A 91614-nucleotide genomic window follows, 5' to 3' on the forward strand; every position below is an offset into this window, starting at 1 on the left:
TCATGCTCGCGCCCGTCCCGAACGCCATCGACTTCTCCGACAAGAAGGTCCTCATCACCGACGACGTCGCCGACACCGGCAAGACGCTCAAGTTGGTGCGGGACTTCTGCCTCGGAGCTGTCGCGGAGGTGCGTTCCGCGGTGATCTACGAGAAGGCGCAGTCCCTCGTGAAGTGCGAGTACGTGTGGAAGCGGACCGACGACTGGATCAACTTTCCCTGGTCTGTTCTGCCTCCGGTCCACAGGTCGGGCCAGGCTCCGAAGGAGAACCGGGAAGCGGTCTGACGTGAGGCGCCGGCCCGGTCGGGGTGGGGGCGTCGCGGGGTGGGGGCTGTAAGGGGACGGTTTTCAGGGGGAAGGTCATGGGTTCCGCGCCGAACGCGTGCCGGCGCAGGCCCTCCGGGTCGGTGACGACGATTCGGGATCTCGACGGGGAGTCGGCGAGGAATCCCCGTGCCTGCAGTTCTCTCACTCGCCGGCCGGCGGCCTCCCGGCCCGTGCCCAGCCAGTCGCCGAGGTTCTCCTGCGTCACCTCCCTGATCTCGACGCCGAGGGGGGTGTTCACGCCCTCCGCCTCGGCCAGGCTGAGGAGTAGACGACCGAGTCTGAGGCGGGCCGGAGCGCTCGCTATGACGATCCGGTGGTGGTCCGACTCCTTCAGCCGTGTGCATACGGTCATGGAGAGCTTCCGCAGGATTCCCGGATGCTCCAGGAGCAGCCCCTCGAACACCTCGCGTCCGTACCAGCGGATGTAGGTGCGGGTCAGTGCCGTCACGGTCGCGTTCCGGGGGCCGTGGTCCAGGAGGCCCATCTCGCCGATGAGTTCGCCGTCCCGGCGGGAGGCCAGATAGGTCGTGCGTTCGTTCTCGCCGTGCCAGAGCACGCGGCACCTGCCGTTGATGATCACGGCGGCCCGGTCGGCCTCGTCGCTCTGCCGGAAGATCGTGTCCCCGGGCTCGAACGGCTTCCGGGGGACCCTGCCCACCCGCTCCATGGCCTCGCGCTCGTCGACGGCGAGCGTCTCCCAGAAAGTCTTGTGTCTCACCCGGGGACCTTCTCCAACTCGTGTCGCTTAGTGAGGCAGTTGCATCTTTTTGTTCAGCTTGGGGTTGCTTCTATGTGTTCTCTAAGCACATGAGCAGACAGGTGTGACAGATGTCCGGAGAGCATGGGTCGCCCTACGGTCAGGCGCAGGACGTCCGCGGTGGACAGAACCAGGTGAACATCCAGTCGGGTGGCGCGACCACCATCGGGCCGGGCGCGGTCGTGGCCGGCGGGGACGTCACCATCGTCCAGAAGATCCAGAAGATCCAGCGGTGGGCTTTCGCGAACCCCCTGTTCGCCGGCGGCCTGGCGGTCGTCGTCCTGTCCGGCACGATCTGGACCGGGATCTCCCTCGGCGCCGGTGACGCGGTCGACCGGTCGGTGGTCGACGAGGCCGGGCTCGACGGCGCCCGGCACACGGTCGAGCAGATCAGGGTGGCCGAACGGATCGGGGACGCGGCCTCCTGGTGCTATCTCACGCAGCCCGGTGACGGTACCTGCGAGACCGGCATGAGCGCGGCGTTCGCCGCGAAGTCGGCGTCGTACCGGGAGCGGGTGGACGAGGTCGGGGTCGGCGAGACGGAGAAGACCGACTCCGGCGTCCAGACCGTGCTCAGCTGGGACGGCAGGGAACAGGGCACGGTGCGGTTGGTCCGGTCCGGTGGGCGCTGGCAGCTGAACTCCTCCGACTACGGCCTGCTGAAGGTCTGCGACGCCGGGGTGTTCCTCTCGCTGGTGGACGCGAGGAGCCAACAACTCAAGTGCGGGATGTTCCAGATCCCGACGTCCTAGGCCCCGGTCCGGTCTCGTAAGCCTCCAGCCCCGTCTCGTAGGGCCCCTGCCCGTGGCGTACTTCCCGCAGAAAGTGATGAGTGATGTCCGTCGTGTCCGCTCGCTCCAGGCCCGGCCCGTCCCAGCACGCCCCTTTGCTCTTCGTCGACATCCAGGGGTTCAGTTCCCGCAGTGACCGTGAACAGCTCCGCAGCCGCGAGGGTCTCTACGGCGAGTTGCGGTCGGCGTTCACCGACGAGTTGTGGCGGCTGAGTCCCCATGAGGACCGGGGGGACGGTGTGTTCGTCGTCGTGCCGCCGGAACTGCCCGTGCAGGAACTGTTCACCGAGGTGCTGCCCCGGCTGGAACACGGGCTGGGCGCCCGGCGTCGCAGTGACCCGTTGCTGCGGCTGAGGATCGCCGTGCACGCCGGTGCGGTGCACCGCGACGGGCACGGTTTCGCGGGGAACGCGGTCAACCACGTCTTCCGGCTCTGTGACGGTGAGCCGTTGCGGCGGGCCATCGGTGAGGCCGCGAGCGACACGGCGGTCCTGGTGTCCGAGGTGATCCACGACGCGGTGGTGCGGGCGGGTCTGCCGGGTGTGGAGCCCACGACGTTCCACGCCGTCACGTTCCGGGTCAAGGAGACCCACGCCAGGGCCTGGCTGCATGTGGCCGGGGACAACGCCTGCGCGATGCGGATCGCCGGAGAGCAGGCCGCCCGGCAGGACGAGGGGCGGGAGGAGGGGCGGGACGAGCCCCGGCGCGGCGGGGTTTCCGTCAGCGCGGGCCACGACGTGCGCATGGACGGCGCGGTCGTGGCGGGCGGTGATGTCCATCTGGGTGCGCCGCCCGTACCTCGGTCACGTTCGCGCTGGTGGCGCGGCGCGCGGTGACGGCAACCGAGGAAGCAGGACGAAGGCAGCAGGACACAGAAAGCAGCAGGACGCAGGAAGAGCGGGAGGGAAAGACGATGACGCATCAACTCAAGGCCGTCCTACGCCGGACAGCGGCCGCCGTCGCGGTCGTGGGGCTCCTCGGGTGGGGCACCGCCGCGTGCGCCACGGGGCCGACCGCCAAGGGGGAGGTCTGCGACGAGTACGACAGCCTGGGCGGACGCCTCGGGATCGGGGCGGTGTACGGCAACCCGGTGTTCTCCGCCGCGGGTGACCTCGCGGACGTGGCCGACCGCTACGAGGGACCGGAGGACCTCTCCTCCGACGCGGGACGGCTGGACAGCATCTCGGACGCCGACGAGACCTCCACGGAGGAGCTGAGCGAGGCGACGGAGAGCATCGCCGAGCTCTGCGGCCATCCGCTCGGGATCGGCACCACCGATCTGTCCACGTCTCCGTGAGCGGACCCGGCACGAAGGACCGATCAGCGGGCCGACGGCCCGACAACCCAGTGGTCGAGTGACGAGAACAGAGGAAGTCGGATGAGCGTGGAAAAGGTGTTGATGGGGGCGGGCACGGCCCTGTTCGCGGTCATGGCCGTCCTGATGAAGGTGGGGACGACCAGCATGGGTCTGTTCATCACGTACGGCGTGCTCGCGATGGCCGGTGCCGGTGCCGCGGCGGCCGGCAAGAAGATGCGCGACCAGAGTCGCAGCCGGTGAACGGGACGTCGTCCGGCGCCTCGGACGGGATTCCCGGGGTGCTGCTGGGCGTTCTGGGCCTGGTGGCCTTCGTGGTCCTCGCCGTGCTGTGGGGGAAGGCCAAGGACTACACCAGGGCGAAGGCGAAGCAGCATGTGTTCGCCCGGCGGGATCACCGTGACGGGCAGGAACTGGTCGCCGAGGAACTGCGGTTCAGCCTCACGGCGGAGCCGCGGGAGATCCGGGAGGCGTTTCTGTCGTCCGTACGACTCGCCCCGAACTGCCCCAAGGTCCTGGCCGACGCGTACGTCCTGGAGGCGACGGACGACGAGGTGCTCGTCGCGTTCGGCAGCGCTCTGGGCGGCCACACCTTCACCGCCGGCCTTGCTGTGCAGAGGTCCGGATCGTCGGCGGGGCACGGGCGGGTGGACGCGGTGTGGTCCGTCCTCACCTGGACGTTGTCGGACGGGGTCGTGAGCGGGGTGAGCGTGCTGCGCCGGCTCCGGGAGGACGTCGAGGCCGCTCTCCGGGACGTCGATCCCGGTCTGCGGATCGTCGCCCGGCAGCGGTCCGAGCCGGCCGTCAGGGACTGAAGGAAGTACCGAGGGAAGTCCGGGGAAAAGTACCGGGGGCCTCTGGGAAGGGGCCCCCGGGAAGGTCAGAACGTGCCCAGCTTCACGATCGACAGCAGGGCGATCAGTTGGATCGCCGACGCGCCCAGGGCCTTCGGCCAGGGGAGGTCGTGGGAGCGGCGGACCATGATGGTCAGCAGGACGCCTGCCGCGATCCAGGTCGCCCAGCCGAGGATCTGTACGACGGGGGCGTCGCCGCCCGCGAACATCGCGACGAGCAGGCGGGGGGCGTCCGTGATGGACATGATCAGCATGGAGAGGCCGACCGTGGGCTGCCAGGCGCCGTCGCCGCCGAGCTGACGGGCCAGGGTGTGGGTGACCACGCCCAGGACGAAGGCGCTCAGGACCATCGCCACGCCCGTCGTCAGCACGATCGGGATCGCGTTGCTGAGCGTCGCGTTTATCGTGCTCTCGCGGGTGTCGTCGAACCCGAAGACGGCGATCAGGCCGTACAGGAACGTGACGACGAGGGCCGGCGCCCACACCTGGTAGTCGCGCATCTGGAGGAACGTGCGGTCGGGGGCGGTGACGATGCCCCGGAGCAGTTCCTTCCAGCGCAGGCGAGGACCGCTCGGCGGGGCCGCGGCGGAGCCGGCGCGATAGGTGTCGCCCTGGTTGTACGGGTCGTCGCCGGTGCTGAACGCCTGTGTGTGACCAGGGTTGTTGGCCGCGTACGGGTCCACGGGAGCGTTCGGGTACCCCTGCTGGGGCCCGTGTCCGTGTCCCTGGCCGCCGTCGCCGAAGTACTCCGGCTCGCCGTGTCTGCCCTGGCCGCCGTGCCCGCCGTAGCCGCCGTTGTCGGCGGTCGCCTGCGGGGGCCACTGCCGTCCGGCGCCGCCCGAGCTGCCGTACGACGGCTGTCCGCCACCGTACGGCTGCTGCTGGGGCGCGGAGGGGTAGCCGTACGACGGGCCGCCCTGTGGGGGCTGCTGGCCGTACGGCTGCTGCCGCGGTTGTTGTTGCGGTCGCGCTTGCGGGGGGCGGTTGTCCCGGCCGCCGCGTCCGATCCTGAATCCAGCCACGTCATCGAACGTACCTGGTCCCGGAGAGTGACGGGTGGGGCCCGGGGTTCCGGACCCCGCTTTGCTGCCGACCTGTGACATCCCCTAAGGGGGCCCGCACCCTTCCCCTAGGGAAAGGATCCCGTTTCTCTCCGTTACGGGAGCATCCCGTCGATCAGGCCGTCCGGCACCGCCGTGACCCCGGCCGTCGTGATCCCCGACGCCGAGCCGAGCAGCCGCAGGGAGCCCGAGAGGCTGTAGACGTACAGGTCGGCCCTGCCGTCGCGGTTGCCGTCGCGCAGGCTCACCTTCATGCCGAAGCCGTCGCCGTCGGTGACGTCGCCCGGGACGCCGGCCGAGTTGCGGGCGAAGAACTGCGAGCCCGCGGTCGTGAGGCCGCCGGCGCGGCCGTACAGGACGTGGACCGCACCGGCGTAGGGCTTGGTGCCGATCCTCTCGCCGTCCGCGCCGATCGCGAGGTCGCGGTAGCCGTCACCGTTGATGTCGCCGGCGGCGATGCTGTCGCCGAAGTAGTCGTACGTCTCGGCGGTGTCGGCGACGCCCGCCGTGTTCTGGGTGAAGCGGGCCGACCTGGCGGGGCCCGCTGCCGCGCCGTACCAAACGCTCACCTCGCCGCGGGACTTGGAGAACAGCGGGGTGCCGATGGCGATGTCGCCCTTGCCGTCCTTGTCGAAGTCGGCGATGACACCGTCGCCGCCGCGCTCGGCCTCGCCGCCGTTGCCGTTCACGCGCTCCAGGCGGAGTGTGCGGCCGGGGGCCAGTGTGCGACCGCCCTTGATGAACCAGGCGTCGGAGGCTATGTAGTTCTCGCCGATGACGTCGCCGATGACGACGAGGTCGGTCTTGTTGTCGCCGGTCACGTTGCCCGAGATCAGGGCGGTGGTGTTGAAGGAGCCCCCGTTCTTGTCCAGGGCCGTCACCGAACCGGCCACGCCCGAGCGGGAGATGGGGCCCCGGTAGACGTACGCCTTGCCGTCCGCGACGACGGCCAGGTCCTTCTTGCCGTCCCCGTTGAAGTCGCCGGCCGCGAGGTCCGAGCCCATCCGGGCGTACCGGGTGTTCGCCCTGGCCGGGATGTCGGTGCCGCCGGACAGGCCCGTCCGGCTGCCCCAGAGGACGGTGACCGTACCCTGCTCGGCCCGGCCGGCCACGCCCTCGTGGGTGGCGGCGACGGCGAGGTCGCCGTACCCGTCGGCGTTGAAGTCGGCGGCGGTCCGGACGTTGCCGAACTCGTCGTACGCCTCGTCGGAACCGGGTACACCGGCGCTGTTCTGGCTGACGTACTGCACCTTGGTGCCCGGCCCGGTCGCCGTACCGAAGGTGACCTTGACGGCGCCACCCGGGAACTCGTACTCGGCGCCGTAGGAGTACTCGGCGTAGTCGCGGTAGCCGTCGCCGTTGAAGTCGTCGGCGAACTTGGCGGCGGCGGCCGTCGCGGGTGTGCTGAGGGCCAGCGGCGCCAGGCCGGTGGCGAGGAGGGCGGCCGTGACGGCCGCGGTGGTGGTGCGTCTGTGCATGGGTGTACTCCCCGTTGTGGGCAGGTGTCCGGCGTCGCGGGTGGGCGCGGAGGTCGGCCCGCTGGTACGACACGACGCGCGGACAGTAGACCGGTGATCTTGGTCAATGGTTGTACGGCAGCGGAGGGTTTCCTGCTCTGAGTCCGAGGTCGAGTCCGAGTGTGAGTCGCTACAGGAACTCCGAGGTGGAGAACGTCACCGACGGCTTCGCCGCCACCAGGCCGGTCTTCCCGCTGGTCTTCGCCCCGGGGTAGACGGCCACCTCGTCCCATGTCTCGCCCCGGTACGTCCGTACCGCCAGGTCGGCCCGGCCGTCGCCGTCGAAGTCCCCGACCGTCAGGACCCTGGTAGTGCCCCGGGTGGGTGGCGCGACGGTCACCATGCCGGCCGTCGAGAGTCCGGTCGCCGCCGTCGGGGCCCGGAACACCCTCAACCGGGAGCCGCTGGAGACGAGTTCGTCGCGGCCGTCGCCGTCGAAGTCGCCGGTGTGGAGCATCGAGCCGGGGGAGGCGAGGGTGCCGGGGGTCGCGTCGGGCAGGTCGTAGCACAGTGACGTTTCGCCCATCGCGCCCACCGCCGCGTCCAGGTCGCGCCCCTTGCCGAAGCGGCCGAGGGCGACGTCGATGCCCTCGGGCAGCACCGCCCCGGTGCGGGTCGGGCCGTCGGGGCCGCCGAGGACGACCGCCGACTTCGCGGTGCCGTCCGCCGTACGGACGATCAGGTCGTCGTAGCCGTCGTGGTTCACGTCGGCCGCCGGGCCCGTGGGGACGTTGCCGGGGGCGGCGATCGGCGCACCGGCCTTCTTCGGGGCGCCTTTGCGGGTGAACGGGCCGCGCAGATAGCTGAGTTGTACGTCGGAGGCGTGGACGACGAGATCCTGGGCGCCGTCGCCGTCGAAGTCGCCGCACACCGGCTGGTCGGGCCAGTCGTTGCCGGCGCGTGCCTGGGCCGGGATCACGAGGGTGACGGCGCGGCCGGTGAGGCCGTCGGGGGAGCCGAAGAGGAGTTGCAGAGGCACCGGGGGCTGCCCCTGGCCGTCGTAGGGCGGGTCGGTCGACACGACCAGGTCGGTGAAGCCGTCGCCGTCGAGGTCGCAGGTCGCCTCCGCGTCGAACACCGCGGGCAACTGCCCCTTCGTGCGCGCTGCCTGCCGGGCCGGGCTCAGCAACTGGCGTGCTCCCGGGACGAGTCCGACCGGGGAGCCGTAGACGATGCCGATTCCGGCGTCGTCGGTGTGGAGCTGGTCCTTGACGAGGTCGCCCAGGACCAGGTCGCGGTGGCCGTCACCGTTGAAGTCGTCGGCCACCTTGCTGCCGTCGCCCTGCGGTATGGGGCGTTGGGCGGGGGCCTTGGCGACCTTGACGGGGGTCGGGGTGGCGGCTCCGCCGTCATCGGCGAGGGGGCCGCAGGCGGTGAGCGCGAGCAGGGTGCAGAGGGCCGCCAACCCGGTGGTGCCCGTCGTACCCCGACCGTCTCTCAGCAACCGCACCCTGCACCTCGTCCGGACCATTGACCCCATCGGCAACGACTGACTAATGATGCACGCAATGATGCACGTGTTCGAGATGCGAAGACACCCCCGTGCCGGTGCGGAGCACGACCCGCACGGCACCGGGGTGGGGGTGGAGTACGGCGGTCAGTCCGTCAGCTCCGCGCCCATGAACGCCCTTGCGCCCAGGCCCAGTTGGGGGACGGTGAGCGTCCGGGAGCCCGTGCCCGTCGGACCGGCCGAGGTGCCGGGGAGGAGGTGGAGGCGGCCTCCCTCGTTGGCGGTGGCGATCAGCTCGGCGCGGCCGTCGCCGTTGAAGTCGCGCAGGAGGAGTGAGGCGCCGAGCCAGCCGTTCTCGGGCGAGACGTTCGGCAGGCCGGGGGTGGTGCGGTCGTACTGGCGGGCGTTCCTGCCCGTCAGGCCGGTGGAGCCGCCGCGCAGGACGGTGATCGAGCCGTTGGCCCAGCCGTTGGCGTCGATCGACTCGGAGGGGGCGCCGACGGCCAGGTCCGGGTAGCCGTCGCCGTTGGTGTCGGCGGCCGACACGTCGTACCCGAAGAGGTCGTTGTCCTCCACGCTGCCGGGGACGCCCGGGGTGTTCTGGGTGAGGGCGAGGAGCCTGCCGGAGGGGCCGGTGGCTGTGCCGGGCAGGACGCGGACCGTGCCGCCCCGGCCCGAGCGGGAGACGCCGATCGCGAGGTCGCCGTAGCCGTTGCGGTCGAAGTCGGCGATCACGGCGCTGGAGCCGCTGAGGTCGGGGGAGGCGGGCAGGGTGCGCTTCCAGGGCTTGGCGGGGCCGTTGCGGCCACCCTTGTAGAACCAGACGCGGTTGCTGCTGGTGTCCAGGTCGTAGCCGATGAGCGCGAAGTCGGCGGTGCCGTCCTTGGTGACCTTGCCCGCCACCACCAACTCGGACTTGATGTTCTCGCCGTCCCACGGGTCGAGGTTGGTGGCCTTGCCGCGCCCGCCGGCCTTGGTGAACGGGCCGCGCAGGAACCAGACGAAGTCGCCGTCGACGGAGACGATGTCCAGCTGGCCGTCGGCGTCGAAGTCGCCGATCGCGGCGTCCAGGCCGAAGGGCTCCGCCTTGCTGCCGGGGGACGCGTAGATGCTGCCCTTGGTCAGGCCCGATCGGGAGCCCCACAGAACGGTGAGCGTGCCGTGGCGGTCGGCGTGCAGTTCGCCGGGGGAGCCGGCGACGACGTCGGCGTAACCGTCCTTGTTCAGGTCGGCCGAGGTGACCTTCGCGCCGAAGCCGTCGTTCGCCTCGGCGCCGCCATCGATGCCGGGGCTGTTCTGCGTGATCACCGAGCGCCTGGCGGGGTTCAGCCCGGTCGCCGAGCCCCAGATGACGACGACGGCGCCCGCGTTCCGCTTGCCGGCCACGGTCGCGGTCCGGTCGCCGAGCAGGAGGTCGCGGTAGCCGTCGCCGTTGAAGTCGTCCACGTGCTTGGCGGGCGCGGCCGACGCCGGGGCGCCGAGGGTCAGCGGACTGAGAGTGGCGGCCAGGAGGGCCGTGGCCAGGAGGGTGGCACGGGAGCGCAAGGGGTCTCCAGGAGTGTGGTGATCGCCGGGGCGATGAGGAGACCCACGACAGCGGGCAATGGTTGTACGGGAGTTCGATGAAACCGAGCGATGAAACCGAGTGGGGCCGACGCCACCGGCGTCGGCCCCACTCCAACAACCTTGCTCTCCGGCCTACTTCACGGGCTCAGGCTCGGGTGCGCTCTCCGACTCCGACTCGCCTGCCGGGGGCTCGTCCTCGTCCGTGACCGGGGTCTTCACGGACTCCAGGAGCAGCTGGGCGACGTCGACGACCGTGATGGACTCCTTCGCCTTGCCGTCGTTCTTCTTGCCGTTGACCGAGTCGGTCAGCATGACCAGGCAGAACGGGCAGGCCGTGGACACGATGTCGGGGTTGAGGGAGAGGGCCTCGTCGACGCGCTCGTTGTTGATGCGCTTGCCGATCCGCTCCTCCATCCACATCCGCGCGCCGCCGGCGCCGCAGCAGAAGCCGCGTTCCTTGTGGCGGTGCATCTCCTGCTGGCGCAGGCCCGGGACGGCCGACATGATCTCGCGCGGGGGCGTGTAGATCTTGTTGTGGCGGCCCAGGTAGCAGGGGTCGTGGTAGGTGATGAGGCCCTCGACCGGGGTGACGGGGAGCAGCTTGCCGTCGTCGATGAGGTGCTGGAGCAGCTGGGTGTGGTGGATGACCTCGTAGTCGCCGCCGAGCTGCGGGTACTCGTTGCCGATGGTGTTGAGGCAGTGCGGGCAGGTCGCGACGATCTTCTTCGCCGACTTCGGCTTGGCGGACTCCGGGACCACCTTGCCGTCGTCGTCCAGCTCCTCGCCGAACGCCATGTTCAGCGCCATGACGTTCTCCATGCCGAGCTCCTGGAACAGGGGCTCGTTGCCGAGGCGGCGCGCGGAGTCGCCGGTGCACTTCTCGTCGCCGCCCATGATCGCGAACTTGACGCCCGCGATGTGGAGGAGTTCGGCGAACGCCTTGGTGGTTTTCTTCGCGCGGTCCTCCAGGGCACCGGCGCAGCCGACCCAGTAGAGGTACTCGACCTCGGTCAGGTCCTCGATGCCCTGGCCGACGACCGGCACCTCGAAGTCGAGCTCCTTGAGCCACTCCAGGCGCTGCTTCTTCGCCAGGCCCCAGGGGTTGCCCTTCTTCTCCAGGTTCTTGAGCATCGTGCCCGCCTCGGACGGGAAGGCGCTCTCGATCATCACCTGGTAGCGGCGCATGTCGACGATGTGGTCCACGTGCTCGATGTCCACCGGGCACTGCTCGACACAGGCGCCGCAGGTGGTGCAGGACCACAGGACGTCGGGGTCGATGACGCCGTTCTCTTCGAGGGTGCCGATGAGGGGGCGTTCGGCCTCGGCGAGGGCGGCGGCGGGTACGTCCTTCAGCTGTTCCTCGCTGCCCTTCTCCTCGCCCTCCGCCGTCTTGCCGCCGCCCGCCAGGAGGTAGGGCGCCTTGGCGTGGGCGTGGTCGCGCAGCGACATCATCAGCAGCTTGGGGGAGAGGGGCTTGCCGGTGTTCCAGGCCGGGCACTGCGACTGGCAGCGACCGCACTCCGTACAGGTGGAGAAGTCGAGCAGGCCCTTCCAGGAGAACTGTTCGACCTGGCTGACGCCGAAGACGTCGTCCTCGCCGGGGTCGGTGAAGTCGATCGGCTTGCCGCCGGACGTCATCGGCTGGAGGGCTCCGAGAGCCGTGCCGCCGGTCGCCTCGCGCTTGAACCAGATGTTCGGGAAGGCGAGGAAGCGGTGCCAGGCGACACCCATGTTGGTGTTGAGCGAGACGACGATCATCCAGACGAAGGACGTCCCGATCTTGATCATCGCGGTGAGGTAGATCAGGTTCTGGAGGGTGCCGACGCTCAGGCCCTTGAAGGCCAGGACCAGCGGGTACGAGGCGAAGTAGCCGGCCTCGTAGTGCTCGACGTGGTGGATCGCGCCCTCAAGGCCGCGCAGCACGTAGATCGCGAGGCCGATGGTGAGGATGACGTACTCGACGAAGTACGCCTGGCCCGCCTTGGAGCCCGCGAAGCGGGACTTGCGGCCGGGGCGCGAGGGGAGGCTCAGGAGGCGGATCACGATCAGCACGGCGATGCCGAGGATCGTCATCACGCCGATGAACTCGATGTACATCTCGAACGGCAGGAAGCCGCCGATGACCGGCAGCGTCCAGTCGGCCGAGAAGAGCTGGCCGAAGGCCTGGGCGAGGGTCGGCGGCAGGGTCAGGAAGCCGACCGCCACGAACCAGTGCGCGAAGCCGACGATGCCCCACCGGTTCATCCGGGTGTGGCCGAGGAACTCCTTCACCAGCGTCACGCTGCGCTGGTAGGGGTTGTCCGTCCGAAGGCCGGCCGGCACCGGCTGGCCGAGTTTGAAGTACCGGACGAACTGACCGATGGCGCGTGCGAGCAGCGCGACGCCGATCACGGTCAGGACGAGCGACACGATGATCGCGGCGAGTTGCATGGAGGGGCTCCTCAGGCCTGCGCACGTAATGACTGATGGAGAAGACTGACGGAGGGTATTACTAAGCGGTAACTTAGCTAGTCTGTCAGAGACTACCCAACATCTTGGCCCGCACTGTAGTCAGCGGCGGAGTGATCTGGGTCGCTGAGGCTTACCTGAATCGTAGATCGAAGCCGATCGGATCAGACGATGTTAAGTCGTGTTATTCGTACAGAATTGTTACGTTTGCGCCTACCGTGAACCCGTGCTCTACGGGATCCTCGCCGCCATCGCCGCCCTGTTCCTCGCCGCCGTCCTCGCCGCCCTCCTGCGGACACTCGCCCTGCGCCTCGGCGTCCTCGACCGGCGCCGGGCGCGCCCCCTGCCACTGCTCGGCGGACTCGCGGTCGTGCTCGCGACGGGGCTGGTCGCCGGGGCGGGGGAGTGGACCGGGTTCGCCCCCCTGGGGGACGGCGTCGGTGAGCTGCTCGTCGCCGGCGCGGGTGTGGGCGCGCTCGGGCTGGTGGCCGACGTGCGGCGGGTCAAGGCGCGGTTCCTGGTCGTCGGTACGGCCGTCGCCGCCGGGTTCGTGGTGCCGTACGGGGAGTTGGGGTTCGGGGTCGGGCTGCTCGCGCTCGGCTGGATCGTGTTCGTCACCCTCGCCTTCCGGGCCCTCGACCACGCCGACGGGCTGCTCGGGACGGTCGGGGTGCTGACCGCCTTCGGGGTGGGGGCGTGCGCCGCCGTCGAGGTGCTCGACGGGCTCGCCGTGCTGCTGAGCGTCCTCGCCGCGGCGCTCACCGGGTTCCTGATGCACAACTGGCATCCCGCGCGGATCGCCCTGGGCGCGTGCGGGTCCCTGTTCACCGGGTTCGTGCTGGCCTCGGCCGCCGTGGTCGTGCGGACCGGGCACGAACTGGCGTCCAGCGCCGGGGTGTTGTTCGCGCTCACCGCCGTCGCCGGCGCCGACGTGGTGCTCGTGGCCGTGTCGCGGCGGATGGCCGGACGGCCCCTGTCGCGCGGGGGTCCGGACCATCTCGCGCACCGGCTGCGGCGGTTGGGGCTCACCGCGCGCGGGGCGGCCGTACTGCTCGGCGCGGGTGCCTTCGGGGCGGTGCTGACGGGGGTGCTCGCGCACGGCGGGTGGGCCGGGGAATCGGGGCTGTGGTGGGTGGCGGGGGTGGCCGGGACGGTCGTACTGGGGCTGCTGAGAGTCCCTGTTTACGGGCTCCGGCGGCCTCCGGCCGCACAGTCGGCGCAGGTCAGAGCGGAATTGCGCGTAAGGAACGGATAAGAGTTGAGTGGGGTCGACTCAGCTCTGTTGACCGCGCGGCGGGAGTGATGCACACTTGAGCCTGTTCCGCTCAAGTCATGGCTCGGTCGTGGCTTGCGTCATAGCTTTACGTCATTGCTGCTGGAGGAATTGACATGGCACGTGCGGTCGGCATCGACCTGGGCACGACTAACTCCGTCGTCAGCGTTCTGGAGGGCGGCGAGCCCACCGTCATCACCAACGCCGAGGGTGCCAGGACCACGCCGTCCGTCGTCGCCTTCGCGAAGAACGGTGAGGTGCTGGTCGGCGAGGTCGCCAAGCGCCAGGCGGTCACCAACGTCGACAGGACCATCCGGTCGGTCAAGCGCCACATGGGCACCGACTGGAAGATCGAGCTCGACGGGAAGAACTTCAACCCGCAGCAGATGAGCGCGTTCATCCTGCAGAAGCTGAAGCGCGACGCCGAGGCCTACCTGGGCGAGAAGGTCACGGACGCGGTCATCACCGTCCCGGCCTACTTCAACGACTCCGAGCGCCAGGCGACGAAGGAGGCCGGCGAGATCGCGGGCCTCAACGTCCTGCGCATCGTGAACGAGCCGACGGCCGCCGCTCTCGCGTACGGCCTCGACAAGGACGACCAGACGATCCTCGTCTTCGACCTCGGTGGCGGCACCTTCGACGTGTCCCTCCTGGAGATCGGTGACGGCGTCGTCGAGGTGAAGGCCACCAACGGTGACAACCACCTCGGTGGTGACGACTGGGACCAGCGCGTCATGGACTACCTGGTCCAGCAGTTCCGCGCCGGCCACGGCGTGGACCTGGGCAAGGACAAGATGGCCCTCCAGCGCCTCCGCGAGGCCGCCGAGAAGGCCAAGATCGAGCTGTCCTCGTCCACCGAGACCTCGATCAACCTGCCCTACATCACGGCGTCCGCCGAGGGCCCGCTGCACCTGGACGAGAAGCTCACCCGCGCCCAGTTCCAGCAGCTGACGGCCGACCTGCTGGAGCGCTGCAAGACGCCGTTCCACAACGTCATCAAGGACGCGGGGATCAACCTCTCCGAGATCGACCACGTCGTTCTCGTCGGTGGCTCCACCCGTATGCCCGCCGTCGCCGAGCTCGTCAAGGAGCTGACCGGCGGTCAGGACGCCAACAAGGGCGTGAACCCGGACGAGGTCGTCGCCATCGGCGCCGCGCTCCAGGCCGGTGTCCTCAAGGGCGAGGTCAAGGACGTCCTGCTCCTCGACGTCACCCCGCTGTCCCTCGGTATCGAGACCAAGGGAGGGATCATGACGAAGCTCATCGAGCGCAACACCACGATCCCGACCAAGCGTTCCGAGATCTTCACGACGGCCGAGGACAACCAGCCGTCCGTCCAGATCCAGGTCTACCAGGGCGAGCGCGAGATCGCGGCGTACAACAAGAAGCTCGGGATGTTCGAGCTGACGGGCCTGCCGCCGGCCCCGCGCGGTGTGCCGCAGATCGAGGTCGCCTTCGACATCGACGCCAACGGCATCATGCACGTCACGGCCAAGGACCTCGGCACCGGCAAGGAACAGAAGATGACCGTCACCGGTGGCTCCTCGCTGCCGAAGGACGAGGTCGACCGGATGCGCCAGGAGGCCGAGCAGTACGCGGACGAGGACCACCGTCGCCGCGAGGCCGCCGAGACCCGCAACCAGGGCGAGCAGCTCGTCTACCAGACGGAGAAGTTCCTCAAGGACAACGAGGACAAGGTCCCCGGCGACATCAAGACCGAGGTCGAGGCCTCGATCGAGGAGCTGAAGGCCGCGCTCAAGGGCGAGGACGTCGCCGAGATCCGCACCTCCACGGAGAAGGTCGCCGCCGTCTCGCAGAAGCTGGGCCAGGCGATGTACGCCGACGCCCAGTCCGCGCAGGCCGCCGGTGACGACGCTCCCGGCGCCGAGGCCCCGAAGGCCGACGACGACGTGGTGGACGCCGAGATCGTCGACGACGAGCAGCGTGACCGTAAGGACGGTGCCGCGTGACGGAGGAGACTCCGGGCTTCGACGAGAAGCCCGACGTCCCTTCCGGCGCCACCCCCGACGACGCCGAGCCGAAGACCGCCCCCACTTCGGAGGGGGCGGCCTCGGCCGGGGACGCAGCAGCAGCACAGGTCGCCGGTCTGACGGCACAGCTGGACCAGGTTCGTACGGCGCTCGGTGAGCGCACCGCGGACCTCCAGCGGCTCCAGGCCGAATATCAGAACTACCGCCGCCGGGTCGAGCGGGACCGGATCGCGGTCAAGGAGGTCGCTGTCGCGAGTCTCCTGACCGAACTCCTGCCCGTGCTCGACAACATCGCCCGCGCGAGGGACCACGGTGAACTGGTCGGCGGGTTCAAGTCCGTCGCCGAGTCGCTGGAGTCCGTCGCCGCGAAGATGGGCCTGCAGCAGTTCGGCAAGGAGGGCGAGCCCTTCGACCCGACGATCCACGAGGCCCTGATGCACTCGTACGCGCCGGACGTCACGGAGACGACCTGCGTGGCGATCCTGCAGCCGGGCTACCGGTTCGGCGAGCGCAACCTGCGTCCCGCGCGGGTCGCGGTGGCCGAGCCCCAGCCCGGGGCGACGCCGGCCGGCAGCTCGGAGTCGGCCGACACGGTGGACGGCAAGGAGAGCGGTGGCCCGGAAGAGGGCTGACGTGAGCATTGAGGTGGGGACTTCCGGAAAGGAGGGACGTCGAGGATGAGCACCAAGGACTTCATCGAGAAGGACTTCTACAAGGTCCTCGGCGTCCCCAAGGACGCCACCGAGGCCGAGATCAAGAAGGCGTACCGGAAACTCGCCCGCGAGTTCCACCCGGACGCCAACAAGGGCAACGCCAAGGCGGAGGAGCGCTTCAAGGAGATCTCCGAGGCGAACGACGTCCTCGGCGACCCCAAGAAGCGCAAGGAGTACGACGAGGCCCGCGCCCTCTTCGGCAACGGCGGTTTCCGTCCGGGGCCGGGCGCGGGCGGCGGCTCCTTCAACTTCGACCTGGGTGACCTCTTCGGCGGCGGCGCCCAGGGCGGGGCCGGGTCCGGCTCCGGCGCGGGCGGCTTCGGCGGAGGCATCGGAGACGTGTTCGGCGGCCTCTTCAACCGGGGCGGCGGCGGGACCACCCGTACGCAGCCCAGGCGCGGCCAGGACATCGACACCGAGGTCACGCTGAGCTTCACGGAGGCGGTGGACGGCGCGACGGTCCCGCTGCGCATGACGTCCCAGTCACCGTGCAAGGCCTGCTCGGGCACCGGCGACAAGAACGGCACACCGCGCGTGTGTCCGACCTGCGTGGGCACCGGCCAGGTGGCACGCGGCTCGGGCGGCGGGTTCTCGCTCACCGACCCCTGCCCGGACTGCAAGGGCCGGGGCCTGATCGCGGAGCACGCCTGTCTGGTGTGCAGCGGCTCGGGGCGCGCCAAGTCCTCGCGGACGATGCAGGTGCGCATCCCGGCCGGGGTGTCGGACAACCAGCGCATCCGGCTGCGCGGCAAGGGAGCGCCGGGCGAGCGGGGCGGCCCGGCCGGTGACCTGTACGTCACCGTCCATGTCGACAGCCACCCGGTCTTCGGCCGCAAGGAAGACAACCTGACGGTGACGGTGCCGGTGACGTTCGTCGAGGCGGCACTCGGCGGCGAGGTCAGGGTCCCGACCCTGGGCGGCCCGCCGGTCACCCTGAAGCTGCCCCCGGGCACGCCCAACGGGCGCACGATGCGCGCGCGGGGCAAGGGCGCGGTCCGCAAGGACGGCACCCGGGGAGACCTGCTGGTCACCGTCGAGGTGAGTGTGCCGACGGAACTGACGGGGAAGGCTCGTGACGCACTGGAGGCGTATCGCGAGGCGACCGTGGACGAGGATCCGCGGGCGGAGCTGTTCGAGGCGGCGAAGGGAGCCTGACCGAGATGGACGGTCGTCGACGCAATCCGTATGAACTGACGCAGGAGACCCCGGTCTACGTCATCTCGGTGGCGGCCCAGCTGTCCGGCCTGCACCCGCAGACCCTGCGCCAGTACGACCGCCTGGGCCTGGTCTCCCCCGACCGCACCGCCGGCCGGGGCCGCCGCTACTCGGCCCGCGACATCGAACTGCTCCGCACGGTGCAGGCACTGTCGCAGGACGAGGGCATCAACCTGGCCGGCATCAAGCGCATCATCGAGCTGGAGAACCAGGTCGCCGCGCTGCAGTCGCGGGTGGCGGAGATGGAGTCCGCACTGGACGGCGCCGCCGCGGCGATGCAGCAACGGGAGGCGGCGGTTCACGCTTCCTACCGGCGGGATCTGGTTCCGTACCAGGAGGTCCAGCAGACCAGCGCGTTGGTGGTCTGGCGGCCGAAGCGGCAGCAGTCCGACTAGACGCGCACGCTGATGCGACAGGAAAGGGGCCCGGAGGAATCTCCGGGCCCCTTTCCTGTTCTGCGAACCCTCGGGACCCTTTACTCGGCCTGAGGGGCCGGAGCCGCCGAGGTGTCGCCGGAGGCGGGTTGGGTGCCGTCACGATAGGTGAACTGCCGACGGGCGGACGGATCCGATTCCCGCCCGAGCGGGTCGACGCTGGTCACCCAGTACACGTAGATCCTGTTGGCCGGGCTCAGCACGGCCGTGGTGTCGGTGCAGGTGTACCCGTTCCGGGGTCCGACGTAAAAGAGCGTCGGGGCACAGGGCACCACCCGGGAGTCGACGGTGACGTAGCTGCTTGTCGCCTCGTCGAAGAGCTGCTCCTCGCGGTGCACCCGGAACTCCGTCGGCGCGTACGGCGACATCCACCAGGTCAGGGGGATGCCGCTGCCGTCCTCCGGCCAGTGCTCCACGAGGGGGAGGTTCGGTACGGCCAGTTCCCGGGTGTGCGGGAGGACGGCCGAGACCGAGGTGTTTCCGTATGCGTCGGTTGCCGTGACCTGGTAATAGGAGGTCTCGCCGAACGGTGCGGAGACGTCCGTCCAGTTGTGTGCGAAATTCGTCTGCCAGGTGAGCTCACCCGTGGACGGGGCGGAACGGGACAGTGTGAACTTGATCCCGACCTCAGGGGCGTCCCAGTGCAGCACGACGCCGTCCAGATGCGAGTCGTACACCACCACGGGCTTCGGTACGGCCGGCGGGGTCCGGTCGGCGGAGCTGACCATCACGTCGGTGCTGCCGACCGATTCGTTGCCGACCTTGTCGACGGCCCGCACCTCGAAGTACGTGGTTCTGCCCAGGGGAGGTATGCCCATGGTGAACGAGGTTCCCGCGAGTTCGGTGTCGCCGCTGACCCTGGTCCAGGCAGTGGAGTTCGGGGGTCGCTGGTAGACGCGGTAGCCGGACAGGTCCATCTCCGCGTTCTTCGCCCAGGCGATCTTGACGGTGTCCGCCGACGCGCTGTAGGAGGCATTGGCCCCGGTGGGCGGGAGCGGCTTGACGTTGTCGACGCTCGCCAGGGTCCGGGGAGCGTACGTGAACTTCACGTTGGCGTTGCCTGTGAAGTTGGCGTAGTCGACGCGGAGGGTGTGCCTGCCCTTGGGGACAGTGAGATTGACGGTCTTGTTCCGGGTCGTCGTGACGTTCTTCCAGAGGTTGACCTTCACCTTGCCGTCGACGTAGACGCGGATGCCGTCCTGGGCGGCTGCGGCGAAAGCGAAGGGGCCGCCGGAGCCGAAGTCCCGTGTCACGGTCCAGCGGACGCCGAAGTAGTTCTTCGGGAGGCCGGTAGCGGGGGCCTTCGCTCCCCAGTTCTCGGCGATGGTGGTGTCACAGTCAGTCTTCTTCGGGGTACCGGAGAAGGTGGTGTTCGCGAAGAACTGGCGCTTGTAGACAGGGGAGTCGCAGGTGGTCGCGGCGGAGGCGGCCGTAGCCGCGGTGCTGAGCAGCGCACCGGCGGTGGCGAGCACGATGGTGGTCGCGAAGGCGGCTGTGGCTGTCGTGCGTCTGGCTGGGTTCATGCGGTCCTCCGGTCTTGATCGGCAACCGCAGTAGGGACGGTTGCCGATCAAGACTGGCGAGGACCTGACTTGGTTGTACGACCGGTGTGTGGTTCGAAAGGTCGGAGCGGGGCGCGTGGGGCGAGTAGGGGCGTGTGGACGCTGCCCGGCTCAGCCCACCTTGAACAGGATCGTGGCCGCCGCGCCCGTCCGGTCCATGTAGTAGTCCACCGCACGTACCTCGAAGGTGTACGTGCCGGAAGCCGGGGGTGTCCAGGTGATGGTCGCGTCCGGGGTTCTCGTGTAGCCGCTGTCGCCGGTGAACCTGTACTCGTAGCCCCAGATCAGGCGGTCCGGGTCCGGAGTCAGGGTCATGGTGAGGGGAGTGTTCGAACCGCCGTGCGCCACGCAGTCGTTGGCCGTGCACTCCGTGTACGGGGCGGACAGGGTCATCGTCGGCGGAGCGGGCGCGGTGGCGGTGGCCGGGGTTCCCCGGGTCACCGTGACGATCCCCGTGGGGGTCGACTCGTCGCCGTGCTGGTCGAGGGCGACCAGGTAGTACGAGGCGCGGCCGAGTGGGGCCGCGGTGTCGGCGTAGCGGACGAACGTCAGCCCGTTCCGGCTGTACCGCGTCCAGTGGTCGTCGCCCTCGCTGATCCGCGTCCAGGCGTCGTTCGTACCCGTACGGCGGTAGACCCGGTAGTCGGAGGGGGCGTTGTCCGTCGGGTAGTCCCAGTCGAGTTCGGTGTCGCTGTCGTGGAGCGTGCCCGACAGGTTCGTCGGCACCGCCGATTCACCGGGCGCGGGGCGGGTCGCGGTCACCGTCTCCGACACCGGGGAGATGTTCCCGTACGCGTCGACCGCCTGGATCGTGTAGGTGACCGGGACGCCGGGCTCCGCCACCTCGTCGTTGAAGGAGGTGGCGAGGGCGATGTCCGGGCCGTCGGGGTCGGCCTGGCCCGCGGTGGACGTCCACACCTCGTAGCGCTCCACGTCGGCCGAGGAGGCCTGCCAGCGGACCGCGTTGCCCGCTGTCGTGCCCTGTGCCGTCAGGCCCGTGACCTGGTCGGGCGCGGTCGTGTCCGGCACCCCGGGGTCGACGGTCGCGGACGGGACGGACTCGTTGTCGTACTTGTCGACGGCCGTGACCCGGTAGTACGCGCGCTGCTTGACGTCGCCCGTGTTGTCGTAGATGAAGGTGTCGCCGATCGCCCAGTTGATCCGGGCGTACGGGCCCTGCGGCGCGCTCGCCCGGTAGAGGCTGTAGGAGAACGCGTCGGCGACGGGGTTCCAGTCGAGGCGGAGGTTGGACGCCGTCACGGTCACCCTGACCCCGGTGACCTGGGCCGGCGCGGTCTTGTCGACGGTCGTCGCGGTGAGGTCGGCGCTGCCGGCGGACTGGTTGCCGGCCTTGTCGTACGCGCGTATCTCGTAGGCGTATGTCGCACCCGTGTTGGGGACTGCCGAGTCCGTGTACGTGGTGGCGGTGGCGCTGGCCGTCGCGAGGGGCGTGCCGAACGGGCTTCCGCTCAGGCTGCGGTAGATCCGGTACCCCGCGAGGTCCATCTCCTTGTTCTTCGCCCAGGTGAGCCTGGCCTTGCCCGTCGTGTTGTCGTACGTGAGCGCCGTGCCCGTCGGGGTGAGCGGCTCGACCTTGTCGACCGTTGCCGAAGTGCGGGGTGTGTAGGCGAAGTTGACGTTCGCGTTGCCGGTGAAGTTGGCGTGGTCGACGCGGATCGTGTGCTTGCCGGCGGGGATGGTGAGGTCGACGGTCTTCTTCTGGGTCGTCGTGACGTTCTTCCAGAGGTTGACCTTGGCCTTGCCGTCGAGGTACACGCGGATGCCGTCCTGCGCGGCGGCCGTGAAGGTGAACGGCCCCCCGGAGCCGAAGTCCCGTGTCACGGTCCAGCGGACGCCGAAGTTGTCCTTGGGGAGGCCGGTGGCCGGGGCGCCTGCGCCCCAGTTCTCGGCGATGGTGGTGTCGCAGTCCGTTTTCTTCGGGGTGCCGGAGAAGGTGGTGTTCGCGAAGAACTGCCGCTTGTAGGTGGGGGACGCGCACGTCACCGTGGCCGCCGAGGCCGGGACGGTGGCGACCGTGGTGAGCAGTCCGCCGGCGGTGGCGAGCACCACGGCGGTCGCGGCGCCGGCCCTCACGGGGCCCGCGGCCGTCGTACGTCTGGCTGAGATCATTCGGTCCTTCGCATCCATTCCCGCTAGATCCTCGACGGCGGAATCCGGCCGTCGGTGATCAGGACCCGTAAGGAACACGCTCGGTTGTAGGGATCTTGGCCAGGACTCGGCAAAGGCCTTCACCCATGCGAACCGGGCACTGGATGGAGGGTGTGCGAAGGCTTTCTGTGCGGGCTTGCGCCACTTCTTCACGAGGCGACGGAGTGTGATGTTGCCCTCCGGATGAGTAGTTCCGCTTGACGCCTGCGGGGTCCCCCGAGTTGTCTTTTCAGACACATGGGCCGCACTGCTGCGTCCACGTCCCAAAAGCACCTGAAGTGAGCGCCCGAATGTTTCGTCTGTCTGGTCCGGTTGGTCCGATTCACATGAGTCGCATTGGTCGAGTGGCTCGTTTGCGTCGTTCCGCCATAGCCGTGGCCGCCTCGGCGGTCACGGTCTCCCTCGCCGCCGGCTGCGGCGCCCTCGACACCAGTGGGGACGCCGGTGAGTCGACCCCGGCCAAGGGCAACGACATCACGGTGGGGCTGCTGCTTCCGGAGACGGCCAACACTCGGTACGACAAGTTCGACTACCCGATCATCAAGAACAAGGTCGCGTCGCTCACCAACGGTGAGGGCCGGGTCGAGTACGCCAACGCGGGCGCGGACGCCGGCAAGCAGGCCCAGCAGTTGCAGAAGATGATCGACGGCAAGGTCGACGTCCTGCTCCTCGACGCGGTGGACGCGCACGCCATCGCCGGCGAGGTGAAGAAGGCCAAGGACGCCGGGATTCCGGTCATCGCGTACGACCGACTGGCCGAGGGTCCCATCGACGCGTACATCTCCTTCGACAACGAACTCGTCGGCGAGGTGCAGGGACGTTCCCTCCTGGAGGCGCTCGGCAGTGACGCCAAGGTGACGAAGAAGATCGTCATGATGAACGGGTCGGTGACCGACCCGAACGCCGCGCAGTTCAAGGCGGGCGCCCTCTCCGAGCTGAACGGCAAGGTGACGATCGCGCAGTCCTTCGACACCAAGGACTGGAAGCCGGAGAACGCCCAGGCGAACATGACGAAGGCGATCGGCGCCATCGGCAAGGACAACATCGCCGCCGTCTACTCCGCCAACGACGGTATGGCGGGCGGCATCATCCAGGCCCTGGAGGCCGCGGGCGTCACCAAGCTGCCGCCGATCACCGGGCAGGACGCCGAACTGGCCGCCGTGCAGCGGATCATCGACGGCGAGCAGTACATGAGCGTCTACAAGTCGTACCCACAGGAGGCCGAGACGGCCGCCGAGATGGCCGTCGCCCGAATCCAGGGCCGCGACATCCAGTTCGACGCCCTCACCCGGGACAAGGTCGACAGCCCCACGAACAAGGACATCCCCGCTCAGCTGGTGAGCGTCGTCGCGCTGACGAAGAACAACATCAAGAGCACGGTCGTCGAGGACGGCATCTACAAGATCTCCGACATCTGCACGGCGAAGCTCGACGACGACTGCGCGGCCCTCGGGCTGAAGTAGCCGCCCGTACCGCCCGCGCCGCCTGATCTCCCGTACCCCGGGGCACCGACCTGCCCCGGGGTACGCGCGTCCCGTACGGGACGTTTCAGGCCACCCGCGTGAACTCCACCGTCACCTCCGGCGGCCCCCCGGCCACTCCCCGGTACACGCCCTTGTGCGGTGTCACGTCGTCGTAGTCGCGCCCCCGGCCGACCACCACGTGGGACTCGTCGGCGCGGGTCCGGTTCGTCGGGTCGTAGCCGCACCAGTCGCCCGCCCAGTACTCCACCCAGGCGTGGGACTGGCCCTCCACCGGGCGGTGCAGTTCGGCCTCCCGTTCGGGGTGGAGGTAGCCGGAGACATAGCGGGTGGGCAGGCCCAGGCCCCGCAGCAGCGCGATCGTCACATGGGCGATGTCCTGGCAGACGCCCGCGCCCTGCTCCCACGCCTCCGCCGCCGACGTGTTCACGCCCGTCGTGCCGGGCAGGTACGACACCCGGTCCGCGACCAGCGCCGACACCGCCGTCGCCGTCTCGTGCGGGTCGAGACCCACGGCGACCTCCCGCGCCCGCGCCACCAGCTCGGCCGGCACCGTCGTCCGTACCGTCGCCGTCGCGTACTCCAGCAGACGGGAGCTGGCCGTCCGGTCGGTGATCTCCGCCCAGCTCGGCGCGGGGTCCAGGGGGCCCGGGGGCGCCGTCTCCACCAGGCTCTGGGCGGTGATCGTCAGGTCGGCGTGCGGATCCATCAGGTCGAAACCGGTGACCTGCGTGCCCCAGTAGTCCCAGTACGACCAGGTCGGCGTCGTCGGGTTCACGGTGACCCGGGCGTCCAGCGTCGTCTGGCCGGGGAGCGTCAGCGGGGTCATCCGGACCTCGTTGTGCGAGGAGACCGCGGCCTGCGCGTACGCGACCCGGGTGACGTGCCGGATACGGAGCCGGCGGGTCATCGGCGCGTTCGCGGGCATGATGCTGGTCCCGCCGCCCGTTCCGCCGCCTGTCCCGCTTCCCGTGTCATTGCTGCTGCTCATGCTCATACTGCTCGCGCTCCTTCCTGGGCCCACTCCACGGGCCCCTGGTACGGGAAGAACCTCTCCGCGACCGCCTCCGCCGACGCCATACAGGCAGTCTGCAAGTCCTGCAGCAGCACCGGGAGTTGGTCCTCCATGGCCTGCGAGTCCAGATACTCGAGCCGGGTCCGCAACCGGCCGATCGGGCGGCGGGCCGGGTCCTGACGCGGACGGCCGAGCGCCGCGAGGCACTCCTCCGCCGTGGTGAGGGCGTGCAGCGCCGAGCGCGGGAAGTCCCGGTCCAGGAGCAGGAATTCGGCCACTCTCGGGGTGTCGCCGAAACCGCTGTACACCCGCGCGTACGCCTCGTCCGCGCCGCTCGCGCTCAGCAGCGTCGGCCAGTCGGGCGCGTGGGCGGCGTCCAACACCCGTACCGACAGCAGCCGTACGGTCATGTCCACCCGCTCCAGGCTGCGCCCCAGGACGACGAAACGCCAGCTGTCGTCCCGGCTCATGGTGGAGTCCGCGAGACCGAAGAAGAGCGCGGATCTGCGCCGGACCAGCTCCAAGTAGGCGTACGGGCCCGTGCGTCGGGCCGCGATGCGCTGGTCGGCGAGCGCGTGCCAGGTGGAGTTGAGGCACTCCCACATCTCCGAGGAGACGGCCTCCCGGGCGCTTCGCGCGTTGAGCCGGGCCGCCCCGAGCGCGCCCTCGATCGCGCACGTCGAGCGGGCGTCGAAGGCGAGCTGGTCCAACACCTGCTGCATGTCAACGGGTTGGCCGCCCGCGTCGACGCCCAGGATCGCGTACAGGGAGCGGCAGGCCGCGTCCTCGTCGCGCCAGGGGTCCTCAAGGAGGCGGTGCAGATAGGCGTCCAGGATGCGGCTCGTGGCGTCGGCCCGCTCGACGTAACGGCCCGTCCACGTCAGGGCCTCGGCTATCCGGGAGAGGATCACGTCGTTCACTGCTGCTGCGCCCCTTCCTGTACGAGGGTGAGGTTGCCGTCGGGTCCGTGCTGGCGCGGGGCGACCTCGGGCGGTGCGCCGGCCGGCGGTACGGGGTCCGGGGTGCCGGTGGGTCCCTCGGCGAGCACCCAGGTGTCCTTGGAGCCGCCGCCCTGGCTGGAGTTGACGATCAGGTTGCCCTCCTGGAGGGCGACGCGGGTCAGTCCGCCCGGCAGGACCCAGACGTCGGTGCCGTCGTTCACGGCGAACGGGCGCAGGTCGATGTGGCGCGGCGCCATCCGCTCGCCGGCCAGGGTGGGGGAGGTGGAGAGGGCGACGGGCCGTTGCGCGATCCAGCCGCGCGGATCGGCGGCCACCGCCGCCCGGCACCGCTCCAGGGTCTCCCGGTCGGCCTTGGGCCCGATGACGATGCCCTGGCCGCCGGCGCCGTCGACCGGCTTGATGACCAGCTGGTCGATCTGGTCGAGCACGGCGTCCAACTGGCCCGGCTCGTCCGGGCGGAACGACTCCACGTTCGGAAGAATCGGTTCCTCAGAGAGGTAGTACCGGATCAGATCGGGTACGTAGGTGTACAGCAGCTTGTCGTCCGCGATGCCGTTGCCGACCGCGTTGGCGAGGGTGACGGTGCCCGCCTGGGCGGCGCTCAGGATGCCGGGGCAGCCGATCACCGAGTCGGGCCGGAAATGGAGCGGGTCGAGGAAGTCGTCGTCCAGCCGTCGGTATACGACATGGACGGGTACCTCACCGCGCGTGGTCCGCATCCACACCCGGTTCTTACGGCACACCAGATCGTGCCCCTCGACCAGCTGCACGCCCATCAGCCGGGCCAGCAGCGCGTGTTCGAAGTAGGCGGCGTTGGAGGGGCCCGGGGTGAGGACGACCACCCGGGGATCGACGGCCCCGTCCGGCGCGGCGGCCCGCAGCGCGGCGAGCAGGCGCTGCGCGTAGCCGTCGACGGGGACGACGTGCTGCTCGGCGAAGAGGGACGGGAAGACGCGGGTCATCGCCCGCCGGTTCTCGATGACGTACGACACCCCGGACGGCACCCGGACGTTGTCCTCCAGGACCCGGAAGTCCCCGGCCTCGTCCCGGACGAGATCGATGCCGGCGACGTGGATGCGTACCCCGCCGGGTGGCTCGATGCCCTGGGCGGCCCGGTGGAAGTGCGGCGAGCTGAGCAGCAGCCGCCACGGCACGACACCGTCCTCGAAGGCCTGGCAGCGACCGTAGGCATCGGCCAGATAGGCCTCCAGGGCCCGCACCCGCTGGGCGACCCCGCGCTGGATGAGGTCCCACTCCAGCGCGTCGAGGATCCTCGGCACGAGGTCCAGCGGCCAAGGTCTTTCCTCACCCGCGAAGGCGTAGGTGACCCCGCGGTCGGTGAACGCCCGGGCCATCTGGTCGGCCCGGAAGCGCAGTTCGGTCGGTTCGATGGGTTGGAGCGCCGCCAGCACCGGCTCGTAGGCGGCCCTGACCTCACCCGGCCGCACAAACATCTCGTCCCACGCGTCGGCCAACGCGTATGCGTCAAATATGTCCGCCATGGCCTGAAGGTAGGGGCGGGACGTAACCGGACGATCTCCGTGTGGTTTCCGGGAGCTTGCGCGACGGGAGGGTCCCCCAGGAGTGTCGTCAGCTCTACGCCGAGGCCGTTCGCCAGCGCGTGCAGCGTGGGTAGGCGCGCCGAGTGCTTCCGGCGCTGTTCGAGCTGACGGATCACGTCGACGGATACGCCGGATCGCTCGGCCAGTTCCTCTTGCGTCAGAGACGCCAGCCGGCGCAGGCGGCGGAGAGCCCGCCCCAGGTCTTCGTCTGCCACGCCGCCACGGTACGCCGCCGGGGCATTCCGAGGGCGTGGCCACGGACTGAACGGCCCGACAGACGAACCAGGTCCCCGGGACGGGACGGCCACTCAACCCACCACCGCTCCACACACTGCCGGCTACCCCAGAGGCGTTCCATTGGTGACCTCACCCGAAGCGGCATCCACGCTCATCGTTTCTGCGTCGCCGCCGTCCGGAATCACACGCACCAGCCATACCGCTCGCCATTCGCCCCGAACCCTGTATGCCTTCTTCGTCACCACGCCTACCCTGGCGGTCGTCAGCTTGATCTTCTCGCGTGCTTTGGTCTCTGCCTGGGCCTTGCTCACAGTCTCGGCAGGCAGGTCCTCCAGAACGTCAGGACCCGAGTTGACCACGAGCTGTGAAACCCGGCCCGCTGTGTTCAGCTGCACGTCCAGCGCCCGGGGCATCAGCACCCCGTCCTTTGCCCAACGCCAGGACGTCATCCACCCGAACTCGCCCATGGATGTCGTCTGTCGGTGCTGCGCCTCCGCCACCCATGGGTAGTGCGCGTTCGCGTAGGCCGTCGCAATTCGCTCTGCCTCAGCCTTGCTGTGAGGTTTCGTAGCGTCCCCCACCGCGAACGACACCGGCCCGGGTTCGCTGGACACCTCCAACTGGACTGACAGGTAGTCAGCATCCGGCCATACGAGCATGGCCGTGAGCGGCTCCTTGAAGGTGACCTGAAGCGATCCCGGCGCACCGTCCACGCCCGCCGACACCTGAACCGCAGAGATCGTGTAGCGGTTCCCGAACGCTTCCCGGATCGCAGATTCGGCCGTTGTTCGTTCGTCCGCTGCCGCTGTCCGCAGGCCCGTGCCGTCCACCACCTGGGGCTGGACGAACAGGCCGAAGACGAGTGCGGTCACCAGTGCGGTCCCTGCGGCGATCAAGCCGGTGTGGCGTGCGCCGGCCGTCAGGGAGACCCCCTTGGTCCTGCCCGCCGCCCACCCGCAGGCCACACCGAGAACCGTGCCGAGCGAGTTCATCTGGACGTCGCCACTGTCACAGGCGCCGCCCATCGCAGCGACAAGTGACTGCCCCACCTCGATCAGCATCGACCCCAGGACGCCCGCTGCCACCACCGGCGTTGCACGGCGTGTCGCCAGTACGCCGAAGAAGCCCAGCGGAACGAACAGGACAGCGTTCAAGACGCCCTGCTCGGTGACCATGGGTTCCCACAGATCCTTGTTGATCGTGCACCAGCCGTTCGCCCCGCCCGAGCGGGTCGGGAAGAACACTGTGGCGCCGAGTACGAGGACCACACTCGCGCCGGTTAGACCCCACCACGGCCCGGAGGCGCCCTTGGCGCGGGCGTAGAAGGCGGTGGCCACTCCCACGGCCACACCGGCCAGCGTGAGTGCGATGAGGAACGTCAGACGGTCATGGAGAACTGCTTGAAGCATCGCGGAGAATTCCTGTTCACTATGCGAGTGCGCCCCCGGATGATGCAGATCCGGGGGCGCACAGTGTTGCGAAGGCCCGCTCAGGTCACTGGCAGTGCGAGATGGGCGTCTGGTACGCCGACCCGCCCGAGACGGACATCACGCCCACGGTGGTCTCGCACCAGAAGTCGTAGTCGAGGGTGTCCCAGTTGTACGACTTGGAGTTGCCGGAGGCGATGGAGTAGTACGGGGACCACTTATAGCTTCCGCCGTAGATGTAGCCGAGCTTTGCCGAAATCGTCGACCCGCCCGTCTTGGTGTACCTGGTGACGATCCGGGTGTGCGAGGCATCCGGGTGGCCCTTGCTGTGGAAGATCGCGCCGTTGGACAGCGAGGTGCACGACTGCGACGGATTCCCCGGCGTGGGGTAGCCGGAGGACGGGCATCCCGCCTCCTGGACGACAGCGGTTGCCGCCGATACGGGCATCGCCGTACCCGCGATGGCTGCGACGGCGAACGCGCTGGTCGCTAATGCCTTACCTATGACGTTCTTCACGAGATCTCCTTCGGATTGCTGTGAAGTCAACAAAGCGCCTTCAACAATGCCCACAGGAGTAACTCCCCACCACCGTCAGCTTGTTGCAGGTACACGGGCGGAGGAGGGGTGAAAGTAGGACATAGTGAGGGGATTGGGGGCGCCCGAAGGACCCGGCCTTGTTGCGGACCGCGTCCGGGCCGCGCATAGTTGCGCTGCAAAGTGCTGGAACCAGATGTGGGATGGGGCGATGGCCGGGCACGGGACGGACGAGCATCCACACGGTGCTGACCGACTGTGCGAGGCCGGGGATCGCGTGTATTCCCGGGCCGTACGGCGGGGTCGTGTGCCGCGCCGTGATGCCGAGCCGGTGCCGTGCCTCGTCGAACTCGCCCTGCTGCATCCCGATCCCGACGACATGGCCTGGCTGGTGCCGACCTCCCCGCAGGAGGTCATGACCCGGCTGCTGCGCGGCGTCTACGACGAGGTCAGCGCGAGCCAGCGGCGCGTGGGCTCCGCCGTCGCCGCCTTCGAGTCGTACGCCCGTCTCGGCGGCCAGATCCAGTCCGCCGGCTCCGTGGAGGGCACCGCCCTGCGGGTTCTGGACGGGCTCGCTCGTATCCAGGCCGCGATGGACGAGGCGACGGAAGCCTGCACGACCGAGGTGCTGACCGTGCAGCCCGGTGGTATCCGGCGCGAGTACGAACTCTCGGAGGGCCTGCACCGGGCCCTCGCGCTCCGCGAGCGCGGAGTTCGGATGCGGGACCTCTACAACCATGTGGCCCGGCATGGTCAGGGCCTGCTCAACTACCTCGAACTGATGGGCGGCACGGTCGAGGCCCGCACCCTCGACGAGGTGATCGAGCGGCTGATCGTCTTCGACCGGACAGTGGCGTTCATCCCCGCGAACGCCGAGCGGACGGTCGCGCTGGAGATCCGGCATCCGGCGCTGGTGCAGTACCTGGTGACCGTCTTCGAGCGCCTGTGGCGCTTCGCCGTGCCGCTGACGGCGCCGCTCCCCGACACGGGGATCGAGGGCATCTCGCACCGGGAGCGGTCCATCGCCGCGCTGCTCGCGGAGGGCCACCAGGACGCGGTGGTCGCCGAACGCCTGGGCATCAGTGTCCGGACCTGCCGGGCACACATCGCACGGCTCTCGGAGACGCTGGGGGCGGTGAGCCGGACGCAGTTGGGGGTACGGATCGCACAGGCGGGGCTGGACGGGCCGGCGGCTACGGCGGACTCGGCCGTGATCAGCTTTCCGGCGCAGACGACTGCTCCGGGTCCGGTGCCTGTTGAGGATCCGGCTGCTGCTCCAAAATCCCCGACTGCCCGATGAGGTAGCCGAGTTGGGCTCGGCTCTCGCTGCCGAGGGTGGTGGCGAGTTTCGCTATGTGGACTCGGGCTGTACGGACGTTCATGCCGAGGCGCGTGGCGATGATGGCGTCCGTGTGGCCTTCGATGAGGAGGGCGGCAATCGCCCGCTGGCGGGGGGTGATGCCGTTGGCGCTCAGTCGCTGGACGGCTTCGGGGTACATAGGCGTCGCCAGGCGCCAGAGGCGGTCGAAAGTCGTGACGAAGAAGGAGATCAGAGCGGGGTGGCGGACCTCGGCGGCGAGCGTACGGTCCTTACTCGCGAGGATGAAGGCGACCGCGCGGTCGATGACGAGGAGTCGGTCGGTGACCTCGTCGAGCGTACGGGCCTCGGCGTCGCCGTCCAGCCTTTCGTAGCGGGTGATGACCACGGGCGAGTGGCGGACCGTGTGCTGATAGAGCGTGCGGATGCGGCCGCCGCGGTCGAGGAGAGCCTGGTCCCGTCCGAGGGAGGCCAAGCTCTTGGTGGGGCGACCGATGTGAGGCTGGATGGCGAGGAGTTCGGAGGCGACGTCGGACATGGCCTGCCCTATGGCGGCGTTGATCTGATCGAAACCGGTCAGCAGCGTGATGCCAGGGGTGTCCGTCATGGCCCCGTCGGGCTCGTCGAGGGCCAGTAACGGTGCGAATGCCTCTGCCAGCCGCGCCTCGCGCCGCCGCTTATGGGCGATGTCCTCGGCGCTCTCGCGCAGCAGCCGGGGAAGGGCCAGGGCTGGGGTCAGCGGGCGCAGCCTGCGTATGTCCTCCAGGTCCGGTTGCAGGAGCCCGAAGGTGATCAGACATGGCGCGGCATCGGCCGCGATGGCCGTTACGTGGCCCTCGCGCAGTGCACGGGCGTAGAGGGTCATGCCCGCGTCACAGAGCTCTGCGGCCCCGTGCGGGTGCTTTTCGGTCACCGTGTGAATCTCTTTCGTCCTCAGTTTCCCTGGTCCAGAATCCCCGACTGCGCGATCAGGAACCCGAGCTGAGCGCGGCTGCCGCTGCCCAGGGCGGTGGCCAGCTTGGCGATGTGGGCGCGGCAGGTGCGTACGTTCATCCCGAGGCGGCGGGCGATGGCCTCGTCGACGTGGCCTTCGATCAGGAGCTTGGCGATGGAGTGCTGGATGTCGGTGAGGCCGTCCGGAGCGGTTTCATAGGGGGCGCCGGCGTTCAGCGGTACCGCCCGTCCCCACATGAACTCGAAGACCTTGATCAGGTAGCGGACGAGCCCCGGGTGCCGTAGTTCCAGGGCGACCTGTTGGTCGTCGCGGGTCGGGATGAAGGCGACGGTCTCGTCGCAGATGATGAGCCGTTCTACCAGTTCGTCGATGGTGCGGTACTCCACCTTGGCGTTGGTGAAGCGGTCCACGTAGGCCAGTCGTGCCGGGCTGTAACGGGCTGTGTGCTGGTAGAGGGTGCGGATGCGGACCCCGCGGTCGGTCAGCGGTCGGTCGCGTTCCAATCCGTGCAAGAGGCTGCGTTCAGAGAGCTGGTTTCCTGGTTGGACCGTGAGCATCTCTGTCTGGCACTGCGCCGTGGCCAGGTCGAGCGCCCCATTGATCCGCTTGTTGCCCTCCAGCACACTGATGGAGTGCGTGCTCTCGGTCGCCTGGGTGGTCAGCGACATGAACGGCTCGAAAGCTTCGCTCAGTTCGATCGACCGCCGTCGGCGTTCTGTGATCTCGCGCTCGATCGGGTTGAGCCACTGGACCAGGGCGACCGCCGGCGGCACGGGGCGCAACCATGTTGGGTCGTCCGGGTCAGGTTGAAGCAGGTCGAATTCCACAAGGCAAGGGGCCGACTCCACGTCCGCACGGGAGATGCGGCCGGTACGCAGTGCATTCGTGTAAAGGCGGCCACCCTCCTCGCACAACTCGGTCACCGCATGGGGATGTGTCGCTTTAGTCCCATTCATCACCAAATCTCCACCCCCCAGGGTCCTGAACGTGCAGGAACATGATGCATCGATTGTGTGGCCATGACGTGCCCGAATAAGCCATCGTCTTACCCAACGGGGGAAGAGGAGACCTTCAAGTGAGGACGAAGCCGACTATGCGTAACAAAATGCTTCGCTCGGTGCTTGTCGCCGCCTTCTCCACCGTTTTGGCCTTCGGAGTATTTTTGGGCCACTCTGACGGGAAGCGCGACAACAGGGCTGACAGCTCCTGGCCGGATGCGGCCGTGTCCGTGCTCGCAGATGACAGCACATGGCCGCTGCCTCCGAAAGGTGGCTTTGGCGGGGAGCTGACGTGAGCATCCCACCCGACGACCGTTCCTTCCGTCGCGAAATGGCCACCGCCTACCGCTCCGGCTGGCACTTCATCGACCTGGTCACCGCCATCCCCCACAGCGGTGACTCGCTGATGGTGACCGTGTTCGGAGAGCCGGTCGTCGTGACGCGGGACGACGAAGAGGACGTGAAGGCGTACCGGTGTCTGCGGCGGCCTCGGGGGGCGCCGCAGCCCGTACGGTGTGCCATTCGGTACGGAATGATCTTTGTGAACCTGGATCAGCGTGACCACCAGCTGGACCAACCCGACATCCCGGAGGTCCCCGACTTCCAGGACGTGCAGACCATCTCAGCCACCCCCCGCAGTGCCTGACGCGATTCCCCCGTCGCAGTAGATCGCTCAGGTGCTTCCCCCCAGTAGCGGCGTCACCGTGACCTGAACACGGTGACGCCGCTGCTGTTTCTGGCGAAAAATCATGGTTTGAAGGCTTCCTGGTGTGGGTGGGGTACCCGCCCGCTTGGCTGGAAGTGGCCGTAACCCGACTCCGTCTCCGCCGCCCGTCCGTCATTGAGGACGGGCGGTTTTTGGCATGTCCGGTCCTCCCGGGCGCCTCCCTTTCACCTTGAGTGGAATAGACTCAACTTTATGTACGCTTGCTGTGTCAGTCACGATGTGGAAGGGAGACAGCGACCGTGGACGCCGAGCTGACCAACAGGAGCCGGGACGCGATCAACGCGGCCACCAGCAGGGCGGTGTCCGGGGGGCACCCGGACCTGACCCCCGCGCACCTGCTGCTGGCGCTGCTCGCGGGGGAGGACAACGAGAACATCGTCGACCTGCTGGCCGCGACCGACGCCGACCAGGCGGCCGTGCGCTCCGGCGCCGAGCGCGTCCTCGCGAGCCTGCCCAGCGTGACCGGTTCGACCGTCGCGCCTCCGCAGCCGAACAGGGAACTTCTTTCGGTCATCGCCGATGCGGCCGAACGGGCGAAGGAGCTCGGCGACGAGTACCTCTCCACCGAGCATCTCCTCATCGGCATCGCGGCGAAGGGCGGCCCCGCCGGGGACGTACTCTCCGAGCAGGGCGCCGGCGCGAAAAAGCTGCTGGACGCGTTCCAGAAGAGCAGGGGAGGTCGTCGCGTGACCACAGCCGACCCCGAGGGTCAGTACAAGGCGCTGGAGAAGTTCGGTACGGACTTCACGGCCGCCGCCCGGGAGGGCAAGCTCGACCCGGTCATCGGCCGTGACCAGGAGATCCGCCGGGTCGTGCAGGTGCTGTCGCGCCGTACGAAGAACAACCCGGTCCTCATCGGCGAGCCCGGCGTCGGCAAGACGGCCGTCGTCGAGGGCCTCGCCCAGCGCATCGTGAAGGGCGACGTCCCGGAGTCCCTGAAGAACAAGCGGCTGGTGTCGCTGGACCTGGGCGCGATGGTCGCCGGGGCGAAGTACCGGGGTGAGTTCGAGGAGCGCCTGAAGACGGTCCTGGCGGAGATCAAGAACTCCGACGGCCAGATCATCACGTTCATCGACGAACTCCACACGGTTGTCGGAGCGGGCGCCGGCGGCGACTCCGCGATGGACGCCGGCAACATGCTGAAGCCGATGCTGGCGCGCGGTGAGCTGCGGATGGTCGGTGCGACGACGCTCGACGAGTACCGCGAGCGCATCGAGAAGGACCCCGCCCTGGAGCGCCGCTTCCAGCAGGTCCTTGTCGCGGAGCCGAGCGTCGAGGACACCATCGCGATCCTGCGCGGGCTCAAGGGCCGGTACGAGGCCCACCACAAGGTCGTCATCGCCGACAGCGCCCTGGTGGCCGCGGCGACTCTCTCCGACCGCTACATCACCTCCCGTTTCCTCCCGGACAAGGCGATCGACCTGGTCGACGAGGCGGCGTCCCGGCTTCGGATGGAGATCGACAGCTCGCCTCTCGAGATCGACGAACTCCAGCGCGCCGTCGACCGGTTGAAGATGGAGGAACTCGCGCTGGAGAGGGAGACCGACCCCGCCTCGCGCGAGCGACTGGAACGGCTGCGCCGCGATCTCGCCGACAAGGAGGAGGAGTTGCGCGGTCTGACGGCCCGTTGGGAGAAGGAGAAGCAGTCCCTCAACCGGGTCGGCGAGCTGAAGGAGAAGCTCGACGAACTGCGCGGCCAGGCCGAACGGGCCCAGCGCGACGGCGACTTCGACTCCGCCTCCAAGCTGCTCTACGGCGAGATCCCCACCCTGGAACGGGACTTGGAGGCAGCTTCCGAGGCAGAGGTGGAGGCCTCCAGGGACACCATGGTCAAGGAGGAGGTCGGCCCCGACGACATCGCGGACGTGGTCGGCGCCTGGACCGGCATCCCGGCCGGCCGTCTCCTGGAGGGCGAGACCCAGAAACTCCTGCGCATGGAGGAGGAGTTGGGCCGCCGGCTCATCGGCCAGTCGGAGGCGGTCCAGGCCGTCTCGGACGCCGTACGGCGGACCCGCGCGGGCATCGCCGACCCGGACCGTCCGACCGGCTCCTTCCTCTTCCTGGGCCCGACGGGCGTCGGCAAGACGGAGCTGGCGAAGGCGCTGGCCGACTTCCTCTTCGACGACGAGCGGGCCATGATCCGCATCGACATGTCGGAGTACGGCGAGAAGCACAGCGTCGCCCGCCTCGTCGGAGCCCCGCCCGGCTACGTCGGCTACGAGGAGGGCGGCCAGCTCACGGAGGCGGTGCGGCGCCGCCCGTACAGCGTGGTGCTCCTGGACGAGGTCGAGAAGGCCCACCCGGAGGTCTTCGACGTCCTCCTCCAGGTCCTGGACGACGGCCGCCTCACGGACGGCCAGGGCCGCACCGTCGACTTCCGCAACACGATCCTCGTCCTGACGTCGAACCTGGGCAGCCAGTTCCTGGTCGATCCGCTGACCTCTGAGGAGGAGAAGAAGCAGCAGGTGCTGGAAGTGGTCAGGGTCTCCTTCAAGCCGGAGTTCCTGAACCGACTGGACGACCTGGTCGTCTTCTCCGCCCTGAACGGACAGGAACTGGAGCGCATCGCGGGCCTCCAGATCGACCGCCTCGCGCGTCGCCTGGCCGAGCGCCGCCTCACCCTCGACGTCACCCCGGCCGCCCTGGCCTGGCTCGCCGCCGAGGGCAACGACCCGGCGTACGGCGCCCGCCCGCTGCGCCGCCTCATCCAGACGGCGATCGGCGACCGCCTCGCCAAGGAGATCCTGGCGGGCGAGGTCAAGGACGGCGACACGGTCCGGGTGGACGCGTTCGGGGAGGGTCTGATCGTGGGTCCGGTCACGGGTCCGGTCGCGGGTCCGGCGAGTGAAAAAACGCTCTGAGCGGAATTCTGAGCCGAATTACGCCAACCATCGGTGAACCGTCAGGGGCGGGGGTTGCCAGGCCCCGCCCCGCATGGGAGAGGATGGCGGAATCCGTACGAAGGGAAATTCACGGTGACCATCGACCCGTCCTCGATTCCGAACTTCGGGGGCCAGCCCGATCCGCAGTCCCAAGGACCGGCGGGCCCCGTCGTTCCGGATCAGGACCTTGTGAAGCAGCTCCTCGAACAGATGGAGCTGAAGTACGTCGTCGACGACGAGGGCGACCTCGCTGCGCCGTGGGAGCAGTTCCGTACGTACTTCATGTTCCGCGGTGAGGGTGACCAGCAGGTCTTCTCGGTGCGGACGTTCTACGACCGGCCCCACCCGATCGAGGGGAAGCCCGCGCTTCTCGAGTCGATCGACGACTGGAACCGCCGGACCCTGTGGCCCAAGGTGTACAGCCACACGCACGACGACGGCACCGTTCGCCTGATCGGCGAGGCGCAGATGCTGATCGGCACGGGCGTCAGCCTGGAGCACTTCGTCTCGTCGACCGTGAGCTGGGTGCGGGCCGCGATCGAGTTCGACAAGTGGCTCGTCGAGCAGCTCGGCCTTGAGGACGAGACCGACGGGGTGGAGCAGGCGGAGAAGCCCGAGGACGACGAGGCGTAGTCCTGCCTGGCGGCGTCTGCCTGTACGCACGTCTCTGCCTGTAGGTACGTCTGTCCGTTCGTACGCGCGTCTGTACGTCCGGATGCGGAGGAGCCCGGCCGGGAAGGCCGGGCTCTCGCCGTTTCCGGACGCTTCGCGTGCTCCGCGGGGGCGGGAAAGCGCCAAGATCCCCGACTCCCTCTGCGTGACTGGCTCATGACACTACGGTGCTCCCGTACGCAGGTACGGCACAGGGAGTGGCACACAGTGATCAGGCCCTGAATCCACGTACGTCAGGAACTGCTTCACCGAGCGGACCGCCGTGACCAGGTTCGGGGTGGATGTGACCCGGGCGACGCCGCGTTCGCGCACGCATTTTTCCTGGTCGGTTGCCATCTTGCTCAGCGCCCTATACGCCCAGTTTTCTTGAGCCGGGTCACCGCCTCCTCCAGTACCGACGTCCGCTTGCAGAACGCGAACCGTACGAAGGGGGCGCCCTCCTCGCGGTGGTCGTAGAAGACCGCGTTGGGGATCGCGACCACGCCGGCCCGTTCCGGCAGGGCGCGGCAGAAGGCGAAGCCGTCCGTCTCGCCGAGGGGGCGGATGTCGGTGGTGATGAAGTACGTGCCCGAGGGGTTGAAGACCTTGAAGCCCGCCTCCGTGAGCCCCGCCGACAGCAGGTCCCGCTTGAGCCGCATGTCCTCGCGGAACGCCTCGAAGTAGGTGTCGGGCAATGACAGGGCTTCCGCCACCGCGTACTGGAAGGGGCCCGAAGCCACGTATGTCAGGAACTGCTTCGCCGAGCGGACCGCCGTGACCAGGTCCGGTGTGGATGTGACCCAGCCCACTTTCCAACCGGTGAACGAAAACGTCTTCCCGGCGCTCCCGATAGAGACCGTCCGTTCGCGCATCCCCGGGAAGGAGGCCAGCGGCAGATGGCCGGCGTCGTCGAAGACCAGGTGCTCGTACACCTCGTCGGTGACCACCAGCAGGTCGCGTTCCACGGCGAGTCGCGCGATCTCGGTCAGTTCCTCGCGGGTCAGGACCGTGCCCGTCGGGTTGTGCGGGGTGTTGATCAGGAGGAGACGGGTGCGGGGCGTCACCGCCGCCCGCAGCTCGTCCAGGTCCAGGCGGAACGAGCCCTCGTGGGGGCGCAGCGTGACCGGTACGCGCTTGCCGCCCGCCATCGCGATGCAGGCCGCGTAGGAGTCGTAGTAGGGCTCCAGGGCGACGACCTCGTCACCGGGCTCCACCAGGGCCAGCAGGGTCGCCGCGATGGCCTCCGTCGCGCCCGCCGTCACCAGGACCTCGCGGTCGGGGTCGTAGGAGAGGGCGTACCGGCGCTGCTGGTGCGCGGCGATCGCCGTACGCAGCTCGGGGACGCCCGGGCCCGGCGGGTACTGGTTGCCGCGGCCGTCGCGCAGCGCCCGTACGGCCGCCTCGCGGATCTCCTCGGGGCCGTCGGTGTCCGGGAAACCCTGGCCCAGGTTGATCGAGCCGGTGGCGACGGCGAGCGCCGACATCTCGGCGAAGATCGTCGTCCCGAACTCGGCGAGCCGGCGATTGAGGAAGGGGCGTGCGCTGCTGGTCATGGTCGTCATCCTGCGCCGAAGCTCTGGACTTCCTCAACTCTGCTTTGGCAGGTGAGACACGCGGGCATCCCCACGTCACGCAAGACGACGAGGCGCCCACGGGGGGCCGCCTCCGGGGGAACGAAAGGAGGGTGACGTCATGGCCGTAGCCTTCATCGCCCTTGTCATTGTGGTGGTCCTGTTCATCGTGGTGGCCCTGGTGTCCGCGGTGGTCCGGGGTGCGCGGGGGAGCGGGCGGTCGCTCGGCTCGGGGCACAGCCGGCGGAGGAACGGGAGCGGGGGAAGCGACAGCTGGTGGGCCGGGGGAGCGGCGGGCTCCAGCACTTTCGGTGACTCCGGGAGCAGTTCGTCGTGCGGTTCGAGCTCGTCCTGCGGAGGAAGCTCGTCGTGCGGCGGTGGATCGTCCTGCGGGGGTGGCGGGGGCGGATGCGGTGGAGGCAGCTGACACGGGGCAGCTGAGCTCCGCAAGGGGAACCGGATCCGACCGCAGGGTGAACGCCCGCCGGGACGACGTGTACGCACGTCGTCCCGGCGGGCGTTCGTACAAGGGGCTCAAGGCCCGTCCGTCGCACGCCCGGGCGTACGCCGCAGTTGAACAGTTGAACTGTGAAGCCCCCTGAGGGATGGAAACCCCACGAAGTTGGGTAAAAACGCTGTGGCGGCGCCACCGTTCATGATTCCCTCTAGACCACCAACACAGCCTTTGGACGTCCATGGATCTCCCCGGACATCCATGGAATTCAATGGATGTCACCGGATTTTCCTCTGATGACTGGGCTGACCGGGCCGATCTCACGGTGTCGACGACAGGTGTCGACCGGTGCGCGCCCGACCCGCACCTCGTTCCACACACCTCGTTCCACACACCTCTTGTTCCCCCACACCTCCCTTTGCGTGCTAGCGGAGCCGACCCATGCTCACGACCCTGAACACCACCTACAGCGACACGCGCGCGGCCGACCTCGCCTGGGCCCTGGGCCGGGAGCCGTTGCCCGCCCTCGCCACCCTCGACATCGAGCTGTCGGACGCGAAACTCCAGTTGAGACTCCTCGGCGCCTCCCACCAGGTGCTCCTGGAGGAGCGACAGGGCAGTTGTTCGGAGACGGTCGCGTGCATCCCGGGATCCCGTACCCCCCTCCCGCTCGGCGTGGCCAAACGGGTCGACGACTGGGAGTACGAGTTCGCGGCGAGAGTCGAGATCCTGTCGCCGGGGTCGTTCGCCGGGCGCGCCCAGGAGCTGCTGGCCCTGGTCGCCGACCATCCGCACGGCCTCGCCGGCGTCTTCCCCGGCAGCCCGCACGCCTTCACGGCGATGCTGGCCCAGCGGCACGAGGGCCAGGTGCACTGGCGCACCTGGCACGCCTATCCGCAGGACGGGCAGCTGGTCGCGACCAGGACACGGGTGGGGGTGCGGGTGGCGGCGGCCCGTTGAGCGGCGGGGGTGGGTGGCCGTGGCCGTGGCGGTGGCGGATCCGGGGCCTCACACCGACGTCCCCCGCGTAAACCGAGACCACACGTGTGGGTGACGAAGCGCACCGAGAGTGTGACGTAGCGTTCCCAGCGTGATCGAACCGCACGTGCCGGCCCCGCCGGGCATCCCCCCGTCCTGGGGCAGCCCCGCGCGGCTGCCCGTCCGGCCCGGCATCGGCCGGTTCCTGGTCCTCGCCGGTGCCTTCGTCTGCGCGGCCTGTGGACTGGTGTACGAGCTGGAGCTCGTCGCGCTCGCCTCGTATCTGATCGGCGACTCGGTCACCCAGGCGTCCGTCGTGCTCTCCGTGATGGTGTTCGCGATGGGCATCGGCTCGCTCGCCGCGAAACGCCTGCGCTGCCGCGCCGCGGCCGGCTTCGCAGCGGTCGAGGCCGCGCTCGCGCTGGTCGGCGGCTGCAGCGCCATGGCGCTCTACGCGGTGTTCGCGTGGACGGGCGACTGGGGCGGCCTGTGGGCGAACGGCCCCCGCGTGCTGCTGGTGACCTTCTCCCTGGCCATCGGGCTGCTCATCGGCGCCGAGGTGCCGCTGCTCATGGAGCTGATCCAGCGCATCCGCCGCCAGGACGCGGGCGGCGCCGTCGCCGACCTGTTCGCCGCGGACTACGTGGGCGCACTCGTCGGCGGCCTGGCCTTCCCGTTCCTCCTGCTTCCCTGGCTCGGCCAGCTCACCGGCGCCCTCCTCACCGGCACGGTCAACGCGCTCGTCGGCGGCGCCCTCGTCCTCGGCCTGTTCCGGCGGGACCTCACCCGGCGCGGACGCTGGCTGCTGGTGGTGGCGAACGTGACCGTGATCGGGCTGCTGGCGGCCGCCGCCGTACTCGTCGACGACTTCGAACGCGCCGCCCGGCACGCGGTGTACGGCGACGACGTACGGGTGGCGCTGCGGACCGACATCCAGGAGGTCGTCCTCACGGGCGGCACCGACGGCCGGCCGCTGAATCTGTTCCTGGACGGCCGGCTGCGGGTCGGCGGGCGCGACGAGCGGGCCTACCACGAGGCACTCGTCCACCCCGCGATGAACGGCCCGCACGCGCGCGTGCTCGTCCTCGGCGGCGGCGACGGGCTCGCCACGCGGGAGGTGCTGCGCCATCCGGGCGTACGGCGGGTGGACGTCGTCGAGCTCGACGCGGGCGTGGTGCGGCTGGCGCGCCAGGACCCGGCGCTCTCCGCCCTGAACGGGCACGCGTTCGACGACCCCCGCGTCCATGTGACGAACGCGGACCCCTTCCGGCTGCTGCGCGGCGCGCGGGCCGCCTACGACGTCGTCATCTCGGATCTGCCGGACCCGGGCATCACGGCGAGTACGAAGCTGTACTCCCAGGAGTTCTACGGGCTGGCGCGGCAGGTACTGACCGACGGCGGCCGGCTGGTCGTGCACGGCGGGTCGGTCTCCTCCCGGCCGCGCGCGTTCTGGACCGTCGAGACGACCGTCCGGGCCGCCGGGCTGCGGACCACGTCCTACCGCGTGGACCACAGCGTGGCCCACGGCGCGGCCGGCCGCGACGCCGGCTTCGCCTCCGGCCCGGACCGTACGGCCTCCAGGACGGCGCACGCCCTGCAGGACTGGGGCTTCGTGCTGGCGACGGCCGAGGGGCCCGCCCCCCGCCTGTGGGTGGACCGGGCGTCCGGGCCCCGGCTGCGGACCCTCACCCAGGCGGGGCTGGCGGCGGACGCGCGGGCCACGGCGCGGACGCGGTTGGTGGGGCTGCCGGTGTCGACGTTGGTGCACCCGCGGTACTGACGGAGGCGGAAGCGGTACTCACGGAGGCGGAACCCGGGAGCGCCGGGCGGCTCGCTGGGCTTGTGGCGGTTTGTGGGGCCGCGTGGGTGTGGATACCTCGGGGATGGCGTCGGAATCCTCGGATGCGCGCGTGTGACCGGGGCCACGCTGGGTACTCTCGGGTTTCATGGACCATGAGGTGTTCGTTCCGGTTGCTGTCGGGCGGCTGAGGGACGTACTCGCCGACCCCGCGCGCGTCGCCAGAGCGGTCCCCGGACTCCAGCGCGACGCGGGCACCGAGCCTGCCGCCGCCGGGGTCGCCGGGCGGCTGAAGGTACGTATCGCCGGCCACGCGATCACCTATCGCGGGTCCTTGCGGGTCGCTGTCGCGGACGGCCAGGAAGGCCAGGACGGACGAAGCGCCCAGGGCGGCCCGGACGACGACGAGGAGTACGCGTACGTCGTCGAGGGTGACGCCGTCGAGGTGCGCGGGGGCGGGTCGGTGAAGCTGGCCCTGACGTTGCGGGTGCGGAAGGCCGAGGACTCGGGCGAGAGTGGCTCGGCGTTGGTGTTCGGGGGCACGGTGACGGCGGACGGGCGCCTGACCGAGCTGCCCGCGGACGCGGTCGCCGCGGCGGGCGTGCGGTTGCTGCGGCGGTTCGGCGAGGGGCTGGGGGAGGCTGCCGAGGAGGCCGGTGAGGCTCCGCAGTCCCGGGGGGTTTCGGCGGTGGTGGAGATCCAGGTTCCCGAGGCCGATGTCTCCGATGACGTCGACCTCGACCTCGACGAGCATGAGGGCGAGGACGTGGTCGAGGACGTGGTCGAGGGGGATGACGTCGTGGGCGCCGATGAGGGCGAGGGCGCGCACGTCTCCAGACGGTTCATGGACGCCGATGAGCCGCCCGCCGAGGCCGCGCACGCGCGTCGGACGATGATCGGGCGCAGCGCGGAGGAAGTGGATCACGCGCCGCCCCGGGGCCGGTACGCCCCTGTGCCGCCTCCCGAGCAGGTGGTCGGAAACCTGACGCTGCGGTGGGCCGCGCCGGCCGCCGCGTTGGTGGTGGCGTCGGCGATCGTGGTGGGGCGGGTGCTCCGGAAGCGGCGCTGAGGTGGGCCGTAAGTGGTTGTCGGGGCGGCCCGGTAGGGTCGTCGCGTGAGTAACGATGACATCACGCTGGCCGCGGGTGACGCGGAGGTGACCGTGCAGCCGGGGAACGGCGGCCGGGTCGGAGGACTGCGCGTCGGCGGAGTCGAACTGCTGCGGCAGGGCGCGAAGTTCGGGTGCTTCCCGATGGTCCCCTGGTGCGGACGCACCCGCGACGGACGGTTCCTCGACGGCGGTACGGTACGCCAACTCCCCCTCAACTCCCCGCCGCACGCCATCCACGGCACCGTCCGTGACAGTGCCTGGAGTGTCGCCCACACCACCGCCGACGAGGCCGTCATCACGTACGACCTCGTGGAGCCGTGGCCCTACCCCGGGCGCGTCACCCAGGTCGTCGCGCTGACCCCGGACTCGCTGACCCTCACCATGTCCGTGGAGACGTACGGCGATTCCTTCCCGGCACAGATCGGCTGGCACCCCTGGTTCAACCGGAACCTCGGCGGCGCGGACGCACCGGCCCAGGTGCAGGTCGCCTTCACTCCCGCCTGGCAGGAGGAGCGAGGCGACGACCACCTGCCCACCGGGAACCGGGTCGACCCGAAGCCCGGACCCTGGGACGACTGCTTCGGCATGCCCGGCGGCGTCGACGTCACCCTCACCTGGCCGCAGCGGCTCGAACTGAGGGTGACCAGTCCCGAGGAATGGGTCGTCGTGTACGACGAGCAGGACGCCGCCGTGTGCGTGGAACCGCAGACCGGACCGCCCAACGGGCTCAACACCCTGCCGCGTCTCGTCACCCCCATCGAGCCGCTCGAAGCCACGACGACCTGGACCTGGCGAGCCCTCTGACCGTCCCGTCTAGGCTGGCGGGCATGAGTGACGTAGACGTACGCGGCGCGCTGCTGCGGCAGATCAAGGACAAGGCCGTCGTGCACGGCAAGGTGACCCTGTCGTCGGGGATCGAGGCCGACTACTACATCGACCTCCGCCTCGTCACCCTCGACGGCCAGGCCGCGCCGCTGGTCGGGCAGGTGCTGCTCGATCTGGCCGCGGAGGCGGGGCTGGAGTTCGACGCCGTGGGCGGGCTGACGATGGGCGCCGACCCGGTCGGCACGGCCATGATGCACGCCGCCGCGGCTCGCGGGCAGCGCCTCGACGCGTTCGTCGTGCGCAAGGCGGCGAAGGCGCACGGGATGCAGAAGCGCGTCGAGGGGCCGAGCATCGAGGGGCGGCGTGTGCTGGTCGTCGAGGACACGTCCACCACCGGTGACTCGCCGCTCACCGCCGTGGCGGCCGTGCGTGAGGCGGGCGCCGAGGTCGTGGGCGTCGCGACCATCGTCGACCGGGCGACGGGCGCCGCCGAGAAGATCGAGCAGGGCGCCGGGGTGCCGTATCTCTTCGCGTACTCGAAGAGCGACCTGGGCCTGGACTGAGTACCCGACCGGGTACCGGGCGTCCCTCGGGCGTCCACCTGACGAACACCGGACTCGGTACCGGGTGAATCGTCTGGAAAGATGGGGCCGACGATGACGTCGCTTCCCAGGTCTCGCAACCGGGTCAGGGCCTGTCCAGCGGATCAGGTCAGAGGAGAACGGCGGCGCCTTATCAGCCGCGTCTCCGAGCTGATCCGCTGGACAGGCCCTGGGTCAGGGCCGCAGGTACGCAGTACGCCAGATCTCCAGATCTTCGGATCGCCAACCCGCACATCACGAGGAGCGGACACATGCCCATCGCAACCCCTGAGGTCTACAGCGAGATGCTCGACCGGGCAAAGGCAGGCAAGTTCGCCTACCCGGCCATCAACGTGACCTCGACCCAGACCCTGCACGCTGCGCTGCGCGGCTTCGCGGAGGCGGAGAGCGACGGCATCATCCAGATCTCGACGGGTGGTGCGGAGTTCCTCGGCGGTCAGTACAGCAAGGAGATGGTCACCGGTTCCGTCGCGCTGGCCGAGTTCGCGCACATCGTCGCCGAGAAGTACCCGGTCACGGTCGCCCTGCACACGGACCACTGCCCGAAGGACAAGCTCGACGGGTACGTACGTCCGCTGATCGCCGTATCCGAGGAGCGGGTCAAGGCCGGGCGCAACCCGCTGTTCCAGTCCCACATGTGGGACGGGTCGGCGGAGACCCTCGCCGACAACCTCTCCATCGCCCAGGAGCTGCTGGCCCGCGCCGCCGCCGCGAAGATCATCCTTGAGGTCGAGATCACGCCGACCGGTGGCGAGGAGGACGGTGTCTCGCACGAGATCAACGACTCCCTCTACACGACGGTCGACGACGCCCTGCGTACCGTCGAGGCCCTCGGGCTCGGTGAGAAGGGCCGCTACCTGCTGGCCGCGTCCTTCGGCAACGTCCACGGCGTGTACAAGCCGGGCAACGTCGTCCTGCGCCCCGACCTCCTCAAGGAGCTGAACGAGGGCGTCGCCGCCAAGTACGGCAAGCCGGCCGGCTCCCAGCCGTTCGACTTCGTCTTCCACGGCGGCTCCGGCTCCTCGGCGGAGGAGATCGCCACCGCGCTGGAGAACGGCGTCGTGAAGATGAACCTCGACACGGACACGCAGTACGCCTTCACGCGTCCCGTCGCCGACCACATGTTCCGCAACTACGACGGCGTCCTGAAGGTCGACGGCGAGGTCGGCTCCAAGTCGACCTACGACCCGCGTACGTGGGGCAAGCTGGCCGAGGCGAGCATGGCGGCGCGTGTCGTCGTGGCCACGCAGGACCTGCGGTCGGCCGGTACGAAGATCAAGTAGCCCGGCTCTCTCCCGAGAGCTGGGTTTTCCGCGAGCCCGGCGGCTGTCTCCAGCGCCGGGCTCGCTGTATACCTGGGTCATGTCGGACGTACGCCTCGCCTCGCCCCAGGGCAGGTGGATCCTCCTCACCACCGTCCTCGGCTCCAGCATGGCCCTGCTGGACTCGACCGTCGTGAACGTCGCGCTGCCACGCATCGGCCGCGACCTCGACGCCGATCTGGCCGCCCTCCAGTGGACGGTCAACGCGTACATGCTGACGCTGGCCGGGCTGATCCTGCTCGGCGGTTCGCTCGGGGACCGGTACGGCCGCCGCAGGGTCTTCGTGGTCGGCGTGGTGTGGTTCGCCGTCGCCTCGCTGCTCTGCGGCCTCGCCCCGAACGCCGGTGTCCTCGTCGCCGCCCGCGCCCTGCAGGGCATCGGCGGCGCGCTCCTCACCCCCGGCTCCCTGGCCATCATCCAGGCCTCCTTCCACGCCGACGACCGGGGGCGGGCGGTCGGGCTGTGGTCCGGCTTCGGGGGCATCGGCGCGGCCGTGGGGCCCTTCCTGGGCGGCTGGCTGGTGGACGGTCCGGGCTGGCGGTGGGTGTTCCTGCTGAACGTGCCGGTGGCGCTGTTCTGCGTCCCCATCGCCGTACGTCATGTTCCCGAGTCCGGCGACGGCCGTGCCGTTCACGGGCGCTTCGACGTCCTCGGCGCGGTCCTGGGGGCCCTGGCGCTCGCTCTGGTGACGTACGCGCTGATCGAGGCCAGGTCCGGTTCCGTGGTCGTGGTCCTCGCGGCGGTGGTGGGGGTCGCGGTGGGGGTGGCCTTCGTGTACGTCGAGCGGCGGCGCGCCCAGGACGCGATGACGCCGCTGGACATCTTCGCCTCGCGCCAGTTCACGGCCGTCAACCTGGTCACCCTGTGCGTCTACGCGGGCCTGGGCGGCTTCTTCTTCCTCTCCGCGCTCCAGTTGCAGGTGGTGGCCGGTTACTCGGCTTTGGGCGCCGGTACGGCCCTGCTGCCGACGACCGCCCTGATGCTGCTGCTGTCGGCGCGCTCGGGGCAGCTGGCGGAGCGGATCGGCCCACGCGTTCCGCTGACGGTCGGGCCGCTGCTGTGCGCGGCGGGGATGCTGCTGATGCTGCGGGTGGGGCCGGGGGCGTCGTACGTCGCCGATGTGCTGCCCGCCGTGCTGGTGCTCGGGCTGGGCCTGGTGACACTGGTCGCGCCGCTCACGTCGAGCGTGCTGGCGTCGGTGGGGACGGAGCGGGCGGGGCTGGCGAGCGGCGTCAACAACGCGGCGGCGCGGGCGGCGGGCCTGGTGGCGGTGGCGGCGTTGCCGCTGGTCACGGGGATGGGCGCGGAGGCGTACCGGTCGGGGGCGTTGTTCGACGCGGCGTTCGGGCGGGCGATGGTCGTGTGTGCGGGGGTTTTGGCGGTGGGGTCGGGGCTGGCGTTCGCGACGGTGCGGAGGCCGGGGGCGGGGTGTGCGAGTCCGGAGTGCCGGACGCACAGCTGCGTTACGGCTCCGCCGTTGGAGGGGGTGGGGGCGGGGGTGGGGGAGGGGTCGGGTGACCGGCCGCTGGGGGCTGTGCCCCCAGACCCCCCTTCGGCCTGAAGGGCCTTGTCCTCAAACGCCGGACGGGCTGGAAATGCCGGCCGGTGCCGTCAAACGCGGACGGGCTACGGGTGCCGGCGGTGGCTACCGCTTCAGCTCGGTGTACGCCTCCTCGCTGCTGTCCTTGAGGAACTGCCAGCAGCGTGCCGCCTCTTCGGTTTCGTTGATGGCGTCGGCCGCGCGGGCGAGGGCGGCCAGGCAGCGCAGGAAGCCGCGGTTGGCCTCGTGGCTGAAGGGGATGGGGCCGTGGCCCTTCCAGCCCGAGCGGCGCAGGGCGTCGAGGCCCCGGTGGTATCCGGTGCGGGCGTACGCGTAGGACTCCACTGTCCGGCCGGCTTCGAAGGCGTCCTCGGCGAGCAGGGCCCAGGCGAGCGAGAAGGTGGGGTGGGCGGCCGCGACCTCGGCGGGTGAGGCGGACTTCTCCTCCAGCATCCGGTACGCCTCGGTGTTCTCCGGAAGGTGGGTGGGGGGCGGTCCGCCGAGCAGGTTCTCGTGAAGGTTCATGCCAGCAGTCTGTCAGTTGACTCTGATGACTCTGAACGCTGTTCGCTGTCCGCTCAGGAAACCGCCGCCTCCTGGTACTGCCCCAGGTACCGGAACGCGCCGTCGGTCACCCGGAACTCGAACATCGCGTCGTGGTTGTAGCCGTAGCCCTTCTCGAACCTGACGGTCCGGCTGATCCCGGAGTACGTGATCTCGGGCATCCGGCGCGCGATGGCACCCCGTTCCGTCACCGCCGCGCCGTCCTTGACGCAGGCCGCCGCCAGGAACATCACGGCGTCGTAGGCCTCCGCCGCGTACCAGCCGGGGTCGGTGCCGTAGCGGGCGCGGTAGGCCGTGGTGAAGGCACGGGCGGACGGTCGGGCCGTCGGGTCGGTGAAGGAGGTGACGAACACCCAGCCGTCGGCGGCGGCTTTCGCGGATTCGAGGAACCGCGGGTCGAAGGCCCGTTCCGTCGCCAGCCGGGTTCCCTTGAACCGGGCGGTGCTCAGTGCCGACGCGAGTCCGGCGGCGCGTGCCGCGTCGCCGGTGAACACGACCGCGTCGGCGCGTGCGGACATCACCTGGGCGGCGAGCGACGCGTAGTCGATCTTCCCGGCGGCGACGGTGGTCACCGTGGAGTCCCGGTTGGCCTGGCGCAGTGCCCGCCCGGCCTGGTCGCACAGGGTCCAGGCGAAGTCGCCCTGCGCCCGGTCGTCCACGAGGAGCACCTGACGTGCGTCGACGTGGTTGCTGAGGTAGCGGACGCAGGGAGCGGCGAGGAGCCCGTCGGTGGGGCGCAGCGCCGCGTGCGAGTGGAAGGTGTTCGTGCCGATCGTCGAGTTCTGGGTGTCGGCGCCCACCGAGACGGACACGACGGGCATCACCGCCTTGGTGTAGGTCACCTCGCTCGCGAGGAAACAGGCGTCGGTGGTGGGTCCCAGTACGGCGCGTACCGCAGTGTCCTTGACCAACCGGCCGGCCAGCTCGCCGGCCCGTTTGGGGTCGCCGCCGTCGTCGTGCGTCGGCAGTCTCAGCCGGAAGGGGTGGTCGGCCTTGGCGTTGATCTGTGCCACGGCCAGCCGGGCTCCGTTGAGCTGGGCGTTCCCGCGCTCGCGCCGGGGCCCGGTCAGATCGCCGTGGAACGCCACGACCAGTTCGGTACGTGGGCTCTCCTTAGACGGCGGGGCCGCCCCGGCCACCGGACGGGTGTTCCACCACCAGGCCCCGCCGCCGCCCGCCGCCAGGACTCCCGCCGTCGAGCCGAGGAGCAGGAAGCTCCGGCGGCCGACGCCTCGGGCCGGGGGCCGGGTCGCGGTGACGGCCGTCAGGGTCGCTGCCTCCGGCGACACCGTGCTCGCCGATGCCGATGCCGATGCCGATGCCGATGCCGATGCCGACGAAGACGCGGGTGCGGACACCTGGGTCGGTTCGATCTCGCCGATGGTGAGTACGGCGGCCGACCGGTCGTTGATCAGTCGGGTGACCGGCGCGGACAGCCAGCCCGAGCGCTGGGCGGATTCGGGTTCCGTTCCTTCCGTGAGCGCCTCACGTAGTTCGGCGAGGGACGGCCGGGCGGGCGGATCCTTGTGCAGGCACGCCCTCACCAGGGGCGTCAGGTCGTCCGGGATCGCCGTCGGATCCGGTTCGTCGTACACGGTGCGCAGCAGCATGCCGGCGGCCCCTCCGCCGCCGAACGGCCGCACGCCGGTCGCGGCGTACGCCAGCACACACCCCAGCGAGAACACGTCGCTGGGCGGGCCGATCTCGCCGCCCCGCGCCTGCGCCTGCTCGGGCGACAGGAAGCCGGGCGAGCCGACGATCACGCCGCTGGAGGTGAGCGCGGTGGCTTCCGGCGCACGGGCGATGCCGAAGTCGATGAGCCGTGGCCCGTCCGGTGCCAGCAGGACGTTGCCCGGCTTCACGTCGCGGTGCACGAGACCGGCCCCGTGCACCGACTCCAGTGCCTCGGCGAGCCGCTGACCCAGCACCCGCACGGAAGCCGGCGACAGCGGCCCGAAGGCGTCCACGGCCTCGGCGAGCGAGGGTCCCGGCACGTACGAGGTCGCCAGCCACGGAGTCTCCGCGTCGGCGTCCGCGTCCAGCAACGGGACCACCCACCGGCTGTCCACCTGCCGGGCGGCCTCGATCTCACGGCGGAACCGGGCCCGGAAGCCCGCCTCCTCGGCGTACGAGGACCGGACCACCTTCACCGCGGCGATCGCTCCGCCCGGCGCCCGGGCCAGGAAGACGACCCCCATGCCGCCGGCGCCCAGTCGCCGCAGCAGACGGTAGCGGCCCAGCCGGGACGGGTCGCCGGTCCGCAGCGGCTCCATCAGACGGTGAGCGGCGCGGGACCGCCGTACACGAAGTCGCCCTGCTCGACCCGCCAGAGGAAGCCGCCGGTGCCGTCGATGACCATCATGCCGGTGGCCTGGAAGGCGAACGCCTTCGTGATGCCCTCGTACTTCCCCGCCCGCACGGCCTCGAGCAGCTTCGTCCGGGTACGGTCCTTCGCCGGCAGCCCGGCCAGGGCCTTCAGCAGCATCCCGGTCACGTCGTACGCCTCCGCCGCGTACCGGGGCGGCGCCTCCTTCCAGCGCTCGCGGTAGGCCGCGGCGAACTTCTGCGCCTCGGGCTTCTGGGTCGCGTCGATGACCGGAGCCACCAACGCCCAGCCCTCGGCCGCTTCCTGAGCCTCCGTCAGGAACCGTCCGTCGAGCAGCGCGGGGCCGGACACGCGTGCGCCGTTGAAGGCACGCTTGCGCAAGGTCTCGGCGATCAACGCCCCCCGGTCGGGCAGACCGGCGAAGAACACGGAGTCGGCGCCGGCGGAGAGCATCGAGTCCACCGTGCTGCCGAAGTCGCGGTGCATCGCGCTGACCACTTCCGGAACCGACGGCTGCTGCACGCTGTTGAGCGTGTTGCTGAGGGAACTGACCAGTTCCGAACCGTAGTTGCCGGCCGGGCGGTCGAGGACGATGCCGACCTTGCGTGAACGGGCCGTCCCGCGAAGGTAGTTGCTGACGTAGAGGGGAAGCACCGAGTCGGGCAGCCGTCCGAGCAGGAAGGAGCGGAACCCCTGGATGAGGAGGCTCATCCCGCCGGGGGACACGGCGACGACCGGCAGCAGCCCGGTGTCGTACTTCGCGAGCGCCGCCTGCGCCGTGGCGTCGGTGGTCGGGCCGACCACGGCGAGGATCGCCTGATCGTCGGTGAGTTCCGTGGCGAGCCGGGCCGAGGCCGTCGGATCGCCCGCGTCGTCGACAACCCTGACCTTCACGGTGAACGGGGAGTCGGCGCGCGCGTTGAACTCCGCGACGGCCAGCCGCAGTCCGCGTTCCTGGGCCTTGCCGGTCTCCCGCTGGGGTCCGGTGAGGTCACCGTGCAGCGCGAGGGTGTGCACCGGGCGCCGGGGCGACGCGGCGACGGCGGGGCTGTCGTCTCCCGAGTCGTTGTCCCGGGCGACCGCCCACCAGGCCGCGCCCCCGACCGCACCCAGCGCCGCGACGCCACCGGCGAGCAGGAGGAAGCGGCGTCGGCCGGCGGGGTGGGCGTCCTGTGGCTCCGGTGACTCGGACGTCTCGCTCGTGTCGCTCGTGTCGGGCTCCGCGGGCCCGGAGCCCGGCGGTGCGTCGGACGGCGCCAGCGTGTGCTCGATGTCCGGCAGCGCGAGCGCGGCGGCGGATCGCTCCGCGATCAGCCGGGTGACCGGCTCGGGCAGCCACTCGGATGCCGCCGCCGTCCCTGCCGTCCCTGCCGTCTCCACGTCCTGGGCGTCGCTGTCGGCGGCCAGCTCCCGCACCAGTTCCCGGGCGTCCGGTCGCCGGGCCGGATCCTTCTCCAGGCAGCGGCCCAGCACCTCCAGCAGCCCCGCCGGGACCCCGTCGAGGTCCGCCGGGTCGTGCACGGCCCGGTACAACAGGGCGTCGACCGCTCCGCTGCCGAACGGTGCCCGGCCGGTCGCCGCGAAGGCCAGGACACACCCGAGGGAGAACACGTCGCTCGCCGGCCCGATACCGCCGTCCGCACCGAGCCCCTGGGCCTGCTCGGGCGACAGATAGCCGGGCGTGCCGACCACCACCCCGGTCGCCGTGAGCGTCGTGTCCTCCGGCGCCCGGGCGATGCCGAAGTCGATGAGCCGTGGCCCGTCGTGGGCAATCAGCACATTGCCCGGCTTCAGGTCCCGGTGGACCAGCCCGGCCCGGTGCACCTCGCTCAGCGCCTCGGCCAGGCGGGCGCCGAGCACCCGCAGCCCGTGCTCCGCCAGGGGCCCGTACGCGGTCACCGCCTCGCCCAGGGACGGGCCGGGTACGTACGCGGTCGCCAGCCAGGGTGCCTCCGCGTCCGCGTCGGCGTCCACCAGCGGCACCGCCCAGGGGTTGTTGATCTGCCGGGCGACCTCGACCTCGCGGCGGAACCGGTCCTTGAAGCCCGGCTCCTCGGCGTACTCGGCGAGCAGCACCTTCAGCGCCACCAGGGCGCCACGCGGCGTGCGTGCCAGGTACACCACGCCCATGCCCCCGGCGCCGAGGCGCCCGAGCAGGCGATGGTCGGCGATACGCGCGGGATCGGACGAACGAAGCGGCTCCATCAGCTCTTCCCTCCGAGCTCGGACTTCACGCGGTCGAGCATCGTGTTGAGGGCCTGCGACACGTACTGGGACAACTCGTCGACCGAGTAACCCCTGGCGCCTTTCACCGACGTGGTCACGACCACCGTGCCGAGCCGGGCGACCTGCCAGCGATACGTCTGCTCGCTGTTCCCGGTGAGGTAGGAACCCATTTCCACGACCTCGTCGTCGGCGTAGGTGTTACCACCCTGGCCGTACGGACTGCCGACCGACATGAGCCCGGAGATTCGTTCATCGGTACGGACCTGCTGCTCCCGGCAGCGCAACGGCTCCTCCAGTGTGGTGGACAACTGGTCGTCGGCGTCGAGCACCGTGGTGTGCACAGTGACCGACGCGGTCACCTTGACCTCGCCCCTGGCTCCGCTGCCGGGAATCTCGCTGTAGAGGGACCGCGAGGCCAGGACTCCCTTGGGGAGGGCCCGGCGTTGCCATCGGCACTGTTCGTCGAGGACGGCGACGGTGCCGGGAGTACTCGCCGCCGGCTGCTGAGCCCGGAAGTCCCCGCCCCACTCCGCCGGTCGCAGCGCGACAGCCGCCGCCAGCTTCTCGGCCTCCTGCCGCGTCCGGGGCACCCGGGCGGCGTCCACCGGGAACGGCGCCGGGGACGACGCGTCACCACCAGCGGACGGCGTGCCCGGTGTGGCCGGTGTGGACGACGGAGCTGAAGGAGCCGAGGGAGAGCCGGACGCCGTCGGTGTCGCGGACCGGTCGGACGCCGACGGGCTGGGTCCGGCCGCTCTCTCGTCCCCGGAACCGCAGCCACTGAGCATCGCGGCCGCCGCAACGACCGACACCGCGGTCCCCAGCCGCCAAGTCGCTCTGCGTCTACCTGATTTGTCGTCCATCCACGCCCCTCCGCCCCGGCCCCCACCTCGCGTTCGGTGATCGTACAAAAGTATGTAAGGGGTGTGTGGGTGGTTCGGTGAACAGGGGAGTACGGCTGTCCGCAAGGCCCGTCCGTGGACATGCGGGCCTTGCGGATCCGGGGCACGATTGTGTTCAATGCCCCGGGGACCGGGGCCCCCGTGTCGGAATTCGGCAGGGGCGGACCGCTACCCTGAGTAATACAGGAGACAGCGATGTCCCTCCAGGCCCAGCCCCCCGAGGCTCCGGAGCCCGAGACCCCGCATCTCGACTTCGCCGGTACGACCCCCTACGAGGACTACGTACAGGCCGACGTCCTCACCCACCTCCAGCACACCCTCTCCGACGACCCCGGAGAGATGGTCTTCCTGGTGACCACCCAGGTCATGGAGCTGTGGTTCACGGTCATCGTGCACGAGTGGGAGACCGCCGCGAAGGCCCTTCGCGGGGACGACGTGCCCACCGCCGTCGCCGCGCTCAAGCGTTCCGTGCGTGAGCTGGACGCCCTCAACGCCTCGTGGCGTCCCCTCGCCCAGCTCACCCCGGCCCAGTTCAACTCGTATCGCGCCGCCCTCGGTGAGGGCTCCGGGTTCCAGTCCGCGATGTACCGGCGGATGGAGTTCCTGCTCGGCGAGAAGTCCGCGTCGATGCTCGTGCCCCATCGGGCCGCACCGCGCGTGTACGCCGAGCTGGAGAAGGCGCTGCACGAACCGAGCCTGTACGACGAGGTGTTGAGGCTGCTCGCCCGACGCGGGTACGCCGTCCCTGACGCCGTCCTGTCGCGGGACGTGTCCCAGCGGTACGAGCCCTCCGCCGAGGTCGAGGCCGCCTGGACCGCCCTGTACTCCGGCGATCCCGAGGCCGAACTCGCGCGCCTCGGCGAGGCGTTGACGGACGTCGCCGAGCTGGTGTGGCGCTGGCGCAACGACCATCTCGTCGCCACCCGGCGGGCGATGGGCGCCAAGGCCGGTACCGGCGGCTCCGCCGGAGTGGCCTGGCTGGAGAAGCGGGCGCAGAAGAACGTGTTCCCCGAGCTGTGGACGGCGAGGTCCCATGTCTGAGCTGCCTCTCCCCAAGCTGCTGCCCTCGAAGCCCGAGGTCGCCCAGGCACTGGACTCACGCGACGAACTCGCCAAGGTGCGGGAGCGGTTCGTGCTGGACTTCGGTGTCACCTATCTGGACGGGAACTCGCTCGGCGCGCTGCCCGCGTCCGTCCCCGGCCGGCTCGACGACGTCGTGCGCCGGGAGTGGGGCGAGCTGCGCATCCGGTCCTGGGACGAGAGCGGATGGTGGACCGCGCCCGAGCGGATCGGTGACCGTATCGCTCCGCTGGTGGGTGCGGCGGCCGGGCAGGTCGTCGTCGGCGACTCGACAAGTGTCAACGTCTTCAAGGCACTTGTGGGGGCTGTCAGGCTGGCGGGGGGTGGGCGTGACGAGATTCTCGTCGACGCCAACACCTTTCCCACCGACGGATACATCGCCGAGTCCGCCGCCCGGATGACCGGCTGCACCCTGCGTGCGCTCGAACCGGGCTCCGTACCGCGGGAGTTGAGCGAGCGTACCGCCGCTGTCCTGCTCAACCACGTCGACTACCGCACCGGCCGGCTGCACGACCTGCCCGCCCTCACGGCCGCGATCCACAAGTCCGGCGCCCTGGCCGTCTGGGACCTGTGCCACAGCGCGGGCGCCCTGCCGGTCGGGCTGGACGAGCACGGGGTGGACCTCGCCGTGGGGTGCACGTACAAGTACCTGAACGGCGGGCCCGGTTCGCCCGCCTACCTGTATGTGAACCAGGCGCACCAGGAGCGGTTCGACTCGCCCCTGCCCGGCTGGACCTCACATGCCGACCCCTTCGGCATGCGGCCCGAGTACGCCCCAGCCCCGGGTGCGACACGTGGGCGCGTCGGGACGCCGGACATCCTCTCGATGCTCGCCCTGGAGGCGGCGCTGGAGGTGTGGGAAGGGGTCGACATCGACGCCGTACGCGCCAAGTCCCTCGCCCTGACCGACTTCTTCCTGGAGTGCGTCGACGAGTACGTCCCGGAGGGGCGCGTCGAGTCGGTGACGCCGGAGGCGCATGCCGAGCGCGGGAGTCAGATCGCGCTGCGGTGCTCGGACGCCGGGGAGGTGTTGGCGCGGCTCATCGAGCGGGGCGTCGTCGGCGACTTCCGGCGGCCGGACGTACTGCGGTTCGGGTTCACACCGCTGTACGTCGGGTTCGCGGACGTGGAGCGGGCGGCCCGGGTGCTGGGCGAGGTCGTGGCCGGCTGACGGACCCGGCCGCGGCAGGCGTGATCCACCCCCGCTGATTTCTCGAGCCCGCCGACCGCCCACCACGACCGGGCCGGGCCGCGCCACTCGCGGCCCGGTCGTGTTGTGCCAGGTCGGCCGGGCCGGGGACGAGTACGGCAGAACCGTTCGGCCCTCACTGAGCGCGACATCCGCGTGTCGGCGGGCCCCACCGGGCCTGATAGCGTCCCGACAACGGCCGTGTTTCTTCCCGGTCCGCCAAATCCGTTTCGTCGCTGAGGGGTTGGAGCATGCCGGACGATGCCGTGGCCGCGCGCGCGGCGGAAGAGGAGCGGTCCGCCTTCTCGCACCCGCCCGTCGAGCACGACGCCACCGCCGCGTACGGCGACCACCCCGACCAGGTGATCGACTTCTACGCCCCGCAGGGCCCCCGGTCGCTGCCGGACGCCAAGAGCTCGCCGTTGGTCGTCGTCGTGCACGGGGGTGCCTGGCGGGCGCCGTACGACCGCCGACACATCACGCCCTTCGCCGGGTTCCTGGCCCGGCGAGGGTTCGCCGTGGCCAACGTGGAGTACCGGCGGGGCACGGACGACCCGGCCGTGGCCGGGCGCTGGCCCGACACCTTCGACGACGTCGCGGCGGCGCTGGACGCCCTGCCCGCACTCGCGGCGGCCCACCTCCCGCAGGCCGACCCGCGCCGCATGGTCGTCACCGGACACTCGGCGGGCGGGCACCTGGCCCTGTGGGCCTCCGCCCGGCACCTCCTCCCCACCGACGCGCCCTGGTTCCTGGCCCGTCCCGCCCCGCTGCGCGGAATTGTCGCCCTCGCCCCGATCGCGGACTTCGGCGTCGCCGAGAAGCTGGACGTGTGCTCCGGTGCCGTACGTCAACTCCTGTGCGGGGAAGGGGAGTTCGCCGAGCGTCAGCCCTACGCCGACCCGGCGCTGCTGCTGCCCACCGGTATCGCGACCACCCTCGTACAGGGGCGCGCCGACACGGTCGTACCGGAGATCGTCGCCGAGTCGTACGCGGACGCGGCGGCGAAGGCCGGGGAGGTGGTCGGGGTGACGCTGCTGGCGGACGTCGGTCACTTCCCGCTGATCGACCCGGTGGCGGACGCGTGCGCGGTGGTTGCGGAGGAGATCGCTCAGCTCGCGTGGTGAGGTCGTCCTCGGGGCAGCCGTCGTAGTACCTGAGACGGACGGCGAAGAACCCTTCTCACTGCTGACGACCGTGACCCGCCCGCCTTCTACCGTTCCGTATGTGACTGAGACGACCTCCACGCAGACGAAACCCGAGCCGAGGACGGCGGGCGACGGGCTCTTGTCGCGCAGCCCCGAGCTCCGGCTGGCCATGGACGCCCTGGCAGGGCTGCGCGCGGACCTGCTGGACGACCCCCTCGCCTACCGCCCGCTGCCCCCGAGAATCAAGCCCGGCGGGATCGCCCGGGTGCTGCCCTGGCGGCTGCGCCCGTACGCGGTCTGGTCGCGGCACGCCCTGGTGGGCGCGGCCGGGATGCTGGCCGTGCTCGTCTCCGTCGAAGGCGACCACGGGGACATGCTGCTCGCGCTGGCGATGACCTTCTTCTCGCTGGGGCCGATCCTGCTGACGCTGGTCCGGCCGGTCGGGGCCTTCTGGTTCTCCCTGGCCTCGATCCCGCTCGTCGCCACGATCGGCCAGGACGCGGACCGTTACTACGGGAGCGGCGACTGGCCCTTGCTGCCCGCGAGTTTCGTCGCCCACCTGGTGGTGCTGACGGTCGTGGCCGCCCGGACCCGGCCGCGTACGGCCGCCTGGATGTGGACGCTGACGGCGGTGTACTGCATGGCCGCCGAGGGCCTCTTCGGAGGCCGTTACTTCCACAGCAACGCCCTGCCCTTCCTCTTCCTCTCCGCGCTGGCACTCCTCGTGGTGACCGTGCTGCTGGTGCGCCGGGCCGCCGAGCAGGAGGTGACCGCCCAGCAGACGGTGACCGCGCACGAGCGTTCCAAGCGCACCCTGCTGGAGGAGCGCACGACCATCGCGCGTGAGCTGCACGACGTCGTCGCGCACCACATGTCGGTCGTCGCCATCCAGGCGGAGGCGGCGCAGTACCGGGTGGAGAACCCGCCCGAGGAGCTGACGAAGGCCTTCGCGACGATCCGCGAGAACGCGGTGGCCGCCCTCACCGAACTGCGCCGGGTCCTGGGCGTCGTACGCGCGGAGGACTACGAGGCTCCCGACGCCCCGCAGCCCACCCTGGCCGACCTCGACAGGCTGCTCGCCAACGTGCGCGAGGCGGGTCTGGGCGTGGAGAAGGTGGCGACGGGCGCGGTACGCGAACTCCCGCAGGGCGTCGAGCTGTCGGCGTACCGGATCGTGCAGGAGGCGCTGAGCAACACGCTCCGGCACGCGCCGGGGGCGAGTGCACGGGTCGAAATCAGCTATGTGCTGGGCGGGTTGGGCCTGCGGATCGTCAACGGCCCTGCGGCGGAGGTGTCGTTCGTGAAGCAGACGCCGACGGAGGGCGCGGGGCACGGCCTCACGGGGATGCGCGAGCGGGTCTCCATGCTCGGCGGCGAGATGACGACGGCCCCGGCGGCCGACGGGGGTTACGAGGTCACGGTCTTCCTCCCGGTCGCGAGCGTCCCGAGCGTCGCGGACGAGAGCGGAGCGGGAGAGGCATGAGCGTCCCTGTGATCCGCGTACTGATCGCGGACGACCAGATGATGGTCCGCGAGGGCTTCTCCGTGCTGATGAACGCGATGCCGGACATCGAGGTCGTCGGCGAGGCGGTGAACGGCCGCGAGGCGGTGGACCAGGTGCGTGAACTCGCCCCGGACGTCGTCCTGATGGACATCCGGATGCCCGAACTCAACGGTATCGAGGCGACCCGGGAGATCGTCGCGGCGGACGACACGGCGAAGGTACTGGTGCTGACGACGTTCGACCTCGACGAGTACGTGTACCAGGCGCTGCGGGCGGGCGCGTCGGGCTTCCTGCTGAAGGACGCGTCGGCACACCAACTCGCGGAGGGGGTGCGGGTGGTGGCGGCCGGCGAGGCTCTCCTCGCCCCCTCCGTCACCCGGCGTCTGATCACGGAGTTCTCGAAACTCTCCGAGGCGCCGCGTGTCATGGCGGGCGCGCATGCGGCGTACGGCGAGCTGACGGACCGGGAGACCGAGGTGCTCGTGCTGATCGCGCAGGGCCTGTCGAACGTGGAGATCGCCGGGCGGCTGGTGGTCGCCGAGTCGACGATCAAGACGCACGTCAGCCGCATCCTGGTGAAGCTCGGCCTGCGGGACCGTACGCAGGCGGCGGTGTTCGCTTACGAGGCACGGCTGGTGACCCCGGGGTAGGGCAGGAACAAGCAGGAACAAGGCGGGGCGGGACGGGGCGGGTCATCTGCGTCCGAGGTACACGCGCAGCGCCCGCTGCAGCATGCGGCCCTGGGTGCCCACCGGTAGTTCCCACTCCCCGAGGTACTCCACGGCCCGGCCGCCGGCGCCCGTCTTGAAGCGGAGCCGGCCGAGGAGACGGTCCTCGGTGAGGACGGGCGTGATGGAACGCAGGTCGTAGGTCTCGGCGCCCGCCGCCCGGGCGTCGCACAGCATGCGCCACAACAGGGCGCTGCTGGGCCGCAGTTCGCGCCCGTAGCGGCCGGACGCGGCGTACGAGTGCCAGACGCGGGAGCCGACGTTGATCATGAGGGCGCCGGAGAGCACCTCGCCCTCGTACTCGGCGAGATAGAGGCGGAGCCGGTCGTGGTCCTCCTCGTTCAGGGCCCGCCACATGCGTCGGAAGTAGTCCGCCGGGCGGGCCTTGAAGCCGTCGTGGGCGGCGGTCGCCGTGTAGAGGCGGTGGAAGTCGGGCAGGTCGGCGTCCGAGCCCCACAGGACCTGGACGCCCGCCCGCTCGGAAGTGACCAACGACTGTTCCCAGTGCGGGGCGAGGGCTTCACGAAGGTCGTCCACCGTGCGCCCCGCCAGCGGGATGTGGCAGCCGTAGCGGGGCTGGCCGAGGCCGAAACCGCTGCCGTCGTCCTCCGCGCACGGCCGCCAGCCGAGCCTCCGCAGCCGCTCCCCCGCGTCGAGGGCGCGCCCGTCGATGTCCGCCGGGGGAAGATCGTGCAGATGCCGTACGCCGGGGTCGGCCAGGCCGGCTGTCACGGTGGCCGAGTCCCAGTGACGTACGACCAGGGGTGGCCCTATCCGTACCGAGAACGCCCCGATCCGCTCCAGGTGGGCGACGAGCGGGTCAAGCCAGCGTTCCAGACGCGGGGTCCGCCAGTCGATCGCGGGCCCGTCGGGAAGGTACGCGAGATAGCGCCGCGTCCCGGGCAGCGGCCGGTACAGGACGAGCGCCGCCGCGACCATCGCCCCGCCCACGGGCATCGCCTCGTCCTCGAACCAGCCGACGCTCTCCGGCAGCCAGTCGGGCTTCACGCCGCCCCACTCGGGGATCTGCAGATGGCTCGCGTCGGGAGACAGCCGCAGGTGGGCCAGATGCTCCTCCCGCGTGATCTCCCGCACGTACAGGCTGGTCATGGGTGGGCACTCCTGTTCGGGGGCGGCCACCCTAAGCCGGGGATCACCGGGCGGGTCAAGAGCCCACGGGAGAAGGTTCGCCGACGGGGAGCCGAACTCCGTCCTCGGGCGGCCCGTGTCGCCGTACGGTGGGACGTCCCTGGTCAGATGGGGGTGGCTCGGGCTAGCGTCCGTGCATGGCAGCTGCTTCTGACCTCGCTTTCGACCCGTGGGACCCGACGTTCGTCGCGGACCCGTACCCGGCGTACGCCGAACTGCGGGCCCGGGGCCGGGTCGTGTTCTACGAACCCACGAACCAGTGGCTGGTCCCGCACCACGCGGACGTCTCGGCGCTGCTGCGCGACCGCCGCCTGGGCCGCACATACCAACACCGCTTCACCCACGAGGACTTCGGCCGCACGGCACCCCCGCCGGAACACGAGCCGTTCCACACCCTCAACGACCACGGCATGCTGGACCTGGAGCCGCCGGACCACACGCGTATCCGCCGCCTGGTGTCGAAGGCGTTCACCCCGCGCACGGTGGAGGGCCTCAAGCCGTACGTGGAGCAGCTGGCGGGCGACCTGGTGTCGGCGCTCGTGAAGGCGGGCGGCGGCGACCTGCTGACGGACGTGGCGGAGCCGCTGCCGGTCGCGGTGATCGCGGAGATGCTGGGCATCCCGGAGGCCGACCGTGCCCCGCTGCGCCCCTGGTCGGCGGACATCTGCGGCATGTACGAGCTGAGCCCGTCCGAGGAGACGGCGGCGAAGGCGGTACGGGCGTCGGAGGAGTTCACGGAGTATCTGCGGGACCTGATCGCGGCCCGCCGCGAGAAGCCCGGCGAGGACCTGATCTCGGGCCTGATCGCCGCGTACGACGAGGGCGACCGCCTGACGGAACAGGAAATGATCTCGACGTGCGTGCTCCTGCTCAACGCGGGCCACGAGGCGACGGTCAACGCGACGGTGAACGGCTGGTGGGCGCTGTTCCGTAACCCGGCCCAGCTGGCGGCCCTGCGCGCGGACCCCTCCCTGATCCCCTCCGCCGTGGAGGAGCTGATGCGCTACGACACCCCGCTCCAGCTCTTCGAACGCTGGGTGCTGGACGACATCGAGATCGACGGCACGGTGATCCCGAGGGGGAGTGAGGTGGCGCTCCTCTTCGGCGCGGCCAACCACGACCCGGCGGTCTTCACCGACCCCGGCACACTGGACCTGGCGCGTCCCGAGAACCCGCACATCTCCTTCTCGGCGGGCATCCACTACTGCATCGGGGCTCCGCTGGCCCGGATCGAGCTGGCGGCGTCGATGGGGGCGCTGCTGGAGGGGGCGCCGGGGCTGGGGTTGGCGGCGGAGCCGGTGCGGAAGCCGAACTTCGTGATCAGGGGGCTGGAGGGGCTGCCCGTCGAGCTCTGAGCCGAGCCGACCTCAGAGCCGGGACCGGCGTCGGGACCTGCGCCGCGCCCCGAGTCCCTGCACGGCGGCCCAGCCGGCCAGGCCTGCGGCGATGCCGGCGAGGAACAGCAACGGCAGCTCGGCGTAGAAGACACTCCAGTCGGGGCCCTGCTCGAAGCGCCGGACCCGCCCCTGCGCCCGGACGACCCACACGGTCAGCCCGGCGCACACCCCGAGGGTGACGGTCAGACATCCCGCGGCGGCCTGTGCGCGTTGTCCCATGTCTGCGAGGGACGCGCCCGCGGGGGCAGCGGGTTCCCCGCCCGGCCCGCCCGGCCCGTCTGGGCGCCGTGCCCAAGTTGCCGTAGCTCGGATCGATTTGCTCGATCCATGTGGGCCGAACCCGTCCGGTTCTGACGCAGCGTGAGATTTGGTGTCTGGAAACCAGCTGTCCGTTTCTTGCCTGCTTAAGACCAATTTCCGTAAAGCGTCGATCAAGAATGAGCCGTTGGGGCTAGGGCGAAACGCCCTGGTTGACAGGGCGATAGTGGCTGGGATGTCGGTGAATGTCAGGTTTTGTTGGATGCCTGAAACGTTTTCATCTCCGTATCTCTGGATGGCTTCTTTTCGATGTCAATACCTGAACTTGACGATACGTACAGTCACCGCCCAGGTCCGTTGTGAGGGCGATGTAAAGATCTCCTGCTCCTGGCGCGTCGCATGCGTCGGGTACGGCACAAGCATCATCGGCAGAGAGATCGCGGGGGACATCCGTGCGCAGCAAGTCACGATCCGGCAGACCCAGCAGATGGGGCGGATTCGCGAGACCCGGTTCCAGCAGACGTGCGATAGGCATCCTGGCCGCCGCCGCCCTGGTCGCCGAGGCGGCGTTGACACTCTCGGGCAGCGGCACGGCCGTGGCCCTGCCGGGCAGCGGGACCGCGAAGGCCGGCGCCGCGACGTCCGCGTCCGCCGCGGCCGACCGGCCGGCGAAGGCGCGGTACGGCGCGGCAGAGGCGAAGGACGCCACCTCGGCCCAGCTGACGGCGCGGCTGCAGAACCGGAAGATCGAGGTCCTGTCGGAACGTACGACCGACTCGACGACGTACGCGCTGCCGGACGGCAGCATGCGGACCGAGGCCTACGCGGGCCCGATCCGTGTGCAGGAGGACGGCGCCTGGCACGACATCGACACCAGCCTCGCCGACACCGGAGCTGATCTGGAGCCGCAGGTGGCCGCCGCGGACATCGCGGTGTCGGACGGTGGGGACACCGACCTCGCGTCGGTCACCAAAGGTGGCAGATCCTTCGGCGTCGGCTGGACGGACAAGCTCCCCACCCCCACCGTGAAGGACGCGACCGCCTCGTACGACCTGGGCGAAGGTCAGACCCTGACAGCGACCGCCCTGGCGCAGGGCTTCTCGGAGAACGTCACGCTGGGCAGCCGGCCGTCCGACAGGTCGGTCAGCTACCGGATCCCGCTGCACCTCAAGGGCCTGACGCTGGCCCAGGCCGGCTCGGGACATCTGCTGCTGAAGGACTCCGGCGGCAAACTGGTGGCCGAGGCCCCCGCCCCGATGATGTGGGACTCCTCCAAGGACCCCGCCTCGGGCGAGTCCGCGCACCAGGAGCAGGTCACGACGAAGGTCGAGACGGCCGACGACGGCACGCAGACGCTCGTCCTGACCCCTGACGCCCACTTCCTCGACACGGCGACCTACCCCGTCACCGTCGACCCGACCACCACGCTCGCGGTGACGACCGACACCTGGGTGCAGACGCCGGACTACACGGACTCCCAGGTCTCGTCGCAGGAGCTCAAGTCGGGCACGTACGACAGCGGCAGTGATGTCGCCCGCGCCTATCTGAAGTTCGACGTGTCGAAGTTCGCCGGGACGGACATCACGTCGGCGACGATGAAGCTCTACAACTACTACTCGTCGACGTGTTCGACGTCCGGCGCCGCGACGCAGGCCCGCCGGATCACGTCCTCCTGGTCCTCGTCCTCGGTCACCTGGTCCGCACAGCCGACCACGACCACGACGGGCGTGGCGACCAACACCGGCCACTGGGGGTACTCCTCCTCCTGCCCGGCGGCGTGGTCGAGCTGGAACATGCAGCCCATCGTGCAGGCGTGGGCGGACGGCTCCGCCAACTACGGAGTCCAACTGCGCAGCGCCGACGAGACCGACCCGACGACCTGGCGCCGCTTCCGGTCGGCGAACTACACCACCTCCGGGTACGCCCCCCAGCTGGTCGTGACCTACAACTCGTACCCCACGAAGCCGACTTCGGCTGCCGTGTCGCCGTCCGCCGTCAACGCGTACAGCGGCAAGCGGTACGTGACGACCTACACGCCGACCCTGTCCGCGAAGGTCTCGGACGCCGACGGCTCCACGGTCAAGGCGCAGTTCGAGATCACCAACGACCCGGCCTACGCCGACACCACCTACTCGTACACCGCCACCTCGTCCTCCGTGTCGTCCGGCGGCACGGCCACGCTGACCATTCCGAGCGCGAGCCAACTGGCCGCCGCCCACCTGCGGTTGAGGGTGCGCGGCTACGACGGCACGGACTACGGTTCCTGGTCGTCGTACGTGTACTTCGTGCCGAACGTCGCCAAGCCCGCCGTACCCACCGTCTCCTGCGACGCGTACCCCTCCGGTGTCTGGACGGACAAGTCCGGCAGCGGCGCCACCTGCACGCTCGACACCTCCTCCAGCGACGGGCAGGGCTACGCGTGGGGACTGGACGACTCGGCCGTCCCGAACAAGGTGTTCGACACGGCCGACGGCAACGGCGGAGACCCGCTGACCGTCCACATCACCCCGGCCAATGGCTGGCACACCCTGTACGCCCGGACGATCGACTCGGGCGGCAACGTCTCCACCTCCACCACCTCCTACGCGTTCGGTGTGGGCAGGGCCGGTCTCGTCACCCCCGTCACCGGTGACACCACGGACGACGACGTGACCCTGTCGGCCACGCAGTCCGGGGCCTTCACCGGGGTGACGTACCAGTTCCGGATCGGTGACAGTGTCGGCTGGCAGCCGATCCCCGTCGCCGACGTGACCAAGGACGGATCGGCCGTGTCCTCCTGGCCGGTCTCCTTCGCCTCCTCCGCCAACCCCGCCGACCTCACCTGGGCGGCGACGAGCCAGCTCTCCGACGACGGCCCGGTGCAGGTGCGGGCGCTGTTCACGGACGGCACGAACACCTACGGCACCGACCCGGCCACGGTCACCATCGACCGCAAGGCCGACAACGCGCCCAGCAGCGCGGTCGGTCCGGGCTCCGTCAACCTGCTCACCGGCGACTTCGGCCTCGACGCGACGGACGTCGGCGCGTTCGGCGCGGCGATCACCCGTACCTTCTCCTCCCGCGATCCGCTGGCGGGGGCGGGCCAGAGCGGCCAGGTCGCCGTCTTCGGCCCCAACTGGACGTCGGGGATCACCGCGTCGACGTCCGACTGGACGTATGTGCGGCCGACGTCGACCACCTCGGTCGCCGTCATGGACGCCACCGGCGGCCAGACCGGCTTCACCTTGTCCTCGTCCGGTGCCTGGACCCCCGAGCCGGGCGCCGAGAACCTCACCCTGACCCTCGCCGGCGACACCTACACGCTGAAGGACACCGGAGGCAGCGTCACCACCTTCAGCAAGGTGGCGGGCACCGCGCCCACCTGGCAGGCGGCCACCTCGTACGCCGTGAGCAACTCCGGCGCGAACACCACGACCGTGGCGTCCCGCGCGGTCCATCTCGCCGACGGCGAGGTGCTCGCCGAGCCGCAGTACGTCATCGCGCCCACCAGCGCGGTGTCCGCCACGACCTGTGCGTCCGCCCCGTCCACGGCCGACTGCCGTGTCCTGGAGTTCGTCTACGCCGCCGGCACCACGGCCACGTCCTCGGCGCTCGGTGACTACGCGGGCCAGGTCAGCCAGATCAAGCTGTGGGCCACGGCCCCCGGTGGTTCGGCCGCGACCGCGACCCCCGTCGCCCAGTACGCCTACGACACCTCGGGCCGCCTCCGTGAGGCCTGGGACCCACGCCTGAGCACCCCGCTGAAGACGGCGTACACCTACGACAGCGCGGGCCGCGTGGCCACCGAGACCGATCCGGGCGAGCTGCCCTGGACGTTCACCTACGACAAGGTCGGCACCAACGGCGACGCGGGCGACGGCATGCTGCTGACCGCGTCCCGCCCGACCCTGAAGGCGGGCAGCGCCTCCATCACCGACGGCACCGCCACCACCAGCGTCGTCTACGACGTCCCGGTCTCCGGAACGTCCGCGCCGAACCAGCTCGCCCCGGCCACCACCGCCACCTGGGGCCAGCACGACAACCCCGTCTACGGCGCGGCGGTCTTCCCCGCCTCCGCCACCACGCCGTCCTCGCACGACGGCAGCACGCTCGGCTCCGGCGCCTACACCACGGCGACGATCTCCTACCTCGACTCCAACGGCCGAGAGGTCAACACCGCGGTGCCGGGCGGACATCTCGCGACCACGGAGTACGACAGCGACGGCGACGTCACCCGTGAACTGACCGCCGGAAACCGGGAGTTGGCCCTCGGCTCGACCACCAGCCGGGACCCGCTCCTCGCGGGTGCGATCGCGGGGGCCGGTAGCCCCGCCCAGGCTGCCGACCTGCTGTCCACCGTCTCCCAGTACACGACCGGCACCGGCGGCGCCACGCTGCTCTCGGACGTCTACGACCCCCTGCACACCGTCACGCTCCAGCACACCCTGCCCGGCGGTACCAGCGACGCCGACCTGGCCGCAGGAACCGAGGTGCCGGCCCGTGCGCACACGGCGTACGCCTACGACGAGGGCCGCCCGAGCGGCGCCACCGTCTCAGGCCTGCTGACGTCGACCATCGTGGGCGCGGCCGTCACCGGCTACCCGGCCGACGGCGACACGACCAAGGACACCAGCACCTACGACTGGACGACCGGCCTGCCACTGACCGGTGTCACGGACCCGTCCGGACTCGCCCTGACCACCGCCTACACCTACGACAGCGACGGCAACCTGCTCACCAGCACGGGCGCTGACAAGAACGCCACCACACGGACGGTCACCACCTACTGGTCCGCGACCGGCTCCGGCACCTGCCAGGGCCGCCCCGAGTGGGCCGGCCTCACCTGTCGTGTCGCCCCGGGCGCGGCCGTCACCGGCGGCGGCTCCAACCCGTCGGAGCTGGTCACCAAGGCCTACACGTACGACCGACTCGGCGAGCCCGACACCCTCACGGAGACCGCCAACGGCTCGACCCGCACCACCACCTTCAGCCGTGACGCGGCCGGCCGCGTCACGAAGAAGGTCATCAGCGGCGGCCAGGGCACCGGCACCCCCGACACCACGTACGCCTACGACCCGTCCACCGGTCTGCTCGCCACCCAGACCGCCAACTCCCAGACGATCACCCACGCCTACGACAGCCTCGGCCGCCAGATCTCCTACGCCGACGGCTCCGGCAACACCACGACGACGGCGTACGACAGCCTGAACCGCCCGGTGACCGTCACCGACTCCGTGCCGTCCACCACGACGTACACCTACGACAGCACGACGGGCTACCCGGCGAAGGTCACCGACTCGGCGGCGGGCACCTTCACGGCCACCGCCTACGACGCCGACGGCGACCTGACCGCCGAGACCCTGCCCGGCGGCTACACCCTGACCCAGACCTACGACACCATCGGCTCCCCGACCGGCCGCACCTACACCGACTCGGCCGGCACCACCGTCCTCGACGACCAGGCCGACTACACGATCCTGGGCATGGAGTCCGGCCACGCCGAGAACAACGGCGCGTCCACCAGCACCGCCTACACCTACGACGGGGCGGGCCGCCTGACCGAGGCGCAGGACGACACCGGTGCGACCTGCACCACCCGTGCCTACACCTTCGCGTCGGCCACCAGCTGGGACCGTACGAAGCTGACGACGGACACAAGCACGGCGGACTGCGCCGACACGACCACCACGACGACCACGACCGCGACCCACACCTACGACAGCGCGGACCGCGTCACGGACGCCGGCTACACGTACGACGCGTACGGCCGCACCCTGACCACCCCCGACGCGACACTCACCTACTACACCGACGACCTGGCCCGCAGCGAGGCGACCGGCACCGCCAAGCAGACCTGGACCCTGGACGCGGCGCACCGGCAGGCGGTCACCGCCAACGCCACCAGCACGGACGGCGGCACCACATGGACGAGCGGTACGACGGCGACCAACCACTACGCCGACGACACCGACAGCCCGGCCTGGACCGCCGACTCCTCCGGCACGGTCACCCGCTCGGTCCCGGACGTGGGTGGCGCCCTGGGCGCGACGACGTCCGCGACGGGAGCGGTCACCCTCCAACTGGCGGACCTGCACGGTGACACAGCGGTCACCCTGGCCACGGCGACGACCACGGCGACGGCCTACTCCTACGACGAGTACGGCAACACCACCGCGGCGATCCGCTACGGCTGGCAGGGCAGCTCCCGACGGGCCAGCGACACTCCCACCGGCCTGACCCTGATGGGCCTGCGCCTCTACAACCCCACGACGGGCCGTTTCCTCCAGACCGACCCGGTCACGGGCGGCAGCGCCACCTCGTACGACTACTGCAACGGCGACCCGGTCAACTGCCAGGACCTGAACGGCCAGTGCCCCTCCTGGAAGCACCCGGTCAAGAAGAGCCTGTGCAAGGCGGCCGTGTGGGCCACCGAATACGGCATCGAGGCGGTCGGCGAGGTCTTCTGCGGGGCCGTGGCCACCGTGGCCTTCGCCCTGTGCAGCGCGATGGTCACCGGCCTGTCGTCGGCGGTGTCGTACTACGTGGAAACACGCTGGGACGGCGGCTTCTCCTGGGGTGAGGCGATCAGTAACTTCGTCATCGCCGCCTTCGCCGGCGGAGTCCTCGGGGGCGCGACCATGAGGTTCCTGAAAACCAGTACCGGAAAGACGTTCCTGCGCAAGGCGAGGTCGTTCATCGCCAGGGCCGCGGAGAAGGTCGAGAACAAGGTTGCCGCCAAGGTCGGCCTCCACCTTCACCTCACGGGGCTGGTGACCAGAATCACCAACGTCATCAAATCAAGGCTGGGTTAGGACCATGGAAAACGAAGAGAAGAAGAAGCGCGGGTTCTCGCTGTCGCGATTCGCCCTCATGCTCCTCGCCATCGCCCTCGCGCACTTCCTGACCGCGGTCGGCTTCGGTCACTCCGTCGCTGACGCGCTCTGGACGCTGGCCGAGGACGCGGCCATGGTTCTCGTCGTCGTCGCGGTCGCCGCCTACATCAGAACCCGGATGAGACGAAGGGAAGCCGGGGAACGCTGATCCCTGACAGCTCGACAGCCCTGTCGTCAGAGAGGCCGATCACCGCGTACCCCGGCCGGGGTACGCGGTGATCGGCCTCTCTGGCCGCTTCGGGTGAGCTAGGTCGACAGGTCGCGGCGCCGCAGTCCGGCCGCCCCCGCCGCAACCAGTCCCGCCGCGAGTGCCGTGAGGAGCAGTACCGGGGTCCAGCTCATCTCCCCGCCCGGCAGCTTCGGCAGATGCCCGAACGGTGACAGGTCCAGCACCCCCTGCGGTACGTCCAGCGCCGGTCCGATCCACCCCACCAGCAGGACGAACCCGGCAACTCCCCAGGCCGCGACGGACAGTTGGGGCCAGACCCCGTACAGCAGGACCGCCAGTCCGCCGACCACCCACACCGCCGGGACCTGCGCCAGGCTCGCCGCGAGGATCGGGCCCGCTTCCTCCCCGTAGCCGAGTGCCAGGCCGAGGCCGCTCAGGAGCAGGATCAGTACCGCGCCGCCGAAGGCGATCACCAGGTGGCCCCCGGCCCAGCGCAGCCGGCTCACCGCGTTCGCGAGGAGGGGTTCCGCTCGCTGGGAGGTCTCCTCCGTGTGCGGCCGGAGTACCGACGAGACGATGTACAGCGCCGCCACCATGCCGAACATGCCGGCCATCGTGGCGAGGAACGCGTCCTCGATGCCCGACTGGCCGCCCATCCGCTCGACGATCTCCCGGGTCCTGGCGTTGTCGCCGACCAGGTCGGCCGCGCCCTTCGTCAGCCCGCCGAAGGCGACCCCGGCCGTGAGGAACCCGATGCTCCAGCCGACGACACCGCCCCGTTGCAGCCGCCAGGCCAGCGCGCCCGCCGTGCCCAGGCGGCCCGTCGCCGGTCCCGGCCGGGTCGGGAAGAAACTCATGCCGACGTCCCGGCGGCCCGCCAACTCGTAGGCCAGCCAGCCCTGTAGCGCGGTCGCGGCCACGAACAGGCCCAGCACCCACCAGCGTTCGTCCGCGAAGGGCCGTACGTTCTCCAGCCAGCCGATCGGCGAGGCCCAAGTCAGCGGCGACGAGGCGTCGTTCGTCGCCGAGTCGCCCGCCGCGCGCAGCACGAACGCCACGCCGAGCAGGCCGCCCGTCAGGCCCTTCGCCAGCCGCGCGCTCTCCGTGAACTGCGCGACGATCGCCGCGAGGGTGGCGAACACCGCTCCCACGCCTGCGATGCCCAGGCCCAGCGCCAGTGCCCCCGGCGCACCCCGGCCGGCCAGGCCGCCCGCGATCAGCAGCGCGAGGACGGCGTCGGCGACCAGGGCGGTGAGCAGGGCCGCAGTCAGCGGGGCCCGGCGGCCCACCATCGCCGACGAGATCAGTTCCTGGCGTCCGCTCTCCTCCTCGTCACGGGTGTGCCGCACGACGACGAGCAGGCTCATGATGCCGGCGAGGATCGCCGCGTAGCCGCCGATGCGCCAGGCGGTGAGGCCGCCGATCGAGTCGCTGAACACCGGGCCGTACGTGGCCCGCAGTGAGCTGTTGGCGAGCATCTGGCGGGCGATGTCCGCGCGTTCGGCGGGGGTGGAGTAGACGCTCTCCAGGGAGCCCGGGAGGGAGAGGACCATGAGGGCCGTCACCGCGACCCACACCGGGATCATCACCCGGTCGCGCCGCAGGTTGAACCTCAACAGGGTTGCGGTACCGGCGAGTTGACGTGCGCCGCCGCCGGTCCTCCGGCCCGCCAGGGCCGATGTGACGGCGGTCATCGGGTCACCGCTTCGTCCTGGTAGTGACGCAGGAACAACTCCTCCAGCGTCGGTGGCGTCGACCTCAGGGACCGTACGCCCGACTCCGTGAGCGAACGCAGTACCGCGTCCAACTTGTCGGTGTCCACCTGCAGTTGCACTCGCTGCCCCTGTACGTCGAGGTCGTGGACGCCGGGGAGACCCGCCAACCCGTTGGGCGTGCCGGCCAGTTCCGCCGTGATGCTCGTCCTCGTGAGGTGACGCAGGTCGGCGAGCGAGCCGCTCTCCACGGTCCGGCCCTTGCGGATGATGCTGACCCGGTCGCACAACTCCTCGACCTCGCTGAGGATGTGGGAGGAGAGCAGAACCGTACGGCCACTGTCCCGGACCTCCTCCACGCAGCTCTGGAAGACCTCCTCCATCAACGGGTCCAGTCCTGAGGTCGGTTCGTCGAGGATGAGCAGGTCGACGTCCGATGCGAACGCGGCGACCAGCGCCACCTTCTGGCGGTTGCCCTTCGAGTACGTGCGGCCCTTCTTGGTCGGGTCCAGCTCGAACCGGTCGATCAGGTCGGCCCGGCGGCCCTTGTCGAGTGCGCCGCCGCGCAGCCTGCCGTACAGGTCGATCACCTCGCCGCCGGAGAGGTTGCGCCACAGGGTGACGTCACCGGGGACGTACGCGATCCGGCGGTGCACCTCCACCGCGTCCGCCCACGGGTCCCGGTCCAGGATCCGCGCGGTGCCCGAGTCGGCGCGCAGCAGGCCGAGCAGGACACGGATCGCCGTGGACTTTCCGGCGCCGTTCGGCCCGAGGAAGCCGTGCACCTCGCCGGTCTCGACGGTCAGGTCGAGACCGTCCAGGGCGTGAGTCCTGCCGAACGACTTGTGGAGTCCGGAAACCTCGATGGCGGGTCTGGCCTTCGTCATGTTTCCGAACGTACGCTTACTTCAGAAATTTGTGAAGTTAAGGAAGCGTATGAATGACGGTTACGCTTTGCGTATGACGGAACCCGGTGCAACAGGGAGTGGGCGGGACCCCGAGGCGGTGTCCCGGTTCGTCGAGAGCTTCGCCGCCCAGCTCGTCGAGGCCGGCATGCAGCGCATGGCCGCCCGCGTCTTCGCCGCGCTGCTCGCCTCCGACGCCGGCGCCCTGACCTCGGCCGAACTCGGCGAACAGCTCCAGGTCAGCCCGGCCGCCGTCTCCGGCGCGGTGCGCTACCTCTCCCAGGTGCACATGGTCTCGCGGGAGCGCGAACCCGGCTCGCGGCGTGAGCGGTACCGGGTGCACAGCGACCAGTGGTACGAGGCGATCACCAACCGCGACGCCGTCCTCAAGCGCTGGGGTCAGACCCTGCGCGTGGGCGTCGACAGCCTCGGCGTCGAGAGTCCCGGCGGTCAGCGCATCGCCGAGACGCTCGCCTTCTTCGAGTACCTGGAGGGCGAGCTGACCAAGCTGATGGATCGGTGGCGCGAGGAGCGGGCGAGGACCTTCGGGCAGGGTTCCTGACGGCACGCTGTCCCGCGCCTGTCGCTGAGTCGTTCCCGCGGCTGACCACCCCTTACGCGCGGTTCACTACCAGGCTCAACCACGCGCTGGAGCGCATCGGGGCCCCGGGCTCGTCACTGGCGAATGGTCCGAGAAGCCGGAATGGTTGCAGCGGTCCGGTGATGTGCACTGCGGGGTTGGTCCGTCATGGTGTGACGCGGATCACCGCAGCGCGGTCCTCGCGGCGGACAGGGAGGAGTGTGGAGATTACACTGCGGGCCCGCGTGCGAGCCGGGGATCCGGATGCGTTCAGGCAACTCTTCGACGAGCACGCGTCGGTGGTCCACCGGCACGCCGTCCGGATGACCGGCAACTGGGTCATGGCCGACGACATCGTGTCGCTGACCTTCCTGGAGGCATGGCGGCTGCGTGAGCGGGTGCTTCCAGGTGACGACAGCCTGCGCCCGTGGCTGCTGGGGATCGCGACGAACGTCACACGCAACACCGCGCGGGCGGCGCGAAGACACCAGGCCGCGCTCATCAGAGTGCCGCCCCCCGATCCCGTGCCGGACTTCGCCGACGAGGTGACACAGCGCCTGGCCGACACCGAGGAACTGGCCGCCGCGCAGAAGGCATTGAGCACGATGCGCCGCGGGGAGCGCGAGGTGTTCACGCTCTGCGTGTGGGAGGGCCTGGACGCCGCCACAGCGGCCGAGGCCCTGGGCGTGGCCGTCGGCACCGTACGGGCCCGGCTCTCGCGCGCGAGGAAACGCCTGCGCAAGCTCACTGAGCTCGAACTCGACGGCGGCACAGGCGGCGACAACGGCGCGGAGGACGCCATCGGACAGAGCCGAGTGCAACGCCCGGCAACGGTCGGACAGTTACCGGTGAGCCGCCATCAGGCGGCTCGGTCCACGCAGGAGAAGAAGCGATGAACACCAACCCACGACGACGCGATCAGCCGGTCGACTACCAGGATCTGGCCGAGTTGCTGCCCGCGCCGGGCCGTCCGGTGCTCGCGCAGGACCGCCACCGCGTACTGAGGGAACACCTGATGGAGCAGATCACTCACGAGACCACCCACGAGCAGTCGGGTGCGACGAACCCATCACCGAGCGCATCACCTGTGCCCCCCGCACGCCGACACCCCGGGCGGCGCCTCGTTCTCGTCGCGGCCCCGCTGGCACTGGCCGCCGTCGTCAGCCTGGGCGTGGTGGCGGTCGACGGCGCACAGGACGGCCGGCGCGACACAGCTGCCGCAGGTGTCACCGCGGACGACCACCGGAAAGCCACGCAGCTGCTGGACCGGATCGCCCTGGCGGCGGCCGACCGCCCGGCGGTCCCGGTACGCGGCGACCAGTACATCTACACCAAGTCCCAAGGGCCGGCAGGTGAGTTGGGCGTTGACTTCCGCGATTTCGAAGAGCTCGCGAAGCGCAAGGGGACCTTCGAGGTGGAGGAGTACAAGGGGTCCGTCCGACGAGAGCAATGGGATTCGGTAGACGGCAAGCGGGACGGTTTGAGGAAGGGCGTCGCGCTCAACGACCCGTCCAAGAAGATGGTCATGGACATGAGAGGTGTCGGATACCTGACCTTCCGGCAGCTTCAGGCTCTGCCCACCGATCCCGACGCGCTGCTGAAGCAGCTCTCCGGCGATGCGAAGAACGTGGAAGCGAGCCGCCTCACGGAAGTGGTCGTCGAGAACCTCGGGGCCATCATCGACGACGCCACTCTGCTGCCCGACCTCAGCGCCGCGATCTACCGCGCCATCGCCAAGCTCCCCGACGTGCGCGTCGTGAGCCATGTCAAGGACGCCGCGGGGCGGGAGGGCGTCGGCCTTACGTTCCAGGGCTCCTCAAAGGGCTACGCCTGGGTCTTCGACTCGTCGAGTCTCGTCTACCTTGGAACAACCAAGAGCGCACTCCTGGGAATTGGCGTCGCGGACAAAACGGGTGAGGTGCCGGTCAGCTCACCCTGAGTCGGCCTCGGTACCGCCGCGCGGCCAGAAGGGCGTCCGCTCCGGCGGACGCCCTTCTGGAGTTCCGGCGGTACCGAAGGTGCTGCGTCGGCCCCGGCCGAGGGGCGTGTTCAACTCACGTGCTCAACTCCCGTACCGCTGACGGCTAACGCTCCTTCGTCTCCTCCAGCACCGTCCGACCCAGCAGCGCGTACCGCTCGGGGGCGCGGTACTTCAGGTAGGTGGCGTAGCCGATGCCGACCGCCGCGATCAGGGCGACCAGCCATGGTGTCGACCTGAGTACCAGTGAGCCCGACTCCGTGCCCGCCGCCACGCCCATGTTGGACACCAGCAGCACCACCACCGCCAGCATCGCCACGCCGCCGATGAGCGGGGCCGTGAACGTCCGGAACCAGTGGCGGCTCTCCGGGTGGTTCTTGCGGAAGTAGGCCAGGACCGCGAAGGAGCACACGGCCTGGACGACGAGGATCGCCATCGTGCCGAGGATGGCCAGCAGGACGTACGTACCGCTGTACGGGTCCTTGTGCGCGGCCCAGAAGCCGAGCAGCAGAAGGGCGCTGATGATCGTCTGGACCAGGCCGGCGACGTGCGGGGAACCGTGGGAGGCGTGGGTGCGGCCGATGGTGCGCTTGAGGGAGGGGAGTACGCCTTCGCGGCCCAGGGCGTACATGTAGCGGGCGGCGCAGTTGTGGAAGGCCATGCCGCAGGCCAGCGAGCCGGTGATCATCAGCCACTGCATGACGACGACGGCCCAGTGGCCGACGTACTGCTCGGTGGGGTTGAAGAACAGGGCGAGGGGGTTCGAGGAGGAGGCCGCCTTGACCGCCGCCGCCTCGCCGTTGCCCGTGATGGCCATCCAGGAGACGAAGACGTAGAAGACGCCGACACCCAGGACACTGATCATCGTCGCCTTGGGGATGATCTTCTTCGGGTCGCGGGACTCCTCGCCGTACATCGCCGTCGACTCGAAGCCGACCCATGACCAGAAGGCGAAGAAGAGGCCGAGGCCGGCGCTGGTGCCCTGGAAGGCGTTGACCGGATTGACCGGGCCGAAGGTGAAGCCGTTCGGGCCGCCGCCGTGCAGGGCGACCGAGATGGCCATCGCGGCGAGGATCGTCACCTCGGTGCCGAGGAGGACCACCAGCAGCTTCTCGGCCACCGACACCCCGAACCAGGTACCCGTGGCATTGATCGCGAGCATGATGATCGCGAACACCCACCAGGGGACGTGGACGCCCGTCTGGTCCTTCACGGTCTCGGTGGCGAAGGTCGAGAAGATGCCGATCAGCGCGGGCTCGAAGACCACGTACGCGAAGGTGGCGAGCAGTCCGGAGGCGAGGCCGACGGTGCGGCCGAGGCCGTACGAGATGAAGCCGTAGAAGGCGCCGGTGGACGTGATGTGCTTCGCCATGGAGGTGAAGCCGACGGCAAAGATTGCCAGGACGACCATTGCGACCAGATAGCTCGCGGGGGCGCCGATGCCGTTCCCCGACGACACCATGAAGGGCACGTTGCCCGTCATCGCGGTGATCGGCGCGGCGGTGGCGACGGCCATGAAGACCACGCCCAGCAACCCGATCGCGTTCGGCTTCAGCCGGTGAACCGTGCCTTCCTCGCCGGGACTTGCGCCCGTACTCATGCCTTCCGCCGGGGCTACGCCCTCGTCCACTGCCATCGGGTGGCCCCTTCCTGGTTGCCCTGCCGCACACTGCCAACGGGGTGGAACTCTGTAGCCCGAATGAGTCGGTAAAGGGTGTCGGGGCGTTAAATGTTTGTCAACCAGACCTTTAGAAATCTGGCGGCAACACGTGGCTCGTACCGTCACCGGCATGAGCACGTACACCTCCTCACTCGGCGGCCACCGCTATCGCTTCGACTCCCTCGCGCGCCTGCTCGCCGCCGCGAGCCCCGAGCGTTCCGGCGACCGGCTGGCCGGCCTCGCCGCGGACTCCGCGCAGCAACGGGTAGCGGCGCGCTGGGCGCTGGCGGAGGTGCCGCTGGCCCGGTTCCTGGCCGAGCCGGTGGTCCCGTACGAGGACGACGACGTGACCCGGCTGATCATCGACACCCACGACCCGGCCGCCTTCGCGCCGGTGGCCGCGCTGACGGTGGGCGGATTCCGGGAGTGGCTGCTGTCGGAGGCGGCGGACGCCCGGACGCTGGCCGCCGTGTCGCCGGGGCTGACGCCGGAGATGGTGGCGGCGGTGTCCAAGCTGATGGGGAACGCCGACCTGGTCGCCGTGGCGCGGAAGGTGAGCGTCGTGACCGCCTTCCGGTCGACCATCGGGCTGCCGGGACGGCTGGCCACCCGCCTCCAGCCCAACCACCCCACCGACGACCCGGCGGGCGTCGCGGCGGCCCTGCTCGACGGACTGCTGCTCGGCTCGGGCGACGCGGTCATCGGCATCAACCCGGCGACGGACAGCCCGAGGGCGGTGAGGGATCTGCTGGAGTTGTTGGACGGGGTCATCCAGCGGTACGCCATCCCCACGCAGTCGTGCGTGCTCTGCCATGTCACGACGAGCGTCGACCTGATGGAGCGCGGAGCCCCGGTCGACCTGGTCTTCCAGTCCATCGCGGGTACGCAGGCCGCGAACGCCTCCTTCGGGGTGACCCTGGGCCTGCTGGACGAGGCGTACGCGGCGGCGGGGGAGCTGAACCGGGGGACGGTCGGCCGCAACGCCCTGTACTTCGAGACCGGGCAGGGCAGCGCGCTGTCCGCCGACGCGCATCACGGGGTGGACCAGCAGACGGTGGAGGCACGGGCGTACGCGGTGGCCCGGCGCTACGACCCGCTGCTCGTGAACACGGTCGTCGGCTTCATCGGCCCGGAGTACCTCTACGACGGCCGCCAGATCCTCCGCGCCGCCCTGGAGGACCACTTCTGCGGCAAGCTGCTCGGCCTGCCCATGGGCCTGGACATCTGCTACACGAACCACGCGGACGCCGATGACGACGACGTGGCGACGATGCTCACCATGCTCGGGGTCGCGGGCGCGTCCTTCGTGATCTGCACACCGGGCGGCGACGACATCATGCTCAACTACCAATCCGCCTCGTACCACGACGCGTTGTACCTCCGTGAAGTCCTCGGACTGCGCCCGGCACCGGAGTTCGAGGCATGGCTCGACGGCATCGGCCTGCTGGACGAGCGAGGAGCGATCCGGGACGTCTCCGGTACGGCACATCCGCTGACGGCGATAGGAAAGGAACTGGCGGCATGACGGATCGTCAACTTGCTTCAGTGGCCGATGACTTCACCATGTGGGCGGCGCTGCGGCGGCACACGCAGGCCAGGATCGGCCTCGGCCGCGCGGGCTCGGCCCTGCCCACCCGCCACCGCCTGGAACTGCAGGCCGCGCACGCCGCCGCCCGGGACGCGGTGCACTCGCCCTTCGAGCCGGAGATCGTCGCGGCCGGCCTGGCGGGCGAACCGACGGTACGCGTACGCAGCGCCGCCGGTGACCGGCTGACCTACCTCCAGCGCCCCGACCTGGGGCGCCGCCTCGACGACATCGACCGCGCGCACCTCCCCGGCGGTGACTGGGACCTGGTGTTCGTCGTGGCCGACGGGCTGTCCAGCCGGGCGGTGCACGAGCACGCGGCGCCGATGGTGCGGGCGACGACGGCACTGTTGCCCCCGGGGTGGCGGGTGGCGCCGGTGATCCTGGCCGAGCAGGCGCGGGTTGCCCTCGGCGATGACGTGGCCCATGCGATGGGTGCCGCGATGGTGGTCGTGCTGATCGGCGAACGGCCGGGTATGTCGGCGGCGGACTCGCTCGGCGCCTACCTGACGTACGCCCCGCGCCCGGGTGCGACCACGGACGCGGACCGCAACTGCCTGTCCAACATCAGGCCGCCGTTGGGGCTGACCTACGAGACGGCGGCATCGAAACTGGCGGCGCTGATGGGAAGGGCGAGGGAGCTGGGGCTGACGGGGGTGGGGCTGAAGGACGAGCTGGATTCGCCCCCGCCGCCCCTACCCGTCCCGTCCTGAACCTGGGGGCTGCGCCCCCAGACCCCCCATCGGCCCTGAAGGGGCCTCGTCCTCAAACGCCGGACGGGCTGAATACTCACCCCGGCAGCGTCAACCCCCACGCCCCCTCCCGCACCACCCACGTCCGCCGCCGCACAGGCCCGCTCACCAGCCCCGCGTCCGCCCGGTAGCGGAAGTCCGCCCCCGACACCGTCACCCGTGACCCCACCGCGCCCAGCGGAGACGCCTCCGCGCCCACCGACACCGGACGCACCTCCACCCGTGCGCCGCCGGATCTTCCCGGGGTCAGGGTCACCGCCTCCACCGGCTGGTCCAGGTCCACGAGGGTCACCCCGTCCACCTCGACGCGCAGCCGCGAGGGCCCGAGGCTGCCCGGTACCGGGGCCGTCCGGGGACCCCGCGCCCCTCGGACCGGCCGGGTCGCCAGGGTTCGTACCAGGGACTGGCAGGTCCGCAGCCAGGGATGGGACGCGGCCCCGGCGACCTCCTCGTCCGCCGGCCCACCGGCGGCGTCGGCCGGCCCCCGCAGCGCCGGAATACGCACCGCGCCCACCACCACACCGTCGCTGTCGTCGACGAGAAGGTCCAGTCGGCGTTCGACGCCCTCCAGGACGGTCCGTGCCGCCGCCACCGCGCCTGTGGGCACACCCAGCGAACGGGCCAGGGACAGGGCGCCGAGCGCGCCCACCGGGACGACGGACAGCGCGCATCCGGCCAGTTCCCGCTGCCGGTGCAGCAGGGCCACCGTACGCAGCAGGGCGCGGTCGTCGCCGATCACCACCGGCCTGCGGGACCCCCTCCTGGCCAGTGCCCGAGCGAATTCCTCGGGACTTTCCGGGAGGCACACCTTTGTCCTCGCACCCGCGCTGAGCACGTCTTTCGCGATTCGTACAGACTCGCCGTCCGTCCGCCGGGCGACCGGGTCGATGACCACGAAAAGCTGGTCGGAAGTCGCCACCTCGGTCATGCCTCGCTTCCTCGGGTAGCATCTTTGTGCAAGAGCCCCTTGCGCTATTGCGCCAGGGGCTTGGTCTATTCCGGGGCATCCGGGTCCGACGGGTTGCGACCGACGAGGGTCGCCGGTGTACGAGGCATGAGCCGTGAGCTCTGACGCGTACACCCCTGGCCTTGGACATGCCCCGCCCGGAAGGGGTGTACGCGCGTGCCCGCACTTGTGCTGCTCGGTGCTCAGTGGGGTGACGAAGGTAAGGGAAAGGCCACGGACCTGCTTGGCGGGTCTGTGGACTATGTGGTGCGCTACCAGGGCGGCAACAACGCCGGCCACACGGTAGTCGTGGGCGATCAGAAGTACGCCCTGCACCTCCTCCCTTCCGGAATCCTCACACCTGAATGCACACCCGTCATCGGCAACGGCGTCGTCGTCGACCCGTCGGTCCTGTTCTCCGAGCTGAACGGGCTGAACGAGCGAGGCGTCGACACGTCCAAGCTCCTGATCAGCGGTAACGCTCACATCATCACCCCGTACAACGTGACCGTCGACAAGGTGACGGAACGCTTCCTCGGGAAGCGGAAGATCGGGACCACGGGGCGTGGCATCGGTCCGACGTACGCCGACAAGATCAACCGGGTCGGCATCCGCGTCCAGGACCTCTACGACGAGTCGATCCTCACCCAGAAGGTCGAGGCGGCGCTGGACGGCAAGAACCAGCTCCTCACCAAGGTCTTCAACCGGCGGGCGATCGAGGTGGAGCAGATCGTCGAGGAGCTGCTGACCTACGCGGACCGGCTCAAGCCGTACGTCGCCGACACCGTCCTGGTCCTCAACCAGGCCCTCGACGACAACAAGGTGGTCCTCTTCGAGGGCGGCCAGGGCACGCTCCTGGACATCGACCACGGGACCTATCCCTTCGTCACGTCCTCCAACCCCACCGCCGGTGGCGCGTGCACGGGCGCGGGTGTCGGCCCCACGAAGATCAGCCGGGTCATCGGCATCCTCAAGGCCTACACGACCCGCGTCGGCGCCGGCCCCTTCCCGACCGAGCTCTTCGACGAGGACGGTGCCGCGCTGCGCCGTATCGGCGGCGAGCGGGGCGTCACCACCGGCCGTGACCGGCGCTGCGGCTGGTTCGACGCGGTCATCGCCCGTTACGCGACCCGCGTCAACGGCCTGACCGACTTCTTCCTCACCAAGCTCGACGTCCTCACCGGCTGGGAGGAGATCCCGGTCTGCGTGGCGTACGAGATCGACGGCAAGCGCGTCGAGGAACTCCCGTACTCCCAGACCGACTTCCACCACGCGAAGCCGATCTACGAGACCCTCCCCGGCTGGTCGGAGGACATCACGAAGGCCAAGTCGTTCTCGGACCTCCCGAAGAACGCCCAGGCGTACGTGAAGGCGCTGGAGGAGATGTCCGGCGCGCCGATCTCGGCGATCGGTGTCGGGCCGGGACGCACGGAGACGATCGAGATCAACTCGTTCATCTGACAGAGAGAACCAGAGGTGGGGCGCCCCGTACACGGGGCGCCCCACCTCTGTCGCGTCAGCGCGCGGCCGGTTCGCTCACGTCGTGAAGATGAAGTACTTCCACGCCCCGTGCGTGGTCGCGTTCACGTTGTCGCCCGACACGCCGTCGAGGTACGACGAGCGGAGGCGGAAGCGGTAGCCGACGTCGTGCGTGCCGCCCAGTTCCACGCGGGAGATGCCGGCCGAGTCCAGGGTGAAGTCCTTCGAGCCGCCGCTGAACCAGGTGCCCTCGTAGAAGTACTCGATCTGGAGGCGCTGCTGGCGGTGCGGGTAGGCCGTCATGGACGTCGTGAACAGCGGGGTCGTGGCCTGGTGGAAGTAGGCGTACGTCTGGCCGTACACGTTCTTGTTCTGGTACTGACGGCTGATCGACGTCGACACCTTGACCCTGGTGTAGACCGTGCTGGCGACCGTCTTGGGCGCGTAGCGCGCGTCGCCCGTGAACCGTGCCGTCAGGCGGGTGTCGCGGGTGAGCTTGTACGTGGTCGAGAAGTCGCCGTTCCTGTTGACCGTGCCGGTCTTGACCAGCTTGTTCGGCCGGTCGGAGCCGGACGGGTCGGCCCAGATCTCGACCTTGCGGTTCTTGTACGTCCTGCCGAGGTGCGCCGTGAACTTGACGCTCTTCGCGTAGTCGTACGTCTTCGCGTTGTTGGAGAGACGGATCGAGGTCGCCGCGCGCGAGACGTCGACCGAGTCCGAGCCGGAGGACGCCAGGTGGTCGGCGTCGCCCGCGTACGACAGCACGTACGTCACCTTGCCGCCGGCCGGCGGGCTGTTGGTGAAGGAGAACGTGCCGTTCGCCGCGACCGTCGCCGTGCCGATCTTCCGGCCGCTCGGGGCGTCCAGGTCCTTGCGGGTGATCGTCACCTTGCTGCCCGCCGGGAGGGTCACCTTGCTGGTGACCTTGCCGTTGACCGTCAGCTTCTTCGCTCGGTCGGACTTCACCGGAGCCGTGACGGAGACGCTGGTGACGGCTTTGGTCGGGTCGTTCAGGACACGCAGCTCGTACGTGCCGTTCAGGGCCGTGATCGCGAACAGGCGGGACCTGTCCGGGGCCCAGCCGAGGCCCGCCGTGGCGAGGGCGCCCGTGCCGGTGCCGTTGATGAAGTCGTAGTCCCGGACGGAGGCCGTGCGGTTCGGCTTGTAGATGTGCAGACCCTGGCCGAAGTTCGTGTCGTTGCCCGCGGCCACCGTGCCGTCGGGGGCGACGGCCACCGCGTTCGCCGACCCCGGAGAGCCGGCGTACTTGCCGTCCGCCGTGAGGTCGGAGGTCTTGAACACCACGGGGTCGGACGGGTCCTGGGCGGCGGCGACGATTCGCGCGCCGTCCGCCGTGACCGCGAGGTCGCGCAGTTCGCTGCCCGCGACGGTCTTGCGCGCGGTGGCGGTCGCGGTGCCCGAGGAGACGTCGTACACACCCAGTTCGGACCAGGCCAGGCCCGGGAGGCCCGCGACCAGGCTGCCGGAGCCCGGCGCCGCGTCCAGCAGGGGAGAGGCGCTCCACGGCTTGGCCGCGTCGGCCTCCAGCGTGACCTTGTGCTCCGGGCCGGTCAGGTCGACCGAGCCGATGTTGCCGGTGCCGGCGGCGCCGTAGCCGAACCAGAGCTTGCCGCCTGCGAGGGCCACGGAGCGCGGGTTGACGTCACCCGTGGCGTACCGGGCGGACTCCTTGGCCGTGACCGTGTCGATGGCGAAGATCGCGTCGCCGGTGTCGCCGACGCCGTCGGGCACCGCCGCGTAGACCGTGCGGGAGTCGGGCGAGAGCTCCAGGCCCGTGACGCCGCGCAGACCGGACACCTCGGCGACGAAGTTGCCCCGGTAGTCGGTGATGACGACCCGGTCGCTCACCGGATCGCTGACGAAGACCCGCTGGTGGACACCGTCCACGACGATGTCACCGAACGAGACGATGCCCAGGTCCCGCTGGTCGTCCGCCACGGCGTTGCTCGCCACGCCGGTCGTGAGCGCGACTGAACCGAAAGTGAGTGCGACCGCGAGTGCGGTCGACAGAGAGCGTCTGTGCACGATTACTTCGAACCCCCCGGTACGAAAGTGCCCTGAAGCGGGGCCACTTGGCCTCTGATCGGCCTCTGTGTGGAGACGGTGAAGAGCAGCGTAGGTTACCCCACTGACACAAGGTGCACGGGGGGTTAACTGGACGGGTGGGATCCCCTCCTTTCGCTCGAATTGACCGGGACATGGCCTGTCATGGCCTGTTCTTGGTTCCTGGTGGGCCGGTGTGCCGCCACGATCTACGCGTGTAGCCACCGATGTCGACACCGATACCGACGCCGACTGCCCAGGAGTCCCCATGCCCATCTCGCCCATGAACCGACGCCAGTTCATGCACAAGTCGGCCGTCACCGGCGCCGCCGTGGCCGCCGCCGGGACCGTCGCGGCAGCCCCCGCGCAGGCCGCCGACCGCCCTGCCGACGCGCACTGCAAGCCGCCCCGCACGTGGACCTTCTCCATCCTGGGCACCACCGACCTGCACAGCCACGTCTTCGACTGGGACTACTACACGGACGCCGCCTACACCGACAAGGCCGGCAACTCGGTCGGCGTCGCCCGCGTGGCCACCCTCATCAAGCAGCAGCGCGCGGAGAAGGGTGAGGACCACGTCCTGCTCGTCGACGCGGGCGACATCATCCAGGGCACGTCACTGGCGTACTACTACGCGCGCGTGGACCCCATCGACGGCACTGGCACCAAGGGCAAGCGGGCGCCCGAGCACCCGATGGCCGTCGCCATGAACGCCATGCGCTACGACGCCGCCGCCCTCGGCAACCACGAGTTCAACTACGGCATCGACACCCTCCGCAAGTTCGAGAGCCAGTGCCGTTTCCCGCTGCTCGGCGCCAACGCCCTCGACGCGAAGACGCTCCGGCCCGCGTTCCAGCCGTACACCGTCAAGCGCATCCGGGTCCCCGGCGCGCCGGACATCAAGGTCGGCATCCTCGGCCTCACGAACCCCGGGATCGCCCTGTGGGACAAGGACAACGTCGCCGGGAAGATGACGTTCACGGGCCTCGTCGAGCAGGCGAAGAAGTACGTCCCGCGGATGCGCGCCCTCGGCTGTGACGTCGTCTTCCTCACGGACCACTCGGGCCTGGACGGCAGTTCGTCGTACGGGACCGAGCTGCCGTACGTCGAGAACGCGTCGAACCTGGTCGCGGAGCAGGTGCCCGGGATCGACGCGATCCTTGTCGGGCACACGCACACCGAGGTGTCGTCCTACACGGTGACCAACAAGACGACCGGCAAGGACGTGGTCCTCTCCGAGCCGTACTGCTACGGCATGCGCCTGACCGTCTTCGACTTCGAGCTCGAACTCGTGCGCGGCCAGTGGAAGGTGACCAGCACGAAGGCGAAGACGCTCAACAGCAACGCCGTCGCGGAGGACGAGCAGATCACCAGGCTGCTCAAGGCCGACCACGACCTCGTCGTGAAGTACGTCAACACGGCTGTCGGCACGTGTACGGCGGACCTTTCGGCGGCGGAGGCGTGCTGGAAGGACGTACCCGTCATGGACTTCATCCACCAGGTCCAGATGGCCACCGTGGCCACCGGCCTGTCGACCGCGGACGCGGCCCTCCCCCTCATCTCCGTCGCCGCGCCCTTCAGCCGCAGCGCGGACATCCCCAAGGGTGACGTCAGCATCCGCGACGTCGCAGGGCTCTACATCTACGACAACACCCTGTACGGCAAGAAGCTGACGGGCGCCCAGCTCAAGGACTACCTGGAGTTCGCGGCGAGGTACTACCACCAGGTGCCGGTGGGCACGGCCGTCGACACCGCGACGCTGACGAACGCCAACAGCTTCTGGGACTACATGTACGACACGGCCGCCGGCGTCGACTACGAGATCGACATCGCCGCGGCGGAGGGCTCCCGGATCAAGAACCTCTCCTACAAGGGCGCCCCGGTCACGGCCGACCAGGTCTTCGTCGTCGCGGTGAACAACTACCGCGCCAACGGCGGCAGCGGCTACCCGCACATCGCCGCCGCCGACATCGCGTACAGCTCCACCAACGAGATCCGCCAGCTGATGATCGACTACGTGACGACGAAGGGCACCCTGAACCCCGCCGACTTCGCCGTCACCAACTGGAAGCTGACGCAGGGCGGCACGGCGGTGTTCGCCGGCTGAGGGGCAGGGGGGCAGAGGGCAGGGGGTGGCTGGGCCGCTGACGCGTTCGCCTCTCGGTGCGCGTGCGCGTGCGCGTGCGAGTACGAGTACGTCAGCGGCCTTCGACCAAGCCCCACGCCTACGCCCTACGCCCGGCGCCTCAGCCGGGTGTAGGCGGCCAGGGAGCCTCCGGCGAACACCAGGCAGACGCCGCCGATGGACAGGACGATCGCGCCGCCGTTGTCGCTGCCGGTGCTCGCCAGCCGGGTGTCCGTGGTCGCCTTCGCCGGAGAGGTGGTGGACGCGGCGGGGGTGGGCGTGGTCGCCGTGGGGGAGGGGGTGGCCCCGGTCGAGGCCCCGCTGGAGGGCGTCGAGGTCGGGCTTGTCGTCGAGGTCGGGCTTGTCGTCGGGGTCGGTGATGCCGACGTACCGCCGACCAGCTTGACCTGGGCCGACGAGGTGCCCAGAGACGTACCCCGGAACGGGACGGAGCCCTCGTTGACGATGACGCTCTGGCTCAGCGTGGTCTTTCCGAGCGGTGCGCCCTTCTTCCAGGAGACCCGGACCGGGAGTGAGTCGCTGCTGCCCACCGCGGCCCGGTGGTCGCGGTCGCGCAGGTAGTAGCCGTACGTGTCGGGCTCGGCCTTCGAGACGACCGGTGCCAGCGTGACCCAGGCGCCGCCCCGCTTCACCCGGACCGTGGTGTACCGGTCGGTGAACAGGACGCTGTTGACGTTGACGTACTCGGACGCCGTCGGGTTGCCCTCGACGGCCTCGAACTCGACGGGCGCCCCGCCGGGCACGGCCGTCGCGGGTACGCCGGTGAACGCGGCGGACATGCCCTTGACCGCGATCGTACGGACGTCACGTGCCTGGAGGACCCAGGAACCGTCGGCGGCCCCGACGGAGGAGGTCAGCTTGACGGAGGTGGCGCCGCCGTCGCTGTCGCCGTTGTGCGGCTCGCCCATCGGCAGCCCGAAGCGCAGGTGGACGACGCGGCTCTCGCCCGGGCCGAGCGTGACGGTGAACGGCAACGCCCCCTGGAACGAACCGCTTCTGTACTCCAGCGCCACCTTCTTCCAGGCCCCGGCGTCCGTGCGGTACCAGATGCCCAGGCCGTTCTCGGGCATGCCGACCCCGGCGTCCGCGACCAGGTTGAGGAAGAGGTCCTGCGTCTCGGTGGCGGAGGTGTTGGTGATCTTCTCGGTGAACCCGACGGGCTGTCCGTCCAGCCCCACGGCGGCGGGCCCGTCCACGGACAGGGTCGTGCTGCAGCAGGTCTGCGAGGGCCCGGCCGACGGAGTCGGGGCGCCGGGCGCGGCCCACACGGCGGGCGCGGCGGCCACCGTTCCCAGTGACATCAGTACGACGGCCGTTCCTGTGACGAGTGGCCGACCGATACGCATGGTGCGAAACATGAATCCCCCCGGATTCGCTGGTGGTGCGTGATGTGGTGCGTGACCCTCTGCGCTTGTAAGACGATGCCGGGGCGGGATGGTTGCTGGTGAATTCGGTCTTTATCCGGACGTGTCGAGTCCGTGACCAGGCGCGATGTCGAGGTGGTCGATCCGGCGCCGATCTCCCCTAAGGAAACGCTTGCGTTTCGATCGGTACCCCCGTAACTTGTCGGTACGAAACCGTTTCGTATCGATGGGAATATGTGATGACGAGCTCCCCAGTACTCCTGGCCGTCGCCCTCTCCCTCGTTTCCGCGCTCTGCTACGCCACGGCCGCGGTGGTCCAGGAGCGGACCGCCGCCGGAACGGCGAACCTGCGTGGCGCGCTCGTCCGCGCCTCCTGGTGGTGGGCGGTCCTGCTCAACGCCGGTGGCGCGCTGCTGCACGTGGTCGCCCTGCGCTACGGCCCGCTGAGCCTGGTGCAGCCCCTCGGCGTACTGACCCTCGTGGTCGCGGTGCCCCTGGGCTCGCTGGTCGCCCGCCGTCGGACCTCGGGCACCCAGTGGCGCGGCATGGCCCTCACGCTGGCCGGCCTGACCGCGCTCCTGACGGTGACGGCCTCGGGCGGTACGTCGGACAGCGCCCTGAGCACGAACGAGGTCCTGCTGGTCGCGCTGGCCGCCGCCGCGATCGTCGCGGTGCTGGTGAGCCTGGCCACGGGCCGCTCGTCCCGCGCCGGCCTCGCCTACGCGGCGGCCTCCGGCATCGCCTCCGCCGTCGGCTCCACACTGGCCCAGAAGCTCGCCGTGGGTCCGACCCTGTCGTGGAGCGCGGCGGCGGTCACCGTCCTCACGGTCGCCTTCGCGGCGGGCGGACTGCTGCTGGCCCAGAAGGCGTACGGCAGCGGCCTCGGCGGTCCCCTGGCCCTGCTCACCCTCGTCAACCCGGTCACCGCGTCCGCCATCGGAGTGACGCTGCTCGGGGAGGGCTTCCAGTACGGCGGTACCGGCACCCTGCTGGCCGTGGCGGGCGCGGTGGCGGCGGGCCGGGGCGTGGTCCTGCTGAGCCGCCCTCAGCCCGAGCCCCGGCCCGAGCCCCGGCTCCAGCCCGAGTCCCACGGCAACCGTTCCGTACGCCTCGACCTCGACCTCGACCTGCGGGTGTCTCGCCCGCACCCCACCCAGATCCTGGCCGGCACCGGCCGGGCGGCCTGAAACGGAGAACACCGGCATGACGATGACCATGACCATGGCGCCGACGCACCTGCGCCCCTGGACGACCGTGCGCGCGGCGGAACTGGTGGACGTACCGGCCGTGGTGCGCATGATCGCCTCGCCCGCCCTCAAGCCCTCGGGCGACTCGGCGCCCGACTGGGAGCAGACGCGGAGCACCATGCGACTGGTGCTGGCCCACTACGCCCTGGAGGAGGGGCGGATATGGGTGGCCGAGCGCGAGGAGGGCGGCCTCCTCGCCGCCGCCGTCTGGCTGCCGCCCGGCGTCGGCTCCGAGCCGCCCGACACCCGCTTCAGCAGCCTGCTCGCCCGCGAGCTGGCCACCGGCCGCCAGGACCCCCCGGCCCTGCCGATGTGGCTGAAGGACGTGGGACCCGACCTGCCGCACTGGAAGGTGTTCATCGTCGGCGCGCTGGACGACACGAGCGCCTGGGACCACACCGTCGCCGCCGATCTACTGGCGCCGGGCCTGCGGGCGGTCGACGACGAGGCCGCGACCGCCGTCGCGGTCACGCTGTCCCCCCGCCACGGGGACCAGTTGCGGTCCCTCGGGTTCCGCGGCCCGCGTGAGGTCCACCTCGGAGCGGGGGCGAACGGATGGCTGACGACACGTCACCCGGCAGGCGGAGCAGGCTGATTGAGGGGCCGGCTGACTGAACGGTCGAAGGTGACTCGGGGGGCCGTCACCGGTCCTCGGACACCTGCACCGGCACCGGCACGGAGTCGGCCTCGGGCTCGGGCTGGGGCTCGGCGGCGGCATCGCTCGACGGTGTCACCGCCTCGGGTTTCGTGTGCAGGATCTCGCGGGCCTGCTGAGCGGCGCGGGCGATGCTCTCGGAGACGAAGTCGAGGAACCGGGCGATGTTCTCCAGACGGGCGGCGGCCGGGGTGCCGAAGCCGAGGACGCCCACGCCCTGGCGAGCGATCCCGACGAGCTGGGCGGTGGACCGGGCGCTGGCCATCATCGAGTCGTACCAGACGTCGTCGTCGACGACATAGCGCTCGCGGCGCCGTTCGCCCGGCTCCCGGCGGACCATGCCCTGGCTCTCCAGGAACGCGATCGCCTTGGACACGGACGCCGGGCTGACGTCGAGGCGCTGGACGAGTTCGGAGGCGGTGAGGCTGCCGGAGTCGGTGAGGGTGAGGCAGGCCATCACCCGGGACATCATCGTGGGCATGCCGGACGCGGTGAGGACGCTGGTGAACACCTCCTCGAACTCGCGCACGGCATCGGGGTCGCGTCCGTAGGCGGGGGCGGGCGTCCGCGGTCCCCGGGGTGGGGTGGTCCGGCGCCGGTGGGCGCGGCGTTCGGTGGCACGGTGGGCCACGTCGGCGCGGTAGGAGGTGGGGCCGCCGTTGCGCATCACCTCGCGCGTGACGGTGGACGTCGGGCGTTCGAGACGCCTGGCGATCTCCGCGTAGGCGAGACCGTCGGCCAGCCCCAGCGCGATCTGCTGACGTTCGGGCTGGGTGAGCCTGCCTCCGGGCATCGGGTCTCCTCCGTGATTCCTGTACCTGCTGTGCTTGCTGGGCTTGCTGTGCCTGCTGATCCCTGACGCCCGAGTGTAGCGTTAGCTAGCAATTCATTGCAACGAATGCAGGCCCCTGATGTTGCGTTAGATTGCTATCCAGTGCAACGATTTCCTGGCTCTGAGCTGCAGTTACAGCTCTCATTCGCAATGAAGTGATTGCTGAATTCTTGAACGCAACGTAGCTTTTCCATTGTTGGAAACAGCGGAGCGCGGCCGAGTTCGGTCAGCCCAGTCAAGGAGAGCATGATGCAGAAGTTCGACACCCCCGCCCCGGTCCTGGCCGTTCTCGACGTCCCCGCGGGCCGGATCCGGTTCATCGCCGCCGACCGCACCGACACGACGGTCGAGGTGCTGCCGGCGGATCCTTCGAAGAGCCGTGACGTGAAGGCGGCGGAGCAGATGAGGGTCGAGTACGGAGACGGCGTCCTGCGGATCGAGGCCGCACCGGCGAAGAGTCAGTTCCTCGGCCACTCCGGGTCCGTCGAGGTGTCCGTCCAACTGCCCGCCGGCTCCCGTGTCGAGGCGAAGACGGCCGACGCGGACCTACGGGGCGTGGGACGCCTCGGGGATGTCACCTACGAGGGTGCGCGGGGCACGGTCAAGCTCGACGAGACCGACGGCGCCCGCCTCACCCTCCAGGCCGGCGACATCACCGTGGGCCGTATGGGTGGCCCCGGCGAACTCCGTACGCACAAGGGCGACTTGCGCATCAGCGAGGCGGTACGCGGCACGGTCGTCCTGCGCACAGAGTCCGGCGACATCACGGTGGGCGCCGCCCGAGGAGTCTCAGCGACCCTGGACGCCGGCACCGCGTACGGCCGTATCAGCAACGCCCTCCGGAACACCGAGGGCGCCGCCGCCCAACTCGACATCCGAGCGACCACCAGCCACGGCGACATCAGCGCCGACAGCCTCTGAACGGGGGGACCCTGTCGGCCGGTCCCCGGCCGGTCCCCGGCCGGCGGGATCTGCCGGTCGGGACGGGCGCCGGGCTGATGGCCCGAGTAGTAGAGGGGGTGGCTGTGCGGGAAGTCAGAGACCGACGGGGCCATTGCTCCTGGGGATCTGCTGGGTGCCGGGATCCTTGATGCTGGGGCTTTGAGTAGTGGGGGTTGAGGGGGGAGGGGGTTGGGGTTCGGAGGACTGGGTTCCGGCGCCGTTGGTTTGCAGGGAGTAGCGGACTCGGGGCCTGCGGCGGGTGCTAATGGCGGGGGATCGGGTGCCGGGTGGCGGAAGAGCGTCGAGGGTGGCTCGTATGCGTGCGGCTCGATCGGTGAGACGTTGCACGGTCTCACTGGGGGCGGGATCGCCGGTGTTCGGCAAAGCGTCGACGTGGTGCATGGCGACCTCGTAGGCCCGAAGGGCCCAGGCTCGCCGGGAGGCACCGTCACGGATCCGCAGACACATTTCTGCTTCGGTCAGCGCGATATCGGCCGCCTCCGTCAGCAACTCGGCCTGCGGGACGGTCAGGGAGCCCGGCTGCTCGTGAAAGGCGTCGTGGAGCTCGTCCTTTGACGGCAGCAGGATGCCGGCCACGGAGGTTCCGACGGAAAACAGGGCGGCGGTGATGCCGCCTGCGACCGGGAGCAGCAGTGGCGCGCAGGCCACAACGGTGGCAGTGGTGACGAACGGCAGCAGGCGGCGGGAAACGCGCAGCACCCCACGGACGAAAGAGTGCCGGTCGGCGTCGGTGTCGGTGTCGGAGACGGTGTGCTGGGCGCTGGTGATGTACTGGTTGATCTCTGTCAGCGCCTGTTCGGCGTCGCGCAGCCGGCCTTCCGCGACCCCTGCGGAGATGTCGAGAGCGGCTCCTGTCAGCTGACCGAGCAGGACGGGGAGGGCTGGCATGGGCGGAGTGACGTAACCGGAGTGGACCAGCAGGGTCGGCACGGCCAGCTGCAGGGCGGTGGCGACCTCCCAACTCTTCGGAAGCGGTTGGGTCTGGACCGTCGCAGGGAGCCGGTCCAGGACATCGATGAGGGCGACAGCGCTCTTCAACAGCTCCTGGGCGGAGTGCACATGGGCGGCGGACGGAGGGTCGTTTCGATGGCTGTCGGTGAGATTCTGACATTGCTGGACGAAGCTTCCGTAGGCAGCCAGCGCTTCCTCGGGTGTCGGCTCCGGCATTTCTGTCCCCCTGGGTTGGATTCAAGGGTCAGTGTCGGTGTTCGTGTCCTGGTTCGTACAGATCTGCTCCGGACACTTCTGTCCATGAGTTGAACGAGATGTGCCCCGCCTGAGCGTGATTCGCCGGACCAGCCCTATGCCGTACGGCGACCCGCGCCGACGCCGGCTGTCTTGGGGCCGCCCGTTCGGCTGTCGGTGGTGGCCGGCGAGGAGGCCGGTCCCGGGTCCAGGGCCTCGCGGACGGCGGTCAGGATGTCCTCGGTTTCGGCACCGAGCGCGCGGGCGGCGGAAGTGAAGTCCCTTGCCAGGGTGGTGAGTTGGTCTGCGTCGTGGGCGTGGGGCCCGGACGGGAGCGCCGCCACTCGGGTGCCCGCGCCGCGACGGGTGCGGATCAGCTCGGCGGCCTCCAGTTCGCGGTAGGCGCGGGCCACGGTGCCGGGGGCCAGGTCGAGGTCGGCGGCGAGTTGGCGGACCGTCGGCAGGCGTTCGCCCGTGACCAGTCGGCCGGTGCGGATCAGTGCGGCCAGTTGGGCGCGGATCTGCTCGTACGGCGGTACCTGGCTGGTGGTGTCGACGCGGACGGCGGGGTCACTCATCGGTGAAGGCCCCTTCGTCGGCGGGCTCGTCGTCGACCGCGCGGGGTGCCACCACGGTGACCAGCGACCATCCGAAGGTGAACAGGCCGAGAAGGCTCAGCGGGCTGACCGCCATGATGGCGGCGGCGCCCAGCGGTCCGGCGCAGGCCTCCTCCGTGAGCGCGACGAAGATCATCAGCGCGACGAGCAGTACCTGGCTCGACACCAGCAGTCCCCAGGCTCCGGTGATCGCCCAGGCCCGGTCGCGGCGCTGCTGGTCGTCGCCCTGGCCGTGGGCGATACGGCGCAGGGCCCAGACACAGACGGGGGTTCCGACCGCGAGGGCGGCGAACATGGGGCCGCTGTAGTACAGGCCGGGCCAGGGGCCCATGGAGGTGCGCATTCCTTCGCAGGTGATGGTGAGGACCCGCCCCGCTCTGTCCGCCCGAGTGGGGTCGGAGGCCGTGAACGCGCCGATCACCAGCAGAGCGACGAGGGACGCCGCCTGCAGTAGAAGCAACGGCGCCATGCGGGGCGGCACTTGGTCCCGGACCAGTCGCGGGGCGAGACTCGCGGTGCGTACGGCTTCCTGGGGACGCAGGGTCAGGGCGTCGCCGAGCAGGACACCGCCCACCGCGCACAGGCCGAACGCGGTGATGGCGAACACGAGGGGCATCGCGATGTCGCCGCTGTTGATCTCGATCAGTTGCTGTGCGACCACGATCCCGATCGCCAGGCCGGACCAGCGGGCGAAGTACTCGACGTGGTCGAGGAATTGTGCCTGGAGCGGGGCGGTGTCGAGCATATGGAGATCCCCCCAGATCATCTTGTATCAAGCGGTGGGTACAAGATGCCTCGACCGGGATCTTGTGTCAAATGCTCGATACAAGCTGGCGTGCGACCTCGGCGGGCTCCCTGTGTGCGTGCCGACCACGGCACCCGGCTGTGCGAACAAGCCGGTCTGGGCGCAACTCCTCGCGATGCATGGGGAGTCCTTCCCGGAGGGTGCCTCTATGTCTTTGGTCAAGCGAGGCGTGGGGTTCTGGGTTCGTAGAACGTGCCGTCGCGGAGCATCGCGAACAGCACGTTGACGCGTTGTCGG

The 91614-nt window shown here is 70.0% G+C and carries 74 protein-coding genes and 1 pseudogene (1 of these 75 cut by a window edge); 41 read left to right on the forward strand and 34 right to left on the reverse strand.

The window, feature by feature from the left end; all coding sequences use genetic code 11:
* Nucleotides 1–284: the 3' portion of a phosphoribosyltransferase gene (locus tag PV734_RS40015; protein ID WP_319092891.1), read on the forward strand. The gene continues 226 nt to the left of window position 1, outside the view; only the last 284 of its 510 coding nucleotides appear in the window; its start codon lies off the left edge, out of view; it ends in the stop codon at nucleotides 282–284.
* On the opposite strand, the gene PV734_RS40020 is transcribed toward PV734_RS40015, so the two are convergent.
* On the reverse strand, nucleotides 208–1044 hold the full coding sequence (locus tag PV734_RS40020) for a Crp/Fnr family transcriptional regulator (protein ID WP_319092890.1): 837 nt from the start codon (nucleotides 1042–1044) through the stop codon (nucleotides 208–210). The two genes, PV734_RS40015 and PV734_RS40020, sit on opposite strands and share 77 nt — an antisense overlap.
* A gap of 110 nt (nucleotides 1045–1154) precedes the next feature.
* On the opposite strand from PV734_RS40020, the gene PV734_RS40025 reads away from it, so the two are divergent.
* From PV734_RS40025 to PV734_RS40045, 5 genes are all read left to right on the forward strand, one after another.
* A complete protein-coding gene (locus tag PV734_RS40025) occupies nucleotides 1155–1835 on the forward strand; it encodes a hypothetical protein (protein ID WP_319294343.1) in 681 nt (226 codons plus the stop codon).
* A gap of 83 nt (nucleotides 1836–1918) precedes the next feature.
* Nucleotides 1919–2710, forward strand: coding sequence for an adenylate/guanylate cyclase (locus PV734_RS40030; RefSeq protein ID WP_319294345.1), 792 nt, complete (start codon nucleotides 1919–1921; stop codon nucleotides 2708–2710).
* Nucleotides 2711–2787: 77 nt separating this feature from the next.
* Complete coding sequence (locus tag PV734_RS40035) at nucleotides 2788–3171, forward strand: molybdenum ABC transporter substrate-binding protein (protein WP_319092887.1); 384 nt, start codon at nucleotides 2788–2790, stop codon at nucleotides 3169–3171.
* Between the two features lie 81 nt (nucleotides 3172–3252).
* On the forward strand, nucleotides 3253–3432 hold the full coding sequence (locus PV734_RS40040; protein ID WP_319092885.1) for a hypothetical protein: 180 nt from the start codon (nucleotides 3253–3255) through the stop codon (nucleotides 3430–3432).
* Nucleotides 3429–4004: a hypothetical protein gene (locus PV734_RS40045; protein ID WP_319092884.1), complete on the forward strand. Its 576-nt coding sequence runs from the start codon at nucleotides 3429–3431 to the stop codon at nucleotides 4002–4004. Before PV734_RS40040 ends, PV734_RS40045 begins: the two co-directional genes overlap by 4 nt.
* A 65-nt stretch (nucleotides 4005–4069) precedes the next feature.
* On the opposite strand, the gene PV734_RS40050 is transcribed toward PV734_RS40045, so the two are convergent.
* The 5 genes from PV734_RS40050 to PV734_RS40070 all read right to left on the reverse strand — a co-directional run bounded on the left by PV734_RS40050 (nucleotide 4070) and on the right by PV734_RS40070 (nucleotide 12067).
* A complete protein-coding gene (locus tag PV734_RS40050; protein WP_319092883.1) occupies nucleotides 4070–5146 on the reverse strand; it encodes a Yip1 family protein in 1077 nt (358 codons plus the stop codon).
* A gap of 53 nt (nucleotides 5147–5199) precedes the next feature.
* The gene (locus tag PV734_RS40055) at nucleotides 5200–6582 is read right to left on the reverse strand and encodes an FG-GAP and VCBS repeat-containing protein (protein WP_319294347.1); all 1383 of its coding nucleotides are present in this window, start codon (nucleotides 6580–6582) and stop codon (nucleotides 5200–5202) included.
* 169 nt (nucleotides 6583–6751) lie between these two features.
* The gene (locus PV734_RS40060) at nucleotides 6752–8071 is read right to left on the reverse strand and encodes an FG-GAP repeat domain-containing protein (protein WP_415924345.1); all 1320 of its coding nucleotides are present in this window, start codon (nucleotides 8069–8071) and stop codon (nucleotides 6752–6754) included.
* 147 nt (nucleotides 8072–8218) lie between these two features.
* Nucleotides 8219–9616, reverse strand: a complete 1398-nt coding sequence (locus PV734_RS40065) for an FG-GAP and VCBS repeat-containing protein (RefSeq protein WP_319092881.1) — start codon at nucleotides 9614–9616, stop codon at nucleotides 8219–8221.
* 153 nt (nucleotides 9617–9769) lie between these two features.
* Nucleotides 9770–12067, reverse strand: coding sequence for a heterodisulfide reductase-related iron-sulfur binding cluster (locus PV734_RS40070; RefSeq protein ID WP_319294350.1), 2298 nt, complete (start codon nucleotides 12065–12067; stop codon nucleotides 9770–9772).
* Between the two features lie 244 nt (nucleotides 12068–12311).
* On the opposite strand from PV734_RS40070, the gene PV734_RS40075 reads away from it, so the two are divergent.
* The 5 genes from PV734_RS40075 to PV734_RS40095 all read left to right on the forward strand — a co-directional run bounded on the left by PV734_RS40075 (nucleotide 12312) and on the right by PV734_RS40095 (nucleotide 17672).
* Nucleotides 12312–13340, forward strand: a complete 1029-nt coding sequence (locus PV734_RS40075; protein ID WP_319092879.1) for an MraY family glycosyltransferase — start codon at nucleotides 12312–12314, stop codon at nucleotides 13338–13340.
* Between the two features lie 134 nt (nucleotides 13341–13474).
* Nucleotides 13475–15328: a molecular chaperone DnaK gene (dnaK, locus tag PV734_RS40080; protein WP_319092878.1), complete on the forward strand. Its 1854-nt coding sequence runs from the start codon at nucleotides 13475–13477 to the stop codon at nucleotides 15326–15328.
* Entirely contained in the window at nucleotides 15325–15981 is a 657-nt protein-coding gene (grpE, locus tag PV734_RS40085) for a nucleotide exchange factor GrpE (RefSeq protein ID WP_319092877.1), read from the forward strand. Before dnaK ends, grpE begins: the two co-directional genes overlap by 4 nt.
* A 45-nt stretch (nucleotides 15982–16026) precedes the next feature.
* Complete coding sequence (gene dnaJ, locus PV734_RS40090; RefSeq protein ID WP_319092876.1) at nucleotides 16027–17217, forward strand: molecular chaperone DnaJ; 1191 nt, start codon at nucleotides 16027–16029, stop codon at nucleotides 17215–17217.
* A 5-nt stretch (nucleotides 17218–17222) separates the two neighbouring features.
* Entirely contained in the window at nucleotides 17223–17672 is a 450-nt protein-coding gene (locus tag PV734_RS40095; protein ID WP_319092874.1) for a heat shock protein transcriptional repressor HspR, read from the forward strand.
* An 80-nt stretch (nucleotides 17673–17752) separates the two neighbouring features.
* Here PV734_RS40095 and PV734_RS40100 read toward each other — a convergent pair whose 3' ends face one another.
* Complete coding sequence (locus PV734_RS40100; protein WP_319294352.1) at nucleotides 17753–19234, reverse strand: PA14 domain-containing protein; 1482 nt, start codon at nucleotides 19232–19234, stop codon at nucleotides 17753–17755.
* A gap of 150 nt (nucleotides 19235–19384) precedes the next feature.
* On the reverse strand, nucleotides 19385–21403 hold the full coding sequence (locus tag PV734_RS40105) for a PA14 domain-containing protein (protein ID WP_319294354.1): 2019 nt from the start codon (nucleotides 21401–21403) through the stop codon (nucleotides 19385–19387).
* A gap of 365 nt (nucleotides 21404–21768) precedes the next feature.
* Between PV734_RS40105 and PV734_RS40110 the strand changes: the two genes are divergently transcribed.
* A complete protein-coding gene (locus tag PV734_RS40110) occupies nucleotides 21769–22905 on the forward strand; it encodes a sugar ABC transporter substrate-binding protein (RefSeq protein WP_319092870.1) in 1137 nt (378 codons plus the stop codon).
* 85 nt (nucleotides 22906–22990) lie between these two features.
* On the opposite strand, the gene PV734_RS40115 is transcribed toward PV734_RS40110, so the two are convergent.
* The 6 genes and pseudogenes from PV734_RS40115 to PV734_RS40140 form a co-directional block, all read right to left on the reverse strand.
* On the reverse strand, nucleotides 22991–23833 hold the full coding sequence (locus PV734_RS40115) for a transglutaminase family protein (RefSeq protein WP_319093053.1): 843 nt from the start codon (nucleotides 23831–23833) through the stop codon (nucleotides 22991–22993).
* Between the two features lie 83 nt (nucleotides 23834–23916).
* A complete protein-coding gene (locus tag PV734_RS40120; protein WP_319092869.1) occupies nucleotides 23917–24858 on the reverse strand; it encodes an alpha-E domain-containing protein in 942 nt (313 codons plus the stop codon).
* A complete protein-coding gene (locus PV734_RS40125; protein ID WP_319294357.1) occupies nucleotides 24855–26402 on the reverse strand; it encodes a circularly permuted type 2 ATP-grasp protein in 1548 nt (515 codons plus the stop codon). Before PV734_RS40125 ends, PV734_RS40120 begins: the two co-directional genes overlap by 4 nt.
* A gap of 41 nt (nucleotides 26403–26443) precedes the next feature.
* A pseudogene (locus PV734_RS40130) lies at nucleotides 26444–26677 on the reverse strand (helix-turn-helix domain-containing protein); the annotation flags it as partial.
* A 123-nt stretch (nucleotides 26678–26800) separates the two neighbouring features.
* Nucleotides 26801–28108 carry a VanZ family protein gene (locus PV734_RS40135; RefSeq protein WP_319294359.1) on the reverse strand — a complete coding sequence of 436 codons (1308 nt, stop codon included), beginning with the start codon at nucleotides 28106–28108 and terminating at the stop codon, nucleotides 26801–26803.
* Between the two features lie 85 nt (nucleotides 28109–28193).
* Nucleotides 28194–28643, reverse strand: a complete 450-nt coding sequence (locus tag PV734_RS40140) for a hypothetical protein (RefSeq protein ID WP_319092866.1) — start codon at nucleotides 28641–28643, stop codon at nucleotides 28194–28196.
* Between the two features lie 229 nt (nucleotides 28644–28872).
* Between PV734_RS40140 and PV734_RS40145 the strand changes: the two genes are divergently transcribed.
* Entirely contained in the window at nucleotides 28873–29961 is a 1089-nt protein-coding gene (locus PV734_RS40145) for a helix-turn-helix transcriptional regulator (RefSeq protein WP_319092865.1), read from the forward strand.
* Here the strand turns inward: PV734_RS40145 and PV734_RS40150 are convergent.
* Together PV734_RS40150 and PV734_RS40155 are read right to left on the reverse strand one after the other, a co-directional pair.
* Complete coding sequence (locus PV734_RS40150; protein ID WP_319294361.1) at nucleotides 29876–30892, reverse strand: helix-turn-helix transcriptional regulator; 1017 nt, start codon at nucleotides 30890–30892, stop codon at nucleotides 29876–29878. The genes PV734_RS40145 and PV734_RS40150 overlap by 86 nt on opposite strands.
* 20 nt (nucleotides 30893–30912) lie before the next feature.
* Nucleotides 30913–31890 (reverse strand): helix-turn-helix transcriptional regulator, encoded by a 978-nt coding sequence (locus PV734_RS40155; protein ID WP_319092863.1) that lies wholly within the window; start codon nucleotides 31888–31890, stop codon nucleotides 30913–30915.
* Nucleotides 31891–32263: 373 nt separating this feature from the next.
* Between PV734_RS40155 and PV734_RS40160 the strand changes: the two genes are divergently transcribed.
* The 3 genes from PV734_RS40160 to PV734_RS40170 all read left to right on the forward strand — a co-directional run bounded on the left by PV734_RS40160 (nucleotide 32264) and on the right by PV734_RS40170 (nucleotide 36174).
* Nucleotides 32264–32578, forward strand: coding sequence for a (2Fe-2S)-binding protein (locus PV734_RS40160; protein WP_319093052.1), 315 nt, complete (start codon nucleotides 32264–32266; stop codon nucleotides 32576–32578).
* A gap of 320 nt (nucleotides 32579–32898) precedes the next feature.
* Entirely contained in the window at nucleotides 32899–35520 is a 2622-nt protein-coding gene (gene clpB / locus PV734_RS40165; protein ID WP_319294363.1) for an ATP-dependent chaperone ClpB, read from the forward strand.
* Between the two features lie 114 nt (nucleotides 35521–35634).
* On the forward strand, nucleotides 35635–36174 hold the full coding sequence (locus PV734_RS40170; RefSeq protein ID WP_319092861.1) for a YbjN domain-containing protein: 540 nt from the start codon (nucleotides 35635–35637) through the stop codon (nucleotides 36172–36174).
* A 380-nt stretch (nucleotides 36175–36554) separates the two neighbouring features.
* Here the strand turns inward: PV734_RS40170 and PV734_RS40175 are convergent, their stop codons facing one another.
* Entirely contained in the window at nucleotides 36555–37754 is a 1200-nt protein-coding gene (locus PV734_RS40175; RefSeq protein WP_319294365.1) for a pyridoxal phosphate-dependent aminotransferase, read from the reverse strand.
* Between the two features lie 904 nt (nucleotides 37755–38658).
* Here PV734_RS40175 and PV734_RS40180 point away from each other — a divergent pair.
* The 7 genes from PV734_RS40180 (at nucleotide 38659) to PV734_RS40210 (ending at nucleotide 46414) form a co-directional block, all read left to right on the forward strand.
* A complete protein-coding gene (locus tag PV734_RS40180; RefSeq protein ID WP_319092859.1) occupies nucleotides 38659–39177 on the forward strand; it encodes a DUF2617 family protein in 519 nt (172 codons plus the stop codon).
* A 130-nt stretch (nucleotides 39178–39307) separates the two neighbouring features.
* Nucleotides 39308–40975 carry a polyamine aminopropyltransferase gene (locus PV734_RS40185; RefSeq protein WP_319294367.1) on the forward strand — a complete coding sequence of 556 codons (1668 nt, stop codon included), beginning with the start codon at nucleotides 39308–39310 and terminating at the stop codon, nucleotides 40973–40975.
* Between the two features lie 166 nt (nucleotides 40976–41141).
* The gene (locus PV734_RS40190) at nucleotides 41142–42062 is read left to right on the forward strand and encodes a carbon monoxide dehydrogenase subunit G (RefSeq protein ID WP_319294369.1); all 921 of its coding nucleotides are present in this window, start codon (nucleotides 41142–41144) and stop codon (nucleotides 42060–42062) included.
* Nucleotides 42063–42107: 45 nt separating this feature from the next.
* Nucleotides 42108–42908, forward strand: coding sequence for an aldose 1-epimerase (locus PV734_RS40195; RefSeq protein WP_319092855.1), 801 nt, complete (start codon nucleotides 42108–42110; stop codon nucleotides 42906–42908).
* 23 nt (nucleotides 42909–42931) lie between these two features.
* Nucleotides 42932–43492 (forward strand): orotate phosphoribosyltransferase, encoded by a 561-nt coding sequence (gene pyrE / locus PV734_RS40200; protein WP_006376066.1) that lies wholly within the window; start codon nucleotides 42932–42934, stop codon nucleotides 43490–43492.
* Nucleotides 43493–43782: 290 nt separating this feature from the next.
* Entirely contained in the window at nucleotides 43783–44814 is a 1032-nt protein-coding gene (fbaA, locus tag PV734_RS40205) for a class II fructose-bisphosphate aldolase (RefSeq protein ID WP_164410054.1), read from the forward strand.
* A gap of 79 nt (nucleotides 44815–44893) precedes the next feature.
* A complete protein-coding gene (locus tag PV734_RS40210) occupies nucleotides 44894–46414 on the forward strand; it encodes an MFS transporter (RefSeq protein ID WP_319294371.1) in 1521 nt (506 codons plus the stop codon).
* An 84-nt stretch (nucleotides 46415–46498) separates the two neighbouring features.
* On the opposite strand, the gene PV734_RS40215 is transcribed toward PV734_RS40210, so the two are convergent.
* The 5 genes from PV734_RS40215 to PV734_RS40235 are packed head-to-tail and all read right to left on the reverse strand — an operon-like array spanning nucleotide 46499 to nucleotide 52340.
* Nucleotides 46499–46918, reverse strand: coding sequence for a DUF3151 domain-containing protein (locus PV734_RS40215; protein ID WP_319092853.1), 420 nt, complete (start codon nucleotides 46916–46918; stop codon nucleotides 46499–46501).
* Nucleotides 46919–46971: 53 nt separating this feature from the next.
* On the reverse strand, nucleotides 46972–49230 hold the full coding sequence (locus tag PV734_RS40220; protein WP_319294374.1) for a bifunctional serine/threonine-protein kinase/ABC transporter substrate-binding protein: 2259 nt from the start codon (nucleotides 49228–49230) through the stop codon (nucleotides 46972–46974).
* On the reverse strand, nucleotides 49230–51488 hold the full coding sequence (locus PV734_RS40225; protein WP_319092850.1) for a bifunctional serine/threonine-protein kinase/ABC transporter substrate-binding protein: 2259 nt from the start codon (nucleotides 51486–51488) through the stop codon (nucleotides 49230–49232). The genes PV734_RS40220 and PV734_RS40225 overlap by 1 nt, the downstream gene beginning before the upstream one ends.
* Complete coding sequence (locus PV734_RS40230; protein ID WP_319092849.1) at nucleotides 51488–52099, reverse strand: hypothetical protein; 612 nt, start codon at nucleotides 52097–52099, stop codon at nucleotides 51488–51490. Before PV734_RS40230 ends, PV734_RS40225 begins: the two co-directional genes overlap by 1 nt.
* A gap of 40 nt (nucleotides 52100–52139) precedes the next feature.
* The gene (locus PV734_RS40235) at nucleotides 52140–52340 is read right to left on the reverse strand and encodes a hypothetical protein (protein WP_319092848.1); all 201 of its coding nucleotides are present in this window, start codon (nucleotides 52338–52340) and stop codon (nucleotides 52140–52142) included.
* A 266-nt stretch (nucleotides 52341–52606) separates the two neighbouring features.
* Here PV734_RS40235 and PV734_RS40240 point away from each other — a divergent pair, with 266 nt between their 5' ends.
* From PV734_RS40240 to PV734_RS40260, 5 genes are all read left to right on the forward strand, one after another.
* On the forward strand, nucleotides 52607–53452 hold the full coding sequence (locus PV734_RS40240; RefSeq protein ID WP_319294376.1) for a tryptophan 2,3-dioxygenase family protein: 846 nt from the start codon (nucleotides 52607–52609) through the stop codon (nucleotides 53450–53452).
* Complete coding sequence (kynU, locus tag PV734_RS40245; protein ID WP_319294378.1) at nucleotides 53445–54662, forward strand: kynureninase; 1218 nt, start codon at nucleotides 53445–53447, stop codon at nucleotides 54660–54662. Before PV734_RS40240 ends, kynU begins: the two co-directional genes overlap by 8 nt.
* 269 nt (nucleotides 54663–54931) lie before the next feature.
* Nucleotides 54932–55804 carry an alpha/beta hydrolase gene (locus PV734_RS40250; protein WP_319294380.1) on the forward strand — a complete coding sequence of 291 codons (873 nt, stop codon included), beginning with the start codon at nucleotides 54932–54934 and terminating at the stop codon, nucleotides 55802–55804.
* Nucleotides 55805–55904: 100 nt separating this feature from the next.
* Complete coding sequence (locus tag PV734_RS40255) at nucleotides 55905–57308, forward strand: sensor histidine kinase (RefSeq protein ID WP_319294382.1); 1404 nt, start codon at nucleotides 55905–55907, stop codon at nucleotides 57306–57308.
* Nucleotides 57305–57979: a response regulator transcription factor gene (locus PV734_RS40260; RefSeq protein WP_319092842.1), complete on the forward strand. Its 675-nt coding sequence runs from the start codon at nucleotides 57305–57307 to the stop codon at nucleotides 57977–57979. Before PV734_RS40255 ends, PV734_RS40260 begins: the two co-directional genes overlap by 4 nt.
* Nucleotides 57980–58021: 42 nt before the next feature.
* Here the strand turns inward: PV734_RS40260 and PV734_RS40265 are convergent, their stop codons facing one another.
* Nucleotides 58022–59167 (reverse strand): lipid II:glycine glycyltransferase FemX, encoded by a 1146-nt coding sequence (locus PV734_RS40265; protein WP_319092841.1) that lies wholly within the window; start codon nucleotides 59165–59167, stop codon nucleotides 58022–58024.
* Between the two features lie 176 nt (nucleotides 59168–59343).
* Between PV734_RS40265 and PV734_RS40270 the strand changes: the two genes are divergently transcribed.
* Entirely contained in the window at nucleotides 59344–60561 is a 1218-nt protein-coding gene (locus PV734_RS40270) for a cytochrome P450 (RefSeq protein ID WP_319294384.1), read from the forward strand.
* Between the two features lie 12 nt (nucleotides 60562–60573).
* Here PV734_RS40270 and PV734_RS40275 read toward each other — a convergent pair whose 3' ends face one another.
* Entirely contained in the window at nucleotides 60574–60822 is a 249-nt protein-coding gene (locus PV734_RS40275) for a hypothetical protein (RefSeq protein WP_319092839.1), read from the reverse strand.
* Nucleotides 60823–61313: 491 nt separating this feature from the next.
* Between PV734_RS40275 and PV734_RS40280 the strand changes: the two genes are divergently transcribed.
* Nucleotides 61314–67652: a DNRLRE domain-containing protein gene (locus tag PV734_RS40280; protein ID WP_319294386.1), complete on the forward strand. Its 6339-nt coding sequence runs from the start codon at nucleotides 61314–61316 to the stop codon at nucleotides 67650–67652.
* Between the two features lie 4 nt (nucleotides 67653–67656).
* On the forward strand, nucleotides 67657–67881 hold the full coding sequence (locus PV734_RS40285; RefSeq protein ID WP_319092837.1) for a hypothetical protein: 225 nt from the start codon (nucleotides 67657–67659) through the stop codon (nucleotides 67879–67881).
* A 98-nt stretch (nucleotides 67882–67979) separates the two neighbouring features.
* Here the strand turns inward: PV734_RS40285 and PV734_RS40290 are convergent, their stop codons facing one another.
* Nucleotides 67980–69596: an ABC transporter permease gene (locus PV734_RS40290; protein ID WP_319294388.1), complete on the reverse strand. Its 1617-nt coding sequence runs from the start codon at nucleotides 69594–69596 to the stop codon at nucleotides 67980–67982.
* A complete protein-coding gene (locus tag PV734_RS40295) occupies nucleotides 69593–70501 on the reverse strand; it encodes an ABC transporter ATP-binding protein (protein WP_319294390.1) in 909 nt (302 codons plus the stop codon). The genes PV734_RS40290 and PV734_RS40295 overlap by 4 nt, the downstream gene beginning before the upstream one ends.
* A 73-nt stretch (nucleotides 70502–70574) precedes the next feature.
* Between PV734_RS40295 and PV734_RS40300 the strand changes: the two genes are divergently transcribed.
* From PV734_RS40300 to PV734_RS40310, 3 genes are all read left to right on the forward strand, one after another.
* Nucleotides 70575–71081, forward strand: a complete 507-nt coding sequence (locus PV734_RS40300) for a GbsR/MarR family transcriptional regulator (protein ID WP_319092834.1) — start codon at nucleotides 70575–70577, stop codon at nucleotides 71079–71081.
* A 239-nt stretch (nucleotides 71082–71320) separates the two neighbouring features.
* Nucleotides 71321–71995 carry an RNA polymerase sigma factor gene (locus PV734_RS40305; RefSeq protein ID WP_319294392.1) on the forward strand — a complete coding sequence of 225 codons (675 nt, stop codon included), beginning with the start codon at nucleotides 71321–71323 and terminating at the stop codon, nucleotides 71993–71995.
* On the forward strand, nucleotides 71992–73038 hold the full coding sequence (locus tag PV734_RS40310) for a CU044_5270 family protein (RefSeq protein ID WP_319294394.1): 1047 nt from the start codon (nucleotides 71992–71994) through the stop codon (nucleotides 73036–73038). The genes PV734_RS40305 and PV734_RS40310 overlap by 4 nt, the downstream gene beginning before the upstream one ends.
* 145 nt (nucleotides 73039–73183) lie before the next feature.
* On the opposite strand, the gene PV734_RS40315 is transcribed toward PV734_RS40310, so the two are convergent.
* The gene (locus PV734_RS40315; RefSeq protein ID WP_319294396.1) at nucleotides 73184–74713 is read right to left on the reverse strand and encodes an APC family permease; all 1530 of its coding nucleotides are present in this window, start codon (nucleotides 74711–74713) and stop codon (nucleotides 73184–73186) included.
* Nucleotides 74714–74867: 154 nt separating this feature from the next.
* On the opposite strand from PV734_RS40315, the gene PV734_RS40320 reads away from it, so the two are divergent.
* Nucleotides 74868–76262, forward strand: coding sequence for an ethanolamine ammonia-lyase subunit EutB (locus PV734_RS40320; protein ID WP_319092830.1), 1395 nt, complete (start codon nucleotides 74868–74870; stop codon nucleotides 76260–76262).
* Nucleotides 76259–77035 carry an ethanolamine ammonia-lyase subunit EutC gene (gene eutC / locus PV734_RS40325; RefSeq protein ID WP_319294398.1) on the forward strand — a complete coding sequence of 259 codons (777 nt, stop codon included), beginning with the start codon at nucleotides 76259–76261 and terminating at the stop codon, nucleotides 77033–77035. Before PV734_RS40320 ends, eutC begins: the two co-directional genes overlap by 4 nt.
* A gap of 76 nt (nucleotides 77036–77111) precedes the next feature.
* Here eutC and PV734_RS40330 read toward each other — a convergent pair whose 3' ends face one another.
* A complete protein-coding gene (locus tag PV734_RS40330) occupies nucleotides 77112–78002 on the reverse strand; it encodes a diacylglycerol kinase (RefSeq protein ID WP_319294400.1) in 891 nt (296 codons plus the stop codon).
* A 195-nt stretch (nucleotides 78003–78197) separates the two neighbouring features.
* On the opposite strand from PV734_RS40330, the gene PV734_RS40335 reads away from it, so the two are divergent.
* The gene (locus tag PV734_RS40335; RefSeq protein ID WP_319092827.1) at nucleotides 78198–79481 is read left to right on the forward strand and encodes an adenylosuccinate synthase; all 1284 of its coding nucleotides are present in this window, start codon (nucleotides 78198–78200) and stop codon (nucleotides 79479–79481) included.
* A 75-nt stretch (nucleotides 79482–79556) separates the two neighbouring features.
* Here PV734_RS40335 and PV734_RS40340 read toward each other — a convergent pair whose 3' ends face one another.
* Nucleotides 79557–81545 carry an Ig-like domain repeat protein gene (locus PV734_RS40340; RefSeq protein ID WP_319092826.1) on the reverse strand — a complete coding sequence of 663 codons (1989 nt, stop codon included), beginning with the start codon at nucleotides 81543–81545 and terminating at the stop codon, nucleotides 79557–79559.
* Nucleotides 81546–81831: 286 nt separating this feature from the next.
* Between PV734_RS40340 and PV734_RS40345 the strand changes: the two genes are divergently transcribed.
* Nucleotides 81832–83670: a bifunctional metallophosphatase/5'-nucleotidase gene (locus PV734_RS40345; RefSeq protein ID WP_319092825.1), complete on the forward strand. Its 1839-nt coding sequence runs from the start codon at nucleotides 81832–81834 to the stop codon at nucleotides 83668–83670.
* Between the two features lie 125 nt (nucleotides 83671–83795).
* Here PV734_RS40345 and PV734_RS40350 read toward each other — a convergent pair whose 3' ends face one another.
* Nucleotides 83796–85055 (reverse strand): hypothetical protein, encoded by a 1260-nt coding sequence (locus tag PV734_RS40350; protein ID WP_319294402.1) that lies wholly within the window; start codon nucleotides 85053–85055, stop codon nucleotides 83796–83798.
* Nucleotides 85056–85312: 257 nt separating this feature from the next.
* Between PV734_RS40350 and PV734_RS40355 the strand changes: the two genes are divergently transcribed.
* Together PV734_RS40355 and PV734_RS40360 are read left to right on the forward strand one after the other, a co-directional pair.
* Nucleotides 85313–86260, forward strand: coding sequence for a hypothetical protein (locus PV734_RS40355; RefSeq protein ID WP_319294404.1), 948 nt, complete (start codon nucleotides 85313–85315; stop codon nucleotides 86258–86260).
* A gap of 16 nt (nucleotides 86261–86276) precedes the next feature.
* Nucleotides 86277–86915 (forward strand): hypothetical protein, encoded by a 639-nt coding sequence (locus tag PV734_RS40360; protein WP_319294406.1) that lies wholly within the window; start codon nucleotides 86277–86279, stop codon nucleotides 86913–86915.
* 46 nt (nucleotides 86916–86961) lie between these two features.
* On the opposite strand, the gene PV734_RS40365 is transcribed toward PV734_RS40360, so the two are convergent.
* Entirely contained in the window at nucleotides 86962–87768 is an 807-nt protein-coding gene (locus PV734_RS40365) for a GbsR/MarR family transcriptional regulator (protein WP_319294408.1), read from the reverse strand.
* Nucleotides 87769–88056: 288 nt separating this feature from the next.
* Here PV734_RS40365 and PV734_RS40370 point away from each other — a divergent pair, with 288 nt between their 5' ends.
* Entirely contained in the window at nucleotides 88057–88728 is a 672-nt protein-coding gene (locus tag PV734_RS40370; protein WP_319093051.1) for a DUF4097 family beta strand repeat-containing protein, read from the forward strand.
* A 114-nt stretch (nucleotides 88729–88842) separates the two neighbouring features.
* Here PV734_RS40370 and PV734_RS40375 read toward each other — a convergent pair whose 3' ends face one another.
* The 3 genes from PV734_RS40375 to PV734_RS40385 form a co-directional block, all read right to left on the reverse strand.
* Nucleotides 88843–89937: a hypothetical protein gene (locus PV734_RS40375; RefSeq protein WP_319294410.1), complete on the reverse strand. Its 1095-nt coding sequence runs from the start codon at nucleotides 89935–89937 to the stop codon at nucleotides 88843–88845.
* A gap of 134 nt (nucleotides 89938–90071) precedes the next feature.
* The gene (locus tag PV734_RS40380; RefSeq protein WP_415924346.1) at nucleotides 90072–90533 is read right to left on the reverse strand and encodes a GntR family transcriptional regulator; all 462 of its coding nucleotides are present in this window, start codon (nucleotides 90531–90533) and stop codon (nucleotides 90072–90074) included.
* A complete protein-coding gene (locus PV734_RS40385) occupies nucleotides 90526–91317 on the reverse strand; it encodes a hypothetical protein (RefSeq protein ID WP_319092819.1) in 792 nt (263 codons plus the stop codon). The genes PV734_RS40380 and PV734_RS40385 overlap by 8 nt, the downstream gene beginning before the upstream one ends.
* Nucleotides 91318–91614 lie beyond the last annotated feature (297 nt).

Source organism: Streptomyces sp. AK08-02 (genome assembly GCF_033795085.1).
In the GTDB taxonomy this organism is placed as follows: domain Bacteria; phylum Actinomycetota; class Actinomycetes; order Streptomycetales; family Streptomycetaceae; genus Streptomyces; species Streptomyces echiniscabiei.

Excerpts from the sequence above, each read along its gene's own strand:
- PV734_RS40025 (WP_319294343.1), top strand. The coding sequence starts at position 1,155 with ATGTCCGGAGAGCATGGGTCGCCCTACGGTCAGGCGCAGGACGTCCGC.
- PV734_RS40030 (WP_319294345.1), top strand. The coding sequence starts at position 1,919 with ATGTCCGTCGTGTCCGCTCGCTCCAGGCCCGGCCCGTCCCAGCACGCC.
- PV734_RS40035 (WP_319092887.1), top strand. The coding sequence starts at position 2,788 with ATGACGCATCAACTCAAGGCCGTCCTACGCCGGACAGCGGCCGCCGTC.
- PV734_RS40040 (WP_319092885.1), top strand. The coding sequence starts at position 3,253 with ATGAGCGTGGAAAAGGTGTTGATGGGGGCGGGCACGGCCCTGTTCGCG.
- PV734_RS40050 (WP_319092883.1), bottom strand. The coding sequence starts at position 5,146 with ATGTCACAGGTCGGCAGCAAAGCGGGGTCCGGAACCCCGGGCCCCACC.
- PV734_RS40055 (WP_319294347.1), bottom strand. The coding sequence starts at position 6,582 with ATGCACAGACGCACCACCACCGCGGCCGTCACGGCCGCCCTCCTCGCC.
- PV734_RS40070 (WP_319294350.1), bottom strand. The coding sequence starts at position 12,067 with ATGCAACTCGCCGCGATCATCGTGTCGCTCGTCCTGACCGTGATCGGC.
- dnaK (WP_319092878.1), top strand. The coding sequence starts at position 13,475 with ATGGCACGTGCGGTCGGCATCGACCTGGGCACGACTAACTCCGTCGTC.
- dnaJ (WP_319092876.1), top strand. The coding sequence starts at position 16,027 with ATGAGCACCAAGGACTTCATCGAGAAGGACTTCTACAAGGTCCTCGGC.
- PV734_RS40095 (WP_319092874.1), top strand. The coding sequence starts at position 17,223 with ATGGACGGTCGTCGACGCAATCCGTATGAACTGACGCAGGAGACCCCG.
- PV734_RS40100 (WP_319294352.1), bottom strand. The coding sequence starts at position 19,234 with ATGAACCCAGCCAGACGCACGACAGCCACAGCCGCCTTCGCGACCACC.
- PV734_RS40105 (WP_319294354.1), bottom strand. The coding sequence starts at position 21,403 with ATGATCTCAGCCAGACGTACGACGGCCGCGGGCCCCGTGAGGGCCGGC.
- PV734_RS40110 (WP_319092870.1), top strand. The coding sequence starts at position 21,769 with ATGAGTCGCATTGGTCGAGTGGCTCGTTTGCGTCGTTCCGCCATAGCC.
- PV734_RS40115 (WP_319093053.1), bottom strand. The coding sequence starts at position 23,833 with ATGACCCGCCGGCTCCGTATCCGGCACGTCACCCGGGTCGCGTACGCG.
- PV734_RS40125 (WP_319294357.1), bottom strand. The coding sequence starts at position 26,402 with ATGGCGGACATATTTGACGCATACGCGTTGGCCGACGCGTGGGACGAG.
- PV734_RS40135 (WP_319294359.1), bottom strand. The coding sequence starts at position 28,108 with ATGCTTCAAGCAGTTCTCCATGACCGTCTGACGTTCCTCATCGCACTC.
- PV734_RS40145 (WP_319092865.1), top strand. The coding sequence starts at position 28,873 with ATGGCCGGGCACGGGACGGACGAGCATCCACACGGTGCTGACCGACTG.
- PV734_RS40155 (WP_319092863.1), bottom strand. The coding sequence starts at position 31,890 with ATGAATGGGACTAAAGCGACACATCCCCATGCGGTGACCGAGTTGTGC.
- PV734_RS40160 (WP_319093052.1), top strand. The coding sequence starts at position 32,264 with ATGGCCACCGCCTACCGCTCCGGCTGGCACTTCATCGACCTGGTCACC.
- PV734_RS40175 (WP_319294365.1), bottom strand. The coding sequence starts at position 37,754 with ATGACGACCATGACCAGCAGCGCACGCCCCTTCCTCAATCGCCGGCTC.
- PV734_RS40180 (WP_319092859.1), top strand. The coding sequence starts at position 38,659 with ATGCTCACGACCCTGAACACCACCTACAGCGACACGCGCGCGGCCGAC.
- PV734_RS40190 (WP_319294369.1), top strand. The coding sequence starts at position 41,142 with ATGGACCATGAGGTGTTCGTTCCGGTTGCTGTCGGGCGGCTGAGGGAC.
- pyrE (WP_006376066.1), top strand. The coding sequence starts at position 42,932 with ATGAGTGACGTAGACGTACGCGGCGCGCTGCTGCGGCAGATCAAGGAC.
- fbaA (WP_164410054.1), top strand. The coding sequence starts at position 43,783 with ATGCCCATCGCAACCCCTGAGGTCTACAGCGAGATGCTCGACCGGGCA.
- PV734_RS40210 (WP_319294371.1), top strand. The coding sequence starts at position 44,894 with ATGTCGGACGTACGCCTCGCCTCGCCCCAGGGCAGGTGGATCCTCCTC.
- PV734_RS40215 (WP_319092853.1), bottom strand. The coding sequence starts at position 46,918 with ATGAACCTTCACGAGAACCTGCTCGGCGGACCGCCCCCCACCCACCTT.
- PV734_RS40220 (WP_319294374.1), bottom strand. The coding sequence starts at position 49,230 with ATGGAGCCGCTGCGGACCGGCGACCCGTCCCGGCTGGGCCGCTACCGT.
- PV734_RS40225 (WP_319092850.1), bottom strand. The coding sequence starts at position 51,488 with ATGGAGCCGCTTCGTTCGTCCGATCCCGCGCGTATCGCCGACCATCGC.
- PV734_RS40240 (WP_319294376.1), top strand. The coding sequence starts at position 52,607 with ATGTCCCTCCAGGCCCAGCCCCCCGAGGCTCCGGAGCCCGAGACCCCG.
- kynU (WP_319294378.1), top strand. The coding sequence starts at position 53,445 with ATGTCTGAGCTGCCTCTCCCCAAGCTGCTGCCCTCGAAGCCCGAGGTC.
- PV734_RS40250 (WP_319294380.1), top strand. The coding sequence starts at position 54,932 with ATGCCGGACGATGCCGTGGCCGCGCGCGCGGCGGAAGAGGAGCGGTCC.
- PV734_RS40260 (WP_319092842.1), top strand. The coding sequence starts at position 57,305 with ATGAGCGTCCCTGTGATCCGCGTACTGATCGCGGACGACCAGATGATG.
- PV734_RS40265 (WP_319092841.1), bottom strand. The coding sequence starts at position 59,167 with ATGACCAGCCTGTACGTGCGGGAGATCACGCGGGAGGAGCATCTGGCC.
- PV734_RS40270 (WP_319294384.1), top strand. The coding sequence starts at position 59,344 with ATGGCAGCTGCTTCTGACCTCGCTTTCGACCCGTGGGACCCGACGTTC.
- PV734_RS40275 (WP_319092839.1), bottom strand. The coding sequence starts at position 60,822 with ATGGGACAACGCGCACAGGCCGCCGCGGGATGTCTGACCGTCACCCTC.
- PV734_RS40285 (WP_319092837.1), top strand. The coding sequence starts at position 67,657 with ATGGAAAACGAAGAGAAGAAGAAGCGCGGGTTCTCGCTGTCGCGATTC.
- PV734_RS40290 (WP_319294388.1), bottom strand. The coding sequence starts at position 69,596 with ATGACCGCCGTCACATCGGCCCTGGCGGGCCGGAGGACCGGCGGCGGC.
- PV734_RS40295 (WP_319294390.1), bottom strand. The coding sequence starts at position 70,501 with ATGACGAAGGCCAGACCCGCCATCGAGGTTTCCGGACTCCACAAGTCG.
- PV734_RS40300 (WP_319092834.1), top strand. The coding sequence starts at position 70,575 with ATGACGGAACCCGGTGCAACAGGGAGTGGGCGGGACCCCGAGGCGGTG.
- PV734_RS40310 (WP_319294394.1), top strand. The coding sequence starts at position 71,992 with ATGAACACCAACCCACGACGACGCGATCAGCCGGTCGACTACCAGGAT.
- PV734_RS40315 (WP_319294396.1), bottom strand. The coding sequence starts at position 74,713 with ATGGCAGTGGACGAGGGCGTAGCCCCGGCGGAAGGCATGAGTACGGGC.
- PV734_RS40320 (WP_319092830.1), top strand. The coding sequence starts at position 74,868 with ATGAGCACGTACACCTCCTCACTCGGCGGCCACCGCTATCGCTTCGAC.
- eutC (WP_319294398.1), top strand. The coding sequence starts at position 76,259 with ATGACGGATCGTCAACTTGCTTCAGTGGCCGATGACTTCACCATGTGG.
- PV734_RS40330 (WP_319294400.1), bottom strand. The coding sequence starts at position 78,002 with ATGACCGAGGTGGCGACTTCCGACCAGCTTTTCGTGGTCATCGACCCG.
- PV734_RS40345 (WP_319092825.1), top strand. The coding sequence starts at position 81,832 with ATGCCCATCTCGCCCATGAACCGACGCCAGTTCATGCACAAGTCGGCC.
- PV734_RS40350 (WP_319294402.1), bottom strand. The coding sequence starts at position 85,055 with ATGCGTATCGGTCGGCCACTCGTCACAGGAACGGCCGTCGTACTGATG.
- PV734_RS40355 (WP_319294404.1), top strand. The coding sequence starts at position 85,313 with ATGACGAGCTCCCCAGTACTCCTGGCCGTCGCCCTCTCCCTCGTTTCC.
- PV734_RS40360 (WP_319294406.1), top strand. The coding sequence starts at position 86,277 with ATGACGATGACCATGACCATGGCGCCGACGCACCTGCGCCCCTGGACG.
- PV734_RS40365 (WP_319294408.1), bottom strand. The coding sequence starts at position 87,768 with ATGCCCGGAGGCAGGCTCACCCAGCCCGAACGTCAGCAGATCGCGCTG.
- PV734_RS40370 (WP_319093051.1), top strand. The coding sequence starts at position 88,057 with ATGCAGAAGTTCGACACCCCCGCCCCGGTCCTGGCCGTTCTCGACGTC.
- PV734_RS40375 (WP_319294410.1), bottom strand. The coding sequence starts at position 89,937 with ATGCCGGAGCCGACACCCGAGGAAGCGCTGGCTGCCTACGGAAGCTTC.
- PV734_RS40380 (WP_415924346.1), bottom strand. The coding sequence starts at position 90,533 with ATGAGTGACCCCGCCGTCCGCGTCGACACCACCAGCCAGGTACCGCCG.
- PV734_RS40385 (WP_319092819.1), bottom strand. The coding sequence starts at position 91,317 with ATGCTCGACACCGCCCCGCTCCAGGCACAATTCCTCGACCACGTCGAG.